Consider the following 113,901-nt stretch of genomic DNA (forward strand, 5'->3'; position numbering starts at 1 on the left):
CGCAACACACTCACGCCGCCTGCATACAGCCCGTTTACGCCGGGGGCCCCGCTTTTTAGAGAATCTTTACGCCCCCGCTGCTAATCTTGAACGTACCTCAACCACCGCTGCAAAGCCACCATGGAACCCCATTCACGCATGCCATCGCATCAAGCACTGCCCCACCGCCACCCCCGCCTGCCCACCTTCCTCATGCACATCACAGTCGACAAAGCCTGCCTGGCCGAGCTGCGCCGGCTGGTCGTCAGGACCTGCGGCGGCATGCTGTCGTTCATGCGCATCGAGGCGGTCGACCACGCCGAGCGCATGAAAGTCTGGCTGTGCGTCACGGAACCGGCCCTGCGCCTGACCATGGATGCCGTCATGCGCCTGCTGCCGGCGGCGGAATTTGGCCGCATCAGCCAGGGGAAATCGCTATGAACCAGTACTCCTGCGAGCAGGCGATGTCTTCGTCGCGCATCACCGCGCACTTCCAGGGCATCTGGGTGCCGATGGTCACGCCATTTTGCGACGGCGATGGCGACATCGACTTCGATGCGGCCCAGCAGCTCGCATGCGAATTGGCCGCCAGCGGCATCGATGGCCTGGTGGTATGCGGCACCACGGGCGAAGCGGCCATGCTGAGCGCCGCGGAACAGACCATGCTGCTCGACAGCGTGCTCGAAGCCGTCGGCCCCCGTTTCCCCGTCGTGATGGGTATCGGCGGCAGCGATACGCGCAGCGTCGTCTCCACCGTGCAGCGCTACAACGACCATCCGCTGGCCGGCCTGCTCATCTCGGCGCCCGCGTATGTGCGCCCGTCGCAGGACGGCATCGTGCGCCACTTCCAGGCCATCGCCGCCGCCACCGACCAGTCCATCGTGCTGTACAACGTGCCGGCCCGCACGGGCGTCAATATCGAACCGCAAACGGCGGCACTGCTGGCGCGCGACTCGCACTTCGTCGCCATCAAGGAAGCGGGCGGCAAGCTGCAGCAGCTGGGCGAACTGCTGCTCGACACGCGCCTGGACGTGCTGTGCGGCGACGACGCGCTGCTGCTGGCCAGCCTGTCCATGGGCGGCCACGGCGCCATGTCGGCCGCCGCCCAGGTGCGTCCCGACCTGTATGCGCAGCTGTACCACCTCGTCAGGCAGGGCCGCCACGGCGCCGCGGGCGCCCTGTTCAAGACCATGCTGCCCGTCATCCGCCTGCTGTTTGCCGAACCGAATCCCGCTCCCGTGAAGGCAGCCCTGGCCATGCAGGGCAAGGTAGGCGACGCATTGCGCCTGCCGATGACGCCCATGTCGGCCGCCGGCCAGGCCGCCCTGGCCGAAGCGCTGGAGCCCCTGATGGAACTGCCCGCATGGACCGCGAGCGACAGGGATGCGCCGCGCGAAGGCTGTCTGCTGCAGCTGGTTTCCCCCGCCAACATCATGCCAGCCGTGCGCCAAGATGATCATCGCCATCACGGATGAACGCGGGGGCATGGAGAAATCCATCCTGGCCGGACGGCTGGCCGCCTCGCGCGCGCTGGCCGGCCGCAAGGTGCTGCTGCTCGATGCCGATCCGCGTCAGGGCGCCATGGCGCAAGCCAGGAACATGCACGACGGCGCCATGCACGGCAGCCTGACGCGGCCGCGCCTGATGGCGCGCGCCATCAGCGCCAAGGGCTTGCAGCCAGAGCTGGAGCACCTGGTGCACTGCTACCACGACATCGTCATCGACAGCGAAGGCCGCGACTCCATGGGCAGCCGTTCGGCCCTGATCGCCGCGCGCGTGCTGGTGGTGCCGCTAGCCGGCGTCGCCGACGCCGGCGCGCAGGCGGGCCTGGCGCGCCGCATCGCGCACGCGCGCAGCGTCAATCCGGGCCTGCGCGTCCTGCTGGCAGCGGACTCGCAGGCCGCACCCGCCCATGCCCTGGCCGCGCAGATTCCAGCCGCCCGCGTGGTCGGCCTGGGGCAGCTGTATTGCGCCGTCTTCGACAACCATCACCGCGCAGCATAGCTCTCGACAGCTGGGGTCAGACCCGACGGGTCTGACCCCGTGGCGCAAAAAAGGCGGCGCATGCGCCGCCTCTCCCTTCCGTCAATTAAAACGTCTTGCTGACCGTCAGCTGCAGCGCCGTCTTGCCCATGAATTTGCCATTCACGGGCGAGGCATACGCCGCCTTGCCCGCGTTCGTGCCGATCACGGCCAACGCGCCCGAAACAAAGCCGAAGTCGCGCGTGACGCCCACTTTCCAGTCCGTGTAGCTCGATGCATCATTGTTTTTCACTTTCTGGTGGCCCGCATGCAGGTTGCCGGTCCAGCCGTTCGTCAGGTCGATATTCGCGCCGATATCGAAGTAGCCGCTGTTCTTGCTGTTGACGATGCCGAACAGGTTCGAGACGGCGTGCGAATATTTGATATAGGCGGGGCCGTAAGACAGCTGGCCGTAGACTTCCTGCGTGTCCGCGTCGGCCAGGCCGGCGACGTGCTTCAAGCCGTTGTCGGCGTACACATAGGCGAGCACGCCCACGTCATAGCCGACATCGCCGCCCAACTGGCCGCGCTTGCCCGCATACAGATCGACTTCCACGTCGCCGCTGCCGCCCGCATCCTTGGTCCACTTGATGGTGGAAGCCCAGGCGCCCGCATACAGGCCCGTCGGGTTATTGACGTAATCCACGCCGCCCTGCAGCGCGGGCTTCAGGCGCGTCTGCGAGATGCCCCGGTAACGGTAGTCGGACACGCCGGCCACGTTGAAACTGACTTCATTGTCGGGCTTGGCCTCTTCCGCGTGGGCCAGGCTGCCGGTAAAGGCGGTCGCGACGGCAAGTGCAAGTAGCATTTTATTCATGGTTTTTTCTTCTTCATGGGTGGTATGGGCCTTTGCCAACATGGCGCAGCTGGCCCGCCGCTGCAAAAATTCGCTGCAAAAATTTAAAGTAAAGCGTCCCCCCGGCGCGCGCGGCGCCTGTTTTCCAACAGGGGAAATAACAGGAGTTAGAGCGGCAGCAGCAAGCGGTAACCGACGGCCGTTTCCGTCAGCAGGTACTGCGGCTGGGCCGGATCGGCTTCCAGCTTCTGGCGCAGATGGCCCATGTAGATGCGCAGGTAATGGCCGTTTTCGCTGTTCGACGGCCCCCACACTTCGCGCAGCAGCTGCGGATTGGTGACCACCCTGCCAGCGTTCTTTACGAGCACCGACAGCAGGCGGAACTCCGTCGGCGTCATGTGCACCAGCTGCTTGTTGCGCGTCACCAGCCGGTCCTTCAGGTCGACGCGCACGTCGCCGAACTGCACCACGCCATCATCGCTGGCGGCGGGCTGGCGCTGGCGGCGCAGGGTGGCGCGCACGCGGGCCAGCAGCTCGCCCACGCCGAACGGCTTGGTCAAGTAGTCATCGGCGCCGGCATCGAGCGCGCGGATCTTGTCCTGCTCGTCGACCCGCGCCGACAGCACGATGATGGGCACGGCCGACCATTTGCGGATGTCGGCGATGAAATCGATGCCGTCGCCGTCGGGCAGCCCCAGGTCCAGCACGATCAGGTCGGGCCGGCGCGTGCCGGCATCAATCAAGCCCCGCTGCATGGTGGCGGACTCGAAAATCTGCCAGCCCTCGTCTTCCAGCGCGGCGCGCACGAAGCGGCGGATTTGCGGTTCATCCTCGACCAGCAAGGCGGTGGCGGAAGGTTCGTTCATGTTGGTTTTCCTGTTTCATGGTCGTTGGCGTCATCGAGCTCGATCTCCGGCGGCGCCGGCGGCGTGCCCAGCGGCAGGCTGAAGACGATGGCGGCGCCCTGCCCCGGCGTGTGGGGCTGCGCGTGGATGGTGCCGCCGTGGGCTTCGATGATGGCGCGGCAAATGGCCAGCCCCAGCCCGACGCCCGGCTTGTTCGATTCGCGCTCGCCGCGCGTGAATTTTTCAAAGATGGCTTCTTCGCGGCCGGGCGGCAGGCCCGGGCCATCGTCAAGCACCGTCACCTGCAGGAACTGGCCGTGCACCCCGGCGGCGACCGTGATGGTGCTGCCCGGCGGCGTGTACTTGGCCGCGTTTTCCAGCAGGTTGCACAGCACGCGCTCGATCAGCACGGCGTCGTAGCGCACCAGCGGCAGGTCCGGCGCCAGCTGCGTCTGCACGGCGTGCTGCTGCAATTGCGGACCGCTGGCGCGCAGCGCGCTGCCCACCACCTCTTCCAGCGCCTGCCATTGCAAATTCAGGCGCACCTGGCCGCTCTCGATGCGCGCCATGTCCAGCAAGTTCGCCACCAGGGCGCTCATGCGCACGGTTTCGGACTGCAGCGAGCGCGCCATGTCCAGCTGCGCAGGCGACAGCGCAGGCCGGGACAGCGCCAGCGATTCGGCCAGGCCCACCAGCGACGTCAAGGGCGTGCGCAAGTCGTGCGACAGGGCCGCCAGCAGCGAATTGCGCAGCCGCTCCGATTCCATCTGCAGCAGCGCGCCCTGCGCCACGTCGATGTAGTGCACGCGTTCGAGGGCGATGGCCGCCAGCGCGGCAAAAGTATCGAGGTGCTGGCGCTGTTCCGGCACCAGCAGCCAGCGACCGCGCTGCGCGCCATCGAGCGGCAGCAGCGCCAGCACGCCCCGCGTGCGCATCGGCGCGATCAGCGGCAGGTAGAAAATGGGCGAAGCCGGCAAGGTATCGGTGCCCCTCCCCGCCGCCTGCGCATGGTCGAAGGCCCACTGCGCGATGCCGATATCGAGCGGTTCGCCGCCGTTCGCGGCCTGCAAGTTGCCCTCGTCATCGGGCAGCAGCAAGGTGGCGCGCGCGCGGAACGCCCGTTCGATGGCGCTTTTCGTGATGTCGAAAATCTGCTCCGTCTGCAGCACGCCGGACAATTCGCGCGAGAATTCGTATAAGGCGCGGGCGCGCGCTTCGCGGTGCGAGGCCACGCGCGCCTGGAAGCGTAGACCGGCCGTCAGGTGGCCCGTGATCAGGCCCACGGCCAGCATCACGCCAAACGTGATCACATACTGGAAATCGCCCACGGCAAACGAGAAACGGGGTGGCACGAAGATGAAATCGAAGCAGGCCACGCCCACCAGGCTGGCCAATGCCGCCGGCCCGCGCCCCAGGCGCACGGCCAGCAGCACCACCGTCAGCAGGGACAGCATGGCGATGTTGGCCAGGTCCAGGTAGGGCTGCAGCGGCACCGACGCGAGGGCCGTGCCCAGGCTGGCGCCGGCGGCCAGGATGTAACGCCAGTGACGCGCGGGCCGGCGCGGCGTTTCCGCATCGTCGCCGCTTGCGCGCCGGGGCGCCGCATCGGCTGGCGGCAAGCCCACCTCGATCAAATCGATATCGGGCGCCAGGCTGGCCATGCGGGCGGCCGGCGGCGCCTGCCACAGGCGCGCCAGCGCACGGCCGCGGCCACGGCCCACGATGACTTTCGAGATATTCGCGCCGCGCGCATACTCGACCACGGCGCCGGCGATGTCGGCGGACGGCACAATGGCCGTGCGCGCGCCCAGGTCCTGCGCCAGTTTCAGCGTTTTCAGGATGCGTTCGCGCTGGCCCGCCGGCAAGCGCTGCAAACGCGGCGTTTCCACGTACAGCGCGTGCCATTCCGCGTTCAGCTGGCTGGCCAGGCGCGCCGTGCTGCGGATCACGTGTTCGCCCCCCGCGTGCGGTCCCACGCAGGCCAGCAGCGCGGCGCCCGTCTTCCATACGGGGTTGATCGATTTTTCAACGCGGTAGGCCTGCACGTCATCCTGGATCCGGTCCGCCGTGCGGCGCAAGGCCAGCTCGCGCAGGGCGATCAGGTTACCCTTGCGGAAAAAATGCTGCGATGCGCGTTCGGCCTGCTGCGGCTGATACACCTTGCCCTGCTTCAGGCGGCGCAGCAGTTCATCGGCGGGGATATCGACCAGCACCACTTCATCGGCGCGGTCGAACACCGTGTCGGGCAGGGTCTCGGCCACGCGCACGCCCGTGATCCCGCCCACCACGTCGTTCAGGCTTTCCAGGTGCTGCACGTTCACGGTCGACAGCACGTCGATGCCGGCCGCCAGCAATTCCTCGACATCCTGCCAGCGCTTCGGATGGCGCGATCCGGCCACGTTCGAGTGGGCCAGTTCATCCATCAGTATCAGCGGCGGCGCGCGGCGCAGGGCCTCGTCCAGGTCGAACTCGTACAGGGTCTTGCCCCGGTACTCGATGGCTTTGAGCGGAAGCACGGGCAAGCCGTCCAGCTGGGCCGCCGTATCCTGGCGCCCATGCGTCTCCACCACGCCCACCAGCAAGTCCTGGCCGTCGGCCAGCAATTTGCGCGCGGCCGCCAGCATCGCGTAAGTCTTGCCGACGCCGGCCGAGGCGCCGAAATAGATGCGCAGCCGGCCGCGCGCGGCTTTCTGTTCCTGCGCCTGCACTTGCGCCAGCAGGGCATCAGGGTCGGGGCGTTGGCTGTCGTTGGGGAGCATGTTGTATTTTAATCTTCTTGGGCATTGTAGGTCGGATTAGCGCGTCCGAAGGGCGCGCGTAATCCGACAACATCGTTGGCCTGGCTGGGGCTATGGGTGATGTCGGCTTACGCTGCGCTAAGCCGACCTACGCCGACCTGCGCCTTATTTTGCCATTGCGTCAAGTAGGTCGGATTAGCGCGCAAGCGCTTCATCCGACGACATCATTGGCCAAGCCGTGCACGATATCGACCTGCACGCCTTTGCCAGCTTACTTTGCCATGGCATCCAACGCCAGATTCAGTTCCAGCACATTTACGCGCGGTTCGCCGAAAAAGCCGATATACGCGGTTTTCTGCACCTTGGCGATGGCGTTTTCCACCTGCGCCAGCGGCACGGCGCGCACGCGGGCCACGCGGGGCGCCTGGTACAGGGCACCCGCCAGGCTGATTTCCGGGTCCAGGCCGCTGCTCGACGCCGTCACCAGATCGACGGGGATCGGCTTGCGGTTGCCGGGATCGGCTGCCTGCAGGGCGGCGATGCGCGCCTTGACGGCGTCCACCAGGGCCGGATTGGTCGGCCCCTGGTTCGAGCCGCCCGAACCGGCGCCGTTATTGGCCATCGGCGCGGTGGCCGACGGCCGGCCCCAGAAATACTTGGGCGAGGTAAAGGACTGGCCGATCAGCATCGAGCCGACGGGCTTGCCCCCACGCTCGACGATGCTGCCGTTGACTTCATCGTTGAAGGCCAGCTGGCCGATACCGGCCGTGGCAAACGGATAGACGACGCCGCAGATCACGGTCAGCGCGGCAAACAGGACCAGGGCGGGACGGACGATAGTGCTCATGATGGTTCCTTTAGACTAAATTGAGGGCGGACAGCAGCATGTCGATCAGCTTGATCCCGATGAAGGGCAAAATAATCCCGCCCAGGCCGTAGATCAGCAGGTTGCGGCGCAACAGGCTGGCCGCGCCGATGGCCCGGTACTGCACGCCTTTCAGCGCCAGCGGAATGAGCACGACGATGATCAGGGCATTGAAGATCACGGCCGACATGATGGCCGAGGCGGGGCTGGCCAAATGCATGATGTCGAGCGCCTTCAATTGCGGATAGGTGCCCACGAAGGCGGCCGGGATGATGGCGAAGTACTTGGCGATGTCGTTCGAGATCGAGAACGTCGTCAGCGAACCGCGCGTCATCAGCATCTGCTTGCCGATTTCAACGATTTCCAGCAGCTTGGTCGGGTTCGAATCGAGGTCGACCATGTTGCCCGCCTCCTTCGCCGCCTGCGTGCCCGAGTTCATGGCCACGGCCACGTCGGCCTGGGCCAGCGCGGGCGCATCGTTGGTGCCGTCGCCCGTCATCGCCACAAGGCGGCCTTCGGACTGGTAGCTGCGAATCAGTTTGAGCTTGTCTTCCGGCGTCGCTTCGGCGAGGAAATCGTCCACGCCCGCTTCGGCGGCAATCGCGGCCGCCGTCAGCTTGTTGTCGCCCGTGATCATGACGGTCTTGATGCCCATGCGGCGCAATTCCGCGAAGCGCTCCTTGATGCCGCCCTTGACGATATCCTTCAGTTCCACGGCGCCCATGACGCGGCCGTCGTCCACCACCACCAGCGGCGTGCTGCCGCGGCGCGCGATGTCGTCGACGGCGCGTCCCACCTCGGCCGGATACGGCTGGCCCAGCGCTTCCACATACTTTTTCATGGAATCGGCCGCGCCCTTGCGCAACTGGCGCACCTGCTGTTCGCCCGGGATATCCACGCCGCTCATGCGCGTCTGCGCCGTGAACGGGACGAAGGTGGCGTGCAGGCTGGCCATCTCGCGTTCGCGGATATTGAATTTCTGCTTGGCCAGCACGACGATGCTGCGCCCTTCCGGCGTTTCATCGGCCAGCGAAGCCAGCTGCGCCGCATCGGCCAGCTGCTGTTCCGTCACGCCGGGCGCCGGCACGAAGCTCGACGCCTGGCGGTTGCCCAGGGTGATGGTGCCCGTCTTATCGAGCAGCAGCACGTCGACGTCGCCGGCCGCTTCCACGGCGCGGCCCGAGGTGGCGATCACATTGGCCTGCATCATGCGGCTCATGCCGGCCACGCCGATGGCGGACAGCAAGCCGCCAATGGTGGTCGGGATCAGGCACACGAGCAGCGCGATCAGCACGGTGATCGTCACCGGCGTGCCAGTGCCGGCCGCCGCCACGGAAAACAGCGAATACGGCAGCAGGGTCACGGTGACGATCAGGAACACGATCGACAGGGCCACCAATAAAATCGTCAGGGCGATCTCGTTCGGCGTCTTCTGGCGCTTGGCGCCTTCGACCATGGCGATCATGCGATCGATGAAGGCTTCGCCCGGGTTGACGGAAACGCGCACCAGCAGCCAGTCCGACAGCACGCGGGTGCCGCCCGTGACGGCGGAAAAGTCGCCGCCCGATTCGCGGATGACGGGCGCCGATTCGCCCGTGATGGCGCTTTCGTCGACGGAGGCCACGCCGGCCGTCACTTCGCCGTCAGCGGGAATCACGTCGCCCGCCTCGACCAGCACCGTCATGCCCTTGCGCAGGTCGGTCGCCGGCGTGGGCAGCCAGGAGGTGCCGTACTTCGGCGTCTGCATTTTCTTCGCCATCACCGTCTGCTTGAGGGCGCGCAAGGAGGCCGCCTGGGCCTTGCTGCGGCCTTCGGCCAGCGCTTCGGCGAAGTTCGCGAACAGCACGGTAAACCACAGCCATACGGCGACGGCGACGATGAAGCCGAACGGCGCTTCACCCTGGCCGTTCAGGGCCTGGATGGCCAGCAGGGTCGTGATGATGCTGCCCACGTAGACGACGAACATCACGGGGCTGCGCCACTGCGTGCGGGGGTCGAGTTTTTTGAACGCATCGACGACGGCGGGGCCGATCAGTGCGGAATCGAACAAAGTCAGGCTTGTGCGTGACATGGTAGCCTCTTATTTGATGAAAAGTTGCAGGTGTTCGACGATCGGGCCCAGGGCCAGCGCGGGAACGTAATTGAGCACGCCGACGAGCACGACGACGCCGATCAGCAGGCCGATGAACATGGGGCCGTGCGTGGGCATGGTGCCGGCGTTGGCCGACAGGCGCTGCTTGGCCGCCAGCGAACCGGCCACCGCCAGCACGGGCACGATCACGCCGAAGCGGCCGAACCACATGGCGATCGCCAGCATCACGTTGTAGAACGGCGTGTTGGCGGACAGGCCGGCAAACGCGCTGCCGTTGTTGTTGGCCGCCGACGTGAAGGCGTACAGGATCTCGGAGAAACCGTGGGCGCCCGGATTGGCCACGCCGATCTTGCCCGGTTCGACCATCACGGCGATCGCCGTGCCCGTCAACACGAGGGCGGGCGTGATCAGGATGGCCAGCGACACCATCTTCATTTCATAGGCCTGGATTTTCTTGCCCAGGTATTCAGGCGTGCGGCCTATCATCAGGCCGGCGATGAAGACGGCCAGGATGGCGAACATCAGCATGCCGTACAGGCCCGTGCCCACGCCGCCGAAGATCACTTCGCCGAACTGCATCAGCAGCAGCGGCACCATGCCGCCCAGGGGCATGTAGGAGTCGTGCATGGAATTGACGGCGCCGCACGATGCGGCCGTCGTCACCGCCGCGAACAAGGTCGAGGAGCTGATGCCGAAGCGCGTTTCCTTGCCTTCCATATTGCCGCCCGATTGCAGGCTGCTGGCCTGCTGGTCCACGCCCAGCGCCTGCAGCGCCGGATTGGCCTGCTGCTCGGCGCTCATCACGCCGGCCGTCATGACGACAAAGATCAGGGTCATCGCGGCCAGCACGGCCCAACCCTGGCGCATGTCGCCCACCATGCGGCCGAAGGTAAAGCACAGGCCGGCGGGAATGATGAAGATGGCCAGCATCTGCAGGAAGTTCGACAGCACGGTGGGGTTTTCGTACGGGTGCGAGGAATTGGCATTGAAGAAGCCGCCGCCATTCGTGCCCAGCAGCTTGATCGACTCCTGCGACGCGACGGGGCCCATGGCGATCGTCTGCGTCGTCGCCACTTGCGCTTCCATCACGGGTTTGCCGGCGGCGTCCAGCACGGGCTGGCCGTCGGCCGTCACCTTCGGCGTTTCATACGCCACGTGATCGAGCAGGGTCACTTCCTTATAGGCGGAAAAATTCTGGATCATGCCTTCGCCCATGAAGACGACGGACAGGGCCAGGGACAGCGGCAGCAGGATGTACAGGGTCGAGCGCACCAGGTCGACCCAGAAATTGCCGATCGATTTGCCCGAGCGCGAGGCGAAGCCGCGCACCAGCGCGAAGATCACGGCGATGCCGGTGGCCGCCGAAAAGAAATTCTGGCAGGCCATGCCCAGCATCTGCGTCAGATAGCTCATGGTCTGTTCGCCGCCGTAGCCCTGCCAGTTGGTATTGGCGACGAAGCTGACGGTGGTATTGAACGAGGAATCGGGGCTGACGGCGCCCAGGCCCTGGGGATTCAAGGGCAGGAAACCCTGCAGGCGCTGCAGGCCGTAGACGAAGACGGCGCCCACGGTATTGAAGACGATCAGGGCGATGGCATAGCTTTTCCAGCCCATGGCCTTGTCGGCGGGCAGGCCCGACCAGCGGTACAGCAGGTTTTCCAGTTTTTGCAGCCAGCCCAGGCCGCGAACGGGGCCATCGCCGGCCACCCTGGCCATGTACAGACCCAGCGGATAGCCGGCGGCCAGCAGCACGGCCAGGAAGGCCACCAATAACAGTATCGATTGCGTCGTCATCACAGTTCCTCCGCCTTCAGCAGCGCCACCAGCAAATACACGAGCAGGCCGGCCGAGACGACGGCGCCCAGCACATAAAACGCGTTCATTTGACGCTCCCTAATTTGTCGCAGGCGACGGCAAAGCCGGCCGCCAGGACGAAAAACACGGCAATCAAGCCGAGATATACGAGATCCATTCCCACCCTCATTCAGGTTTGTTTTGATAGTGAGCAGATTAGCCAAAAGGGTCTAAAAAATTCGTAAAGACTGGGAAGGCAGCTGTAAACAAGATGTAAAAAAGGCGGCTTTACCGCATAAAATCCATCACAATTGGCGCAAAACCACGCGCGCGGCGCACCGTTGTTGCCCTGGAGTAGCGCTATTGCTCGCCGGACAAGATAGAATGCGCGAGCGTCCGCACAAGGACGCCAAGCCTGCCGCACTGCCCTCCCCCAGTGACGCTGGACGGGATATACTGTATATTCATACAGTTATCGCCGCCGCTGTCATTGCGCCCCGCAGTGCCCTGGCCTGGCGTTCCAACCACTGTCTTTACTTAGCTTGAACACGTATGGCCACTAAAAAACCAGCATCCGACTACAGCGAATCATCCATCCGTGTCCTGAAAGGACTGGAACCCGTCAAGCAGCGCCCGGGGATGTACACCCGCACTGAAAATCCGCTGCACATCATTCAGGAAGTGATCGACAATGCCTCCGACGAGGCGCTGGGCGGTCATTGCACGCATATCGCCGTGACGCAGAACACGGATGGCAGCATCACCGTCGAAGACAATGGCCGCGGCATTCCCGTCGGCCTGCACCCGGAAGAAGGCGTGCCGACGGTGGAAATCGTGTTTACACGGCTGCACGCGGGCGGCAAGTTCGACAAGGGTTCGGGCGGCGCCTACGCGTTCTCGGGCGGCTTGCACGGCGTCGGCGTATCCGTCACCAATGCGCTGTCGACGCGCCTGGAAATCACCGTCTGGCGCAAGGAAAGCGACGGCAACGGCTTGCACCACATGGTGTTTGCCAACGGCGACGTGATCGAGCCCCTGAGTTCCCGCCCCGCCCCGCGCGACGGCAAGAAATCCGGCACGCGCGTCACGGCCTGGCCCGATGCAAAATACTTTGATTCGCCGAACATCTCGCAAACGGAACTGCAACGCCTGCTGCGCTCGAAAGCCGTGCTGCTGCCGGGCGTGACCGTCACGCTGACCAACGCGAAGACGGGCGATACGCAGACCTGGCAGTACGCGGAAGGCTTGCGCGGCTACCTGACCGAAACGCTGGCGCAGGTATCGAATGGCGAAACCCTGATTCCCCTGTTCGAAGGCGCGCAATACGCGGGCCCGGACTCGGAAGGCTTTGCCGAAGGCGAAGGCGCGGCGTGGGTGGTGGCGTGGACGGAAGAAGGCGCCATCGTGCGCGAATCGTATGTCAACCTGATTCCCACCTCGAATGGCGGCACGCACGAATCGGGCTTGCGCGACGGCCTGTTCGGCGCCGTGAAAAACTTCGTCGAGATGCACTCGCTGCTGCCCAAAGGCGTGAAACTGCTGCCGGAAGACGTGTTCGCGCGCGCATCGTTCGTGCTGTCGGCCAAGGTGCTGGACCCGCAATTCCAGGGCCAGATCAAGGAACGCCTGAACTCGCGCGACGCCGTGCGCCTCGTGTCGACCTTCACCAAGCCGCCGCTGGAACTGTGGCTGAACCAGCACGTCGACTATGGCAAGAAGCTGGCCGAGCTCGTGATCAAGCAGGCGCAGTCGCGCCAGCGTTCGCTGCAAAAAGTGGAAAAGAAAAAATCCTCGGGCGTGGCCGTGTTGCCCGGCAAGCTGACCGACTGCGAATCGTCGGACATCGCGCGCAATGAACTGTTCCTCGTCGAGGGCGACTCGGCGGGCGGTTCGGCCAAGATGGGCCGCGACAAGGAATTCCAGGCGATCCTGCCCCTGCGCGGCAAGGTCCTGAACTCGTGGGAAACGGACCGCGACCGCCTGTTCGCCAATAACGAGATCCACGACATTGCGGTCGCCATCGGCGTCGATCCGCACAGCGTGGGCGACTCGCCCGACCTGTCGGGCCTGCGCTACGGGAAGATCTGCATCCTGTCGGATGCGGACGTGGACGGCTCGCACATCCAGGTACTGCTGCTGACCCTGTTCTTCAAGCACTTCCCGGCCCTGATCAACAAGGGCCACATCTGCATCGCCCGTCCGCCTTTGTACCGCGTGGACGCGCCGGCGCGAGGCAAGAAGCCGATGCAGAAAATCTATGCGCTCGACGACGGCGAACTGCTCGCCATCGAGGACAAGCTGCGCAAGGAAGGCGTGAAACAGGGCGCCTGGTCGATCTCGCGCTTCAAGGGCCTGGGCGAAATGAACGCCGAGCAGCTGTGGGAAACGACGATGAACCCGGACACGCGCCGCCTGCTGCCCGTCACGCTCGGCGAAGTCGACCACATGGCCTCGGCCTCGCGCTTCAATATGTTGATGGGCAAGGGCGAAGCGGCCGGACGCCGCGCCTGGATCGAGGAACACGGCAATGAGGCGGAGGCGGATATCTGATGATCATCGGCATCGACCTGGGCACCACCAACAGCCTGGTCGCCATATGGCGCGACGGCAAGGCTTCCATCATCCCGAATGCGCTCGGTGAACACCTGACGCCGTCGTGCGTGAGCATCGACGACGACGGCACCGTGCTGGTGGGCCGCGCCGCGCGCGAACGGCTGCAGACGCACCCGCAGCTGACGGCGGCCGTCTTCAAGCGCTACATGGGCAGCGAAAAGAAGATCACCCTCGGCACGCAGCAATTCCGCCCGGAAGAACTGTCGTCGATGGTGCTGCGCGCGCTGAAGGAAGATGCCGAAGCCTTCCTGGGCCACAAGGTCGAGGAAGCCATCATCACCGTGCCCGCGTATTTCAGCGATGCGCAGCGCAAGGCCACGCGCATCGCCGGCCAGCTGGCGGGCCTGCGCGTGGAGCGCCTGCTCAACGAGCCGACGGCCGCCGCGCTGGCCTACGGCATCCGCGACAAGGAACAGGAAAGCAAATTTCTCGTCTTCGACCTGGGCGGCGGCACGTTCGACGTGTCGATCCTGGAACTGTTCGAAGGCGTGATGGAAGTGCGCGCCTCGGCCGGCGACAATTTTTTGGGCGGCGAAGACTTCGTCACCGTGCTGGTCGACGCTTTCATGGAAGGCAGCGGCCTGCGCGACGCCGTCGGCAGCCGCCTGCTCGACCCGCGCCAGCAGCAGCTGCTGCGCGACGAAGCCGAGCGCGTCAAGCGATTGCTGTCGGACCAGCCGTCCGTGCGCATGGCCACGCGCTACCAGGACAAGGAATACAGCTGGGAGATCGGCGAAGACAAGCTGGCGCAATTGTGCGAGCCGCTGCTGGCCCGTTTGCGCCTGCCCGTGGAACGGGCGCTGCGCGACGCCACCATCCGCGCGGCGGAATTGAATGAAGTGGTGCTGGCCGGCGGCGCCACGCGCATGCCGCTGGTACGTAAACTTGTCTCGCGCATGTTCGGCCGCTTCCCCGCCATCCACCTGGACCCGGACGAAGCCGTGGCGCTGGGCGCCGCCGTGCAGGCGGGCCTGAAGATGCGCGACGCGGCCCTCGACGAAGTGGTCATGACGGACGTGGCGCCGTATTCGCTGGGCATTTCGATTTCGCGCCAGGTCGGCGCGAACCAGTATGAGGGCGGCCATTACCTGCCCATCATCGAGCGCAACTCCGTGGTGCCCGTCTCGCGCACGGAAAACATCACCACCATCCACGACAACCAGAAGGAAATCAACGTGGCGATCTTCCAGGGCGAGTCGCGCCTGGTGGCCGACAACGTCTTCCTGGGCAAGATCAGCTTCCCGATCCCCGCCAAAAAGGCGGGCGAGATCGGCATCGACGTGCGCTTCACCTACGACGTCAGCGGCGTGCTGGAAGCGGAAGTGACGGTGCTGGCCACGCAGGAACGCCACAAGATGATCATCAGCGACAACGCGGGCGTGATGACGCCGGAACAGATCGAGCAGCGCTTTGCGGAACTGGCCGACCTGAAGATCCACCCGCGCGAGCAGATGGAAAACCGCACCCTCGTCACGCGCGCCGACCGGCTGTATGAACAGTCGCTGGGCGACGTGCGCCAGTACCTGGCGGCGCACACGGCCAACTTCCAGGCCGCGCTGGAAACGCAGGACCCGGCCACCATCCGCAAGGCGCGCCAGGCGCTCGACGAGGTGCTGCGCCAGGTCGAGAGCGAGAGCTTCCTGTAAATGGACGGTGGCATGCACAACGGCCAGCGCAGCCTGTGGGATATCCTCGGCACGGAGCCGACCGGCGACGAGCGCGCCCTCAAGCGCGCGTATGCGAAGCGCCTGAAGGTGACGCGGCCCGAAGACGATCCTGCCGCCTTCCAGGAGCTGCGCGAAGCGTATGAATACGCACTGCGCCATGCGCACCTGTTTGCTGATGAACTGCCGGAAGCGCAAGCGGCCGAAGCCGAAACGGCAGCGGCGCAAGCGCCAGAAGCGCCGCCCATGGAACCGGCCGACCTGTGGGGCGTCATCGACGAGCCCGCGCAGCAGGCACCTGCGGAACTGTGGGGCGTCATCGCCCAGGACCAGGCACCGCCGCCGGAACTATGGGGCGTGCTCGCCACCGATCCGGCGCAGGAAGCGGCCAATCTGTGGCAAGGCTGCCTGGCATGGATGCGGCACGCGGATGCGGGCGACGCGCTGGCCCGCATGCTGCAGGACGAGGCCATGCTGAACCTCGACGTGCGCGAGGAATTCGAGCTGTGCGCGCTGCGCTATTGCGCCAGCGCCGGCTATGACCTGGCGCTGCGCCACGCCCTGTTCGAGCAGCTGGGCTGGGACCACGACTTTTCCTATCTGGCGCGCAGCCATGCGGACCTGGTGCGCAGCGCCGTGCAGCGCTACCGGGCGGACCGCTCGTTCGCCCATTTCAGCGACAACCGCGACAGCTACCCCGGCCTGGACTGCATCATGTCGCAGCAGGCACCAAGCGCCTATGCGCGCCAGCTGTTCGACCAAAAATTCACGCTGCAGCTGCGCGAACTGCTGCACGCGATACGCTGGCAGCATGGCGAGATGCTGGCCTACAAGCTCGATACGGACCTGTTCGAGCAGTGGGAACACGCCGTGCATGGCAAACGCTACTTCAAGCAGACGGCGCTCGCGTCGGGCGGCCTGGGCTTCGTGCTGCACTTCATGCTCGCGGGCGTGCTCGATGCGGCCGGCTTCAAGCTCGGCGACGCGGCCGCCTATGCCAGCCTGCTCGGTTTCCAGGCGCTGGCCTTTACTCTGCTGGCCATGCATGCCTTGCGCTGGCCGGCGCCCTTGTTCGCGCGCCTGGATTCGCTGCAGGAAGCGCTGCAGGACCGCCTGCCCGTGCTGTGGCAGCGGCCCGGCTTGCGGCAGCTGGGCTGGATCGCGCCCTATCTGCTGCTGACGCTGATGCTGTTCCTGCCCGAACGCAGCGACACCGTGCGCCTCGTCACCGCGGCCGGCTTGTGCGCGTCGGCCCTGCTCGCGTATGCGATGAACCGCCAGCTGCTACATGGCATGCTGCTGCTCCTGGTTCTGGGCATGTCGCTGTTCGCCGCCATGTTCATGAGCGGCAAGGGCCAGTCGGCGCTGGCCATCGGCGACGCCATGCCGATGATGTTTTGCCTGGCTGCGCTGGCCCTGCGCAGCGCCACCGGCCTGTATGGCGATTGCGGCTGGCCGGAGGCGCTTTTGCCCCGCCTGCGCGCGGCATGGCTGATCGGCTGTGCGGGCTTGCTGTTGCAACTGTATTTGCAATTGCTGCCGGCCGCCCTCGTGGGCGCCGCGCTGTATGCCTGGTCGTGCGCCGGCCTGCTGTTTTCCCCCACCGATTTCAAATGGAAGACGATCTGGCCGGTGGTGCTGGTGCCGTCCCTCGCCAGCGTCGTGCTGGCCGGCCAGGCCCCGGCCATCCGCGCCATGCAGATGATGCACAACAGCGTGGAGCTGGCCCTGGCCGTGCTGTATTTCACCATGTGCTACATCTACAAGACCTACGGCAAATCCTTTTCCAAATCCGGGCTGTCATAATCGCCCCCATGAATTCAACCGCAACCACTTAACACCGAAACAAGCGCCATGTCCACACAAACCAATTTATTTGACGATGCCCAGCCTGAGCCGATCGAGCCGGATGAACCGGTATTCGACGGCGAAGCGCTGACCCTGTCCACCTTTGCCGAGCGCGCCTATCTCGATTACGCCATTTCCGTCGTCAAGGGCCGCGCCCTGCCCGACGTGTGCGACGGCCAGAAGCCCGTGCAGCGCCGCATCCTGTATGCGATGAATGAGCTGGGCTTGAATTCCACGGCGAAGCCGCGCAAATCGGCGGCCGTGGTCGGCGACGTGCTGGGTAAATTGCATCCGCACGGCGACCAGTCCGTGTACGACGCGCTGGTGCGCATGGCGCAGGATTTCTCCCTGCGCTACCCGCTGATCGACGGCCAGGGCAACTTCGGCTCGCGCGACGGCGACGGCGCCGCGGCCATGCGTTACACGGAAGCGCGTCTGACGCCGATCGCCAAGCTGCTGATGGATGAAATCGGCATGGGTACGGTGGACTTCCAGCCCAACTACGACGGTTCGACGGAAGAACCGAAGCTGCTGCCGGCGCGCCTGCCGATGGTGCTGCTCAATGGCGCCTCCGGCATCGCCGTGGGCCTGGCGACGGAAATCCCGTCGCACAACCTGGCCGAAGTGGCGAAAGCGGCCGTCGCCATGATCCGCGATCCGAAGATGACGCACGCCGAGCTGATGGCCATCATGCCCGGCCCCGACTTCCCCGGCGGCGGCCAGATCATCACGCCGCCCTCGCAGATCGCCGACATGTACGCGAGCGGCCGCGGCAGCATGAAGGTGCGCGCGCGCTGGAAGATCGAGGAACTGGCGCGCGGCCAGTGGCAAGCCGTCGTGACGGAACTGCCGCCGGGCACCTCCTCGCAAAAGGTGCTGGAAGAAATCGAGGAACTGACCAATCCGAAGATCAAGCTGGGCAAGAAGGCGCTGTCGCCGGACCAGGTGGCCCTGAAGGCGCTGATCCTCAATTCGCTCGACACCATCCGCGACGAATCGGGCCGCGCCGCGCCCGTGCGCCTCGTGTTCGAGCCGAAGTCGAAAAACCAGGACCAGACGGAATTCATGCTGATGCTGCTGGCGCATACGTCGCTGGAATCGTCGACCTCAATCAACCTGGTGATGATAGGCGGCGATGGTCGTCCGCGCCAGAAAGGCCTGGGCGACATCCTGCGCGAGTGGATCGATTTCCGCTTCGAAACCGTCACGCGCCGCACCGGCTACAAACTGGGCAAGGTCAAGGACCGCATCCATATCCTGGAAGGACGCGAAGCGATCCTGCTCAATATCGACAAGGTGATCCAGATCATCCGCAATTCGGATGAGCCGAAAGCGGCCCTGATCGAGGCGTTCAAGCTGTCCGAGCGCCAGGCCGACGATATCCTGGAAATCCGTTTGCGCCAGCTGGCGCGCCTGGAAACGATCAAGATCCAGCAGGAACTGGCCGAGCTGCGCAAGGAAGAAAAGTCGCTGCAGGACCTGCTCGACAACCCGGGCTCGATGAAGCGCGCCATCATCCGCGAGATCGAAGCGGACGCCAAGCAGTTCGGCGACGCGCGCCGTACCCTGATCGAGGAAGCGCAGAAAGCCGTGGCCGAACAGAAGGTGGTCGATGAGCCGGTCACCGTCATCATCTCGGAAAAAGGCTGGGTGCGCGCGCGTACCGGCATCGGCCACGATGCGGCGCAGTTCACGTTCAAGGCGGGCGACAGCCTGCATGGCGCCTTCGAGTGCCGCACGGTCGACACCCTGCTGGGCTTTGGCAACAACGGCAAGATCTACTCGGTGCCCGTCTCGGCGCTGCCCAACGCGCGCGGCGACGGCGTGCCGATCACGACCTTGTGCGACCTGAGCGGCGGCACGCCGGGCAACGCCGTGCGCATCCTGCACTACTTTGCGGGCCATGGCGCCACCAATTTGCTGCTGGCGTCGAGCGCCGGCTACGGCTTCATCGCCAAGGCGGGCGACATGACGAGCCGCCTGAAAGGCGGCAAGGCATTCATCACCCTGGACGATGGCGACGTGCCTTTGGCGCCGAAAGTCATCCCCGAGGCAGCCAGCGCCCTGGCCTGTTTGACGGAAGGCGCGCGCCTGCTGGTGTTCGGCCTCGATGAAATGAAAACCCTGTCCAAGGGCGGCACCGGCGTCAAGCTGATCGACCTCGATGCCAAGGACAAGCTGCTGGCCGTGCAGCCGATCACGCAGCGCGGCGTGGTGGTCTCGGGCATCGGCCGGGCCTCGAAACCGCAGGATGCGTCGCTGGGCGCCACGGCCCTGGCCGAGCACTTCGGCAAGCGCGCCAAGAAGGGCAAGGCGCTGGCGGCCAAGCTGAAGCCTGTCTCGATGGCAGCCATCGGCTGAGCGCCACCCAGCCACACAAAAAGACAGGTACGCCTGTCTTTTTTTTCGTTCATCGCATCTGGCAGCAGAGAAAATAATTTTACAGATAGGCGCCGTGCTCCCGTTATCCCTGCAGGCATGCCACCGGCATGCCGCTTACGGACAGGAGAGCAAGGATGACACACAACGTTTCAGGCAGGCTGCCATGCAGCGCCTGACGCCGGCAGAACGGCTGGTGGCGGCCAAGGCGGCCGAAGGCTTGCCGTATAAAAGCATCGCCAGGGAACTGGGCAAGTCGCCGGCCACCGTGCGCAACCAGCTGCATGCGATTTACCAGAAACTGGGCGTGGGCAACCGCACGGCGCTCGCGCACAAGTTGCGCGGCCAGCCTTAACGCCGCGCCAGGCGCAGCACGTCGGGCGTCGCTTCGACGATGTCGATCACGTCCTGCGCCCCGCCAGCATCACTCAGGGCATAGCGGCCCATGCCCAGGGGCACCAGCCGGGTAACGGGGCCGGCGCGGGGACGGTCGTCGGGGCCGGGCGCCATGGACGTCAATGTCGCCGCCCCTTGCGCCATGGCGCCGGCGGACGGGCCAAACTCCAGCACCTTGCGTCCCTTGCGGCTGGGAGGAAAGGCGAAGGTGGCCGTGGGCCGGTACACCTCGATACCGTCTGCATCCTCCTCGAAGGAATGCGTCCAGTTGCCGCTGGGCAAAGCCGTTGTCATACCGTGCATGCCGCCTCCCGTTTCACGCATTGACGCATTGACGTCAGAAACACGATACCACGCCGCCCAGGCTTTCATAGCCGCTCACGGAAGGCGACCAGGCCGTACCGTTCCAGGCCTTGTGGAACAGGGCGCCATTCGTGCCCGTGACAAACACGTCGAGGCGGTTCGCCGCCCAGGCCGTGGCGCGCGGGCGCGAAGTGCACACGCCGCCCAGGCTTTCAAAGCCCGTCAGCGACGGCGTCCAGGCGCTGCCGTTCCACGCCTTGTGGTACAGGGCGCTATCGGTGCCGATGACGAACAGGTCGAGCCGGTTGGGCGCCCACGACACGGCTTCCACCTCGCCCACGCAAATGCCGCCCAGCCGTTCGAAGCCGTCGTTGGAAGGCCCCCATTTCGCGCCGTCCCACCACTTGTGGTACAGCGCGCCATCGGTGCCCGTAACAAAGACGTCGAGCCGGTTCGGTCCCCACGCCACCGCCTTCGGCGACGAGGTGCAAATGCCGCCCAGGCGCTCGTAGCCCGTCAGCGACGGTCCCCAGGCCGTGCCGTCCCACCACTTGTGGTACAGCGCCCGGTCCGTGCCGATGACGAAGACGTCGAGGCGGTTCGGCCCCCACGCCACGGCTTCCGGCTGACCCAGGCAGATGCCGCCCATGGCTTCGTAGCCGGTCAGCGACGGCCCCCAGGCGGCCCCGTTCCACCACTTGTGATACAGGCCGCGGTCCGTGCCGACGACAAACACGTCGAGGCGGTTCGGCCCCCAGGCCACGGCGCGCGGGTCGCCCACGCACAGCCCGCCCATCGCTTCGTAACCGGTCAGGGACGGGCCCCAGGCCGTGCCGTTCCACCATTTGTGGAACAAGCCGCTGTCGGTGCCCGTGACGAACACGTCGAGCCGGTTCGGCGCCCACGACACCACCTGCGGCGCACTGGTGCAAATGCCGCCCTGCCCTTCATAGCCGGTGACGGACGGCGCCCAGGCCGTGCCGTTCCAGGCCTTGTGGTACAGCGCGCGATCGGTGCCCAGCACGAAGACGTCGAGGCGGTTCGCGCCCCAGGCCACGACGGGTGAGGAACTCTGGCGCGGCGTGGCGCCCGTGCCACCCGTCCCCGTGCCGATGCTGGCGCGCGGACCGTCGAGACAGGCCTGCATGCGCGCCACCTGGCCCGCCGTGAACATGAACATGGCGGGATCGTCGACGTAATCCATGTAGTTCATGAACATGTCGCCATTCGGCCCGTTGCTGCAGGAAATGTGGGGGAACGAAGGCTGGCCCGTGTTCGGTCCGCCCTGGTTCGGCGTGTCGGCCACGTTGTCCGTGCCCGAGCAGCCGGTGCCGTCGTCGCCCCAGATATGGTTCAGGTTAAGCCAGTGGCCGATTTCATGCGTGGCCGTGCGCCCCAGGTGGAACGGCGGCGCCGCCGTTCCCGTCGTGCCGAAGGCCGATTGCAGGATCACCACGCCGTCGGTGGCGGCCGGGCCGCCGGGAAATTGCGCGTAGCCGAGCAAGCCGCCGCCCAGCTGGCACACCCAGATATTCAGGTAGCTGTCGGCCGGCCAGGCATCCATGCCGCCCGTCGCCTGCGATTTGACGGCATCGTCGGCGCCAAACGAGGCCACGGTCGTCTGGCGCCGCTCGATGCCGCTGGTGGCCGCGCCATGCGGATCGATGGTGGCCAGCGCGAACTCCACGCGCGCATCGGCCGTCAGCGGCAGGAACGGCGCCGGCGTGCTGTTCACATCGGGATTGACGCGCCGGAAATCACGGTTCAGTACGTCGATCTGACTGGCGATCTGCGCATCCGAAATATTCTGCGCGGCCGTATTCCACACCACGTGCACGACCACCGGTATCTGCGTCACGCCGGAACGTCCGGCGCTGCTGCCGGCGCCCTCGTACATGCCAGCCTGGTTTTCAATATCGGCGCGGATGTTCGCATAGGAGGGGTCCTCCGTCAGCAGGCGGCGATGCACGTCCATCGTGGCGCAGGTGCGCACCTGCGGCGTACTGCCGCCCTGGCCGCCGCCGTCGCCGCCCATGCCGCCTCCACCGCCCCCGCCATCGCGGTCGCCCCCCATGCCGCCGCCATCGCCCACGTGCATGCAACTGGCGCCGGCCATGCCCTGCGATGCCTGCTGCATGCCGCCGCCCGGCATGTCGCCGCCGTTCGCCGCGGCCGCGCCCTGCGCGAGCGCCGCCTGGTCCGCGTACGACATACCCAGGCGCGGCCCCGGCATGGCGTCGGCGCCCGCCGCATCAGTACCGGCATGCACGTCGCCCTCGACCGGCATGGACTGCATGGACTGCATGGCCGGCGCGCCTTCGGCCGAACCGGTGGCCGGTAATTTTTTCGTTTTAGCGGTGCTCATGGTGCCTCCTTCGTCTGTTTGCCAATTCACTATGGCACGGCGAAAAGAGGAGCATTTGTGCCAGATCAAGACTGGCAAGCGGTGCCCGAAAAAAGTGGCAGACGAAAAAAAAGACAGCCGAAGCTGTCTTTTTGGCTTGCGGGCCGTGGCCCGCAAACGGGGAATTACTTGGCGGCGGCGGCCTTGACTTCAGCGTCGGCTTTGGCTTTGGCTTCTTCCGTCTTGGTGGCGGCGAGGGCTTTGTCGGCATTCGCTTCCACTTTTTCCTTGGCGACCTTGGCGTTCGCTTTTACGGCAGCCTTGGTGGCTTTCGCATCGGCCTTGGCATCGGTTTTGTCTGCCTTGGCTTCCGCTTTCAGCTTGTCTTCCGCATCGGCGTTGACGACTTTGTCATGGGCCTTGGCTTTGGTTTTGTTCGCCTTGTGATGGGCGTCAGCTTTCTTTTCGTCAGCCTTCATCTCGGCCTTGGCGACATTGGCGTCAGCCTTGGCATCGACTTTGGCTTCCGAAGCGGCAGCCTTGTTGACGTCTTTTTGCGCGGAAGCCTGGGCTTTCACGACAGCTTCCGTGGCCGGCGCGGTTTGAGCGAAGGCGGCGGTAGCAAACAGGGTAGCGATCAGTGCGGCGAGTAATTTGTTCATGATGAGACCTTTCAATATGGTTTAATTTTATTCTTACTAAAGGCGGGCAAAATGTTCAAAATTTGCCAGGCATCGCGCTGTTTCTTGATGTAGCGCAATGGCATGACTTCATAGTAAAGATAACTGGCAAACCACACAGTGCGGTAGCGCACTCAACGAGAAATATATGCAAATCGGCAAATTTCCCATCGAGCGCGGCCTGACGCTTCAGATCCTCATGCGCCCACGGCCAGCGCCGCGTGGCGCGCCGCCACCCACTCCTCGTTGGCCGGCTCCACGCCCACCACGATGCGGCTGGCGTCGGTGGAGATACGGCTGGCGTTGCGCGCATTGGCCTGCGCATCGAGCACGGGGCCGATAAAACCGAGCTCGGCGCAGATGCGCTGGCGCAATTCGGCGCTGTGTTCGCCGATACCGGCCGTAAACACCAGCATGTCCAGTCCCCCCAGCACGGCCGTCAGGGCGCCGATCTCGCGCACGATGCGGCGGATATATAAAGCCAGCGCGGCGCGGATGCGTTCGCCCGTCGCATCCTGCCGGTCCTGCTGCGCCAGCAAGACCGGCGGGTCGGCCGACACGCCGGACACGCCCAGCAAGCCCGACTCGTGGTACAGCACATGCGCCACTTTTTCCAGCGACAGCTTTTCGATTTCCATCAGGTAGATCACGGCGCCAGGATCGAGCGAACCGCAGCGCGTGCCCATCATCAGGCCGTCGAGCGCGGAAAAGCCCATGGTGGTGGCCACGCTGTGCAAATTGTCCATGGCGCACAGGCTGGCGCCGCTGCCCAGGTGGGCCACGATGACCTTGCCGCGCGCGACAGGGCCGAAACGCTGTTCCAGCACCAGCGACTGGTATTCGTAGGACAGGCCGTGGAAACCATAGCGGCGCAAGCCCCGCTCCCACGCATCGTAAGGCAGGGCCAGCATCTGCTCGACCTGCGGCACCGTGTGGTGGAAGGCCGTGTCGAAGCACGCCACCTGGGCGATGTCGGGCCGCGATGTGAGCAGCACCTCGATCGCCTCGAGCGCGAACGGCTGGTGCAGGGGCGCCAGCGGCACATAGCTTTTCAGGTCCGCCAATACCTTGAAATCGATGCGCACGGGGGCGAAGTACTTGCTGCCGCCATGCACCACGCGGTGCGCCACGGCGCGCAGCGCACGCCCGTCCAGCTGCGCCACCACTTGCGCGCGGATGTATTCGAGCGCCGCGTGATGCGGCTGCTCCGGGTCCAGTCGCAAGGCGACCGCCGGCAGGCCGCCGGCGCGGTAGGTGGCGCTTTCGCGGCCGATGCCTTCGACCTTGCCGCTCCATTGCGCCTGCTGCGGCAGCACGCCGTCCGCCTGTTCGAACAGGGCGAACTTGATGCTCGACGAGCCGCAATTGAGCACCAGGATCAAGGCACCGTCGGCGTGGGTGATTGGCGCGTTCATGGCGGCGTGCTCCGGTAATGGTTAGCCAGCATCACGGCGATGGCGCACGAGGCGATGCGGCTGGCGCGCGAATCGGCGCGGCTGGTGAGGATGACGGGGATCTTCGCGCCCAGCACGATGCCGGCGCTGTCCGCGTCGCCCATGTACTCGAGCTGCTTGGCGAGCATGTTGCCGCTTTCCAGGTCTGGCACCAGCAGGATGTCGGCGCGGCCCGCCACTTCCGAGACGATGCCCTTGACGGTGGCGGCGGCGATCGACACGGCGTTATCAAAAGCCAGCGGGCCGTCGAGGATCGCGCCCGTGATCTGTCCGCGGTCGGCCATCTTGCACAGGGCGGCCGCGTCCAAAGTCGCCGGCATGTCCGCGTTCACCGTTTCCACGGCGGCCAGGATGGCCACGCGCGGGCAGGCCACGCCGATCACGTGCGCCAGGTCGATGGCGTTGCGCACGATGTCGGCCTTCATGGCCAGGTTGGGCGCGATATTGATGGCGGCATCCGTGATGATGAAAGGGCGCGGATAGGCGGGCGTCTGCATCAGGAAGCAGTGGCTGATGCGGCGCTTGGTGCGCAGGCCGGCGCTGGCCGACAGCACGGCCGACATCAGTTCGTCCGTATGCAGGCTGCCCTTCATCAGCGCCTCGACTTCGCCCTTGCCCGCCAGTTCGGCGCCGCGCGCGGCGGCAGCATGGCTATGCTCGACGTCCTCGATGGCGATGCCGGCCAGGCTCAGGCCCGCCTCCAGCGCCACCGCTTCCAGGCGCGCGCGCGGCGCCACCAGCACGGGCGTGATCAGGCCGGCCGCATGCGCGTCCAGCGCGCCAGACAGACTCAGTTCATCGCAGGGGTGGATCACGGCGACCCGGATCGGCCCCAGCGTACGTGCGTGCTCGAGCAGGCGCCGCGTGCCGTCGCCGTTATGCAGGCGCACTTCGGGCAAGGTGGCGCGCGCCCGCTCGATCTGCTCGGCCGGCGCGATCACCTGCGCCTCGCCGTCGAGCACCACGGCGCCATGCTGGTTGACGCAGCGGCAAGCCAGGGTCACGTGGCGGCTGCGCGGCTCGCGCGCCGTGACGGTAACGCTGATGGCCAAGGTATCGCCCACGCGCACGGGTTGCAAAAAACGCAGGGTCTGGCCCGTGTAGACGGTGCCGGCGCCGGGCAGGCGCGTGCCCAGCACGGCGGATATGAGGGAAGCGCCCCACATGCCGTGCGCGATCACGCCCTGGTAACGGGTGGCGGCGGCAAATTCCGTATCGAGGTGCTGCGGGTTGTCATCGCCCGACATCACTGCGAACAGGGCGATATCGTCCATGCTCAGGGTGCGCGTGATGCTGGCGGTATCGCCGATGGCGATCTGGTCGAAGGTGCGGTTACGCACGATATGCAGATCATCGTCTTGGGTAGTAGTCATCGTGGTCTTCTAGGCAGAGGTAATATGTTTGGCCGGTTTGGCTTTGGGTCCGGCATGGGATGCGCGCGCGTCCGGCGGCAGCGCCTGCGCCTGCTGCTTGACTGCGCGGTCGAAGACGTCCAGCATCTGCTGCAGGCTTGCTTCCTCGTCCGGCGTCGGCGGCTCGGGCACCTGCAGCACCTGCTGCAGCCATTCGGCCAGCGCGCCGATGTCGTCCGGATCGGCGCGCGACAGCAAGGCCGGCAAGGCGGCGATGGCGGCATCGAAATCATGCAGCATCAGGCGCGCCTGCTGGCGCACGATGCCGCGGAATTCCTCCATGCTGACCTCCTGCCGGTATTGCGGCTTGATCAATTTGAGGGCCAGGTTGACCCTGCGCTCGTCGGCGATCATGCGGAAGCGGTAGATGTAGAACAGCGCGCGCACGGCCGCTTCCACCAGGCCGCCGCGCTGCATGTCCTCGTCCATCTTGCGCGTTTCGCAGCGCACGTATTCGCAATGCTCGGGCGAGATGCCGGGATGGGGGCGCGGCGGCGCAGCATCGCCGATGGACTGTCCCGTCAGCGCCTGCACCAGGGGCGAGCCGTACACCAGGTCGAAGGTGGTTTCCTGCACAGTATCGCGCCAGTCGCGCCAGCCGTTCAAACCGGCCGTGATGGCGCCGGAGACGGCTTCCTGCATGGCCAGCAGCGGGTTGTCGGGCGATACCGGCTGGCGGTGGGCGCGCACTTTTTCCGCCTCCTTGGCCACCAGCCTGGCCAGCGGATTGTGGTCGGTCCAGCGCTCGTACGACACGCGCAGCGGATGCGCAAGCTGCAGGAAGCGCGCGGTCTGCGGCGTGACCATGGCGCGCACCCACGGCTGCGCGAACGTGCGGTACAGGGCCAGGTTGACCTCGGATACGCGCGCGGCGGCGGCGAACTTGCGGTCGTTTTCCACGCTCGGCTGCACGATGGCGCGCACGTCCTCGATGCCGCGGTGCTCGACCTGCAGCACATAATCGCCGCTGGCCAGGTCGGCATTCGGCGTGTCGGGCGTCTTGTCGACGATCCGCGCTTCGTAGATACCGGCCGGCAGCAGGTTGATCAGGTCGATATTGCTGGCGAATTTCTGGTGTTCCTTGTGCCCCACCTTGGCCGAGACGAAGATGCCCAGGTGGCCGATGCTGTCATGCACGGCATAGACGATGGTCTGATCGTGCATCAGCACATCCTTGTCGTCGCGGTACAGGTCCGTGATCCAGCCCAACGCCTGCGGCGGCGGCGTGATGTTGTCGCCATTCGAGCAGAACACAACGATGGGCGAACGGATATTGCGCAAGTCCAGGCGCACGCCGTCGGAGGTGATCAATTCGGCCGTGGCCAGGCGGTTGCCGATGAACAGATTGTCGACGATGTACTGCATCTCGACGTCGTTGAGGAACACATGGCCGCCCCAGTATTTTTCAAATTCCAGGTAGCGGGGCGCTTCCGTATCGATGTTCGCGTACAGGTTGTACTGCTTGCTCCACAGCGTGTTGGCCGGGTTGAGCTTTTCGAAATTCTGCACCAGGCTGGCGCCGTCGAAACGGCCGTTGCCCAGGTCGCCCGCCAGCGCCGTGGCCCAGCTGCCGCCCATCAGGCCGCCAGCGTAGCGCATCGGATTGCGGCCATGCCAGCCGGCCCAGTAGGACACGGGCGCGCCGGCCACGATGATGGGGCCGAACAATTCCGGGCGCATGGCCGCCGTCATGAGGATTTGCCAGCCCGCCTGGCAATTGCCGATGACGACGGGCTTGCCTTCGCTGAGCGGATGCAGGGCGATGACTTTTTCCAGGAAGGCCGCCTCCGCATGCATCACGTCTTCCACCGTCTGTCCCGGCACGGGATCGGGCAGGAAGCCGATGAAGTAGCACGGATGGCCGGCGCGCAGGGCCACGCCGATCTCGCTCTCCGCCTTGAAGCCGCCGATGCCGGGACCGTGGCCGGCGCGCGGATCGACGACAACAAACGGGCGCTTCGATGGATCGGGTTCCGGCGCATCGGGCGTCAAAATGCGCGCCAGGCCATAGTTGACGGGGCGCGCCAGCTCCAGGCCCGACATCACCAGTTCGGCCGGGAAATCGAGCACGTTCGGCACTTCCTCGGCCAGGTGCTCCTGGTACTGGTTGCCGCGCCGGCGCATCACGTCCGCGTACAGCACGATGCGCTGCCACGAGTCGCGCGCATAATCGCCCAGCATGCCCAGGGACGGCAAGCCGCCGGTGGAGAAAAATGGTGCAGCTTCGGTTGTCATGGCTATCCTTTTCATGCAAAAAACGCCGGACCATTCCGGCGCGGGGGCTACGCCATCTGGCTGATGGTCTTGCGAAAACGCGCCAGCGCGAAGGTAAACAGGGCCGTGCCGATGGCCAGCAAGGCCAGGAACGGTTTCCACACTACGTCGATGCCGGCGCCCCGGTACAGGATCGCCTGGCTCAATTCGACGAAATGCGTGGTCGGGGCGATCAGCATGATGTTCTGCACCAGCTCGGGCATGCTTTCGCGCGGCGTGCTGCCGCCCGAGAGCATCTGCAGCGGCAGCAGCACGAGGATCAGCAGCATGCCGAACTGCGGCATGCTGCGCGCCACGGTGGCCAGAAAAATGCCCATCGAGGTGGTGGCAAACAGGTGCAGGGCCGCGCCGCACAGGAACAGCGCGATCGAGCCTTCGATCGGCACGTGCAGCATGCCGCGCACCACCAGGTTCAGCGACAGGGCGGCGGCCAGCAGCACCACCAGGCCCATCGACCAGACCTTGCCCAGCATGATCTCGGCCGGCGTCACGGGCATCACCAGCAAGTGCTCGATGGTGCCATGTTCGCGCTCGCGTATCAGGGCCGCGCCCGTGAGGATGATCGACAGCATCGTCACCTGGTTGATCAGTTCCATCAGCGAGCCAAACCACGCCTGGCTCAGCGAGGGATTGAAGCGCGCGCGCATCACCAGCTCCACGGGCGAGACGGTCGCGCCCCGGTAGCGCTTGGCGAATTCGGCTATTTCGCCGGCGACGATCTGCTGGATGTAGCCGCTGCCGCTGAAGGCCTGGCTCATGCGCGTGGCGTCCACGTTCAGCTGCAATTCCGCCTGGCGCCCGCCCAGCACGTCGGCCTGCAGCTTGGGCGGGATCGTCAGCACGAAGGTGTACCGGCCCGCATCGAGACCCGCATCGACCTGGCTCTGGTTGATCATGGCCGGCGGCGTGAACTGGGGCGGGAAGAAGGCCGAGGCGATGCGCGCGGACAGCGGCGAGCCATCCTCGTCGACGATGGCGATCGAGGCCATGTGCAGGGTTTCCGGCTTGGCCGTGGCGGCCACGTAGATGGCCAGGGTGAACGTGTAGAGGATCAGGATCAGCATCATCGGATCGCGGATCAGGCTCCAGATTTCCTTCACGCCCAGGCGGTAGATGTTTTCAAGATGGCGCATGTCAGCTCTCCTGTTTCTTCAGCAGCGCCACCGTCACGCCGAGGATCACGGGAATGGCGACGAGCAGGGGCCAGAACGAGGCGTGCAGGTCGCCGAAGCCCAGCGCCTTGTTGAATACGCCGCGGCTGATATTGAGCATGTGCGTGGCCGGGTACATCAGGCCGATGGCCTTGCCCACGCCTTCCATCGACGAGACGGGATTGAGCAGGCCGGAAAACTGGATGGCAGGGATCATGGTGCCGATCATGGTCACGAACAGGGCCGCGATCTGGCTGCGCGTAAAGGTCGAGGCGAACAGGCCGATGCCCGTGGCGCAGATATTGAAGATGAAGGTGGCGCCGATCAGGGTCGGCAAGCTGCCCTTGATCGGCACGCCGAAGGCGGTGACCGCCAGCAAGGCCATGAGGACGAAGTTGAACATGGCCAGCACGACGTAGGGCACCTGCTTGCCGAGCAAAAATTCCAGGCGCGTGACGGGCGTCACGTACAGGTTGATGATGGAGCCGAGTTCCTTTTCGCGCACCACGGACAGCGCCGCCAGCATGGCCGGCAGCATCAGCAGCAGCAGGGGAATCACGGCCGGCACCATGGCGGGCAGGCTTTTCACGTCCGGGTTGTAGCGGTAGCGCGTCTGGATGGCGACGGGGTTGCTCATCGTGATGCCATAGCGGTGCAAGGCCTGGTCGGCCAGCCACAGCTGATGCATGCCCTGCACATAGCCCTGCACGGTTTCGGCGCGCATCGGCATGGCGCCGTCGATCCACGCGCCCACCTGCGCCGGCGCGCCGCGCTGCACGTCGCGCGCGAAGCCGGGCGGGATCTCGATGGCCAGCGACAGTTCGCCGCTGCGCATGCGCTTGTCGATATCGGCATAGTCGCGCAACGGCGGGCGCTCGACGAAGTAGCGCGAGCCGGCCAGGTTGTTCGTGTAATTCTGGCTCAGGGTCGTCTGGTCGTGGTCGAGCACCGCATAGCTCAAGTCTTCGACGTCCAGACTGATGCCGAAGCCGATGACGAACAGCAGCAGCACGGAGCCGCCCAGCGCCAGGGTCAGGCGCACGGGGTCGCGGCGCAATTCCAGCGCCTCGCGCCACATGTAGCTGAGCATGCGGCCCAGGCTGAAACGGCTGCGCCGGTGCTGCGGCGCCGGTGCCGTTTCCTGCGGCACGGATGCCGGCGTTTCCTGCACTGTTGCCGCTGCCGTACCGCCGCCCGCCTCTTCCAGGTAGGCGATGAAGGCCGCCTCCAGCGACGGCGCGCCCTTCTTGCGCACCAGTTCGGCCGGCGCATCGCTGACCAGCACTTTACCCGCGTGCATCAGCGAGATGCGGTCGCAGCGCTCGGCCTCGTTCATGAAGTGGGTGGAAATGAAGATGGTGACGCGGTCGCGCCGCGCCAGCTCGATCATCAGGCGCCAGAAATTGTCGCGTGCGATGGGGTCGACGCCGGACGTCGGTTCGTCGAGGATCAGCATTTCCGGCTTGTGCACCATGGCCACGGCCAGCGACAGCCGCTGGCGTATGCCCAGCGGCAGGCTGTCGGGCAAGTCGTCCATCACGGCGCGCAAGTCGAAGCGCTGCGCCATTTCGTCGATCCTCGCCGGGATCTCGCCCTCCGGCACGTGGAACAGGCGCGCGTGCAGCACCAGGTTCTGGCGCACCGTCAGTTCGCTGTACAGGGAAAACGCCTGCGACATGTAGCCGACCCTGCGGCGCGTGTCGATGTCGTTGGAATCGACTTCCTTGCCGAACAGCCAGGCCTTGCCTTCCGTGGCCGGCAGCAGACCCGTGAGCATCTTCATGGTGGTCGACTTGCCGCAGCCGTTCGAACCGAGAAAACCGAAGATCTCGCCGCGGCCGATGCGGAAATTCACATGGTCGACGGCGGTAAAATCGCCGAAGCGCATGGTCAGGTCTTTGGCCTCGATGGCGACGTCCTGCGCGCTGGCGGCGTCCAGCGGCGTGATCACGACGGGCTGGTGGCCGGCGCGCTTGGCTTCGGGCAGCAGTTTGATGAAGGCCGCTTCCAGATTGCCGCTTTCTGTGCGCGCCAGCAGTTCGGCCGGCGTGCCCGTATCGAGCACCTTGCCGTCATCCATGGCGACTAACCAGTCGAAGCGCTGCGCCTCGTCCATGTAGGCGGTGGCCACCATCACGCTCATTTGCGGGCGCTGCACGCGGATGCCGGCGATCAGGTCCCAGAACTGGGCGCGCGCCAGCGGATCGACGCCGGTGGTCGGCTCATCGAGAATGAGCAGGTCGGGATCGTGGATCAGGGCGCAGCACAGGCCCAGCTTCTGCTTCATGCCGCCCGACAGCTTGCCCGCCGGGCGCGCGAGGAAGGGCTGCAAGCCCGTGCTGCGGGTCAGCTGGTCGATGCGGCGGCGGCGCTCGGCCGCGTCATGGCCGAACAGGCGCGCGAAAAACTGCAGGTTTTCCTCGACCGACAGGGTCGGATACAGATTCTTGCCCAGGCCTTGCGGCATGTAGGCGATGCGCGGGCAGACGTCGTCGCGGTGGCGCGCATCGCGCATGTCGCCGCCCAGCGCCATCACGCTGCCATGCTGCACGGCGCGTGCGCCGGCCACCAGCGACAGCAGGCTCGATTTGCCCACGCCATCGGGGCCGATCAGTCCCACCATGCGGCCGGCCGGCACGTCGAGGTCGATGCCGTCGAGCGCCACCGTCTTGCCGTAATGCTGGCTGACGCCCTTGATGCTGACGACAAAGGAAGTCACGTCCATGCTCACTGCGGAACCTTCGCCGTCAGTTCAGCGGGCCAGGGCTGCTTCGCATCGAGGCGCACCCAGGCCACGCCGGGCAAACCCACTTTGACCAGGGCCAGGTGCTTTTGCAGCAGCTCGCGGCTGATCTGCGCCTTCACGCGGAACATCAGTTTTTGGCGCTCGCTGGCCGTTTCCACCGTCTTCGGCGTGAACTGCGCGCTGGCGGCGACAAACGAAATCGTGGCGGGAATCACGTAATTGGGCGCCGCGTCGAGGATGAGGCGCACTTCGCCGCCCAGCGCCACCTTGCCGGCCGCCGTCTCGGGCAGGAAGAAGGTCATGTAGACGTCCGACAGGTCGACCAGGTTGAGCACCTTGCCGCCGCCGGCCAATACTTCGCCCTGCTGCGCCACCAGGTATTGCACGCGGCCGTCGCGCGGCGCCGTCAGCTGGCCATCGGCCAGGTCGGAATCGATGCGCGCCGTGGTCGCCTCGGCGGCCACGACGGCGGAACGCGAACCGACCACCTGCGCTTTTGCCGCATCGATGGCCGCCTGCGCCGCCGTCACCTGCGCCTTGGCCGCATTCAGGGCGGCGGCCACGCTGCGCACGCGGGCGCGGTCGTCGTCGAGTTCCTGCACCGAGGAAGCGCCTTCCTTCGACAGGGTTTCGGAACGGGCCAGGCGGCGCCTGGCCGCATCGAGTTCGCTTTCGCGCTGCGCCACCATGGCCAGCGCGGCCGCCTTGTCGCTTTCGCGCACGGCCACCTGCGCCTGCGCGCCGACCACGGCATCGGACGCCTGCTGCTGGCGCGCGCGCGCCTCGTCGCGCTGGGCCGTCAGCGAGTCGACCTGCATGGTGGCCAGCGGCTGGCCCGCCTTGACGAAGTCGCCCTCGCGCACGAGGATCTCCTTGACCCGGCCGGCCAGCTTGGTGGCGACGTCGACTTCCGTCGCTTCGATGCGGCCATTGCCGCTGACAAAACCTTCGCCAGGGCCCGTGGGGCGCATTTTTTGCCAGGCCACGTAGCCCAGCACGAGCACGGCCACGACCAGCGCCGCGGGGATGAGTTTTTTCTTCAGTTGAGCATTCATGGTATCGGGGCGATCAAATTAGTGAGTGGAAGCGGCGGCGGGTGCGGGTGCGCCGCCGCCCAGGGCCGCGTACAGGCTGACCTGGCTGGACAGCAGCGCGCGGCGCGTCTGCACCAGCTGCTGCTCGACCGTCAGCAGGTCGCGCTGCGCATCGAGCACTTCCAGGTAGGGCGCGGCGCCATTGTCGTAGCGCAGCTTGGCCAGGCGCGCGCGTTCGCTCTGCGCGGCCAAGGTGGTCTTGCCGATATCGACCTGCAGCGCCAGCCAGCGCCGGTTCGACAGCGCGTCGGCCACTTCGCGGAAGGCGCCCTGCACGCTCTTTTCATAATTGGCCACGGCCACGTCGCGGCGTACCTCGGCCAGGTCCATATTGGCGCGGATGCGGCCCGCGTCAAAAATCGGCAGTACCAGGCGCGGCGCGAAATTCCAGGCCCCGCTGCCCGAGTCGAACAAGCCGCTCAATTCCGCGCTGGCCGTGCCATAAGCCGCCGTCAGCGAAATGGTGGGGAAGAAGGCGGCGCGCGCGGCGCCGATATTGGCTTGCGCGGCGCGCAGCTGGTGCTCGGCCGCGATCAGGTCGGGACGCTGCGTCAGCAAGGCCGAAGGCAGGCCCGCATGCAGCGGCTGCAGCACGCTGGCGTCGTCAAAGCGGCGCACCTCGCCAGCCACTGGCGTCAGGTCGACGGGGCCGCCCACCAGCTGGGCCAGCGCATGCGCCTGCACGGCGCGCGCCTGCTCCAGCTGTGCCGACAGCGACAGGGCCTGGCTGAGCAGGGTTTCCACCTGCGTCAGGTCCAGCTTGGAGATCGACCCCACCTCGAAGCGGCGCGTGAAGATGCGCAGCGATTCGGCGCGGCTGTCGACCGTGGCGCGCGCCAGTTCCACGCGCTCGTCGAGTTCGCGCAAGCCCAGGTAGCCATTGGCCACCTGCGCCACCAGGGCCACGCCGACGGCGCGGCGCGCCTCGTCGCTGGCCAGCAGGGTTTGCAGCGCGCTGTCCTTCAGGCTGCGCACCCTGCCCCAGAAATCGAGTTCCCAGGCGCTCACGTTCAAGCCCGCCTGGTACTGCGCGCTCGTCATGGCGCGGCCCGTCGGACTCAGGTCGTCTGGCACGCGCGCGCGGCTGCCGGAGGCGCCCAGCGCGATGGTGGGGAATTGCTCCGCGCGCTGGATGCCATACGCGGCGCGCGCCTCTTCCACGCGCAGGGCGGCGATGCGGATATCGCGGTTGCCGGCCAGCGCCTGCGCAATGAGCGCCTGCAGACGCGGGTCGGCAAAGTAGGCTTGCCAGGCGACGTCGGGCGCCTGCGCGCCGGCCGGATCGGCTTCCGGATACTGCGCCGCCACGGGCAGCGGCGGCGGCGCGTACGGCGGCGCCAGCGAGGCGCAGCCGGCCAGGGCCAGCGCGGTGGCCAGCGCGGCCATCCTGGCGCGGTTGGACAAAGTAGAAACAGCCATGGTCATCTTCTTCCAGTCAATTCAGAATGTTGTAGCCGCCATCGACATACAGGGTGCCGCCCGTGATGGCGCGCGCGCCGTCGCCGGCGAGGAAGGCGCACAGCGCGCCCACGTCCTCGATGGTGGCCAGGCGGCGCATGGGCGAGCGTTCGATGGCGTCGGCCATCAGGCGGTCGAAATGGGCGATGCCGGAAGCGGCCCGCGTCTCCAGTGGGCCCGGCGAAATGGCGTTGACGCGGATGCCTTGCGGCCCCAGTTCGGCGGCCAGGTAGCGCACCGACGCTTCCAGCGCCGCCTTCACGGGCCCCATCAGGCCGTAGTCGGCGATGACTTCCTCGGCGCCCAGGTAGCTCATGGTCATCAGGCTGCCGCCGTCCCGCATCAGGGGTTCGGCCAGCTTCGCCATGCGCATGAAGGAATGGCAGGAAATATCCATCGCCTGCGCGAAACCGTCGGCCGAACTGTCCGTGACCCTGCCATGCAAATCCTGTTTCGGCGCGTAGGCAATGGAATGGACGACGAAATCGATGGCGCCCCACTGCCGTCCGATCTGCGCGAACAGCGCTTCGAGCTGGCCCGGCACGGCCACGTCGAGCGGCGCCATGATGGCCGCCTGCACTTGCTGCGCCAGCGGCTCCACGTGCGCTCTGGCCTTGTCATTAAGCCAGGTCACGGCCAGTTCGGCACCGGCCGCGCGCAGCGCGCTGGCGCAGCCCCAGGCGATGCTTTGCGCATTGGCGATGCCCACCACCAGCCCACGCTTGCCCTGCAAAGGCAAGTGCGGGTGCAAGCCGGCCGTCATGCCTGGACCGGACGCAAGGCGGGCCACGGCGTGGCCGCCTGCACGCAGCGCACCGCGCCGGCACGCGTGGCGGCCGCGCTGATGGCCAGGGTCACGCCGCCGGCGCGCGCATACGGCAAGGCAATCGGTGTGTGGGGATGGAGGGTATTGCACGCGTCAGGCGCGGGGGTGTGCATCTTCATGAATCGGCTTCCGTCACTGAAATTCGAGGCCGGCACCAGTGCATTCTCGGGGAACTGGTACAGGGCGAAAATTACTCTACAGCATTTAGATACGTGATTCGCGATGAGTCCGGTCCGCATGCTTATCGTTTTTGAGCTAGGTCAACTATAAGTGCGATTGCGGCGATGCAACATTGATATACATCAAATTCTACATCAATATTATTTAAATGAACTAATTGACAAGCAATCGAATCGCGGTGCTTATTTGATAATATCGCGGGGCTGGCGCACAGAAAGGCGGCCGAGCAAAAGAAGGGGAATTGCCTGAAAAACAAACTACGCGGCGCCGTGGCGCGCGGCGCAAGGCGGGGAACGGTGAAACGGGGGGCCATGCTATTGCGATGCAACATGGCCCACCATGCTTACTCCAACGACATGAACGGCATTATTTTCCCGCTGCCGGGGCGGGACGCGAATACAAGTCGATGATGGTGCTGATCCCATCCTGGCATACGGAACAGAAGGTCTCGCTGCGGTCGAACATGATGCACTGCATCTCGGGACGGTAGTAGCCGGACGATTCATAGTTCGCGCCTTCGAAGGCGCCCACCGCATGGCGCTGCGGCGCCTTCGAGAACAGCTGCTGCGTGTATGCCAGGTCGGCCTTGAACAAATCGCTCATCTCGCTTTCCGGGCGGTTGGCCGCGCGCAGGGCCGCGCGCTGCTTCTGGTATTCGCGCGCATGGCTGTCGTACGCTTCCTTCGGCCAGGGCGTCGGCAGCGGCGTGCCGGCCTTGACGTGGCTCTTCCATTTCAGCTTGGCTGGATCGCGCAGCGCCGTGGCATTCGGCTCCCACGGCTCCTGGCGCTCGCCGTTCGACTGGTAGGCCACGGGCGAAGTGTAGTACTCGTCGGCCAGGCCGGCGAAATGGTGGCCGAATTCATGCACGAACAGGTAGTTGGCCCAGTCGTTGTTCGCTGCCGCCGTGCTGAACTGGCCGAAGATGCCGCCGCCGCCGTAGGTATCGTTATTGACGAGGATTTCGATGAATTCGTACGGCGCGTACTGCGCCAGGTCGCGCAGCGCGCGGTTGTCCGTCGTCAGCACATAGCGCTCGCTGCCGAAGATGTCGTAGCGCGTGCCCAGCGGCGAGGCGTGATGCACGCCCGTCGATGGACGCGACACGCCCGATTCCTGCGTCGGCGCGGCCATGGCCCAGACGTTGAAATCATTGGCCCGCTCGCGAAATGGCGAGACGGTAAACAGGTGCTCGGCCAATTTGCGCGCCGTCGCTTCGAACTTGCCCATTTCGGCGGCCGTGTAGCCATCGCCCATGATCAGGAGATCGACCTTCTCGGACGAGGGGCCTTCGACACGGATCGGGATCGGCTTGACGGGCGCCGGCGGCTGCTTGCGGATCACGTCCTGCGCGGCAGGATCGACGTCGGTGCTCCACACAATGGAAAACAGGCCGCGTTCGTCGCGCTTGAGGATGCGCACGCGCACGGGCTGCTCGGGCTGCGGGAAGCGCACGGACTCCTGGAAGGCGCGCGTGGTGGTTTTCGCTTCGTCGGTGCTGGCCCACTCGCCGAAGATGGTGGAAAAGCCGCGCGAGTACAGCACCTTGCCCGACTTGATGTCGACCACTTCCAGCATATTGTTGCCGCGGTTGCTGTCATCGATGGGGCGCGCCAGGTTACCGGGCCATGGCAGGGGCTCGACCAGCACGCGCTCGACCGCATAATGCTCGCCCAGCGCATTGCCGCTGTGCTGGTAGTCGAGGCGCATGGTGGCCGGCTGGGCTGCGTTGGCCGCTTGCGCGGCAGGGACGATGCCGGCGGCCAGCGCCAGCGCGCACAGGAAGGATCGAATCGGGATCTGCTGCATCTCATTCCTAACACGGTAGAAAAACGGGTAAAAGAAGCGGATTTCCGAACAAACAGCGGCGCCAGCGGCGGGCATGGAAAAATCCGGTGCGGCACATTGTAGCGACAGGAATCGGCACTGCAAAGCATCCATTTCACCCATCAGCTTGACCGCGCCGCGCAATCTCTTTATATTAGACTGACTAGTCGATTAAATAAAAGGACAGCCAAACACCATGCGCACCATCGATCCCGATAAACACGCGGCGCGACGCGACGCCATCCTCGCCGCCGCGCGCCACTGCTTCGCGCGCAAGGGCTTTCACCAGACCAGCACCGCCGCCATCTGCGCGCAGGCGGGCATGAGTCCCGGCAACCTGTTTCACTATTTCCCCACCAAGCAAGCCATCATCGCCGCCATCGTCGACCAGGAAGGCAACGAGACGGCCGCCTATTTCGCCGGCGTGCAAGGCAGCGCCGATGCGTACGGCGCCCTGCTCGACTTCATGGACCTGGTGCTGGCATTGGCGGCCGACGGGGACTTTGCGGGACTGGCGCTGGACATTGCCGCCGAGGCGATGCGCGACACGGATATCGCGGCCAGGGTGGCGCGCAACGACGCCAGCCTGCGCGGCGGCCTGCAAACCTTGCTGGCAGAGGCGGCGGCGGCAGGCCAGATCGACGCCGCGCTGGACGCCGCGCAAACGGCCGGCTGGATCGCCGCGCTGATCGACGGCATCTTCAACCGGGTCGCCGTCGATCCCGATTACGCGCCGCTGGCGCAGCGCGCCAGTTTGCACCTGCTGCTGGCGCGCTTCCTGCGCCCTGCCCTGGCATGAGCGCCGCCATGAAAACCCCGTCCGCGCGCATCGCCGACGTCGACGCCCTGCGCGGCTGCGCCCTGTTCGGCATTTTGGCCGTCAATATCGGCGCCTTCGCCACGCCCTGGTTCGGCCTGGGCTTGACCGATCCCGCCTTTCACGGCGGCGTCGACCGCGCCACGCATTTCCTCGTCGCGCTGCTGTTCGAGACCAAGTTCTACCTGCTGTTTTCCTTCCTGTTCGGCTACAGCTTCACCTTGCAGATGCAGGCGGCCGCGCGCGCCGACGCACCGTTCGTGCCGCGCATGCTGCGCCGGCAGGCGGGCCTGTGGCTGATCGGCGCCCTGCATGCCGTGTTCCTGTTTCATGGCGACATACTGACCACCTACGCCGTGCTGGGCATCGTGCTGCTGGCGCTGCACCGTTGCGGCGAACGCCAGGCGCTGTGCCTGGCCCTGGTGCTCGTCGCCGTCTGCGCCGCGTTCTGGGCAGGCATGGCCTGGCTGCAAAGCCTGCAGCCGGCGGGCGACGCGGCGGACAACGCCGTGGCGATGGCACAGAAGGCGGCAGCGGCGCTGGCCGCCTACCGCGCCACGCCGGCCGCCGTCGTCAATCAGCACTTGCGCGAACTGAGCGACATCTGGATCGTCCTGCTGCTGGTGCAGGCGCCGTGCGCGCTGGCCATGTTCCTGTGCGGCCTGGCCGCCGGCAAGCGCGAAATGCTGCTGCACGCGGCCGATTATCTGCCGCTGCGCCGCCGCCTGCTGCGGGCCGGCGCGCTGGCGGGCCTGCCCGGCGCCGCCTTGTATGCGTGGACCTCCGTGTATGGCGAGAGCCAGGCATGGCAGGTGGCGGGACTGGCCGTCGGCTTGGCGAGCGCGCCGCTGCTGGCGGGCGCCTACCTGGCATGCGCGCTGACCCTCTTCGAACGGCTGCGCGACGGCACGCTGTTTGCGCTGCTGGCCGATACGGGCCGCATGGCCCTGTCGAACTACCTGCTGCAGTCAGCCGTCTGCGCCTGGCTGTTCCTCGCGTATGGCGCACGCTTGATGGGCAGCGTCTCGCCGCTCGGCGCACTGGCGCTGGCCCTCATCATCTTCAGCCTGCAGCTGCCCCTGAGCCGCTGGTGGCTGCGCGGCCACGCCTATGGCCCCGTCGAATGGCTGCTGCGGGCCCTGACGATCGCCGCGTGGCCGCGCTGGCGGCGCGCCAGTGCAAGCTACTTGTAGCGGTACAGCGGCTGGCGCAGCTGGATGGGGCGGATGTCGAGGCGCAGCTTGAGCACCGAATACGCTTCCGCCTCGGTCGAGCTGTAGCCGACGCTGTTGACCGTTTTACTGAAGCGGAACTCGAAACCCAGCTCCGGGTACGGGTCGCGCGGGTTGCCGAAGGCGATGCCGATGGCTTCCTGCTGCGCGTTGTCGATCAGGTTGCCCATCAGGTCGAGCACGGCGTTGTTGCCGAGGATATCGTTGGTGAACACGGGCTCGCGCATGTCGGGCTGGTTCGGATCGAGCTTGTTGTCGGCCTTGTCCGGCGAGGGCGTAAACACGCGCGTGACGAGGTTGAATTTGTCGCCCCGGTCCAGATAGCTGATGGCAGCATTGCTGATATTGAAATTTTTCACGCCGCGGTCGCTGATGGCGCCCGACAGGTCGATCAGCAGGGCGCCGCTGTAGCCGATCACTTCCACGTCGCGCATGGCGTCGACCACCATGGCGCTGTTTTCATCGATACCCAGTCCCAGGTGATAGCCTTTTTTCAGCATCACGGGAATCATGCGCGCAAAGCGCCCGCGCACCAGCAGATGCTGGTCCACAAAAACGTCGCTGCCGATGAAGCCCAGTCCGGGCGCGATCTCGCGGCCATCCGTGACGCCCATCTTGAGCATGTCGAGCACGGGTTTGGCATCGTAGAACATGGTCGTGCTCATGATGGCCGCGCCGGCGCTGGAGCCGGCGATCACGCCGCCGTTGCGGTAGACCGACCAGATGGCTTCCAGCGCGGCCGTACGGCTGCCGTCCGGGCGCAGCAACGCTTGCGTGATGCGCCCCTGGTCGCCGCCGGCAAAATAGATGCCGGTGGCCGACTTGATCTGCGTGACGATGGCCGGATCTTCGGCCGCCTTGCGGTAATCGCGGTTGGCCAGCTTGACGGCCAGCGGCACGAAAAAGGCGTCCGCACCATATTGATTGAGCTTCCTGATGATGCTTTCACCCGATTTTTCCGGGTTCATCGCGGCCGAGGCCAGCACGGCGATGCGCGCGCCCGGACCGCCCGACAACTTGACGATGCGCTGCCACACTTCGGCATTGTCGGCGCGCAGGCCGCCGCCGATGATGACGAGCGTACCCTGCGGCGCGCTGCCGATGGCGCTGCCGCCGGGCGCCGCCACGGCATGGAAGCTGCACAATGCCAGCGCGAACAGCAGCGCGGCGCAAAAGGTGTGGTACCGGATTGAGAATAATTTCATGATGCCTTTCGAATACAAGGAAAGGGGCGCGCACTTGTTGATACCGGCGCGCGCCCTTGCTGCCAAAACTGCTGCCTGCCACCCAACTGCATCGAACTACGATACTACTTGCCGCATATGACAGCGTTGTTGCGCTATCTCCACGCTTCTATGTAAAACTGCTTACTTGAAGCTGTAATTGGCGCTGGCGTAGAAGCGCCGGCCGCGCGGGTCGGCGTAGCTGGGGTCATAGCCGGACAGGAAGAAAAATGCCTGGTTCGAGTATGGCGGACTGGTATTGAACAGATTCTGTATGCCGGCGCGCAGCTTGAACTGCTGGCTGACCGCATACGCGCCCGACATGTCCCACAGCGTGTAGGCCTTCACGCGGTTCGGCTTGACCACGCTGCCGTCGTCCGTGTTGATGGCCGAGTTCTGGTCATCGTAGCCGCTCGAATACGTGTTCGACAGGCTGGCCGAATACGGGCCATTGTCCCAGTCGAGGGTGATCGTATGGCGCCAGCGCTGCACCACGCCGTCCGTGACGAACTTGTTCAGATTGCTGATGAAGACATCGCCAGGGCTGGTCTGGATTTTTGAGCCGAGCACATAGGTGCCGCTCAGATGTCCGCCAAAGCGTCCCCACGCCGTTTTCACGCCATGCAGGTCGGCCGTGATATCGATGCCCGAGGCTTTTTGCGCACCGCGGTTTTCCTTGCGCAGCTCGATGTAGCGGATTCCATTGTCTTCGTCGCGGTGTACGAGATTGCCGTACTTGGACAGGTTGGACAGGATGATGTCGTCGCCGATTTCGCTGATCAAATCCGTGCGCCTGATGTTCCAGTAGTCGGCACTGAAGGTCCAGTGCTGGCCGGGCTCGAGCACCACGCCGGCCGTGAACTGGCGGCTGCGCTCCGGTTTCAGCTTGTCGTTGCTGTAGCGGCGCGTACGCCAGTTGTCGGCGCAGACGGAGTAGTCGTTGTTCTCGGCTTCGCAGTACACGGGATCAGGCAGGGTCGCCGTCTGGCTGTAGACAGTGGGCCGATGCAGGTCCGACATCGACGGCGCGCGGAAGCCCTTGCCGGCCGAGGCGCGCAGCAGCACCTCCTTGCTGGGCATGTAGGTCAGGCCGATCTTCGGACTGAGGGCGCCGCCCACTTGCTGGTAATGGTCATAGCGGCCGGACAGCTGCGCCTGCCATTGCTTGCTAAACGGCAATAGCAATTCACTATAGATGGCCTGCACGTTGCGGCTGTCGCTGGTGGCCACGCCGCCTTCGGGCGCGTCATCGTTGGTGATGTTACCGCTCATTAGCAATGCGGATGGCCGGAAATCCGTGCGCTCGCGCCGCACTTCGCCGCCCACCGCCAACGCCATGTCGCCGCCGCCCATGGACATCAAGGCACGCGACACCTTGAAATCGAGCGCATCCATGACGCCGCGCGCGTGCCGCACTTCGTCGTTGACCTGGATGCTCTCGAGCAGCGCCTTGCCCGCCGCACTGGAGGGGCCGAAGGGATTGATGGTGCCATCCGTGATGCCCTTTTGTAGCTGGTCTGCCAGGAGGTAGCCGTGCGTGTCCTTGTCCCTGACCACATTGACACTGTGATTCAAGCCCACGTCGTAATCCCAGCCGCCCACGGTGCCGGTGGCGCCCACCACGTAACGCTGGCTTTCGCTGGTCAATTCGCTGGTGCGCATGCCCGCTTCGTTCAGGCGGATGCGCAGGGCCAGCGTGCCGGTCAACCCGGCAGCGTTCAGCTGCGGCACCATGCTGGCGTCGATTTCGCCATCCGGCCGCGCTGTCGATCCCACGTAATAGCTGCGCGAGCGGCTCAGCGCCACCTCCGCATACAATTGGTGATCGTTATTCAGTTTCAGCACGCCGCGCGTGAGCAGGTTCTGCTTGTCCGTTTTCGGATACAGCTCGGTGTCGCCCATGTAGTTATAGGTACACGCATCGACGCCGCCCGTGCCGGCAGGCAGGTACACATTGGCCGGTCCGCTGCAGCCAGGAATCGACAGATTAATCAGGCGATTCGTGATCGGCTGGCCATTGAGCAGGAAGCCCTGCTCCTGCAGGTAGTCGCGCTGGTCGCTGGAGAGGCGGATATTTGCCGGACTGGTGTAACTGGACAGCAAATGGCCGAGGCGTTCCGGCACCTGCAGGTGCGGAATGAACTTGCGCTGCGAGGTGCTCAGACGGTCGGTTTTTTGCAGGTCGACCACGGCAAAGATATTGTAGCCATCCGTGGCCAGGTCGCCCGTGCCGGCCGTGATGCTGGCCGTGCGCTTGCCGGCGCCGCCTTCCTGCGTGCCGCTGCCGTAGGCGTTCAGCTCCACGCCCTGGTAATCCTTGCGCGTAATAAAATTGATGACGCCGCCGATGGCGTCCGTGCCGTACAGGGCCGAGGCGCCATCGAGCAGCACTTCCACACGCTGCAGGGCGGCGGCGGGAATGTTATTGAGGTCCACGCCCGCATCGTCGCCGGGCGAGGCAAAGTTGGCCATGCGCCGGCCATTGAGCAGCACCAGGGTCGACGAGGTGCCCACGCCGCGCAGGTTGGCGCTGTTGAAGCCGCGCTGGTCGCCGCCCACGTTGATGCTGACGCCATCGGTCAGGCCGCCCACGTTGGCCGACACGCGCGCCATCAGCTCGGCCGCCGTCGTCACGCCCGCCTTTTCGATCTCGGCCCGCGTGATGATCTGCACGGGCAGCGCCGTCTCCGACTCCAGCCGCTTGATGGCCGACCCCGTGATTTCCACGCGCTGCATTTTTTTCGGCGCCGGCTCCACATCCGGCCCCTGCTCTTGCGCCTGCGCGCCGCCGGCCAGCATGCCCAGCGCCGCCGACACGCTCAGGGCCCCCAGCGCCAGCCGCACGCCTTGCGCCAGCACCGATTCGCGCGGCAAGGAGCCGCCGTCCTGTTTTTTCATCTGCATAGTCATTCTCCCCGGATGTTGATGCCTGATTTTTATAATGATTTTGGGACTGCCTTGCGTTGCTTTGAAGCTGTTTTCCGCGCGCCTTGCACGCCATGTTCGCCGCCATACAGATAGGCGGAGATGACTTCGCTCAAGCGGGCCGCTTTTTCTACGTTCTTCCTGTTCGATACCATCAGCGCCACGGCCAGCGCCTCGATCATGGCCAGCGCCGTGCTGGCGCTGCTGGGCAGGACGGGATGCGTGCTTTGCGCATACAGCGCGTGGTCGGCCAGTTCGCCCAGGGGCGACGCGGGCGAGTCGGTGAGCGCCACGATGCAGGCGCCGCGGTCGCGCGCGAAGCTGGCCAGGCCGATGCAGTCGAGCGTGTAGCGGGGGAACGAGATCACCACGAGCACGTCCTGCGCCGTCAGGTTGACCAGGTGACCGGCCGCCACTTCCGAGCCGCCGATGCCCACCACATCCACCACGTGCGGGCAAAACGGCTGCAGATGCTGCACCAGCATGCCCGCCAGGTTGGCCGACAGGCCGAAACCCATCACGTACACGACCTTGGCGCGCGTCAGGCGACGCACCACGGCCAGCATGGCGGGCGGCGACAGGGCATCGGACGTGGCGGCGATGTTCGCGGCCGCATATTCCAGGCTTTCCGTGATGGGCGAGGTGGCGCGCGCGCGCCGTTCTATCGTGCGGCGCAGTTTGTCGACCGGCTGCAGCAGCGATTGCAGGGTTTCGGCCATGGCGCCGCGCATGGCCGAGTAATTCTTCTGACCGATATCGCGCGCGAAGCGACTGATGGTGGCCGTCGACACCTGGCAGCTGTCGGCCAGTTCCTCGATGCCCAGCGCCGTCACGCGCATCTGGTTGCGCAGCAGGTAATCGGCGATCTGCCGCTGCGAAGCCGAGCCGCCGGCCAGCACGTGCATCAGCGCCTGCCCCAGCGGCGATTGCGCGAAGGCGGCATCGGGCGACGCCAGCGTGGTGGCAAGTGGCGTGGGGGCGCTGCTTCTGGCAGGACTGGCGGATGCTCTCATATCACTGGCGGCCTGTATTCTTGGGCACTGCTGATCACTGGCGGAGGGGGAAATCGGGTCGCTGGAACTTACTGTACTCATATCAAAAAGAAAACTCAACAAATATTTGTAAAAGGATTTTCATTGATTTACTTCGTGAAAATATTGCTACATAATCGACCGGAATCCATCAACCATGCACCTTTTCGGGGCGCCCACCATGCAAGTACAGCAGCATTCCATCTCCACCGCGCACGCCAGCATGTCATGCCAATTGAGCAGCTTCCACTTCGGCACCGCGGCCGCCACCAGCTGCAGCGGCAAGAAGGTCTACATCCAGGCGGCCCTGCACGCGGACGAGGTACCGGGCATGCTGGTGTCGCAATTTTTGCGCCGCGAACTGCTGGCGCTGGAAGCGGCCGGCAAGGTGCACGGCGAAATCATCCTGGTGCCGGCCGCCAACCCGATCGGCCTGGCGCAAGCCATCCATGGCGCGCCGTTCGGCCGTTTCGACCTGACCACCGGCATCAACTTCAACCGCGCCTACCGCCACGTGGCCGATGAATTGAAAACCACGCTCGATGGCCAGCTGGGGCAGGATGCGCAAGCCAACGTGGCGCTGATACGCGAGCACGCGCGCGCCGCCGTCGCCGCCTGGCAGCCGGGCACGGATGCGGAGACGCTGAAGAAAACCCTGCTGGGCATGGCCATCGACGCCGACATCGTGCTCGACCTGCATTGCGATAACGAGGCAGCCCTGCACATCTATACCGGCACGCCGCTGGCGGCGCAGATCGCGCCCCTGTCCGCGCTCCTGGGTGCGCGCGCCGTGCTGCTGGAACTGGCAGCCGGCGAAGAGCCGTTCGACGAAGCCTGCAGCCGCTTGTGGTGGGATCTTGACGCGCACTTCGGCGGCCGCTATCCGATTCCCGCCGCCTGCCTGTCGACCACCGTCGAACTGCGCGGCGAGGTGGAGGTGAGCTACGCCCTGGCCGAACGCGACGCCGCCGCCCTGCTGCGCTTTCTCGCCATCGAGGGCGTGCTGGACATCGCCGGCGCCGGCGACGACCTGCCCGCGCCGCAATGTACGCCAACGCCGCTGGCGGGCGTGGAACCGATTCTCGCGCCGCATCACGGCGTGCTGGTCTACCTGCGGGAAATGGGCGACGTATTGGCCACCGGCGACGCGGTGGCCGACCTGATCGACCCCGTCAGCGGCGAGACGACAACCTTGCGCTGCACGGTCGCCGGCGTCTTTTTTGCGCGCAGCGCCCACCGCCACGTCCTGCGCGGCATGAACGTCGGCAAGGTCGCAGGCAGCATCGCCTTCCGCGGCGGCAGCCTGTTGAGCCAATAAATGTCACAAAAAAGCGCCATGAGAACATTCAAGCTTCCCAATACCTTCGTCCTGCTGTGCGCCATCCTGGCCATGATCGCCCTGGCGACCTGGCTGGTGCCGGGCGGGAAATTCGACACCCAGCTGGTCAACGGCAAGCAGCTGATCATCCCCGGCACGTTTCATTACGTAGCCAACAAGCCGCAGGGACTGGCCGCGCTGATGATGGCGCCCATCAAGGGCTTCGTCGACGCCAGCCTGATCATCGGCTTCGTGCTGATCGTCGGCGGCGCCTTCGCCGTGCTGCAAAAAACGGAAGCCTTCGACTCGCTGATCAAGGCCATCGCCAAGGCCCATACCAGTTCGCGCTTCGTGCGCGCCGCCATCATCCCCGTCTTTTTCACGATGTTTTCGCTGGGCGGCGCCACCTTCGGCATGAACGAGGAAGCGATTCCCTTCATCCTGATCTTCGTGCCGCTGGCCCTGGCCCTGGGCTACGACACCATCACGGGCGTGTCGATACCCTTCATCGGCTCGCAGGTGGGCTTTTCCGCCGCCTTTTTAAATCCGTTCAACGTCGGCATTGCGCAGGGCATTGCCGGCGTGCCGATCTTTTCCGGCATCGGCTACCGCCTGATCGTGTGGGCCATCGCCACTGCCGTCAGCATCGTGTTTTTGATGTGGTATGCGGCGCGCATCAAGCGCCATCCGGAAAAAAGCCCGACCTACCTGCTCGATATCGAAAAGCGCAGCGAACATTCGATGGACCTGGACAGCTTTGCCGGCATGACGCGCACGCACCGCGCCGTGCTGTGGATCTTCATGGCGACCTTGCTGACGATGGTCGTCGGCGTCGTCAAGTACGACTGGTTCATCGATGAAATCGCCGCGTTGTTCCTGGTGATGGCCATCATCGTCGGCCTGGTCGGCCGGCTCGACATGGACAGCCTGGTCGCCTCCTTCGTGCAGGGCGCGCGCGACATGGTCAGCGTGGCGCTGGTCATCGCGCTGGCGCGCGGCACCATGATCCTGGCGCGCGACGCGCAGATCATCGACACCATACTGCATGCATTGACGCCCCTGGTGGCCTCGTCGAGCCCCGTCTTCGCCGCGCAAAAGATGTTCTTCATGCAGTCGGTGATCAACTTCTTCATCCACTCGGGCAGCGGCCAGGCGGCGCTGACCATGCCCATCATGGCGCCGCTGGCCGACCTGGTCGGCGTGACGCGCCAGACGGCCATCCTGGCCTTCCAGTTCGGCGAATTCACCACGCCGATGATCCCCACGTCCGGCATCACCGTCGGCGTGCTGGCGCTGGCGCGCGTGCCCTGGATCACGTGGGCCAAATGGATGATCCCGCTGCAGCTGATCTACCTGGTGCTGGCGCTGCTGCTCTTGATTCCGCCCTGCCTGATGCACTGGCAGTGAGCGCCGGTCCAGCTGCTCAGGCAATCAACGCTGGTAGATATCCGGCACATACCGCTCCATCAGCGTCTCCGGCCTGAGCGGCGCCGTAAAGCCGTAGCGCGCATACAAATCATGCGCCGTGCTGGTGGCCAGCATGAAACGGCGCAGGCCCTGCAAGCCGGGATGCGCCGTCACCGCCTCCATCAGGCGCTGGCTGTAGCCGCGGCCGCGGTATTCTTCCAGCACATACACGTCGACCAGATAGGCAAACGTGGCGTAGTCGGTGACCACGCGGGCAAACGCCACCTGACGGCCGTCCAGCGTGCCGCCAAAGCAGAGCGAATGGTCGATAGCGCGCTGTACGGTAGCCAACGGGATGCCGATGGCCCATGTCGATTGCGTGCTGAGAAAATGGTGAATGGCTGGAACGTCGAGTTCCGCCTTGTCGGTGCTGATCATCAAATGTGACATCGCGCAGGCCCTGCTATCGTTGAAAACACGATCATCGGCCTTTTTGCTGCGGCTGTCACCAGGGCTCGATAGAACCGGGGGCGCCGCCCGTTCTGCCCGTCCATGATGCGGTGTTGCTGTTTGCTGCCGATGCTTCTTGTACTGCCTGCATGGCACTGCCGCGCTTACAGGGCGGCTTTTTCTTCGGCGCTCAAACGCTTGGCGCTGACGTACACCGTGTGCATGGTGGCTTGATCGGCGCTGGCGGCGATGGGGGCCGGCGCGGCGCGGAACTTCGGCACGGCGGCGGTGGCCAGGCTGGTGGCGGCAGCGACGGCGATGATGGCAACGAAGATGGCTTCCATGTTTTTAGCGATGTTCATGATGGTGTCCTTTGGGTGGCTGGTTGTGTGCTGCGATGATTGAACTGTAGGCCGATCGCCCCTGAACTGCCATCGGATTGCGACCAAACGCACGATTCGCGGGACAGAATACAAAAAGCCCCGATGAAACGCACAACAGGCACCCGGCGTGGCATTTGAGGCTGGCCAGCCCCATTCCTGGCCATTTCAGCGACCTGCAAACCCCTAAAAGCCCTACCGCCGGCCAACCTTGTTTATAATCGCCGTACACTAAAGGACTTCTTTCATGACTGATCAATTCTCCAAAAAGGGCGAAGCCTGGTCGGCCCGGTTTTCCGAACCGGTCTCGGACCTCGTCAAGCGCTACACAGCTTCTGTATTTTTTGACAAGCGCCTGGCGCTGTTCGACATCGAAGGTTCGCTGGCCCATGCGGAAATGCTGCATGCGCAAGCCATCATCAGCCCGGCCGACTACGCGGAAATCCAGCGTGGCATGGCGCAAATTTCGCAGGAAATCGCCGCCGGCCAGTTCGAATGGCTGCTGGACCTGGAAGATGTCCACCTGAATATCGAAAAACGCCTGACCGAACTGGTGGGCGATGCGGGCAAGCGCTTGCACACGGGCCGTTCGCGCAACGACCAGGTGGCCACCGACATCCGCCTGTACGTGCGTTCCGCCATCGACGACATCAGCGCCCTGCTGGCGACGTTGCGCAGCGCGCTGACGGACCTGGCCGAGCAGCATGCCGACACCATCATGCCGGGCTTCACCCACATGCAGGTGGCCCAGCCGATCACTTTCGGCCACCACATGCTGGCGTATGTCGAAATGTTCGGCCGCGACGCCGAGCGCATGGCCGACTGCCGCAAGCGCGTCAACCGCCTGCCGCTGGGCGCCGCCGCCCTGGCCGGCACCACCTTCCCCATCGACCGCCTGCGCGTGGCAAAAACGCTGGGCTTTGACGACGTCTGCCACAACTCGCTCGACGCCGTCTCGGACCGCGACTTCGCCATCGAATTTTGCGCCGCCTCCGCCGTGCTGATGATGCACGTGTCGCGCATGGCCGAAGAGCTGGTGATCTGGATGAGCCCACGCATCGGCTTCATCGACATCGCCGACCGCTTCTGCACCGGCTCGTCGATCATGCCGCAAAAGAAAAACCCGGACGTGCCGGAACTGGCGCGTGGCAAGACGGGCCGCGTCTACGGCCACCTGATTGGCCTCTTGACCCTGATGAAAGGCCAGCCGCTGGCCTACAACAAGGACAACCAGGAAGACAAGGAACCGCTGTTCGACACCGTCGATACCGTCATCGACACACTGCGCATCTTCGCCGACATGGCCGGCGGCATCACGGTGAAACCGGAAGCGATGCGCGCGGCGGCCCTGCAAGGCTACGCCACGGCGACCGACCTGGCCGACTATCTGGTCAAGAAAGGCTTGCCGTTCCGCGACGCCCATGAAGCGGTGGCCCTGGCCGTGCGCGCCTGCGTCGATGCCGGCTGCGACCTGGCCGACCTGTCTTTGGAGCAGCTGCGCGCGTTTTCGCCGCTGACCGGCGAAGACGTATTCGAGGTGCTGACCCTGGAAGGCTCCGTTGCCGCGCGCGACCACGTGGGCGGCACCGCGCCACGCCAGGTACGCGAAGCGATCGCCCGCGTGCGCACGCAGCTGGAAAAATAAAACCGGTTCTTGCCGGCAAGCGCCCCGCTGCAGCGATGCAGCGGGGCGTTTTTCATTGGCTATGTCACCATCAGATGTGGGAGTGCTCCCAGCGTTGCCTTCAATAATGTTTCCGGGGAGCGGATGCGCCCGGCGTCCAGTATCCAGCGCCAGCCCAGGTAATTCGGCAGGTAGCGCGTCGCCACGCCGTGAAAGGGGCCTAGCCATGCCCGCAAGCGGCTGTGATACGCGTTGACGTTCTGCACGTGGGCGGCGCCCTGCACGCGGATGCCGGCGCGCACATTGACGGCCTGGTGGCTGATTCCCGCTTCCTTGGCAAAGGCGCGATAGGCGGCATGGCCATCGGTGAGCAACAGGATATCCTTGTCGATCATGGGCAACAAATAATGGCGCACTTGCGCCTTCGTCAGTGCTCCTTTTCTGGTGACGAAATCGAGGGTCTGCCCCGTGCGGTCGCGCGCCACCAGGATGCAGACCTGCTCATTGGAAATGCCACGCCGGCGGGCATGACCGCCACGGCGGCGCGCCGGACGCGTCAGATGCCGCGCGCCCTTTTCTGACTCCAGCACATACAGCTCGTCCGCTTCGGCGATGCCATGCAGGCAATGGGGCCGGTCCGTCTTGGCCAGGCTTAAAAACCGGTGGCGCCAGCGAAAGGTGGTGTTGCGGTGCACGCCCAGTTGTAACGCCGCCTTGCGCACGGAATCTGATGCCAGCAGGCAATCGGCGTAATCAAGCCACAGTGATTTATGGCGCAAGCGCGCCAGCGGCGTGCCGGTGAGCGCATTGAAGGTGCGGCCGCACGGCACGCAACGGTAGCGCTGCAGTCCGTGCGCATGGCCATGCAGGTGAGCATGACTGCTATTGCAGGCGGGACAGTGTAACCGCTGCCGGGCCACGCTTTCGATCAGTGCCGCGGCAGCGTCCTGCGGTGCGTTTCCTCGCAGCAGAGAGATACCCGCCATGCGCTGGCGACGGCTCAGTGCGGCGAACTGGGCGATGAAGGTTTTCCATTGAGCTATCTGCATGAAAGGCTCCCGTTTGTCTGCGATGCACAGTCAGACAGCGGGGATACAGGAAGATTCCTGAACTTCCCCTACTTAACGGGGACAGAGCCTTTTCATTGCGCGACGATTTTCGACAATACGGAAAAGGCCGCGCCCGTCTGCGACGCTTCCAGCAGCAAGGTCAGTTCCGTATACGTGCAAATGATGTTGATCAGGTTGATGCGCTCCCAGGCCAGGCGCTTGAGGATGGCGTGATACACGCCCGGCGTATAGCAGGTTTCAGCCGCCAGGTGCAGGGTCACGGCCGTCACCCGCTCCAGGCGCGCCAGTTCCTGCTCTTCACCGAACACCTCCTCCACCAGCGCGTGCAGCGAACGGCTGCAGATCACCATCACCTCGTTGACGCCGCGCGTAATGGTGATGAATGTGCCCCGCTGCGGCGCTGCCAGCGCCAGCAACTGGCGCTGGCAGGCATACGTCTGGTCGGAATAGCGGTAGGTAACAACCATCAATTCGCTGCGCGTGGACAGTTCGCCCGCGCGGTGCGCCAGCACGATCTCGCCGTTTTTCTGCTGCGGCATCCGCTCGGCCAGGCGGCGCAGCGCCATCACCACGGCGGCCTGCCCCACCGGTTTCCATAAGTCGGTCTGCAATTGCGGCTGCAGCTGGCGCGCCAGCTCCGACAGGTTGAGCAAGCCACGGCCCAATCCCTCGCTGAGAAAGGCCGATTCCATCACGATCTGTTCCACTTTGGTCGCTATCGAAAGCATAGTTCGTCGGGCCGGTGATTCCGGTGCACGCACCAGGAGCCGGCAACCCTTCCTGAAAAAAAGATGCACTGCGCCAGCGGCCGCGCCGGGCGGCACGGTCGGACTTACAGAAAAGAATCCCCTCGCGGGGGAAGAGCCGGCTGGCGGCCGCTAGGAAGGCGGATGCAGCATGAGTGCCGCTCCAGAGGGGAAATGGCTGAAACCAACAGCAGAAAACAGAACTGACGTCATGTGAAACTCCCGATTTTTTTCCCGATGCGCTGTATCTGGACGCGGTCATTGCCGCGTGCGCTTTTTTTGTCTTCGCGTGCTCCGCTGGGGGGCAATGCGAAGAGCTAGTGTAGATCGCAACATTTAGAAAAGGCAACAGTGTTTTTCCAACAGAGCGCGCCAATAGGGGTAGTAGTCCAAAACAAAAGTTGCAGCTTGTGGTAGATCAAACTTTCCAACGATGCGATGCCGATAAATGTTCAATTCTTAACAAAAAATCGCCTGATGACCCATTTCTTGAATTTTTTGACATGGCGATCTCGACAAGTTTAGTGTCCCCCTACCCGGCGTCATGCCACCACAAAACGGCAGGCTATCCGCCCACCGCCAGGCGCGCCGGGGTGGCCATCAGGCATCGCGGCCAGCTCATTCACCATTTCCTTAACCGATACCATGGAGCAGAAATGAATTTACGTTTGACGATAGTTGCCGCATCCATCGCCGCCCTGCCGCTGATGGCCACCACGGCCGATGCCGCCACCCCGCTGCCACAGACCCTGATGGCCGCGCCGGTCGCCCTGGCTTCTCCACAAGAGACCGCCAGCCTGGTCAACAAGCTGGCCGCGCAGGCACGCAGCCGCGGTCTGAATACCGAGCATGGCTTTGCCGTCGGCGCCCAGCATCCGGGCGTCAGCGGCACGCGCGTGAGCCGCGTACAGCACACCTACAAGGGCTTGCCCGTCTTCGGTTCCGAGACGGTGGTGGTCAGCAACAGCGCCGGCGACATCGTCAGCGAATCCATGTCGGACCGCGCGTCGGGCCTCGGCAGCGGCGGCGTCAATTCCGTCACCCGCAGCGCCACCACCGATATCGACACCACGCCGGCCGTCAGCGCCGCCGCCGCCATTGCCGCTGCCGTAAAAAGCATCGGCGTGCCGGCCGTCGACCATGTGCCGCCGCATGCGCAGCTGCTGATCTATCCCGTGATGAAAACCGTGCGCGTGGCCGGCGCCGAGAACAAGTCGGAAGCCGCGCTGAACGCCCTCGACGTGCAGGACGTGGTCGACCACTATGAGCTGGCCTACCTGGTGCAGACGCGCATGATCAGCGGCAGCAAGCCCGTCTACTACGACACCATCGTCAGCGCCCGGGATGGCCGCATCCTGCGTCAATGGAAAGCCCTGAAAACCGTCGCCGGCATCGGCAACAGCCAGTACAACGGCCAGGTGCCGCTCAACACCACGCTCACGGGCAGCACCTACACCATGAAGGACCCCAGCCGCGGCACGGGCGGCAGCTTCGGCGGCATGGCCATCACGAATGCCAACCACGGCACCACCTCGGGCAGCGTGTACAGCAACACCAGCAATACCTGGGGCGACGGCCAGCAATACATCAGCGGCGGCAGCACCACCAACGCCAACGGTCAGACGGCGGCCGTCAATGCGATGTGGGGCTTGATGAACACCTACGACACGCACAAGAACGTGCTGGGCTGGTCCAGCCTGGACGGCAACAACACGGCCACCCACATCGCCGCCCATGTCAACACGGCCTACGACAACGCCTATTACGACAGCAACTGCAAATGCATGTACATCGGCGACGGCGGCAGCGCGTTCAACAACCTCGGCTCCATCGACGTGATCGGCCATGAGATGGGTCACGGCATCACGGACGCCACCTCGGGCCTGATCTACTCGCAGGAGTCGGGCGGCTTGAACGAATCGAGCTCGGACATCGCCGGCGAGATGGTGGAAGCGTATGCGCGCGCCGGCGGCACGGGCACCACGATTCCGAACACGGGCAACGATTGGATGACGGGCAAGGAGATCGCCAAGAACGGCCAGCCGCTGCGCTGGCTGTACAAGCCGAGCAAGGATGGCAGCAGCCCGAATGCGTGGAGCAGCACCATCAAGAACCTCGACGTCCACTACAGCAGCGGTCCGAACAACCGCATGTTCTACTTCCTGTCGCAAGGCTCGAACTCCACGTCCAGCAGCGATTACTACAGCTCCTACCTGAACAAAAGCCCGCTGGCAATGACCGGTATCGGCAGCGACAAGGCTTACCGCATCTGGTTCAAGGCCGCCACCACCAAGTTCACCTCGTCGACCAACTACGCCGACGCGCGCAACAAGGTGCTGCAGGCAGCCGAGGAACTGTATGGCGTGGGCAGCGCGGAATCGATCGCCGTCAAGCGCGCGTATGCGGCCATCAACGTGGGTACCGACGTCGATGAATCGACGACGGGCGGCGCGGTGACCATCACCAGCCAGCCGGCCAGCATCACCGTCGCACCGGGCGCCACCGCCTCGTTCGCCGTGGGCGCGGGCGGCGGCACGGCGCCGTACACCTACAAGTGGTACCGCAACGGCGCCGTGATCAGCGGCGCCACGTCGCCGGCCTACAGCTTCACGGCCGTGGCGGCCGACAGCGGCGCCGTGTTCAAGGCCACGGTGACGGATTCCTCGTCGCCCGCCGTGACGGCCACGTCGAACAACGCTACGCTGACGGTGGGCACCAGCAGCGCCACCGAAAGAGTGACGAACGGCGGCTTCGAGGCCGGCGCCACGGGCTGGAGCGGCACCACGGGCGCCATCGGCACGTTTACGGGGCAAACCGCGTACGAAGGCACGCAGTACGCCTGGCTGGGCGGCAATGGCGTCACGGCCAGCGAATCGCTGACGCAAAGCGTGGCCATTCCGGCCGCCGCCACGTCCGCCAGCCTGAGCTTCGCGCTGCATATCGACACGGCGGAAACGGGCAATACCGTGTACGACAAGCTGGTCGTCACCGTGAAGAACAGCGCCGGCACGGTGCTGGGCACCCTGGCCTCGTACTCGAACGTGAACAAGGCGGCCGGCTACCAGATCCGCACTTTCGACCTGATCGCCTACAAGGGCCAGACCGTGCAGATCTCGTTCGCCGCCACCGAGGACGCGTCGCTGCAAACCTCGTTCGTGATCGACAAGGTCAGCCTGGTTACCCAGTAAGCGGCTGAACATGCGGGCAAGTCATCGAAACGAGGCTTGCCCGCACAGCACGATTGATTTCCTGGCAATTCCAGTCTACCCTGAGGCAGTGATTGCATCTTGCCTGCTGCCGGTACCCGCGACGAATTGAACTTTTTTGGATGGTTCCTGACCGATGCCTACTTCGACCTTGTCCGCACGCGCTTTCCCCCATTCCAGCTTGTCCATTTTTACGCCTGCCACCATGCTCGCCTGAGCCGGCCATGCAGTTCCACCTCCAGGTGCAGGGCCCGGCGGGCAGCCAGGCGCTGGCCATCGACGCCGCCAGCGAGGCCGAGGCGATCCGCGCGGCCGTGCGCGGCGGCTGGCGCGTGCTGGCCGTCGATGACGGCGCCGCGCCGGACGCGGGCGCCGCGCTGCGCCCCGGCAAACAAGGCTTGCCCCTGCTGCAATTCAGCCAGGAGCTGCTGGCCCTTCTCGAAGCGGGCCTGAACCTGGGCGAGGCCATGGCCACCCTCCACAACAAGGAAACGCGCCCGGGCGCGAGGAGCACCCTGGCCGCCATCGTGCTCACCCTGCAGCAGGGGCAAAGCTTCTCCGACACCCTGGCCGATTTCCCCGATATCTTCCCCGACATTTACATCGCCACCGTGCACGCGGCCGAACGCTCGGGCAACCTGCCCGAGGCGCTGGCGCGCTTCGTCGCCTACCAGCTGCAGTTCGACGCCATCCGCAAAAAACTCATTTCCGCCGCCATCTACCCGTGCATGCTGCTCGTCGTCGGCGGCCTGGTGACCCTGTTCCTGCTCGGCTATGTGGTGCCCAAATTCAGCGTCGTCTACGAAAGCTCGGGCCGCGAAATTCCCTGGATGTCGCAGATGCTGCTCGGTTTTGGTCAGACCCTGGCCGCGCATCCGCTGCTGTGCGCCGGCGCGCTGGCCGCCGCCGTCGGCGCCGTGGTCTTCGGCATCGCCAATGCCGGCGCGCGCCAGGCCCTGGTCTTGCGCCTGCTGCGCCTGCCCGTGCTGGCCGGGAAGGCGGCCGAATTCCGCCTGGCGCGCTTCTACCGCGCCCTGAGCCTGCTGCTGCACGCGGGCATCCCGCTGCACAGGGCGCTGGCCATGGTCGGCCCCATGCTGCTGCCGGCGCAGCAGGAGCAGCTGACGCAGGCGCGCCGCGCGGTGCAGGAAGGCATGCCGTTTTCCACCGCGCTGGAACAGGCCGGCATGGCAACGCCGGTGGCGCAATCGCTGCTGAAGGTGGGCGAGAACACGGGCCGCCTGGGCGACATGCTGGAACGCTCGGCCAAGTTCCACGACGAGGAATTCGCCCGCTGGGTGGACTGGGCTTCACGCCTGCTTGAGCCGCTCTTGATGACCATCATCGGCGTGGTGATCGGCGGCGTGGTGGTGCTGATGTACATGCCGATCTTTGAACTGGCGGGGAGCTTATCTTGACGGTTTTACCATGAGGAGCTTGCCATGAACGCGCGCGACGAAGAACGGGCCGTGCTCGATGCGTCCATGCTGCGCCGCGCCCATGCCAGTGCACTGGAACAGGGCCGTCCGCAGATGGCCGTGCTGCAGGAAACGGCGGCCCTGCCGCCCGAAGTGTTTTTGCGCCAGCTGGCCGCCCTGTTCCGCTACCCGGCCTGGACGATGGCCGAACTGCAGGCCGCCCTGCCCGCCTTTGCCCTGCTGCCCTACACCGATTGCGCCCAGCGCGACTGCGTGCTGCTGCAACCTGGCGTTCCGGGCGCGCCGCCCGTGCTCGTCATCGGCAATCCCTTCAGCGAGGACCTGCTGCAATGGGCCGACTTCGCCCTGTCCACGCCCTTCACGGTGGCGCTGGCGCATCCGGACGACCTGGCCGCCTACCTGCAGCAGCAGGAAAGCGTGCAGCAGGCGATGCAGGAAATGCAGCATGGGGATGATCTTCCGGGCCTAGACCAGAGCATCGAAGACATCTCGCTCATCCGCATCAGCGAAGACAGCAGCCCGGTCGTGAAACTGGTGAACTCCACCATCTACGATGCCCTGAAATTCCAGGCCAGCGACATCCACCTCGAATGCGACGTGGCCAGCCTGGTCATCAAATACCGCGTCGACGGCGTGCTGGTGCAGGCGGGCCAGGTGCAGGGGCTGCAGATGGCCGAACAGATCATCTCGCGCATCAAGGTCATGGCCGACCTCGACATCGCCGAGCGCCGCATCCCGCAGGATGGCCGCTTCAAGGTGCGCGTGAAAGGGGCGGAGATCGACTTTCGCGTTTCCATCATGCCCAATATCTTTGGCGAGGATGCCGTGCTGCGCCTGCTCGACCGGCGCGCGCTGACGGAAGCGGCGCAGGCGCTGCGCCTGGAAAGCCTGGGCCTGAACGAGGATGCCATCGAACAGATCCGCCGCCTGGCCGCCAAGCCGCACGGCATGCTGCTGGTGACGGGCCCCACAGGCTCGGGCAAGACCACCACGCTGTACGCGGCCATCACGGAAATCAATACGGGCCGCGACAAGATCGTCACCATCGAAGACCCCGTCGAATACCGGCTGCCGCGCGTGCTGCAGATACCCGTCAACGAAAAGAAGGGGCTGACGTTCGCGCGCGGCCTGCGTTCCATCCTGCGCCACGATCCCGACAAGATCATGATCGGCGAAATCCGCGACGACGAAACGGCGCAGATCGCCGTGCAGGCGGCGCTCACGGGCCACCTGGTATTTACCACCGTGCACGCGAACAACGTGTTCGATGTGGTCGGCCGCTTCCTGCACATGGGCGTCGATGCCTACAGCTTTGCGGCCGCCCTGAACGGCATCGTGGCGCAGCGCCTGCTGCGCCTCAATTGCGCCCATTGCGCCATCGACGCCAGCGCCGAGGTGCTGGCCGACGCGCAGCAGCTGCGCGACAGCGGCCTGGCCCTGCATCAGGTGCAGGACTGGCAATTCATGGCCGGCAAGGGCTGCGGCCACTGCCGCGGCACCGGCTACAAGGGCCGCAAGGCCGTCGCCGAGGTCTTGATGCTCAGCGATACGATGCGCGAAATGATCTGCACGCGCGCGCCCCTGAGCCAGATGAAGGAAGAGGCGGCGCGCAACGGCTTCCGCCTGGCGCGCGAGGCGGGCCTGGACCTGGTGCGGCGCGGAGAAACCACTTTAGCGGAGCTCAATCGTGTCACTTATTGAACGCCTTACCCGCGCCACCGTGTGCCTGCACCTGGCCCCGCACGGGCTGCACGGCGTGCTGCGCCGCGCCGGCCGCCCCTTGCCCGACAGCGCCTTCCACCTGCCCATTGCGAATCCCGACGCCAGCTGGGAAGTCGCGCTGGCCGCCCTGCGCGGCTGGCTCGAACACGATGGCGGCAAAAAAATGCCGCTGGCCGTCAGCCTGGCCAGCCGCTGGTGCGCCATGCTGATGGTACCGTGGAGCGGTGCCTTGCTCGACCGGAGCAGCGCCCAGCGCTTCCTGCACAGCCAGTTCGGCGCCGTGTATGGCGAGGGGGCGCGCGCCTGGCGCCTGGTCGCCGACGACGCTCCATACGGCACGCCGCGCCTGGCCTGCGGCATCGATGCGGCCCTGCTGCAAGGCGTGCAGGACGCGGCCGCCGCACATGGCCGGCGCTGCCTGTCCATCGAACCGATCGCCGGGCCGGCCTGGCGCAGCATCGCCGGGGGAAAACCCGCCGCCTTCGCCCTGGTGGAAGCGGGACGGCTGCTGCTGGCAACGACGGGCGGCGGACGCATCACGGCCCTGCACAGCCAGTCCTGCGCCGCAGCCTGGGGCGACGAACTGGACCGGGCATGGCGGCGCTGGAACTTGCGCGCGCCGCAGCTCGACGCCATCGAACACGTGGCCCTGATCGACTTGAGCGGCGTGCCGCAGGCGAACGTGCCAGAACGCTTCGTGCCCATCGCCGTGGCCGGCGCCGCCCACCTGATGCGGGAGGCCGCATGGGCCTGAGCCGCCTGGAATTCCTGCCGCCCGGCGCCGCGCAGACGTTCAAGGGCTGGCGCCTGGCCCTGTGCCTGGCGGGCGGCTTGATGCTGCTGCCGGCCGCCGTGTACTGGCTGGTGCAGGCGCAGGAAACGCGGCGCCTGGAGGCGCAGTTGGCGCAGCTGCAGCCCGCGCGTCCCGTGCGTGCTCCGCTCTCGGCAAGCCAGCAGCGCGAGCGCGACCTCGAACTGAAACAGGTGGCCGCCGCCGTGCGCCAGCTCAACCTGCCCGTCACGCGCCTGGTCAGGACGGTGCAGGCGCCGCGCGACGTGCGCGTGGCCCTCCTGGGGCTGGACCTGAATGCGCAGCAGGGACAGGATGGCGCCAGCGTGCTGAAAATCGCCGCCGAGGCGGAAACCCCGCAGGACATGCTCAACTACCTGGCCTTCCTGAACCAGCAGCCCATGTTCAGCTCCGTGTATCTGCTCAAGCACGAGATGAACAGTCACGCGAACGCCCCCGAACACCCTTACCGTTTTCAGCTGGAGGCGCAATGGCGGCAATAAAACCTGTGTTAAAAGCCGGCACACCCGTGGCCCGCGCACGCCTCCACTTGCATATGCCGCCGCGCGTGGCGTGGGAAACGGCGCGTCTATGGCGTGCCCTGGGCTGGCCCAGCGCCATCGGTGCGGCCTGCCTGGCGCTGGCCGCCGTCGCCGTGCAGCAGGGCGAGGCGCTGGCCGGACGCCAGCAGCCATTGCGCGCGCAGCTGGCCGTGATGGCGAAACAGGCGGCGCTGCCGCCGGCGCCCGTCACGCTCGACGCCGATGCGGACAGCCTGGCCGCCTTTCACGCCTACCTGCCCGCGCACGACAGCATTCCCGAGCAGCTGAAGGCCTTGCTGGAAGTGGCGCAAAAGAGCGGCGTCACCCTGGCCAAGGCCGACTACAAGCCGCAGGAAGACGGCAACACGGCCTTTTTGCGCTACCAGATCACCTTGCCCGTGAAGGCCGAATACGCGCAGCTGCAAACCTTTATCGTCGACGCCCTGCAGGCGTTGCCCACGCTGACGCTCGACTCCGTGCTGTTCAAGCGCGAGCAGATCGAAGCGGGCGAGATCGATGCACGCATCCAGTTCATCCTGCTGGTCAAGAAGCCGGAGGCGCGCCGATGAAAAAAGCCGTACTGGGGGGCGCCGCCGTGGCGACCTTGCTGGCCGCCCTCTTCGCCCCGGAGGACGAAGGCAGCATCGTGGGGCCGGCCACTGCCACGCCGCGCCAGGTGGAACGGGTGGCGGTCGCGCCCCTCGTCGTCGCCACTGCCGCTGCGCCAGCCAATCGCGCGCTGGCCATCGAACCGCGCCGGGGCCTCGATGACGAAGAAGCGGCCACCCTGTTCGCCAAGCAAAGCTGGCAGCCGGAGACGCCGAAAAAGATCATGCTCGACCAGCAGGCGGCGCAGGCCACGCGCACTGTCGCCGCCGTCGATGCGAACGCACCGCCGCCTTTGCCCTTCCAGTTCCTTGGCCGTTTCGTCGACGAAGGCAAGGCCGCCTATTTCCTGCAGGCGGGCGAACGCAACGTGGTGGCGCGGCCCGGCGACACGCTCGAAGAGCGCTACCGCTTCGACGGCGTGGTGCAGGGCGCCCTGCAATTTACCTATCTGCCGCTCAACCTGAAACAGACACTCGCCGTAGGGGATATCAATTGAAACGACGCACACCACGTACTGGCATTACCCTGCTGCCGATGCTGTCCCTGCTGGCCGCCTGCGCCGGCAACCAGGCCTATACCGACGGCCAGGCCATGCTGGGCGCCGGCCGCACGGAACAGGGCCTGGCCCTGCTGGAACAGGCGGCGCAGGCCGAACCGACCAACGCCAAGTACCGCATCGCCGTCACCAACGGCAGGATGCGCGCGCTGAACAACCTCAATGGCCGCGCCGAGGCGCTGCGCCAGCAGGGCAAGCTGCCCGAAGCGCAAGCGCTGTACCAGCAGGCGCTGGCGCTGGACGCCAGCAACGACGTGGCGCAGCGGGGCCTGGCCGGCGTGGCGCAGGATGAACGGCACCGCAAGCTGGTGCAGGAGGCGCAGTCCAGCTACCAGCGCGGCGGCGAAGCGAATGTCGCGCAGGCGCAGGAAGCCTTGCGCCAGGTGCTGCAGGAACGTCCCGCGCAGCGCGAGGCGCTGGCCCTGAAAGGCCGCATCGGCGACGAGCTGGCCAAAAGCCGTCCGGCCGGCGGCAAGCTGGCGGCTGCCTACCGCAAACCCGTGACGCTCGAGTTTCGCGACGCGCCCCTGCGCTCCGTGTTCGATCTTCTCAGCAAGGTGTCGGGCCTGAACTTCGTCTTCGACAAGGAAGTCGATCCCGCCCTGCGCGCCACCATTTCCGTGCGCGACACCAGCATCGAGGAAGCGATCGCCATGCTGCTGGGCGCGAACCAGCTCGAGCAAAGCGTCACCAGCGACAAGTCGATCACGATCTACCCGAACACGCCGCAAAAGGTAAAGGATTACCAGCAGCTGGTGGTACGCACTTTTTTCCTCGCCAATGCGGACGTCAAGACGGTGGCGTTCTCCATCAAGACCCTGCTCAAGGCCAAGGATGTCGTCACCGACGAGCGCCTGGGCATCATCATGCTGCGCGATACGCCGGAAATGGTGCGCATGGCCGAGCGCATCATCAACGTGCAGGACCTGGCCGACCCGGAAGTGATGCTGGAAGTCGAGGTGCTGGAAGTCAAGCGCACGCGCCTGATGGAACTGGGCGTGCGCTGGCCCGACCAGGCCAGCCTGACCCTGGCCGGCGTCGCAGGCAGCACGGGAGGCCTGGGCGGCCTGAAGGTGGCGGACCTGCACCGCATCAATGGCGACAATATCAACCTGGGCATCGGCGGCGTCACCCTCAACGCCAACAAGACGGACAGCGACAGCAATATCCTGGCGAACCCGCGCATCCGCGTGCGCAACAAGGAAAAGGCGAAGATCCTCATCGGCGACCGCGTGCCCGTCATTACCGTCACGACGAATAACGGCGTCAGTTCCGACAGCGTCAACTACATCGACGTGGGCCTGAAACTCGACGTGGAACCGAACGTCTACCTGGACGACGAAGTGGCCATCAAGATCAACCTGGAAGTATCGAACGTCGTCAAGGAAGTGATCAGCAAAACGGGCACGCAGGCTTACCAGATCGGCACGCGCAGCGCCTCGACCGTGTTGCGTTTGAAAGATGGCGAGACGCAGGTGCTGGCGGGCCTGATCAGCGACGAAGACCGGGGCACGGCCAACAAGGTACCCGGCGTGGGCGAACTGCCCGTGCTGAACCGCCTGTTCGGCAGCCAGAAGGATGACGCCATGCGCAGCGAGATCGTGCTGTCGATCACGCCGCGCCTGCTGCGCAGCATCCGCCGCCCGGACCTGATGACGGCCGAATTCAACTCGGGCACCGAGGCGTCCGTGGGCGGGCGCGCCAGCGTGGGCGGCACGCCGGAAGCCATCGCCGCGCCCGAGCAAGCCCCTGCGCGCGCCGGCTCGCCCATGACGGGCGGCGACGAGGCGCCCGCGGCAGGCGACAAGTCCGGCAAAGGTGGCCAGTGAGGTGGCCAGTGAAAGAGCGGGGCTTTACCTTCATCGAACTGATGATCACCCTGGCCATCATGGCGACCTTGGCCACGGTGGCCGTGCCGATGGCGCAGGTGGCCTTGCAACGGGCCAAGGAGCAGCAATTGCGCAGCGCCCTGATCGAGATGCGCGAAGCAATCGATGCCTACAAGCGCGCTTCGGACAATGGCCGCATCAAGCTGTCGCTGGGCGCTTCCGGCTATCCGAAAAAACTCGAGGAACTGGTTGAGGGCGTGCCCGACCAGCGCAGCCCGTCGAAGCAGAACATCTACTTTTTGCGCCGCTTGCCGCGCGACCCGTTCCAGCCCAGGGAAGCCGGCAGCGCGGCCGACAGCTGGAGCAAGCGCGCCTATGCCTCGCCGCCCGACAATCCCAGCGAAGGCGAAGACGTGTTCGACGTCGCCTCGCGCTCGACCAAGGTGGGCCTGAACGGCGTGCCGCTCAATCAATGGTGACCGCCATGCAGACCTCGACCATACGCCGCGGCTTTACCCTGGTCGAACTGCTGGTGGTGCTGGCGATCATCTCGCTGCTGCTGACGATCGCCATCCCCCGCTATTTCGGTTCCGTGGAAAAGTCGAAGGAAGTCGCACTGAAGGAAAACCTGCAGGTGCTCAGGAGCGGCCTCGATAAATACTATGCCGACAAGGGAGAATATCCGGCCGCGCTGGACGACCTGGTGACCCACCATTACTTCCGCAGCGTGCCGCTCGATCCCGTCACGGAGTCCGCCGCCACCTGGCAATTGATCCCTTCGCCAAATGGCGAGATCGGCGGCGTGGCCGACGTGCGCAGCGGCGCCAAGGGCAAGACGCGTGAGGGGATTCCGTTTGAACAGCTCTAGTTTCCGGCGCGGCGCACGGGGCTTCGCGTATATCTGGACCCTGATGCTGGTGGCCTTCATGGGCGTGGGCCTGGTGCTGGCCGGCGAACTGTTTGCCACGGCCGCGCGGCGCGACAAGGAGCGCGAGCTGCTGTTCATCGGTCATGAATTCCGCAACGCGTTGGGCCGCTACTACGACAGCACGCCGGCCGACGGGCGGCCCCGCTATCCCTTGACCCTGCAGGAACTGCTGCGCGACCCGCGCTTTGCCAACGCCCGGCGCCATTTGCGCCGCCTGTATGCGGACCCCGTCACGGGCAAGGCGGAATGGGGCGTGCTGCGGCAGGAGGGACGCATCGTCGGCATCCATTCGCTGTCGCCGCAGCTGCCCATCAAGCAGGACAACTTCCTTGACGAAGACGCCAGCCTGCGCCGCAAGCAGCGCTACGCCGACTGGCACTTCACGTATCCGCACGACCTGGTGCTGGCTCCGCCCGACGCGGCCGGCGGCGCGCCCGGCCTCAAGCCGAAAGGCGCGAACTGATATCATGCCCGCATTCCATATTCAGCATCGAGCAAAGGAGCAGGCATGAGCATAGGTGGCACTTCCATCGAACAGGCATTGGCATCGCTGTCGGACATGACGGGCGGCATGGTCGCCATCGGCAAGGACGAACATGCGCAACGCATCGCCAAGGCGCAAGCGTTCATGCGCGCACAGGGCATCGCCGCCATCTACCTGAACGCGGGCGCCAACCTCACCTATTTCACGGGCACCAAATGGTATGCCAGCGAACGCATGGTGGGCGCCATCCTGCCGGCCAGCGGCGAGATCGAATACATCGCCCCCGCCTTCGAGGAAAGCACCCTGCAAGGCTTCATGCTCATCGAGGGCAAGGTCAATTGCTGGGAAGAGCATGAAAGCCCGTACCAGCTGTTCGTCGACGTGCTGGCGCGCATGGGAATCGTCCAGGACGCGAATCGACCGCTACGCGTGGGCATCTGCGAAAGCGCCGCCTTCTTCATCTACGACGGCATCAAGCCGCTGGCACCCGGCTATGCACTGGAAAACGCGCGCACCGTCACCGCGTACTGCCGCAGCAGAAAATCACAGGCGGAAATCGCCCTGATGCAGCGCGTGATGGACATGACCCTGGCCGTGCACGTGGCCACGGCCAGCATGCTGTACGAAGGCATCACGACGGTGGAAGTGGAGGAATTCATCCAGCGCGCGCACCGCAAGGTAGGCGCGCCCCGCTCGTACTTCTGCATCGTGCTGTTCGGCGAGGCGACCGCCTACCCGCATGGCGTCAACTACGAGCAGACCCTGAAGGCGGGCGACACGGTGCTGATCGACACGGGCTGCCAGGTGATGAACTACATCTCCGACATCACGCGCACCTATGTTTTCGGACAGATCAGCGAGCGCCAGCGCAGCGTATGGAACAGCGAAAAGGCCGCGCAAGCCGCCGCATTCGCGGCCGCCCAACTGGGCGTACCGTGCGGCGACGTGGACCGCGCCGCGCGCGTCTCGCTGGAAGCGGACGGCTACGGCCCCGGCTACAAGCTGCCCGGCCTGCCGCACCGCACGGGCCACGGCATCGGCCTCGATATCCACGAGTGGCCTTACCTGGTGGGCAACGACACGACGCCGCTCGACGTGGGCATGTGCTTCTCGAACGAGCCGATGATCTGCATCCCCGGCGAATTCGGCATCCGCCACGAAGACCATTTTTATATGACGGAAAACGGACCGCGCTGGTTCACGCAACCGGCGCACAGCATCGACGATCCGTTCGGTTTGCGCACGTAAGCCGGCGCTCCTGTGTTGGATTACGCTGCGCTAATCCAACCTACACTGCTGTGTTGGATTACGCTGCGCTAATCCAACCTATACCGCCAATGCCCGGTAGGTCGGATTAGCGCGCAGCGCGTAATCCGACACAGCACCCTGCGCCAGCTTGAACACGGCCAGCGCCGTACCCAGCTGCACGGCCTGTTCCTGCAGCGATTCAGCCGCCGCCGACGCTTCTTCCACCAGCGCGGAATTCTGCTGCGTCATCTGATCCATGCTGCCGATGGCCACGCCGATGTCGCCGATGCCGGCACTCTGCGCCTGGCTGGCGGCACTGATCTCGGCCATGATGTCGGCCACCTTTTTCACGGAATCGACGATCTGGCCCATGGTCAGACCCGCCTCGTCGACCAGCTTCGAGCCGACATTCACCCTGGCCACCGAATCGCCGATCAATTGCTTGATCTCGCGCGCCGCTGCCGCGCTGCGCTGCGCCAGGTTGCGCACTTCGGACGCCACTACGGCAAAGCCCCGCCCCTGTTCGCCGGCGCGCGCCGCTTCCACGGCCGCATTCAAGGCCAGGATGTTCGTCTGGAAGGCGATGCCGTCGATGACGCCGATGATGTCGACGATGCGTTTGGATGCATCGTTGATCTCGCCCATGGTGGTGACCACCTGGCTGACCACCTGCCCGCCCTTCACGGCAACCGACGATGCCGACACCACCAGCGCATGCGCCTGGCCCGCGTTGGCGGCGTTGTCGCGCACGGTGGAAGTCAGGCTGTCCATGCTGCGCGCCGTCTGGTCCAGGCTACCCGCCTGCGATTCCGTGCGCGCGGCCAGGTCCGCATTGCCCTGGGCGATTTCCGCGCTGGCCACCTGGATGGTTTCGGCCGACGCCTTGATATCGGAGACCATGCCGCCAAGCTTGGCGCGCATGTCCTTCAGCGCCGCCAGCAGGCTGTCCTGGTCGCCCGCCTCGGTCACGATGTGCATCGACAGGTCGCCATCGGCCACGGCGCGCGCGATCTGGCGCGCATATTCGGGTTCGCCGCCCAGCTGCTGCCAGATGGCGCGCACGACGAAATGCGACACGGCCACCAGGCAGACGATGACGGCCAGCGCCACGGCGATGCTGGTATTGAGCGCATTGCGCACATTGGCCGCGCTGCGTTCTATGCCCTGCCTGAACTGCGCTTGCGCCTGTTCGTTGGTCTTTGCCAGGTCGGCATTGAGCACCGCCAGCGCGCCCTGCATGCGCGCCACGGTCGCTTGCGGGTCGCCCTCTTCCATTTCCAGCATGATGCGCGCCGCGCTCAGGGCCGGCGCATAGTAGGCATCGAATTCGCTGGCCAGCCGCGTGCCGTGCTCGCGCTGGCCGGGGATCGCCGCAAAGGCGGCCAGTTTTTCGCGCAGCTTGACCGCCTGGCCGCCGACTTGCCCGATACGTTCCTTGTCGCCTTCGCTGACGGCATCGCGCAGGGCGTCGCCGACGGCGGCCACGTCCAGGGTCAGCGACTTGGCCATGTCAAGCACGGGATAGTCCGCGCTTTCCGTGGCGTGGATGGAATTGAGCGTGGCCGTGGACAGGTAGGCGCTGACGGCCAGCCCCAGCCCGAAAATCACGGCCGAGACGACAGGCAGCGCCCATATCTTGCGTTTGATGCTCATTGCTGTCTCCTGATTCTGATGAATTATCGGGCCGCCGCATGGCGTGCGGCCCGGGCCGGCTTTATGGCGCCGTCAGCACCACTTTGACGCTGGCGTCGACGGCACTCTTTTCGATATAGCCGATGGCTTTCGGATCGGCAGCCACGGCCTTCTTCACGTCGGCGCTATTGGCCACTTCCTTCGGCAAGGTGGCCTTGCCCGTGAAGACCAGCTTGGACCACAGGGCCTTCGCTTGCGACGGTTCCTTGTCCGTCACCTTCTTGTAGAACTCGGCGCGCACGGGGGCGCTTTCCGGCTGGTCGATCGGCGTCATGGCCGTCGATTTACCGAGGAAGAATTGCGCCACCTGTTCATTCGTCATGGCGCCAGCGGCGCTTTTCGGATTGACCACCACGACCACTTCGGCCATGGCGGGAACGGCGGTCGACAGCGCCAGCAAGGCAGCCACATTCAAGATCAATGGTTTCATGCGGCGCTCCTCAGAAAACGAAATCGATGGCGGCGGCAGCCACCGTGACGGGACCATGGAAGCCCGGCTTGGCTTGCACGAACAGGCCAGGGCCATTCTTCGGCTTGATGCGGTCGATCTGCACTTTCAGCGCGGCCGAACGGTGGAAGTCCCAGCGCACGCCGATGCTGTCCGTCGATTGCTCGAGCTGGTTGCGCATGGTGGCCAGAGTCTCGACGCCGGCCGACAGGGCGCGCAGGGTCGGCGTACAGGCGGCCGGATAGCCGGCAGGGCAGGATGCGGGCACGGTGTTGTTCACGCGGCCATCGGCCTTCAGGCTGGCGTGGCTGTAGTAGGGCAGGAAGGCACCGATGCGGTAGCCGCCCATCACATACCACGAGGTGCTGTCGCTGACATAGCTGTCCGTCTTGCGCTTCGCATATTCCGACTGCAGCAGCACATTGTTCCAGTCCAGGCCCAGGCCTACGGAGGTAAACGACGCCTTCTTGTCCTTGACTTCCAGCGCATCGGCCAGGGCGCCCAGCTGGGCGATCCGGTAGCCGCTGCCGGCCGCGCGCAAGCTGCCCATCAAGGTGTTCAGGCTCGGTGAATCGTTGATCGTCAACCTGGTCTCGGCCCGGCCGAAGCGCACGGTGACGGGGCCATGTTCAGCCACCACGTTCAAGGCGACGATGGACTTGCCTTCCACCTGCACGGTCGAAGCGGGACCCGTGGCCAGGGTGGCCTTGGTACGGCCCAGCGCCAGCTGCGTGGTGATGCTGGTATCGCCCGCGCTGAACTGGTAGGTGCCGTCGATGCCATCGATGCTATTGAGGGGCACCTGCGAATACATTTCGCCGGGCGGGCGCAGCATGGTGTTGGCATAGCCCACGTTGCGATAATCGGAAATCATGAAGACGGGCAGGCCCATGCGGCCGACGCGCACGCTGAAGCTGTCCGATACCTTGGCCTTGGCGAAGGCCCACGCCAGTTCGGCGCCGACATCATCTTCGCCATCCTTGCGCGCCAGGCCCTGCACGGTGGCCGACAGCCACGGGTTGACGGTGACATTGGCTTGCAAGCCCAGGTTGGAATCGACGCCCGTGCGGGCGGTGCGGCCGGCGCCGGCAGCCTGGTTCGGGCGCGCGAACTGCGCGTTGTCCGTATCGGCCATGGTCAGGGCGGCCGTGCCGTAACCGCTGATCTTGACGGCGGGGCCAACGGCCTCTTCGGCGTAGGCATGGCTGATGGCCAGGGGCATGGCCAACAGGAAAATCAGGACGTGTTTATTCATAGTAATTAAATACCCGTAGCGGTGAACGTTAATCGTGGAATGGAACTCGCGGTCGAGGGTTCACCAGCCGCAAAAGGCCGGGTCCGTTTTTTTTCGCGCCACCATCGCCTTGGGCGTGCATGGCGACGTGACCAGTGAGTAAAACCATGCTACATAGAAAAGGTTTTACGTTGGAAAGTTTTCTTGCGGCAATGAGCGAATTCGCCGCTTTTGATGAAAAAAGCACGCGTTCTAGAGGGGTTTATCTAAATAGCACGCTGTGCAAAACCACACTTAGCCTATATTTTTCATACACTTATGGATAATTCAAGACCAAAAGAACCCCCATAAAAAAAGCGCCACCCGCGCGAAGTTCGCGGGTGGCGCCATTCACACCGGTCCTGCCGGAGACGCTTACTCTCGGACTTACTCGCGCTTGGAGACCAGGGTCAGAATGTCATAGCTGGCCACCAGTTCCTCGTTCTGGTTGGTCACCTGCACGTCCCACGCGACCACGCCCTGGCCCACGCCAAACACGTCCTTGCGGTTGCGGTCGACCTTGCGCTTGCACGTCAGGCGGGCGCGGATGGTGTCGCCAATCGCCACCGGCGCGACGAAGCGCAGGTTGTCCAGACCGTAGTTGGCCAGCACGGGACCGACACCGGGCGAGACGAACAGGCCGGCGGCGGCGGACAGCACGAAGTAGCCGTGGGCGATGCGCTTGCCGAACTGCGATTCCTTCGCCGCGATTTCATCGAAGTGCATGTAGAAGAAATCGCCCGAGATGCCGCCGAAGGCGACGATGTCCGCTTCGCTGACTGTGCGGCGGTGCGTGAGCAGCGAGTCGCCCGTCTTCAAGTCCTCGAAGTGCTTGCGGAACGGGTGGATCGGACTTTCGTTGACGTCCGCGCCGCGCACGTATTCGCCCGTGATGGCCGCCAGCATGGTCGGCGAGCCTTGCACGGCCGCCCGTTGCAGATAGTGGCGCACGGCGCGCACGCCGCCCAGTTCCTCGCCGCCGCCCGCGCGGCCAGGGCCGCCATGCTTCAGCTGCGGCAGGGGCGAGCCATGGCCCGTCGAATCGACGGAAGCCACGCGCTCGAGCACGTGCACGCGGCCATGCGTAGCCGCCACTTGCGGTACCACGCGCGCGGCGATCTTCGGATCGCGCGTCACCAGGGTGCTCACCAGGCTGCCCTTGCCGCGCGCGGCCAGGGCCAGCGCTTCATCGATATCCTTGTAACCCATCATGGTGCTGACGGGGCCGAACGCTTCCACGTCATGCACGGCATCGTTGCCGAAGGCGTCGCGACACATCAGCAAGGTCGGCGAGAAGAAACTGCCGTCCTGCGCGCCATCGCCGAGCGGATTGAATCCGTCGGCCGCACCGAACACCACTTCATTACCCTGCGACAGGGTGGCGACACGCTCGGCCACGTCGTTCTGCTGCTCTTTCGACGCCAGCGCGCCCATGCGCACGCCTTCGATGGACGGGTCGCCCACCACCACCTTGGCCAGGCGCTCGCGCAGGCGCGAGCCGACGGCGTCCATCAGGTGCTCGGGCACGATGATGCGGCGGATCGCCGTGCACTTCTGGCCCGACTTGCCCGTCATTTCGCGCACGACTTCCTTGACGAACAGGTCGAATTCCACGTCGTCGGGCGTGACGTCCGGTGCCAGGATAGCGCAATTGAGCGAATCGGCTTCGCCGTTGAAAGGCACGGACTGGGCGATCAGGTTGGAATTCGTGCGCAGCTTGGCGGCCGTGGCGGCCGATCCTGTAAACGTGACGAAATCCTGGCCATTCAGGCGGTCCAGCAAGTCGCCCGTGGAACCGATCACCAGCTGCAAGCTGCCGGCCGGCAGCAAGCCCGATTCATGCATCATGCGCACGACGGCCTGCGTCAGATAGCTGGTCGCCGTGGCCGGCTTGGCGATGCAGGGCATGGCCGCCAGGAAGCTGGGCGCGAATTTTTCCAGCAGACCCCAGATGGGGAAGTTGAAGGCGTTGATGTGCACGGCCAGGCCGCCGCGCGGCACCAGGATGTGCGTGCCGGCGAAACCGCCCTTCTTGCCCAGCGCGATCGCCGGGCCTTCATGCAGCACGTTCGACGACGGCAGCTCGTTGCTGCCCATGCTGGCGTAGGCGAACAGGGTACCCGTGCCGCCTTCGATATCAACCCAGCTGTCGGCGCGCGTGGCGCCCGACAGGTGCGAGATCGCATACAGTTCTTCCTTGCGCTCGACCAGGTACAGGGCCAGCGCCTTCAGGCGCGCGGCGCGCTGCTGGAAATCGAGCGCCATCAGGCCCGGCACGCCCGTCTTGCGCGCATACGTGACGGCTTCGTCGAAGTCGATCTTTTCAGCATGCGTATGATAGATGACGCGGTTGTTCAAGGCGCTGTGCAGGGGCACGGCGGCGCTTTCGCCCAGCCAGCGGCCGGCGATCAGGCTTTGCAGGGTGGATATGTGAGCCATGTGGTTTCTCCGTAAAACGAGGGTGTTGGTGACGTTGGTGGTGGTGTCGGATGACGCGGGGCGCTGCCCCGCTAATCCGACCTACGCTCATATGGTTTATTGCGCCGAGGCGTTCTTGTGCAAATGCAGCGGCAAGGCCGATTCGAAATTGAGGCGCTGGCGGTTCGCCTCGACTTGCGTCAGCGCCTCCACTTCGCGCATCGTCTGCATGGAGCGCACGGCCAGTTCGTGGTACTGGCCCGTGCCCGAGCTTTTCCATTTGATTTCATCGTCGGTCAGCGCGCGGATCACCTTGGCGGGCGTGCCCACCACCATGCTGCGCGGTGCGACGACCATGCCCGCCTTCACGAAACTCATGGCGGCGACGATGGATTCCTCGCCGATGACGGCGTTGTCCATCACCACGGCGTTCATGCCGACGAGCGCATTGCGGCCGATGCGGCAGCCGTGCAGCACGGCGCCATGGCCGATATGGCCATCGACTTCGACTACCGTGTCGCAGCCGGGGAAGCCGTGCATGACGCACGTGTCCTGCAGGTTCGCCCCCTCTTCCAGGATCAGGCGGCCGAAGTCGCCGCGAATCGAAGCGAGCGGGCCGATATAGCAGCGCGGACCGACGATCACGTCGCCGATCAGCACGGCCGACGGGTGCACGTAGGCGCTGGGGTGGACGACGGGGGTGACGCCGTTGATTTCGTAGACTTTGACCATACAAACTCCTATTCATCTGCGCGCCATGCACGCTATTACTAGACGCAGCGGAAAACTGGGGTCAGACCCGGCGGGTCTGACCCCGGCCCTCCGCTGCTGTCTTCACATACCCAGGTACGCGCTTTGTACCTGCTCGTTGTGCAGCAATTCGGGACCGGGACCGGACAGGGTAATCGCGCCCGTCTCGATCACATAGCCCACGTCGGCGATCGACAGGGCCGCGTGCGCGTTCTGCTCGACGAGGAAGATGGTGATGCCCTGGTCGCGCAGCTCGGCCACGATGCGGAAGATTTCCGCGATCAGGAGCGGCGCCAGGCCCATGCTCGGTTCATCGAGCAGCAGCAGTTGCGGGCGGCCCATCAGCGCGCGCGCCATGGCCAGCATCTGCTGCTGTCCGCCGGAGAGCGTGCCGGCCAGCAGCAGGCGCTTTTCCTTCAGGATCGGAAACAGGCCGTACATGCGCTCCATGTCGCCCGCCACGTCCTGTGCGGGGCGTGTAAACGCGCCCAGGCGCAGATTGTCTTCCACCGTCATGGGGCCGAACACTTGCCGCCCTTCCGGCACCTGGCAGATGCCGGCGCGCACGCGCTTGTCGGCGCTCATGCGGCTGACGTCCTGGCCGGCGAAGGCGATGCTGCCGGCGCTGATCGGCTGCACGCCGGAGATCGCCCGCAGCAAGGTCGTCTTGCCGGCGCCATTGGCGCCCACCAGCGCCACCAGCTGGCCCTGGCGCACTTGCAGGTCGATGCCGTGCAGGGCCTGGATGCGGCCGTAATGGCTAGTCAGGCCGGCGATATCGAGCACCAGCGGTGTCTGGGGTTTTTCCATCTTCATCATGCCGCCACTCCCAGGTATGCCGCCACCACGTCGGGATTGGCGCGCACTTCGGCAGCGGTCCCTTCGGCCAGCTTCTTGCCATAGTCGAGCACCAGGATATGGTCCGACAAATTCATCACCAGTTTCATGTCATGCTCGACCAGCACCACCGTCACGCCCGATTGCGCCACCTTGCGGATCAGGGCTTCGATCTCGCCCGTCTCCGTGTGGTTCAGGCCCGCCGCCGGTTCGTCGAGCAGCAGCACCTTCGGCTTGGCCGCCAGCGCACGGGCGATTTCCAGGCGTTTTAATGCGCCATACGACATCTGCCCTGCCTCGTCGCCGATGTGGCGGCCGACGCCGACAAATTCCATCAGGCCCGCCGCCTCGTCGCGGCAGGCCGCATCCGCGCGGCGCACGGACGGCAAACGCAGCATGGAGGCAAACAGGTTCTGGTTCAGGCGCAGGTGCGCGCCCACCATCACATTGTCGATCGCTGTCATGTTCATGCACACCTGCAGATTCTGGAAAGTGCGGCTCATGCCGCGCCGCGCCAGCGCATCGGGCGACATGGCGGCCACGTTCTCGCCATTGAGCAGGATCTCGCCTTTGGTCGGCGTATAGACACCGGTGATCAGGTTGAACAGGGTCGTCTTGCCGGCGCCGTTCGGCCCGATCACGGAGTGGATATTGCCTTCCTTGACGGTAAAGCTCACGTCCTGCACCGCGTGCACGCCGCCGAAGCTCTTGCTCAGGTTGTTAATCGTCAGCATCTCACACCTCCCGTGCAGATTGAGGCGGTGCTTTCGGCGTGGCAGAACGCTTGCGCGAACGGCTGGCCAGGCTCGGCACCAGGCCCTTGGGCATGAAGATCATGGTCGCCATCAGGATCACGCCGAACACTACCGTTTCCCAGCCTTCAAAACTGGACAGCAGTTGCGGCAAGACCGTCAGCAGCGCGGCGCCGATGATGGAACCGAAGATCGACGCCATGCCGCCCACCACCACCATCGTCACCAGCTCGATCGAGTGGAAGAAGCCGGCCAGGTTGGGCGTGATGAAGCCGATGTAATGGGCGCTGATGCTGCCCGCGATGCTGGCAATCACCGCCGACAGCACGAACACGCGCACCTTGAAGCGCGTCGTATCGACGCCGACCACGCGGGCCGCCACTTCCGAACCGTGGATGGCCTGCAGCGCCCGGCCGACGGGCGAATCGATGAGGTTCAGGGCCAGCCACGTGACCAGCAACAGCAGCACGGCGCACACCAGGTACCATGATTTTTCGCCGGCGATTTCCAGGCCGGCGACACTGAAGGCGGAGACGCCGATGCCGTCCGGACCGCCCGTCCATTGCGTCTCGTTGTTGATGACGATGGAAATGATGATGCCCAGTCCCAGCGTCGCCATGGCCAGGGTATGGCCCTTGAGTTTCAGTACGGGACGCGCCAGCAGCAGCGCCAGCAGGCCCGTGGCGACGGCGCCGGCGGCCAGGGCGGCCAGCGGCGGCCAGCCATAGTGCGTGGTCAGCACGGCCGACGCATACGCGCCCAGGCCATAGAAGCCCGCGTGACCGAGGCTGATCTGGCCCGTATAGCCCATCAAGAGGTTCAGGCCGATGACGACGATGGCGTTCAGCGCGATGCGGATCGCCACGTCATAGTAGAACGCATTGCTGAGGAACAGCGGCAGGATGGCCAGCACGAGCGCCAGCACCAGCAAGCCGCCATGGCGCGAGCGGGTAAGGAAATTCTTCATACACGCTCCGAATTTTTAGCGCCAAACAAGCCTTGCGGCAGGAAGAACAGGATCAATAGAATCAGCACGAACGGCACCGCATCCTTGTAGGCCGACGAGATGTAGCCGGCCGTCATGGCTTCGGCGATGCCGAGGATCAGGCCGCCGGCAATCGCGCCCGCGCCGCCACCGAGGCCACCCAATACGGCGGCGACAAAACCTTTCAGGCCCAGCATGATGCCCGCGTCATACGATGTATAGGTGATCGGTGCGACCAGGATGCCGCCCGCCGCGCCCAGCAGGGCCGACAGGCCGAACGAGAACAGCAGCACCTTGCGCGTGTTGATGCCCACCAGTTGCGCGGCCAGCTTGTTGTGCGAGGTGGCCAGCATGGCCTTGCCCATCAGCGTGCGGCCGAAGAACCAGCCCAGCACCAGCACGATGACGACCGTCACGCCCAGCACCCACAGGCTTTGCGGCAGCAGGCTCGCGCCAAAAAATTCGATCGGCGCGTCGCCGGAAAAGGCCGGCAGCGAGTGCGTATCCTTGCCCAGCCAGATTTGCACGAGGCCGCGCAGCACGAGCGAAGCGCCGATGGTAATGATCAAGAGCGTGATGACCTGCGCGTTTTGCGCCGGTTCGATCACGGCTTTTTCCATCAATAGGCCAACGATGCCGGTGGCGATGACGGCCAGGATGATGGCCAGCGGCAGCGGCACGCCGGCGGCCGACATCACGGCGGCCAGCATCCCGCCCAGCATGATGAATTCGCCCTGCGCGAAATTGATCACGCCGCTGGTGTTGTAGATGATGGTAAAGCCCAGCGCCGCCAGCGCGTAGGCGGAACCGACCGTCATCCCGGAATACAGAAATTGTAGAAATTGTGCGACTTCCATGGTGTCTCCATTATGTTCGGCTATGCGCGGGCCGCCTTCGAGGGCAGCCTCGCGCAGGTACTCTGGCTTACATCACTTCGACAATTGCCATTCGCCGTTCTTCACTTCCACCATGCGGAAAGCCGACAGGTCCAGGCCCATGTGGTCTTTGGCCGACATGTTGAACACGCCGGTCGTGCCCACAAAACCCTTGGTCTGTTCCAGTGCCGTGCGCACTTTTTCGCGGTCCGTGCCGCCGGCGCGCTTGATGGCGTCCACCGACAGGTTCAGGGCGTCGAGCGCATAGCCGCCAAAGGTCGACGGATCGATCTTGTAGCGGTCTTTATACGTCTTGTCGTAGCCGACGACGACGGCCTTCTGCGCGTCGCTGTCGGGCAGCATGGCGCCGATCAACAGGGCCGGCGTCGGCAGGCGCACGCCTTCGGCAGCCTTGCCCGACAGCTTCAGGTATTCGTCCGACGCCACGCCATGCGACTGGTACAGCGGCAGCGCGGCCATGCCCAGCTGGCCGTAGTTCTTGGTCACGACCGCCGGGCCCTGGCCCAGGCCGAACACGAAGACGGCCTGCACACCGGCCGTATTCTTGATGCGCGTGAGCTGCGCCGTGATGTCCGTGTCTTTCGGACCGTAGGTTTCATCGGCCACCAGGGTGATGCCATATTTGGAAGCGACGATCTGCGATTCCTTGCGGCCCGAGGCGCCGAAGCCGCTCGTTTCCGACAGCAGGCCCACCTTGCTGATGCCGCGCTTCTTCATATCCTCGAACACCTTCTCGGCCGCCATGCGGTCCGTATGCGGCGTCTTGAAAACCCATTTCTTGACCGGATCGATGATGACCACGGCGCCCGCCAGCGAGATGAACGGCATGCTGGCGCGGTCCACCAGCGGCGCCATCGCCATCGTCGCGCCGGTGGTGGTGCCGCCGATCAGCACGTCGACCTTGTCCGACTCGATCAGGCGCTTGGTAAAACCGTTGGCCTTGGCCGCATCGCTGCCGTCGTCGTAGTGCACCAGTTCCAGCTTGCGTCCCAGCACGCCGCCGGCCGCATTGATTTTCTCGATATACAGCTGCAGGGTTTTCAGTTCCGGGTCGCCCAGAAAGGCGGCCGGGCCCGTGACGGACAGCACGGAACCGATCTTGATGTTGTCGGCCGCGTACGCACCCGCGGCAGTCATTGCCAGCACGCCGGCGATCAGGGTTTTCTTGAAGATATTGGCAATCATTATGGTCTCCACCAGGTTGGCACTACGGTCAATTATGGTTGGCGCTTTTTTTGCAAGCCTGCGCCTTTTTTGTTGTTTTACTTTTTTATACGCGTTCAATGACGACAGCAATACCCTGCCCCACGCCAATGCACATGGTGCACAGCGCATAGCGCCCGCCCGTGCGTTCCAGCTGGTTCAGCGCCGCCATCACCAGGCGCGCGCCCGATGCGCCCAGCGGGTGGCCGATGGCAATCGCCCCGCCATTCGGGTTCACGTGGGCCGCATCGTCGGCCAGGCCCAGGTCGCGCGTGACGGCCAGGGCCTGCGCGGCAAACGCTTCATTGAGTTCGATCACGTCCATCTGCTCGATGGTGAGGCCGGTCTGCGCCAGCACCTTGCGCGAGGCCGGCGACGGACCGAAGCCCATGATGCGCGGCGCCAGGCCCGCCGTGGCCATGCCCAGCACCTTTGCGCGCGGCGTCAATTTGTATTTATCCACGGCGGCGGCGGACGCCAGCAAGATCGCGCAGGCGCCGTCGTTCAAGCCCGAGGCGTTGCCGGCCGTGACCGTGCCGTCCGCCTTCACCACGCCTTTCAGTTTCGCCAGCATTTCCAGCGAGGTATCGGGGCGCGGATGTTCATCCATCGTCACCATCTTCGGCTCGCCCTTTTTTTGCGGCACGGCGACGGGCACGATTTCGCGATCGAACACGCCGGCCGCGTTGGCGGCGGCCCAGCGCTGCTGACTGCGCAAGGCCAGCGCGTCCTGGTCGGCGCGGCTGATGCCAAATTCCACGGCCACGTTTTCCGCCGTTTCCGGCATGGTATCGATGCCGTACTGCGCCTTCATTTTGCCGTTGACGAAGCGCCAGCCCAGGGTCGTGTCTTCGATTTTCGACGCGCGCGAGAACGCGCTGTCGGCCTTGCCCATCACGAACGGTGCGCGCGTCATGCTTTCCACGCCGCCGGCGATGATCAGCTCCGCCTCGCCTGCCTTGATCGAGCGGGCGGCCATGCCCACGGCGTCCAGGCTGGAGCCGCACAGGCGGTTGATGGTATTGGCCGGCACTGCGGCCGGCAAGCCCGCCAGCAGCGCGGCCATGCGGCCCACGTTGCGGTTGTCTTCGCCCGCCTGGTTGGCGCAGCCGTAGAACACGTCGTCGATGGCGGACCAGTCGACGGACGGGTTGCGGGCGATCAGCGCGGCGATCGGCAGCGCGCCCAGGTCGTCGGCGCGCACGCTGGACAAGGCACCGCCGTAGCGGCCGAAAGGTGTGCGCACGGCGTCACAGATAAAGGCTTCGTTCATGTTTGCTTCCTTGTTCGGGCTATCAGGAGAAAATCTTCGGGCGCTGGTCGACCACGCGGCGGGCCTTGCCCGTCAGCGTGCGTTCGATGCCGGCGGCGGCCACCAGGCGCACGCGCGTGCTCACGCCCACGTGCGTCTTGATGCGGTGTTCCAGTTCGCGCGCCAGGGCGTCCGTTTCGCTGGCCGAGAGGGTGGCCGTCAGGTCGATGCGCAGCTCGGCGATCACTTCGAGCTTGTCGAGGTGGCCGTCGCGCGTGACGACCAGCTGGTACTGCGGCGCCAGCTTCGGCATTTTGAGGATCAGCTCTTCGATCTGCGTGGGGAAAACGTTCACGCCGCGGATGATCAGCATGTCGTCGGAGCGGCCCGTGATCTTGCCGATGCGGCGCATGGCCCGCGAGGTCGGCGGCAGCAAGCGGGTCAGGTCGCGCGTGCGGTAGCGGATGATGGGCAGCGCCTCTTTCGACAAGGAGGTAAACACCAGTTCGCCCTCTTCGCCGTCCGGCAGCACTTCGCCCGTTTCCGGATCGATGATCTCGGGATAGAAATGGTCTTCCCAGATGACGGGACCGTCCTTGCTCTCGATGCATTCGGACGCCACGCCAGGTCCCATCACTTCGGACAGGCCGTAGATGTCGACGGCGTCGATGCCGGCGCGCGCTTCGATTTCCGAACGCATGGCGTCCGTCCACGGTTCGGCGCCAAAGATGCCCACCTTCAGCGACGATTCGGCCGGGTCCAGGCCCTGGCGCGTGAATTCCTCGATGATGTTGAGCATGTACGACGGCGTGACCATGATGATGGACGGCTTGAAATCCTGGATCAGCTGCACCTGCTTTTCCGTCTGCCCGCCGGACATCGGGATGACCGTGCAGCCGAGGCGCTCGGCGCCGTAGTGCGCGCCCAGGCCGCCCGTGAACAGGCCGTAGCCATACGAGATATGCACCATATCGCCCGCGCGGCCGCCGCCGGCGCGGATCGAGCGCGCCACCACGTTGGCCCAGGTATCGATGTCGTTCTGCGTGTAGCCGACCACCGTGGCCTTGCCCGTGGTGCCGCTCGAGGCGTGGATGCGCACCACCTGCTCGCGCGGCACGGCGAACAGGCCGAACGGGTAATTGTCGCGCAAGACTTTTTTGTCCGTGAACGGGAATTTGGCCAGGTCGGCCAGGGATTTGAGATCATCCGGATGCACGCCCGCTGCGTCAAAAGCGGCACGGTAATGGGGCACGTTGTCATACGCGTGCTTGAGCGTCCATTTCATGCGTTCGAGCTGCAGCGCCTGCAGTTCATCCTTGCTGGCGCGCTCGATCGGCTCGAGGTCATTCGGGGAAGGCGTACGTTGGACCATCATTGTCTCCTGTTTAATTCTTTAACTATTCAATCGGTTCCGGCAGTTCAAGCCTGCTCTTGTATGACTTCGCCCGCCACGCGGATCGACTTGCCCCGGAAGAGCGCGACGGCGCGGCCTTCCTGGTTGCTGACCTTGACGTCATAGACGCCGCTCTTGCCCGCCAGCGCCTGTTCGACGGCGTGCGCCGTCAGCACGTCGCCTTCGCGGCCCGGCGCCAAGTAGTCGATGGTGCAGCCGGCGCCCACGGTGTTCATGTTGTAGCTGTTGCAGGCGAAGGCGAAGGCGCTGTCGGCCAGGGCAAAAATGAAACCGCCGTGGCAGGTCTGGTGGCCATTGAGCATGTCGGCGCGCACCGTCATCGTCATGCGCGCATGGCCGGGACCCACGTCGGCCAGGGCGATGCCCATGGCGGCGGTGGCGTTATCGCGCGACAGCATGGAGGCGGCAGCCGCTTCGGCCAAAGCCTGAGCAGCGTGAATATGGTCTTCCTTATGCATGAAACGGTGCTCCATTGGCGAGTTTGCGGCGCAGCAGCGGCGAGACCCTGTAGCGGTCTTCGCCATAGCCTTGCGCCAGGTGGTGCAGCACGGTCACGATCTGTTGAACGCCGACCGCATCGGCCCAGGCCAGCGGTCCGCGCGGATAATTGACGCCCTTCTGCATGGCGATATCGACGGCATCCGCCGTGCACACGCCCTGGTTGACGGCGTCGGCCGCCTCGTTGGCCAGCATGGCGACGGTGCGCATGACGGCCAGGCCAGGCACGTCGTCCAGGCGCGTGACGGTGAAACCGGCCGCCTGGAACAGGCCGACGACGGCCGCGTAGGCGTCGTCGCTGCACTGGTCGGCACGGGCCACGGCGATGCGCTTTGCACTGGCGTAATCGAGCGCCAGGTCGAACAGCACCGTGTCCGGATGCTGGTTGTCGTGTGCGCGCTGGGTGGCGCTGCGCCCATCGGTCAGATAGATCGCGGCGCCATGGCAATGCAGGGCCGGCGCCTCGTCATGCGCCTGGCCTTCCTGCGTCACGCGGCGGCTGACGGTAATGCCGGCCTGCTCCAGGCGCTGCACCAGGCTGCGGATGATGCCACTGTGGCCCCGCCCGTCGCCGCCGATGGCGGCCGACAGGGCGACGAATTCCGGCTTCGGCTGCGCGCCTTCCGCCTGCGCCACGGGTGCAGGCGCACCTTCGCCATAGGGGTAAAAACCGCGGCCCGATTTGCGGCCAAGGAATCCCGCGTTGACCATTTCCTGCTGCAGCACGGACGGCGTGAAGCGCGGGTCGTTGAAATAGGCGCCGAACACGGACTGGGTGACGGAGAAATTCACGTCGTGGCCGATCAGGTCCATCAGTTCGAATGGCCCCATGCGGAAGCCGCCCGCTTCGCGCAGCACGGCATCGATGGTGGCGGCATCGCCCGCCTGTTCATTCAGCAAGCGCCAGCCTTCCGCATAGAACGGACGGGCGACCCGGTTGACGATGAAGCCCGGTGTCGATTTCGCATGCACGGGCTTCTTGCCCCAGGCGATGGACGTGTCATACACGGTGGCAGCGACCTGCTCGCTGGTGGCCAGCCCGCTGATCACCTCCACCAGCGCCATCAGGGGCACGGGATTAAAGAAATGCATGCCGACCAGGCGTTCCGGCCGGCGCAGCTTGGCGGCGATGGCCGTGACGGAGATCGACGAGGTATTCGTCGCCAGGATGCAGTCGTCGCTGACCAACGCTTCGAGTTCGGCGAACAGGCCGCGCTTGACGTCGAGGTTTTCCACGATGGCTTCCACCACCAGGGCGCAATCGCTCACATCGGCCAGGCTGCCGGCCGCCTGCAGGCGCGCCGTGGCGGCCGTGGCTTCGTCCAACGTCATGCGGCCCTTCTCGGCCAGCTTCGCATACATCTTGCCGATATCAAGCAAAGCCTTGCTCACCGCTTCCGCGCGCGTGTCGTACAGTTTGACCGTGTAGCCGGCCGCTGCCGCCACCTGCGCGATGCCGGCGCCCATGGCGCCGCTGCCGATGACGGCGACGATACTGTTGTTGTCCAAAGCTGCCATATCAGTGTCCCTTGAATTGCGGTGTGCGCTTTTCCATGAAGGCGGCCACGCCTTCGCGGTAATCGTCGCTGTTACCGAGATCGCTCATCATGCGCGCTTCCAGCGCAAGCTGCTGCGGCAGGGTATTGGCGCCACTGAGAGCCAGCGCCTGCTTGGTGTACGCCAGGCCCTTGGTCGGTGCGGTAGAAAAGTGCACGGCCAGCTTGCGCGTCTCTTCCGCCAGCTGCGCGTCATCCACGCATTTCCAGATCAAACCCCAGTCCTCGGCCTTTTCCGCCGTCAGTTTTTCGCCGAGCATGGCCAGTCCCATGGCGCGTGCCGAACCGATCAGCCGTGGCAGGAAAAAGGTACCGCCCGTGTCCGGAATCAGGCCCAGCTTGCAGAACACTTCGACGAAACTGGCCGACTTGCCGGCGATGACGATGTCGCAAGCCAGCGCCAGGTTGGCGCCCGCGCCGGCGGCCACGCCGTTGACGGCGCAGATCACGGGCATAGCCAGGGCTTTCAAGGCCAGCACCAGCGGCGCGTAGTTCTTTTCCACCGATTCGCCCAGGTCCACGCCCTTCGAGCCCGGTTCCACGGCGCGGTCGGACAAATCCTGGCCCGCGCAAAAGCCGCGGCCCGCGCCCGTCAGCACGAAGACGCGCACGGAACTGTCGGCGTTCACTTGCGCAAGCGCGTCGCGCACTTCCTCGTGCATGGCTTGCGTAAAGCTATTGAGCTTGTCGGGACGGTTCAGGGTGAGCGTCGCGATACCCTGCTCGATGGTGAAGAGGATGTTTTGGTAGGTCATGGCATCTCGCTATTTTTATTTATTGGCCCGCAGCGGAAATCTGGGGTCAGACCCGGCGGGTCTGACCCCGGCTTTTATTCTGCCTGATCGAAGTCGACGACGACCTTGTCGGTCAGCGGGAAACTCTGGCAGCTGAGGACGAAGCCGCGCGCCACTTCATAGTCTTCCAGCGCGTAGTTGACGTCCATCTCGACTTTGCCGTCGAGTATCTTGCAGCGGCAGGTCGAGCATACGCCGCCCTTGCACGAGTAGCGCATGTCGATGCCCTGACGCAGTCCCGCGTCGAGGATGGACTCCTTGTCCTTGTCCATCATGAAGGTGGTATGGTTGCCGTCCATGATGACGGTCACTTCCGTTTCCTGCACGGCATCCGCAGCCAGCTGGGCGCGCGGCTTGTGGGCGTTTTTCGGGATGCTGGCGGCGAACAGTTCGATCTTGATATTCTGCTTGGGCATGCCGGCCGCCTGCAGGGCAGCGGACACGCCGAGCATCATGTCTTCCGGGCCGCAGATGAAGGCGTTGTCGTAGTCTTCGACTTTGATCCAGTGCTGCAGGAACTGTTCGCATTTTTCCTGCGTGATACGGCCGTTGAACAATTCGATGTCCTGCTGCTCGCGGCTCATCACGTAGACGAGATTCAGGCGCTCCAGGTACACATCCTTCAAATCCGTCAATTCTTCCTTGAAGATGACGGAGGACGAGGCGCGATTGCCGTAGAACAGGGTAAAACGGCTCAGGGGTTCCGTCAGCAGGGTCGTCTTGATGATGGAGAGGATGGGCGTTATGCCGCTGCCGGCCGCAAACGCCAGGTAATGCTTGCGGTTGACGCAATCGAGCGGCACGTTGAAGTGGCCCATGGGCGGCATCACCTCGATGGTGGCGCCGGCTTTCAATGTGTCGTTGGCCCAGGTGGAAAAGGCGCCGCCCGGCGTGCGTTTGATGGCCACGCGCAGGCTGCCGTCCTGCACCGCCGAACAGATCGAGTACGAACGGCGCACGTCTTCCGCGTTGATGTTGGCGCGCAGGGTCAGGTGCTGGCCCTGCTGGAAGCGGAACTGCTGCTGCAGTTCAGACGGCACGTCGAACGTGACGGCGATGGTGTCGCGTGTTTCGTTGCGCACGTTCGCTACGCGCAGCGGATAAAATTTACTCATGCTTCATCTCCAGTTTCTTCGGAACGTGTGCCTGATTTTTTTAGTGGCACTTGAAGTAGTCAAACGGTTCGCGGCAAGCCAGGCATTTGTACAGGGCCTTGCACGGCGTGGAGCCGAACTGGCTGGTCAGCTGCGTATGCGTGGAACCGCAGTTCGGGCAAATGACGTCCAGCTTGGGCATCGGTTGCCGTTTCACGCCACCACGCAAGCCGCTGATATCGATCACCTGCTGCTGCGGCGGCGCGATGCCATAGCCTTTCAGCTTGGCCTTGCCCGCCTCGCTCATCCAGTCCGTGGTCCAGGCGGGTGCCAGCTGGTTCACCAGGGTCACCTTGGCGACGCCATGGCTGCGCAAGGCATCCGTGACAGCGTCGGCGATCACCTGCATGGCCGGACATCCCGAATACGTGGGCGTGATCGTCACGATGCAGGCATCGCCATCCGTCACTTCGACGGCGCGCACGATGCCCAGGTCCACCACCGAAATGACGGGGATTTCCGGGTCGGGCACATCGCCGAGCCAGGCCCAGACCTGGGCCGCGTCCAGCGCTGCCATGGGCGTGTTCATTACCACTCCGCCCCGGGATAGGCGCGCTGCAGGAACTGCATCTCGGCCAGAATAAAACCCAGGTGCTCCGTGTGCGTGCCCTGCTTGCCGCCCTTTTGCATCCAGGCGTCAGGCGCCGGCATGGTCAATGTCGCTTCGGCGAAGATCTCGGCCACGTGCTCGAGGAAGGCCTGGCGCAGGATGTCCGATGGCGGCGCGATGCCGGCCGCGACCATGGCCTGGTCGACGGCGTCGTACGTGAACATCTCGCCCGTGTACATCCACAGCTTGTCGGCCGCGGCCTGCGTTTTCGCATGGCTGTCCGCCGTGCCGTCGCCGAGGCGCACGATCAGGTCGCCGCTGCGGCGCAAGTGATACGTCACTTCCTTGATCGACTTTTGCGCCACTTCGACGATGCGACCATCCGACGATTTCGTCAGTTCCAGCAGCTGGAAGTAGTGCCAGCTGTCGAAGAAGAACTGGCGCATCATGGTGTCGGCGTAATTGCCGTTCGGCTGTTCGACCAGCAGGCAGTTCTTGAAATCGTGGGCGTCGCGCAAGAAGGCGATGTCGTCCTCGTCGCGGCCCGCGTTTTCCAGTTCCGCCGCATAGCTGAACCACAAGCGCGTCTGGCCCAACAGATCGAGCGCCACGTTGGTCAGCGCCATGTCTTCTTCCAGCGCCGGTCCCTTGCCGCACAGCTGCGACAGCTGCTGGCTGAGGATCAGGGCGTTGTCGCCCAGGCGCAAAAGGTAGTTGACCTTGTCATCCATTGCAGGCGCTCCCATCACAGGTTCTTGACTTCTTCCGGCATCGGGAAGAAAGTGGGATGGCGGTACACCTTGCTGTTCGACGGTTCGAACAGGGCGCCCTTGTCGCCGGGGCTGCTGGCGACGATATCGGCCGCGCGCACCACCCAGATGCTCACGCCTTCATTGCGGCGCGTGTAGACGTCGCGCGCATGGTTGACCGCCATCGCGGCGTCGGAGGCGTGCAGGCTGCCCACATGCTTGTGCGCCAGGCCGTGCTGGCTGCGGATGAAAACTTCCCACAAAGGCCATTCTTTGCTCATGTTGCTATCCCCTATCTGTCTTATGTAATTACGCTGCTGCTTTGTTAGCGGCTTGCTTTTCGGCATACGCGACCAAGGCATCGCGGAACCATGCACCGTCTTCATACGCTTTCACGCGCGTTTGCAAACGTTCGCGATTGCACGGGCCATTGCCCTTCAGGACATTGTTGAACTCGGCCCAGTCGATCTCGCCGAATTCATAGTGGCCCGTCTCCGCATTGAACTTCAGGTCGGGATCGGGCACGGTCAAGCCCAGGTATTCGATTTGCGGCACGGTCTGGTCGACCATGCGCTGGCGCAATTCATCGTTCGAGAACAGCTTGATGCGCCATTGCGCCGATTGGGCGCTGTTGACGGAGGCGGCGTCGGACGGGCCGAACATCATCAGCGATGGCCACCACCAGCGGTTCAAGGCATCCTGCGCCATGGCTTTCTGTTCGGGCGTACCCTTGCACAGCGACATCATGATGTCGTAGCCCTGGCGCGCATGGAACGATTCTTCCTTGCAGACGCGGATCATGGCGCGCGCATACGGACCGTAGGAACAGCGGCACAGGGGAATCTGGTTGATGATGGCGGAGCCGTCGACCAGCCAGCCGATGGCGCCCATGTCGGCCCACGACAGGGTGGGATAGTTGAAGATGCTGGAATATTTGGCTTTGCCCGAGTGCAAGGCAGCGAGCAAATCGTCGCGCGACACGCCCAGGGTTTCCGCGGCGCTATACAGGTACAGGCCGTGGCCCGCTTCGTCCTGGATCTTCGCCAGCAGGATCGATTTGCGTTTCAGGGTCGGTGCGCGCGTGACCCAGTTACCTTCGGGCAATTGGCCGACGATTTCCGAGTGGGCGTGCTGCGAAATCTGGCGGATCAGGGTCTTGCGGTAGGCGTCCGGCATCCAGTCCTTGGCCTCGATCTTGATGCCTTCGTCGATGCGCGCCTGGAAAGCGCGCTCTTCCTGGCCCATGTCGTCGATGGAGCGGACGTTCTTGAGGCCGGTTTCAACCATTTGTGCGTACATGATGTGTCTCCCATGTCTTTGATTTTGCGCAGCAACGCGGTGCGATAAACAGATAATACGATACAAAAAACGATTTGCATACACTTGATGTGAATCATTTTAAAAAATCGTATCTTGTGCAGCTTTTTTGTGCGTATGATATTGCTTATGAGAAAACACCATGGGGCGCTACCCGCGCTTCCGGCAAATTATTGCCGCGCTACCCGCGCAGCCAAGTAAACTGCTGCTTTTATTGAACCGACCGCAACACGGCCAGACCGGAACCACATGAAGAACACCCGCTGCACGGCATGGATAGCCGATTTCCTGGAAAGCGACCCACCGCGCTCGAAGTCCCTGGTGATGACCATCTTCGGCGACGCCATCGTGCCGCGCGGCGGCGCCATCTGGCTGGGCAGCCTGATCGAACTGCTGGCGCCATTCGGCGTCAATGACCGGCTATTGCGCACCAGCGTGTTCCGCCTGGCGCAGGAAGGCTGGCTCAGCTCGCAGCGCGACGGCCGCCGCAGCGCCTATGCGATACGCCCGGAGGCGCTGGCCCGCTTCGAACGCGCCTACCGCCGCATCTACGCGCCGCTGGTCGTGCACTGGGATGGCAGCTGGACCCTGGTGATCGGTCCGGCCGGCAGCATCGGCGCCGCCGAACGGGGCGCGCTGCGCAAGGAATTATTGTGGGCGGGCTACGGCTTGATCTCTCCCGGCATCTTTGGCCATCCGGCCAGCAATGCGGAGGCGCTGGAAGATATCCTCGTGCGCAACGAGGTGCAGGGCAAGCTGTATGTCTGCCACACAACAGAGTTGCCGGGTGTCAGCACGCGTCCCCTGCGCGACATGGTGGGCGACTGCTGGGACTTGTCGGAAGTGATGGCCGGCTACGAAAAATTCATCGCCAGCTTCCAGCCGCTGCTGACCCTGCTGCAGGAAGAACCCGTGTTCGATGCGGAGCAGGCGTTCGTCATCCGCTCGCTGCTGACGCACGCCTACCGCCGCGTGCAGTTGCACGACCCGCAACTGCCCGTCGAACTGCTGCCCGAACCGTGGCCTGGCACGCAAGCCTATGCGCTGGCGCGCGACCTGTACCGCATCACGTATGCACCTGCTGAGGAACACATCCTGGCCACCCTGCGTCGCGAGGATGAGCACGCGCCGGACGTGGAGCCGTGGTTTTACGAACGCTTCGGCGGACTGAACACCTGATAAAACGTCCATGGCGGCGTTGCAGGGCCTGGGCGTACGTTCGTACTGCCTGCGGCCCTGCGCCTTGCCCTGGCCATTTTTCAGGTGTTCAGGAATAAGAATACCTATCAAAACCTACTGCGCGTCGGTATTTGCGGCCTGCGATGCTCACTGTACCTTCGTACAGTTGCGCTTCTCAACCACAACTCCCTTCCGCTCGCTACGGTTTTGTTAGGTGTTGTAAGTCACCGCCTGCTCACTGTTTTGCCACCACCTGCTTGGCCCCCGCCAGCAAATCCTGCCCCAGCTTTTCCAGCGCATTGGCCTGCACCAGCATGGTGTCGAGGATGGCGACGTTGAAGCTGAATTCGGCCGGCGTCGTGTAGCCGGGGAAACGTATGATGCGCAGCAATTCCTGCAAGGTCGTGCCCTTGCCCAGGTGCGCCAGCGCGTCGCTGAGGGCGCTGATTTTCTTTTCCAGTTCGCGTATGTGGTTGCTATGGTCGTCCATGATGATCTCCCCATGTCGGAGCTTCCACGTTAGCAAAGCATGTCCGTCATCGTTTGCGCCAGCACAAAGGCCACCGCAAAACAGGTATCATCGGGCCATTGCACACGATGCAAAACCCATACGTTTTTATCAGGAACACTCATGACCATTAAAATCAGCCAGCAATTCGACGCCGGCGCGATCGAGGTGCTGCGCGCCGACGATGCCCAGTCCATCGAACTGAACATCCGCAAGGATTCCCACGCCGACATCACGCAGTGGTTTTACTTCCGCCTGCAAGGCGCGCAAGGCGAGGCGTGCACGATCCGCTTCATGAATGCCGGCAAGTCCGCCTACCCGGACGGCTGGAAAGACTACCAGGCCGTGGCCAGCTACGACCGCGAAACCTGGTTCCGCGTGCCGACCAGCTTTGACGGCACGGTGATGACCATCGAACACACCCCCGAGGAAGAAAGCGTCTACTACGCCTATTTCGAACCGTACCCATGGGACCGCCACCTGGCCCTGATCGACAGCGCGCAAGCGTCGCCGCTCGTGCGCCTGATCGACCTGGGCAGCACGGTGGAAGGCCGCGACATGAATCTGCTGGTCGTCGGCGACGCCGATGCCGAGAAAAAAGTCTGGGTCATCGCGCGCCAGCATCCGGGCGAGACGATGGCCGAGTGGTTTGTCGAAGGCATGCTTGAAGCCTTGCTGGACCAGGCCAATCCCTTTGCCCGCCAGTGCCTGCAGGACGCCGTCTTCTACGTGGTGCCGAACATGAACCCGGACGGTTCCGTGCACGGCAACCTGCGCACCAACGCGGCCGGCGCCAACCTGAACCGCGAATGGATGACGCCGACCATGGAGCGCAGCCCGGAAGTATTCCTGGTGAAACAGAAAATGCATGAAATCGGTTGCGACCTGTTCCTCGACGTGCATGGCGACGAAGGCTTGCCCTACGTCTTCGTGGCCGGCAGCGATGCGCTGGAAAATTTCACGCCAGCACAAAAGGCCGAGCAAGACCGCTTCATCGCCGACTTCAAGGTGGCCAGCCCCGACTTCCAGGATGAGCATGGCTATGAAGACGGCCCGTTCACGCCGGAAGTGCTGACCATGGGCTCGCCCCACATCACGCACGCCTTCGGCTGCCTGTCGCTGACCCTGGAATTACCGTTCAAGGACAACGCCAACGATCCCGACCCGCAAACGGGCTGGAGCGGCGCCCGCAGCGCCGCACTGGGCGCGGCCGTGCTGCAACCTATCCTGTCCACCTTGCGCGCCTGAGCGCCTGGGCCGACACGGCCTGCCTGATCCCTTGCCCCGCTCGCCGGGGCATTTTTTTTGACCGCACGACAAGCGTTGCTGGCCGAGCGGATTTTTTTCCTAACATCTTGCCTGTCAGAAATTATCGTCCTACACTAAGCAACAGAATCGGGCCGCGCCACGCTGCGCTGCCCCGCAAGAATATCCCGCCGGGCGGGTCGCCAATGACTTCCCGGCCACCGGCAATACGCATCCACGGCCCTGTCCCTGCCGAATTAGCTTTCTGTAACGCAAACTGACCGCATCAGCATCGTCTTGAATGGACACAGCCTGTCCGCGGGACGATTCCCTGCGCACGCTTTCCGCTTTTCGCCGAGGATGAATGACCTATGTATAAGCTTAAAATCAGTACCCGCCTGGCCGTCAGTTTCGGCTTGATCATTGTCCTGCTTGCCATGGTGGCATTTGTTTCCATCAGCCGCATTCGCAACATCAACACCTCGACGGAAAAAATTCTCAACGACCGCTATGTCAAGGTCATGTTGTCGAATACGATACAGTCCGAGGTCAATATCCAGGCCCGCCTGCTGAGCATCGCCATCATCGGCGCCAACGATGCCGACGAAGTCAGCAGTTCCGTGACCAAGATTCAGGCCTCGATCAAAAAGAATACGGAGCTGCTGGCGCGCCTGAAAACCATGATCAACACGCCCAAGGGCCAGGAACTGCTCCAGGCCGTGATGAGCAGCCGCGAAAGCTATGCCAGGACGCGCGATGCGAACATCAAGCTATTACAAGAAGGCAAATCAGAAACGGCGGGCATCTTCCTGTTGACGCAGTTGCGCTATCCGCAAGAAAAATTCTTGACGGCCCTGGCGGCCATGACCAGCTTCCAGGAATCGCTGATGGAAAGCGAAGGCAAGCAAGCCGCCGCCGATGGGCGCATGGCCATCATCCTGACCTTGTCCCTGTCCATCGCGGCGACGGCCATTGCCATCGCGCTGGCCATCCTGATCAGCCGTTCCATCAGCCGGCCCATCGCCGAAGCCGTCCAGGTGGCGCAACGGGTGGCGGCCGGCGACTTGTCGGTCAGCATCGACGCGCGCGGCAACGATGAAACGGGCCAGCTGCTGCGCGCCTTGAAAGAGATGAATGACAATCTGCAAGGCATCGTGGCCCGCGTGCGCCATGGCACGGACGCCATCGCCCACGGCTCGCGTGAAATCGCCTCCGGCAATATGGACCTGTCTTCGCGCACGGAACAGCAAGCCAGCTCGCTGGAAGAAACGGCCTCGTCGATGGAAGAACTGACGTCGACCGTCAAGCAGAATGGCGAAAACGCGCGCCAGGCCAACCAGATGGCGCAATCGGCCTCCAGCGTGGCCAGCAAGGGCGGCCAGGTGGTGGCGGAAGTAATCACCACCATGGATTCCATCAATGCCTCGTCGAAGAAAATCGTCGACATCATCAGCGTTATCGACGGCATTGCCTTCCAGACCAATATCCTGGCGCTGAATGCGGCCGTGGAAGCAGCCAGGGCAGGCGAACAGGGACGGGGCTTTGCCGTGGTCGCCACGGAAGTGCGCAACCTGGCCCACCGCTCCGCCTCCGCCGCCAAGGAAATCAAGATCCTCATCGACGATTCCGTGCACCAGGTCAGTCTTGGCAGCACCCTCGTGAACCAGGCGGGCAGCACCATGGAGGAAATCGTCAATAGCGTGCGGCGCGTCACGGATATCATGGCCGAGATCACGTCCGCCAGCAACGAGCAGGAAGCGGGCATTGAACAGATCAACCAGGCCATCACGGAAATGGACGCCGTGACCCAGCAAAATGCAGCCCTCGTGGAAGAGGCGGCCGCCGCGTCCGAAGCGCTGCAGGATCAAGCGGGCATCCTGGCCGAAGCCGTCAGCGTGTTCAAACTCGACGGCACACAGGCGCTGGCGCCAGCCGCGCCAGCATCGCGGCCGGAGCCAAAGCCGGCGCCACGGCCCGCAGCCGCCACGGCGGCCCAGCCCCGGCTCGTCGCCAACGCCCCCGCCAGCCGCAAGAGTACCGCGCCGGCCATGGTGGCGGAAGGCGAGTGGGAACAATACTGACCAGACCGGGCAGCAGCCAGCCGCCGCTGCCGCCGTCTGGCGCGACGGCAGCGGCACTGTGCATGGCGCAGCGCAGCATCGCTAATCGTTGCCACGCCGGCCATTGCTGCCTATACTGGGCGCAGCATTGTTCGTCCCTCCCCTTGCCGATAAGCACCCACCTATGACCATCAAAGACCAGCCACGCGCTGAGGCGCGATTTTCACCGACCCGATTTGCACACGTGTGCATATTCTTGTTTCTTGGCTTGCACGGCATGCCAGGCACGGCGGCCGAACTCAGCCCTGCCGCCCAGCTGGGGCGGCGCATCTTCCACGATGCCAGCCTGTCCGCCTCGGGCAAGCAGTCGTGCGCCAGCTGCCATGACCCGGCCCACGCTTACGCGCCCGGCAACAAACTGGCCGTGCAACTGGGAGGCGCCGATGGTCGGGCGCACGGCTACCGCGCCACGCCATCGCTGCGCTACCTGGAACACACTCCGCCCTTCCGCTTTGATGAGGAAGGCGCGCCCAACGGCGGCATCAACTGGGACGGCCGCGCCGCCAGCCTGGCGGAGCAGGCGGAACGGCCTTTCCTGGCAGCGCACGAAATGGCCAATGCAAGCACGGATGAAGTGGTGGAACGGCTGCGCAACGGCAGTTACGCGGAAGCATTCCGGCACGTCTTTGGCGCTGCCATCTTTGCGCAACCGCAACAGGCCTTTCGCCGCATCACCTATGCCTTGCAGCAATTCCAGCAGGAAGAGCCGGATTTTCACCGCTACGATTCCAAATATGACCTCTACCTGGCCAACAAGGTTCCGTTGGAGCTGGCCGAATTGCGGGGCCTGGCCCTGTTCAACGATGAACGCAAGGGCAATTGCGCCGCTTGCCACCCCAGCGTGCGGGGCGAACATGGCGCGCCGCCCTTGTTTACGGACTTCAGTTTCGACAATCTGGGCGTGCCGCGCAATACGCGCATTCCCGCCACGGCCGACCCCGCCTATTTCGACCTGGGCTTGTGCGGCCCCGACCGCACGGACCTGGCAAAAAAAGCAGCGTTATGCGGCGCCTTCAAGGTGCCCAGCCTGCGTAATGTCGCCACGCGCCAGGTATTTTTCCATAACGGCGTGTTCGACAACCTGACCGATGCCCTGCGCTTCTATGTGCGGCGCGATACACATCCGCAAGAATGGTATCCGCGCGACAAGCGGGGAAAAGTGCAGAAATTCAATGACCTACCCGCCAGGTACCGCGCCAACGTCAACGTCAAGGAGGGGCCGTTCGACCGCAAGCGGGGCATGGCGCCCGCGCTGACGGCAGGCGAGATCGAAGATATGGTGAAATTTTTGGCCACCCTGACGGATGGCTATCAAGTCCAGCAGTAAAGCATGGGGCGCCTGCGCGGCGTAGCCGCGGCGGGTCCCCAAGCACTCAGCCGCCGGCCACCACCATGCTCTCGATGAGGATGGAACCCGTCTCTTTGGTGCCGCGGCGCAGCACGTCGGCGCCTACGGCAACGATGTTGCGCAGCATGTCCTTCATGTTGCCGGCAATCGTGATTTCTTCCACCGGATACTGGATCACGCCATTTTCCACCCAGAAACCGGACGCGCCGCGCGAATAGTCGCCTGTCACGTAATTGGTTCCTTGTCCCATCAGTTCCGTCACCAGCAAGCCCGTGCCCAGCTTTTTCAGCATGGCACTAAAATCGTCGCTGGCGGCCGTCAGGCTCGAGGTCAGGTACAGATTGTGCGAACCGCCCGCGTTGCCCGTCGTCTGCATGCCCAGCTTGCGGGCCGTATAAGTCGACAGGAAATAGCCTTGCACCACGCCATCCTTGACGACGTCGCGGCTGACGGTTTTCACACCTTCTTCGTCGAACGGCGCCGAACCGACGCCGCCGATCACGTGCGGATCTTCAAAGATCTGCACGTGCGACGGCAGCACCTGCGTGCCCAGTGAATCGTTCAGGAATGTGGATTTGCGGTACAGGGCGCCGCCCGAGGTCGCTTGCACATAGGTACCGAGCAAACCGGCCGCCAGCGGCGCCTCGAACAGCACGGGGCAAGTGCGCGTGCCCAGCTTGCGCGCGTTCAGGCGCGACAGCGCGCGCTCGGCGGCATAGCGGCCGATGGCTTCCGGGCTCGACATCTTGGCGGCGTCGCGCACGGACGAATACCAGTCGTCGCGCTGCATCTTCGCGCCCTTGCCGGCGATGGGTGCCACGGACAGCGTGTGGCGCGAAAACGGGTAGCCGCCGATGAAGCCGCGCGAATTGGCGGACACAAAGTGCGATTGCTGCACGTGCACGCTGGCGCCCTCGCTGTTCGTGATGCGCGGATCGACGGCAAACGCGGCCGCTTCGGCACGTTGGGCCAGTGCGACGGCTTCCTCGGTCGAAATGAGCCAGGGATAGAACAGTTGCAAATCGCGGGGGGACATTTCCAGCATGTCGGCGTCGGCCAGGCCCGCGCAATCGTCCTCGGCCGTGAAGCGCGCGATATTGTAAGCGGCGTCCACCGTGGCGCGCAGGGCGGACGGCGAAAAGTCGGAGGTGCTGGCATTGCCGCGTTTCTTGCCGACAAACACGGTGACGCCCATGCCCTTGTCCTTGTTTTGCTCGATCGTCTCGATCTTGCCTTTTCGTACAGAAACGGACAGGCCGCCGCCTTCGCTGACCTCGACGGCAGCGTCGGTGCCGCCCGCTTCCCGCGCAAAAGACAACACATCACGGGCCAGTTGCTGCAATTGCTCTTGACTATGGGTAAATACGGAGTCGTTCATGCGCTGTTTTCTTCGGAAAGCCGCTAAAAAGGTTATCATAGCAGTCGTTTACAGTTTACAGGTGCGGCCTACGCGGCCAATCCCGCCTTATCATGCCAAATCCAAACCGGGGAGCTTGCGGCTTCCAATCCACCGAATTCGAACAGGAATATGAACGTCCGTCGAAATCGGAACTCAAGCGCCAGATGACCGTCCTGCAAAAGCTGGGCGAAGAACTCGTCAATGAGGCACGCGACCGCGTCAAGCGCGTCCCGATGCCGGAAGACGTGCGCGACGCCATTCTCGAATGCCAGCAAATCAAGGATCACGAAGGCCGCCGCCGTCAGCTGCAATACGTGGGCAAGAAAATGCGCACCCTGGATGAAGAAGAAGTTGCCGCCATCCAACGCACCATCGATAGCTGGAAAGGCTTGTCGAAAGCCGACACGGCCAATATGCACGCGATGGAACGCCGCCGCGACAAGCTGTTGACGGATGACAAGGCGCTCACCGTCTTGCTGTCGGAAAACCCGGAGCTGGACGTGCAGCACCTGCGCACCCTGATCCGCAATGCCCGCAAGGAGCAAGCCGAGAACAAGCCGCCGAAAGCCTACCGCGAAATCTTCCAGATCTTGAAAGAGATCGCCAAGAAGAACAACAGCGGCAAGAAAGATGCCGATGAAGATGGCGTTGAGCAAGAAGAAGACGAATAAGCAACTGGGGTCAGACCCGGCGGGTCTGACCCCGAAAGCAGCGAAAAACCGGGATCAGCCCGGTTTTTTTACGACATAGAGAGGTGCCCATGACCACGATAGAAGACGAATTGATTATCGGCCTCGTGTCGATCTCGGACCGCGCCAGCGGCGGCGTGTATGAAGACCTGGGTATCCCCGCCCTGGAAAGCTGGCTGTCCGCCGCCATCCGCACGCCGTTCCGCCTGGAAAAGCGCCTGATCCCGGACGAGCGCTCGCAAATTGAAAACACCCTGATCGACATGGTCGACCTGAACCACTGCCACCTGATCCTGACGACGGGCGGCACTGGCCCGGCGCGGCGCGACGTCACGCCGGACGCCACGCTCAGCGTGGGCACCAAGGAAATGCCCGGTTTCGGCGAACAGATGCGCCAGATCAGCCTGCAATTCGTGCCGACGGCCATCCTGTCGCGCCAGGTGGCCGTGATCCGCGAAACGCCCGAGCGCGCTTGCCTGATCATGAACTTGCCGGGCCAGCCGAAAGCCATCAAGGAAACCCTGGAAGGCTTGAAAGACGCCGACGGCGTGCAACTGGTGAACGGCATCTTTGCCGCCGTGCCGTATTGCATCGACCTCATCGGAGGTCCCTACATGGAAACCGACCCGGCCATCTGCAAGGCCTTCCGTCCCAAATCGGCGCTGCGTCCGGCGCAACCATTACCTGAGGAAAATACATGAGCACCTTGCTGGAAACCATAGAACTCGACAGCGCACCGAATCCCACCGTTTCCATCATCTGGATGCACGGCCTGGGCGCCGACGGCAACGATTTCGTGCCCCTGGTGAAGGAGCTGGACCTGCGCGGCTGCCCCGCCATCCGCTTCATCTTCCCCAGCGCCGGCACCATGCCCGTCACCATCAACAACGGTTATGTGATGCGCGCCTGGTACGACATCCTCGTAAACGACCTCGTGCGCCGCGAAGACGAAGGCGGCTTGCGCGCCTCGCAGGGACAAATCGAAGCGCTGATCGCGCGCGAAAAGGCGCGCGGCATTCCCGCCAGCCGCATCATCCTGGCCGGCTTCTCGCAAGGCTGCGCCATGACCTTGCAAACGGGCTTGCGCCATGCGGAACCGCTGGCCGGCCTGATGTGCCTGTCCGGCTACCTGCCCCTGGCCGACAAGACGGCTCTTGAGCGCACCCCAGCCAGCCTGGAAACACCGATCTTCATGGCGCATGGCACAGCCGACCCCGTGGTGCCGATCGGCCGCGCGCAGCAGTCGCGCGACTTGCTCACCGGCATGGGTTACAAGGTGGAATGGCATGAATACATGATGCAGCACTCGCTATGCCAGGAAGAAATCGACGCCATCGGCGCGTGGCTGAAAAAAGTATTGGCTTAAAAAAAACAGGCGCGGTGTGCGCCGCGCCTGTTGTTGTACCTGTACGTAAAGTACGAAGCGCCGGGAACGATCAGTTCGCCGGCGTTTTTGCATTCCAGATTTTCAGCATGTCGGCCGACGCTTCCGAGCGGATGCCGTTGTCCGTCAGCACCGATTCCGTCGCGGCCAGCATCTCCTTGCGGGGCACGACGACCATTTCCGCATCGCGCTGCTGAAAGCGGAATGTCAGCAATTCATCGGTCTGGTCGCGCAGCAAGGCCACCAGGTGCGCCAGGCTGCGCACGCGCACGCCATTGACGGAATCGACGACCGAGAAGAAACGGGTGCTGTAGCCATTCATCAGCTTGTGCGGGAAGAACGGCGCGGCGATCACCACCAGCTCTTCGCGCTCGGCATCGGGCGCATCGCCGCGCCGCGTGGCCAGCGGATTGCCGGCGAACGCCATGCCGCCCAAGATCGCCGGGTTGCCATTGGGCGCCGCCATGAATTCCGTCGTGGCGCGCGAAAACACCATGGGGCCGAAGATGAAATAGGAAGGATAACTGCCCTGCAGGCCGCTGATGAGCATCGGGTGCGCCGCCGAGACGGGCACCTTGATTTTCAGGGGCGCGCCCTGGCGCACCACCGTCAACGGCAATTCGCCGTCTTTCGCCAACTGCTGCACCCGGTACTGGAAGCGCACGCGGCTGTTGGCATTCAGCTTGACCATGCCTTGGTTATCGACCGGAAAATCGCCGATATGCGTGATGACATCCCACTCCTTGAGCGGATAGGCGGCATCCTTGCTGGCCGGCGTCATCACGACGGCGCCCTCGACACCCTTGGCCAGTTTCAGGTAGGTGCGCAACGCGGGGTTTTCCAGCGTTTGCGTCACGTCGCGCATGGCCGGCTTGCCCTTGGGCGCGCCGCCTTCCTGGTCGCGCAGGAACAGCTCGATTTCCTCGTTGGGGATGATGTAGCCGATGTTTTGCGCATTGAGCATGCCCGCAAAGGCCAGGCCGATCATCTTGTCACCGGCAATCACGGGGCCGCCGCTATTGCCCGGGTTGATAGCCGCATCGATCTGGATGCGCAGGCCGGAGACGGGAAAGTTGTAGCGCACGAATTCGATGCGCGACACGATACCCTTGGTGATCGACAGCGAGGTGCCGCCCGTCGGATAGCCATACGCCAGCACGGCATCGCGCACGTCGGGCAAGACATTGGCGCGCGGCACCGCCTTGTGGCTGGCGAAAAAACTGTCGTCGTCGATCTTCAGCAAGGCCAGGTCCATGCCGCGCGAAATGGCCAGCACGGTGGCCGGTATCTTGTCGCCCGCGCCATTGGCCTGGATCTGCACCTGGCTGGCATAGCCGACCACGTGCGCATTGGTGAGGATGCGGCGGCCTTCGATGACGACGCCGGAGCCCGTCACCTCCTGCGGCGCGGCCTTGCTCCACGGTTTATACGGGTCCGGCCCGCGCAGGGTGGAAAACACCTTGACGACGGAATTTTCCAGCGCCGAAGCGCTGGCGGTGGTCTCGGCGGCAAGCGCCCGCAGCGTCATCAAGGGGGAAAAAGAAAGGGCCAGCGCCAGGAAGGCGCGGCCCATCAGGGTGATGCACGGACGAGTTTTCATTGAGCTAATGGGCAATGGAAGGGAAGCAAAATTATATATTGAATAATTTCAACTTCATTACACTTTGTCCATCTTTGCCGAAGAACTATTCTAATCGGGCAAAGGCGTGACGCCCAAGGCCGGCACGGCCGTCTGCGCGCCATTCATCACCATGGCCAGGAAGGTGTAATAGCCATTGATGCCCATCAAGTCGACCACGCCATGCTCGCCGAACAGCGCCAGCGCGCGCGCATACGTGACGTCGCTGACGCGCTTGTTTTGCTGCAGCTCGATGCAGAAGTCATGCACGGCTTGCTCGTCTTCCTTCAGGGCAAGCGGCGCGCGCCGCGCGGCGATGGCGTCCACGGCCGCTTGCGCGATACCGTTCTGCACGGCCAGCGGCGCGTGGATGGCCCACTCGACTTGCTGGTCCCACTGGCGCGCCGTCACCAGGATCGCCAGCTCCGACAGCCGCGTGCCGATGGCGCTGCGGTAGCGCAAGTATTCGCCCATGCGCTGCGCCGTTGCCATCAGCTCGGGGCTGCGGATCAGCGGCACGAAGGGGCCGTACAGGGCACCGCGCGGACCATCGATGATGGCTTGCGCGGCGGCGCGCTGCTGCGGGTCCAGCCGGTCCAGCGGCAGCGGCGGCAAACGGTCGATATCGCTACCGGCCATCAGGCCGTCCAGGCGACCACGTCCTGCTGCTGTTCACCCAGGCCGGCGATGCCCAGGCGCAGGCTGTCGCCCTTTTTGAGGAAGCGCTGCGGCTTGCGGCCCTGGCCCACGCCCGGCGGCGTGCCCGTGGCGATCACGTCGCCCGGTTCCAGGGTCATGAATTGCGACAGGTAGCTGACGATCTGCGCCACCGTGAAGATCATGGTTTGCGTATTGCCAGTCTGCATGCGCTTGCCGTTGACTTCCAGGTACAGGTCCAGGTCCTGCTCGTCGATGACTTCATCGCGCGTCACCAGCCACGGGCCGACAGGGCCGAAGGTGTCGCAGCCCTTGCCTTTATCCCATTGGCCGCCCCGTTCCAGCTGGAACGAGCGCTCGGAAATATCGTTGACGACGCAATAGCCGGCCACGTATTTCAAGGCGTCCTCTTCGCTCACGTACTGCGCGCGCGTGCCGATGATCACGCCCAGCTCCACTTCCCAGTCCGTCTTTTTCGAGCCTTTCGGCAGCACGACATTGTCGTCCGGGCCGTTCAGGCAAGTGATCGCCTTCATGAACACGATGGGTTCGGCCGGGATCGGCATGCCCGATTCGGCCGCGTGGTCCGCGTAGTTCAGGCCGATGCCGATGAACTTGCCGACTTTCGCCAGCGGCACGCCGAAGCGCGGGTTGCCGCGCACCAGGGGCAAGGTCTTTTCGTCGAGCTTGGCCAGCTTGCGCAAGGCCTTGTCGGACAGTTGTGCGCCGTCAATATCGGCAATCACGCCGGACAGGTCGCGCAGTTTGCCTTCTTCATCGATCAGGCCCGGTTTTTCCTTGCCTGGACGTCCATAACGAACGAGTTTCATAGTCTTCCTTGGAGTTGATCATTGCCGCTGTGCAGGCTGCCATTTTACCGGATGGCCCGGCACGCCTGTAGCGGTTGATGAAAAACATCGCAAGTCCCGGCAGTTGCAAGGCTGCCAGCACGCCAAACGCCACCTGGTACGCCTGCGGCGGGTACTGCTGCTGGCTGTTCAGGGGCCAGCAGCCGAGGATCAGGCCAAAACCCGCCTGCACCAGGAAGGCGCCCGTAAAAATGAGCAAATTCAGACAGGTGGCCGCCCTGCCCGTCAGGCTGGTCGGCATGCTTTGCGCGACGATCGCATACTCGAGGCCCGTCACCGTGCCCAGCAAGGTAAACAGCACGGACAGCAACGGCAGGCTGGGCACCACATTACACGCCATCGCCGCTTGCACGGCGACAAACAGGACGATACCGGCGGCCGCCACTTGCATGGGCGCAATGCCACGCCGTCCGGCCCATTCCGTCAGCATGCCCATGCCGATGGCGCCGAAGATGACGGCCGCCATGCCCAGGTACAGCAAATACGCCACGTTGTCATCGGACAAGCCGCCCACGTCGGCCAGCCAGCGCCCCACCCACAAGCCCTGCACGCCAAAGAACACCGTGTGCGGCAACAGGATCAGCGCGATGGTGCGGCGAAAGCCGGGATCGCGGTACACGCTCCAGACGCTGACCTTGCTCACCTTGTGCATGCCTGCGGCAGGCGCGGGCATGGCCGGCGACAGCAGGCGGATCAGCAAGCCGACGGCCAGCGCCGCCAGCGCCAGTCCCAGGAACACGCCGCGCCAGTCCGTGTAATGCAGGGCCAGCTTGACGGGCATGGTGGCCGTGGCCGCGCCCAGGCCACCCACGGCGATCAGATAGCCATGCACGGAGGGCAGCCGCGACGGCGCGATGGCGCACGAGATCGCTTTCACGGCAGCCATGAAACAGCCGCCCAGCCCCGCCCCCATCAGGGCGCGCGCCCACATCAGCTCGGCAAAGCTGTGGCCCCGGCTGAACAACCACACGCCCAGAGCCGCCAGCGCCAGCAGCCACAGTTGCACCGTGCGAGGGCCGTAGCGGTCCAGCGCCATGCCGACCGGTAATTGCACCAGCGCAAAGGCAAGAAAAAAGGCGCTGGTCAGCAGGCCCAGCTGCGCTGGCGTCAGGGCGATGGCGCCCAGCAATTCCGCCGTCAGCACGGCATTGACGCCGCGCAGCAGGCACGACAGGTAATGCCCGAGCGCGAATGGCAGGAACACCAGGCAAAACACGGCCACGCCGGAACGGGCGGGCGCACCGGCCGCGTGCATGCTCAGGCAGCCTGCGCCAGGCGGATGATTTTATGCGGCAGCTGCGGCACAGGTTCATCCGTCTCGAAGAAGAATTTATCGTGGCCGAACGCGGGCTTCAAATCGTCCATCCACGTCGCTTCCGCATCGAATTTCGCAAAGAACGGCCGGCGCACCCAGTCCGGGTTGCGTGCCTGCAAGAATTGCAGGGCAAACAGTTTTTCGCCATTGATGGTGACGATGCCGTCGATGACGATCTTGCCGGGAAAGGCGCTCATGGACGGTCCCCGCACCGTGCGCGACAGGCCCGACACCATCTGGTAGGCGGCCTGGAAAATTGCGTGCGCCTTCGCCAGCGGCAACTCGAAATAACCGCGCGGGCCCGTGTCCCGTTCGACAAACATGTAATACGGAATCGCTCCCAGGCGCGTGCCCGTCTGCCACAGTTCGGCCCAGCTTGCCGGATCTTCATTGATGTGGCGGATCAGCGGCCCCTGCATGCGCAAGGTGGCGCCCGTGGAAACGATGCGTTTCACGGCTTGCTGCGCGATGTCCTGGCGCAACTCGACGGCATGGCTGTAATGGCCCATCACGGCCAGGTTCTTGCCCGCCTTGACGATGCGCTCGAACAGGCGCATCAAGTCATCCGCATCGCGGTCCGAGACAAAGCGCTGCGGCCAGTACGCCACCGCCTTGGTGCCGATGCGGATGTTCTGGATGTGTTCCAGGCCCGGCGCCAGCAACGGCTCCAGGTAGGCCGCCAGTTGCCGCGTGTTCATGATCATCGGATCGCCGCCCGTGATCAGCACGTCCGTCACTTCCGGATGCAGTTTCAGGTAGGCGGCCAGCTCGTTCGATTCGCGCGCATCGAACTTCATGTCGTCCATGCCGACGAACTGGGGCCAGCGAAAACAGAAAGTGCAATACGCGTGGCAGGTCTGGCCCGCGCTGGGAAAAAACAGCACCGTCTGCGCATACTTATGCTGCAGGCCGCGCACGGGCGCATCGTTGACCCGCGGCACGTTATGCGTCATCTGCCCGGCAGGATGGGGATTCATTCCCAGGCGCAAGCCATGCACATAGGCGTCGATGGCCGCCTTGTCCCGCTGCACCAGCACCAGGTCGCGCAGGTGCGCGTACTGCTCCGGCGGCAGCATGTCGCGGTGGGGAAAGACGAGGCGGTAGATGGGATCGTCAGGGATGTTGTTCCAGTCGATCAATTGATCAAGCACATATTCATTGGTGCGAAACGGCAGGACGTGCGAGACCACCTGCACGGCTTCACGCTGCTCTTCCGGCAGCCATTCCCACTGCCGCGCCTGTTGAATGGTTTGCCGCGTGTACGGCTTGAACTTGGGTGCAAACGGCTCGGTAATGAGTGCGGACACGATCAGCTCCTTGCCTGTAAATGGCGATAACTTTCATGAAATCGGCCGTATATCGGTCAATTCCAGCTTTTTCCTCTCTCCATGCCAGTCCAGCTCGGCATGCTGTGAAAGTCATCATAGTTCTTGCCTATAGGAATCAAATTGCTACATATCAACAAGCGGTCGATACGTTGCATGCTGCCTACAAGCAACACCTAAGTTTGTTCCACCGCAATTTGATGGGACTGTCGGCGACGTAAATTACGGCTTGGCAACACATCCCTCGATATCACAAGGAGCTTTCATGAAACGCTTATTCACGGGTAGCCTGCTGTGCCTGGCATTTGCCGGCGGCAGCGTCAGTGCCGCGGTCGAACCAACGGAAAAAGACGCCATCGCCATGGCCGAACGGGGCGCCGCCTTCATGAAGGCGCATGGCAAGGAAGAAATGATGAAGAAAATCACGGCGAAAGACCCGGACTTCGTGCAGGGCTCGCTGTACGTGGACATGCGCGACATCAAGACGGGCATCGTGCTGGCCCACCCCATCAATCCTTCCATCGTGGGCAAGGATTTGACGGATGTGCCCGATGCGAATGGCAAGAAATATCGGCGTGAAATCATCGAGCTGGCGCAAAAACAGGGCAAGGGCTGGGTCGATTACCAGTACAAGAATCCCACCAGCGGCAAGATCGAGCCGAAGACCACCTACATCCTGCGCGTCAACGATGTGGTGCTGGAAGCGGGCATCTACAAAAAATAAGGCAGGGGCGGCGCGCACGCCGCGCGCCGCCTGCGGTTTGATCAGCCATAGCCAGGAGTCAAGCATGCTCAATCAATTACGCATCGGACCAAAATTATTGCTGGCGCCCACCCTGGTCTTGCTGTTGCTGATACTCAGCTCGAGCGGCGCCTGGTATGGCATGGTGCGGCAAAATGCCTCGCTGGAAAACATGGTGCGGGTACGCATCACGCATTTGAAGGCGGCCGCGGACGTACTAGGCGAGGCCAAACACGTACATGGCAATATGTACCAGTTGCTGTCATGGACGAATGGCAGCTTCGCCAAGGCCCGCCTCGATGCGCTGGAGCAACAGATCAAGGCGCGCCACGCGGCCATCGGCGCCCAGCTGGGCACGCTGCGTTCCACGGCCACGGGCGCCGAGCGCACCCTGGTCGATGCGGCCATCACGGCCCTGGCCGGCTATCGCAAGGCGGTACTGGAAACCATGGAAATGGCGCAGATGGACCAGTCGATCGCCACCAACTCCATGCTCAAGGCGGAAACCCAATTCGTCCAGTTCAATACGCAGCTGGCGCAACTGTCTGCCCTGGAAACAACGCTCAGCAGCCAGGCCCACGCGACGGCCAGCGCCGAGTTCCGCAGCCTGGGCTGGAGCCTGCTGCTGACGGTCCTGCTGTCCATCCTCGTCTCCATCGTCGTGACCATGCTGGTGCGCCGCGCCATGCTGGTGGAAATCCGCGGCATTGCCGACGCCGTGCAAGACCTGGCGGCGGGCAAGCTGATGGCCGGCGCTCCCAAGCCGGGCAATGACGAAATCGCCGCCACGTCGCGCGTGCTGGACCAGACCATCGCCCACCTGAACCAGACCTTGCGCACCATCACGGGCGCCGTGCAATCGATCGACACGGCCTCGCGCGAAATTGCCACCGGCAACCTGGACCTGTCGGCGCGCACGGAAATGCAAGCCAGTTCGCTGGAAGAAACATCGAGCGCCATGGAAACCTTGACGGCAGCCGTCAACAACAATGCGGACAATGCCCAGCTGGCCTGCGAGCTGGCGGGACAAGCGTCGACCCTGGCCGTGCAAGGGGGAGCATCGATGCAGCAGGCGGTAGCGACAATGGCGACGATACGGGCCAATTCGCGCCAGATCGTGGATATTATCGGCGTGATCGACGGCATTTCCTTTCAGACCAATATCCTCGCGCTGAATGCGGCGGTGGAGGCGGCGCGCGCGGGCGAGCAGGGCCGCGGCTTTGCCGTGGTGGCGTCGGAAGTGCGCACCTTGGCGCAGCGCTCGGCGCAGGCGGCCAAGGAAATCAAGACCCTGATCGCCACCTCCGTCACCACCATCGACGGCGGCAGCGTGGCCGTGCAGCAGGCGGGCGACAGCATGGGCGCCATCGTGGCCTCGGTGCAGCAAGTCAACGAGATCATCCAGCGCGTGAAAGAGGCCAGCGCCGAGCAGGCGTCGGGCATCACGGAAGTAAACCAGGCCGTCGCGCAAATGGATGACGTCACGCAGCAAAACGCGGCCCTGGTGGAGCAGGCGGCAGCGGCGGCGGCCAGTTTGCAGGACCAGGCCGTCAAACTGTCGGCGGCGGTCAGCGTCTTTACCCTGGATCCAGCCGCGCCAGCCACGCCCGCCGGCGCGGACGACGACGCCTTTCAAGACCCCGCCAGGACGCCGCCCCAGGACCGGCGCGCGCTGCACAGTCCGCTGCGCGGCAAGCCCGGCATGCGTAACGCCAAGGATGCGCCCCAGCGCCGGCGCGGCTAGCGAGGTAACTCGATGACAGGCGCGCGCATCGGCTTGCTCAGGTAGCGTGAGCCTGCCAGCACGAAACGCCACGGCGTCTCCATCGCCCTGGAAATGCCGATGCGCGGCCCCGCCTGTACCGCAACCTCGTCCTCGCGGGCCAGCAGCATGAACGGCGGAGCATCGAGCGCCAGCCGGTTCTGCAGATGGCTCACACCGAGCGCCTGGCACACCTTGCCCGGCCCCGAACACAGCAGCCGGGCATCCTCGACGCCGCGCCGTTCGCGCATGGTATCGAGTCCCACGAGCGGTTCGATGGCGCGGATCAACACGCCCGCGCCATGGCCCGCTTCGCGGCACACAAAGTTCAGGCACCAGTGAATGCCGTACGAACGGTAGACATAGGCGTGCGCGGGCGGGCCGAACATGGCCGCATTGCGCGGCGTCATGCCGCCATACGTGTGCGAGGCGGGGTCCAGCCGGTCATACGCTTCCGTTTCCACGATGCGCCCGCCCACGCCGTCCACCAGCACGGTCACGCCGATCAACTGGCGCGCCACGCTGCTGGAATCGTCCGCAAAATCGATACCCGCGAGGATTTTTTTCATCCGGCAATTGTACTGCCGCACTGTCCGCAGCACGCCTGGCCCCACCTTGAAAACAAATAAAACTTGATTTTTTCATCATGAATATCGGGATAGGGAGCGTCGTAAAATGTGGAAAATAGGGGATGGAGCAAACCAAAACGGGGATTTTTTCCAGAATAATTTGCAGAGACGAACTATTGCCATGCATAAACAGCGATAATCGTCGGGCACTGCACCAGACGCCCACGAGGCCGGCAGCGGCAGCGCGCAACAGAATAACCACAGGCAAGGCAATGATGATGAGAGCGGCAGCGCAAAAGCAGGTAGTGCAGGAAGATCCGGTTGACGCCCTGATGCGTTCCATCCGTATCCCGCCGCGTCCCAGCCTGCTGGTCGACTTGCAGCGCGAATTGGCAGAAGAAGACCCCTCGCCGCGGCGCATCGCGCGCATTATCGCCGACGATGTCGGCATGTCGGGCGCCCTGCTGAAACTGGCGAATTCGCCCTTCTATGGCGCCGCGCGCAAGGCCAAATCCGTCGAGCAAGGCATCAACTTTCTCGGCATCAACCAATGCAGCGCCATGATGACGGGCTTGCTGGCGCGCCAGGCGTTGGAAGCGGAAGGCGTGGAACTGACCCACTTCTGGGATGTGTCGGCCAAGCGCGCGCGCGCCCTGGTATTTACCTCGCGCAAGCTGCGCATCGCCCCGCCCGATATCGCGCATACCTTCGGCCTGTTCTGCGACATCGGCGTGCCCCTGCTGATGAACCGCTTCCCCGACTACGTCAACACGTATGCGGCGGCGGCCAACGATGCGCACAACTGTTTTACGGCCCTGGAAGACGCGCGCCACCAGACCAACCACGCAGCCATCGGCTGCTTGCTGGCACGCAACTGGGGCCTGTCCTCCGACGTTTCATGGGCGATTTTGCACCACCACGACTACACGGTGCTGGCCGACCCGTCCACGGACGATGCCATCCGCTCGCTCGTCGCCCTGTCGCTGCTGGCCGAAAAAGGCATTCAGCGCTACCATGGCAACAGTACCTCGCTCGAGTGGGACAAGGGCGGTGAGCTTGCATGCCAGCATCTTGGCCTGTCGCAGGAAGAAGCGGCCGACCTGCTCGACGAGCTGCACGAGATGTTCGATACCGACCATTGAAGTATCAGGCGGCCGCGTCCGCCTGTATGATCCGTTCCGGCGCCTGGCAAAGCCTTGGCGCCCGTTTCCGTTTGCCTGACCCGTATTCCTTAACCTGTTGATCGCCATGCCCAAAAATAAGCGCCCTGTCCCCCGTAAATCCGCCAACACGCCTGAAGACAAGGACGAATCCGTCACGCGCATGCTGTGCACGATGGCCCTGAACCTGGCGGAGCAGGAAGACAGCGAATCGCAGGGCACGGTGCTGGCCGAGCAAGCCGTCGAATTCGGCCGCCTGATCCGCAAGGCCTTGAATCAAAAGAAGGATGAAATCCTGTACGACGCCATCGAGCGTTCCAAGTACGAAGACGTGGGCGCCTACCAGTATCTGCGCAGCCATATCGAGGAAGCGGCGTCCATTTCCGTGATCCGCCGCGAAAACGCCCCGGCCATGGAAATCAACGCCTTCGTCGTGCCCTTGCTGGTGCAAAGCACGGGCGGCCTGAAAGAAGCGGACAGTTTCCAGGACCAGGATGCGTTCGAAGCGCTGGTGAAAAGTTTCCAGCAAGCAGAACTGGAAAGCGCCAAGGCCAAGGTGGTCTTGATGAGCCATGCCTATGACCTCGATGAAATCGACCGCATTACCTATAGTCATTTGCATGAGATGGTGCGCGATGCCTATTCGTCGATGACGGACAAGAAGATCGTCGCCACGCCGGGCCTGGAAAGCAGCATCGTCGGCTGGAGCGAGACGGCTTTCGGCCCGCAGGACACGGCCGTCGAACTGCGCTTCCTGCTGGGCTTTGCCCTGAAGCGCGTGGACGACCCGTTCTATGCGGAACCGAAGGATGAAGCGGCGCTCGACGCCTGGTTTGACGCGCGCATGGCCCGCTACCAGCAGTGGACGACGGAAGTGGGCGACCTGGTGAAACGCTGCCTGGCGCCGGCCGGCAGCGCGCTGGAAGTGAGCTTCCTCTACCAGGACTTGTTCCACGGCGGCAAGGAACAAGGCATGAGCGAATATGCGATGCTGCAGATGATGTCCGGCATCAACCATGCACTGGCGGAAAACAAGGTGGACGCCGGTGACGTCTCGGTGGTCGTCGGCCCGGCCGATGAACACGGTGAAATGCTGCTGCGCGTCAACGTCAGCACGGCGGGCGGCGCACTGCTGCACAGCGCCGACAAGCCGCTGGACCTGGCCGCCGACCTGCAGGACGAAGTCGACGACATCTGCGACGCGCTGGCCACCATCGGCGTCACCAACTTGTCCGTGGCGCTGAGATTCGATGCCAAGGGGCAACCACTGGAAGCGCAGCCGTACGCGCCTGCGTAAAGGCCGGCAACACGATTAACGCGCGGCCGGCTCCGGTTGGCCACGCAGCGACAGCCACGCCTGCAATTTCTGCGCATACGCGAGCGTGTACGCCGGGCTGCTCGACGGCAAGCTGACGATGCGGTAACGCTGCGCGTGCTCACCCAGCACCTTGAGGCCCAGCTTGGCGGCCGTGCCGCCGTTGAAGGCGATCGTGTGCAGCCGCGGCAGGCTGGCGGCCAGGGCGACCAGGTCATTGTCGTCGCGGGCGCGGATATTGCTGTCCAGGCTGCCCGCGCGCTGCGCCTGCGCCACCACATCCCACAGGCCCACGCCGTGCGCCAGCAAGGTGGCCAAACGCTCTTCATAGGGCAGGCTGGTCAACTCCACGCCCAGCACTTCGCCCAGCAGCATCCAGAACTTGTTTTGCGGGTGCGCATAGTACTGGCTATGCGCCAGCGATTTTTCGCCGGGCAAGCTGCCCAGTATCAGCAGGCGCGTGCCGGCATCGACGACAGGGGCGAAACAGCGCTTGCGCGGGTCCGGCATGGCCGGTTCAACAGACAATAAGCGGGTCAAAAGCGGCATCCTGCAGAAGTGGGGGCAGCGCCTATTTTACTGGGGCCATTGCACGGGCACAGACATGATGCCCTTGTCATCCCACACCAGTACCTGTGCCGTATGAAATCTGCCTTGCGGTGTGACGGCATTGCCGACGCCGTTGACATGGTATTGGTAGCCCGATCCATAGCGCTGCGCCACGATCGCACGCGCCTGCGTAGCCATATCTCCATGGGAGGCATGCAGCTGGAAAGCCACGCCAGCCATGCCGAGGATCAGGCCGCAGATGGCAGGGATGCGCAGATCGCGTCGCTTGTAGCCCCTGGCATCGCAGGCGGCCATGACGGCAGGCATACCAAGCTGACGATACAGGTAATGAATGACCCACAATGACAGCACGGCTTCCAGCACCGACCAGATACGATAGCCGGGTGCGAGCTTGAATTGCATCACCGTCAGGGACATCGGCTGCAGAAACAGGAAATCGATCGCCAGCACGGCAGGCACGATCCAGAATACCGCCAGCCAGCGCAGCCAGACTGCCGCGCGCAGCTTGCCGCGCACCAGGCAGGCACCAAAGATCAGCAAACCGAGATTGCCAAACACATAGGTCCGGCTACCTGTCTGCAAGGTTTCCAGCAAGCCCGCAACTCGCAACACCACCCATGCGAACAGCAACACATAGCCCGCAGACCGCAGAAAGGGGCCGGCTGCTTCCTTGAGCGCGGCAGTGGCCGGATCGAGCGGCTTGTCCTGCGGCCGCGCGGCCCACTGGCGCTGTTCTGCCGCATGGTCATCCTGCTGGCGCTGGGCAATTTCCGCTTCGATGCGCTGGCGCCGTGCCGCATCGGCTCCGTCGGCGCCGGACAGGGCTTGTTGCAGGGACGCCATCGAATAGCGCTGGTAATCAGGGTGGCTGGCTTGCAATGTCACGGATACCTTTATTCCATCTGTGCAGTGAGTGAAAACATTTCCAATTGGAAATAATAGCCCAGAATTTCCAATACAACAATTCTGCGGGCGGTTCGCTGCGTTCGGTTGCCTGAGTTCCGGTGTAGAATTTCCAGCCAGAACACCACACAAGAGACCGCCCATGCGCACCATCGACACCCTGCTGGCCCAGTATGGCGAAAGCCACCGCAACCACGTCAATGAATGGGTGCACATCGTGTGCGTGCCGCTGATCGTTTTCAGCTTGCTGGGGCTGCTGTGGAGCGTGCATCCCAGCGTGGCGCTGCTCGGCAGTATCCTGGCCTTATACTATTACTACAAGCTGTCGCGCCCGTTTGCGACGGGCATGCTGGCGATGCTGGCCGCCATGCTGGGCCTGCTGCTGCTCATGCCGCCGCTGACCATCCTGCCCGCGTCGCTGGCGCTGTTCGTGCTGGCCTGGATAGGCCAGTTCATCGGCCACCAGATCGAAGGAAAGAAGCCGTCGTTTCTCGACGATGTGCGCTTTTTGCTGGTGGGTCCGCTCTTCGTGCTGGGATTTTTGTACCGGCGCCTGCGGCTGGCGTATTGAGCGGCAGGCGGTCACGTGGCCACTCGGTCACGCGGGGCCAGTAACAGATTTTTACTATTCGCAACTAGTTATCTTAGGCAAGTGTCCTTATGATAAGTCATCATCTGCCGGTCGACGCAATCGGCAACCAACTTTTGTCCAAGGGAGTCCTACATGAAAGCACCAATTATTGCAGTGGCATTGCTCGCCACCCTGGCCGGCTGCGCCGTACAACCGAACTCGGCAAATGTCTACAACGCGCGCCAGGCGCAGAATGAACAATCGGTTCGCATGGGCACGGTTGAATCCGTGCGCCAGGTAACCATCGACAAGGGCGAAACGGGCACGGGCGTGCTGGCTGGCGCGGCGCTGGGCGGCGTGGCCGGCTCGACAGTCGGGGGCGGCAAGGGCGCCATTGCGGCCAGCATCCTCGGCGCCGTCGCCGGCGGCATGGCCGGCAAGAGCATCGAAGCGAACGCGTCCAACAAACCCGGCCTGGAAATCACCGTGCGCCTGGACAATGGCGACATGCGCGCCATCGTGCAAGACGCCGACGAGCTGTTCCGCCCCGGCGAGCGCGTGCGCCTGCTGTCGGACGGCCGCAAGACCCGCGTCACCCACTGATCTGCTTGCCGGCGCATGCGCTCAGCCGAATGCGCCGGCAGCGAGCAAGGCAGAAGGGTGCAGCCAGATGGCAATCACAGCAGTCACGACGACATACACAAGCACGCTCCATACTTTGATGTGCAGTGAGGCTGGCATGGCGGTCCCCTTCAAAGATGCAATCCGGAAAATATTTACTTGATATTAATGTAAATATTTTCATAAATTCAATATTTTCCAGAAGCACTGCGCTGGCTAAATGCCTGGTGTTTCTTGGCAACACATCGAGCAAGCTCGACCGCACTCGCCATCGCTGCACGATGCCCGCTCGCCATCGCTGCGCGATGCCCGTATACTTGCGCGATGTCCTCTCCTCTCCTGTTCATCATTGCCTGCCTGATCTGGGGCTCCACCTTCTGGGCCATCACCTTGCAGCTGGGCGACGTCGCCCCCGCCGTTTCCGTGGTCTACCGCTTTGGTCTCGCGTCCGCCACCCTGTTTGCCTGGTGCGCCGTGCGCGGCGACCGCCTGCGCCTGCCCTGGCGCGCGCAAAAATGGATGCTGCTGCAGGGCCTGGCCTCGTTTGCCCTCAGCTATGTGTGTACGTATAGTTCGGAGCAATACCTGGTGTCGGCCCTCGTCAGCGTGCTGTTCGCGCTAATGGTGTTCTGGACGCCCTTGCTTAACCGCATTGCCTTCGGCACACCGATCACCTGGAGCACCTGCTGCGCCGCGTTCGTTGCCATCTGCGGTATCGTGCTGCTGTTTTACCAGTCCATCGGCGCGGCGCTGCACGATATGCTCGGCGGCGGCAATGGCCACTTTCTGCTCGGTTTCATGCTGGCCCTGGTGGCCACCGTCTCCAGCACGGCAGGCAATGCCCTCGTCATGAAAGTGCGCGAACAGTCCGGCAATGTGATGCTGACCATGGCCTGGACCATGCTGTGGGGCACCTTGATGGTGGCCTGCTGGGCCATCGCCACAGGCCAGTCCTGGCAGCTGCCCACGCGCCCCAGTTACTGGATGGGATTGTTGTACCTGGCCCTCTTCGGCTCGGTGATCGCCTTCAGCGCGTATTTCACCCTGATCGCCCGCATCGGCACGCAAAAGACCGTGTATATCGGCGTCGTCACGCCCGTCATTTCCGTGCTGCTGTCGGTGCAGTTCGAACATTACCGGCCCGCTCCCATCGAATGGGTGGGCATGGTGCTGTGCCTGTCCAGCGTGGCATGGGCCCTGACGTCGGGCGCGCGCAAGACGGCTGCCGTTTCCTCTCTTTCCACCACTTCATCCGCAAAGGCAACATGAGCACCTCTTCCTCCCTCGCCATCCGTCCCGCGACCGCATCCGACGTGGCCGCCATCTTCGGCATGATCCATGAACTGGCCGTGTTTGAAAAACTCGAACACATGATGATCGCCAAGGAATCCATGCTGCACGACAGCCTGTTCGGCAAGCACCCCGCGTGCGAAGCGCTGGTCGGTGAGGAACATGGTGAAGTAGTGACGTTCGCCCTGTTCTTCCACAACTTTTCCACCTTCCTGTGCCGCAAGGGCCTGTACCTGGAAGACCTGTACGTGAAGCAATCGGTGCGCGGCAAGGGCTATGGCAAGCAGATGCTCGTGGCGCTGGCGCAACTGGCCGTCGAACGCGATTGCGGCCGCTTCGAATGGTCGGTGCTGGACTGGAATGAAAACGCGATCAACTTCTACCAGGGCATGGGCGCGGACGTGATGCCGGACTGGCGCATCTGCCGCGTGGCTGGCGATGCCTTGACGCAATTGTCGGCGGGCACGCCGAAAGCCATTGCATTCGAACCGTCAGAGTAAGTTCCCCAAAAAAAATCCCCGCGGGCTAGCGGCACCGCGGGGTGAACCCATTGTCAAGTGGGAGGGGGAGAATGCAATCAACGGTTATCAATATAAACGCAGCTGCTTGCGATGGCGCAGACCTTTACATTTGCTTACCGGGCCTTACATTTGACTTAAATCTGCTAACCAAGTGTCACCAAGTGTCGCTCGGATGACACTGATTATTTCCGTGGTTCAATCAATGTGCCGTGCAAGCCGATATGTTGTTGCGCAACCCCACTGCCACCCTGCGAATTTTTATAGATTTGGTACACTGTCAGGCAGGCGATGCAGCCAGCAACCACGGCAAAAATGACCATGCGACGCTCCTTGAGTATGCTTGATGGGATCAGGGCTCGCGGCTGATGATGTCCAGGCGAGCAGGGAAGATTCAGTGTGGCATCTGCGACGTTGGGGGCATTGCGCAATGTCAAACGCGCCAATTTGACGGGGTCATGGCGTTTGATATGACGCAAAGTGGCGGCATTCCGCTCACACAAAATGAACGCATCATTTCGCATCCGGGAGCCACATCATGAATGTCTCTGCCAAACCGCTCGTCATGAAGATCTACCGCGCCTACCTGCGTTCCCGCCTGGAACGCTACACGCGCGACTTGCAAGCCATCGCCGAACAGCGCGAAAACGACTTCCAGGCCGAACGCATCCTGCACCAGGCCGTCGTCTCGGTGCGCTCGAAACTGCACTCGCTGTAACCGTGATGCCGTCAGCGCTGCCGGCCGGCCACGGCCCAACGCTCCACCAGTTCGAACAGGCCTTGCGTCAGCAGGGCCAGCACGGCTGCGGGGATCGCGCCGGCCAGCAGCATGTCGTTGTCATTCAGCGCCAGGCCGATGGTGATGCGTTCGCCATAGCCGCCCGCGCCGATGAAGGCGGCGATGGTGGCCGTGCCCACGCTCATCACGGCCGCCGTTTTCACGCCCGCCAGCATCACGGGCAAGGCCAGCGGCAAGTCCACATGCAGCAGGCGGTCGCGCCGGCTCAAGCCCAGCGCCAGCGCCGCCATGCGCAAGCCTTGCGGCACCTGCAAGATGCCCGTGCACGTGTTGCGCACGATGGGCAGCAAGGCGTACACGAATAGCGCCACCAGCGCTGGCACCAATCCGATCATGCCCAGCACGGGAATCAATATCGCCAGCAGGGCCAGCGACGGCACCGTCTGCAGCACGCCGACGAAGGCCAGCACGGTTTGCCGCAGCGGCGCCGAAAACGCCGCCAGCACGCCCAGCGGAATGCCGATCAGGCACGCCAGGGCCACCGACAGCAGTACCAGCGTCAGGTGCTGGCGCGTCAGGGTCCACAGATCGTCGCCGATGATTTTATCGAGCAAACCGCTGCGCGCGGCGGCCGGTTTGTTCGCCCGCGTGCCCGATGCCAGCCACTGCCGCGCCACGCCGGCAAAGCTCTTGCCGTCGATTTCCACGGCCGCATTCATGGCGATCATGTCGCCCTCGCTGATGCGCCCCTGCAACCCTTGCAAGGCTTGCCAGGCAGCAGGAAAGCGCTGCGGCACGTCGAGCCGGTACAGCAGCATGGCGTCGTAGCGGGGAAAATACTGCTGCGTGTCAGCCAGCACGCGCAAGCCATACTGGCGGATCTTCGCGTCCGTCGAATAGATGTCGATCACATCCACCTGGCGCTGCGCCAGCGCTTCATAGGCGATGCCGTGATCGAGTCCGCGCGGGCGCTGCGGCAGTCCATAGCGCGCGGCCAGCCCCGGCCAGCCATCGACCCTGCCGATGAATTCATGCGACAGGCCGAATGTCAAGGCCGGGTGCTGCGCCAGCTGCGCCAGGCTGGCGATGGATTGTTCATCGCCGCGCATGGCCAGCGCATACGTATTGTTAAAGCCCAGCGGCACGGCCACGCCCAGCCCCAGCGCCGCCAGCTCGCGCCGCATCTGATTCAGATCAATCGGTTTGTCTTGCTTGAGGATTTCGCTGGCGATGGTGCCCATGTATTCGGCATATACGTCGATGCTGCCTGCCTGCAGCGCGGCCAGCACGATGGCCGTGTTGCCCAGGCCCTGGCGGTGCTGCGCCCTGACGTGCGGCGCGGCGCTCTGCTGGATGATCTCGCCGAGGATGTACGATTCCGTAAAGCGCTTCGAACCCACCTTCAGGGTGCCGCCGTCCATGGCAAGGGAGGACATGGGCGCGGCGGCGAAGACTAGTAACAACAGCAAGTAAAACGGCAAATAGGCAGCACGCACGCGGCGCTCCAGGACGGATGATCAATCCGGCAAGCTTACCACCGGCGCGCGCCAGACACCGCCGTACACCACGCCCGCGCACGGGTTCAGGCCCA

The 113,901-nt window shown here is 64.3% G+C and carries 101 protein-coding genes (1 of these 101 only partly in view); 41 read left to right on the forward strand and 60 right to left on the reverse strand.

The window, feature by feature from the left end; translation table 11 throughout:
- Positions 1–120 precede the first annotated feature (120 nt).
- From D9M09_RS23035 to D9M09_RS23045, 3 genes are read left to right on the forward strand one after another with little or no spacing between them, the layout of a single operon-like run.
- A complete protein-coding gene (locus tag D9M09_RS23035) occupies positions 121–420 on the forward strand; it encodes a hypothetical protein (RefSeq protein ID WP_240453449.1) in 300 nt (99 codons plus the stop codon).
- Positions 417–1,454: a 4-hydroxy-tetrahydrodipicolinate synthase gene (gene dapA / locus D9M09_RS23040; protein WP_121670469.1), complete on the forward strand. Its 1,038-nt coding sequence runs from the start codon at positions 417–419 to the stop codon at positions 1,452–1,454. Before D9M09_RS23035 ends, dapA begins: the two co-directional genes overlap by 4 nt.
- Before the next feature lie 10 nt (positions 1,455–1,464).
- Positions 1,465–1,983 carry a cobyrinic acid ac-diamide synthase gene (locus tag D9M09_RS23045; RefSeq protein ID WP_240453450.1) on the forward strand — a complete coding sequence of 173 codons (519 nt, stop codon included), beginning with the start codon at positions 1,465–1,467 and terminating at the stop codon, positions 1,981–1,983.
- Positions 1,984–2,068: 85 nt separating this feature from the next.
- Here the strand turns inward: D9M09_RS23045 and D9M09_RS23050 are convergent, their stop codons facing one another.
- The 7 genes from D9M09_RS23050 to kdpF all read right to left on the reverse strand — a co-directional run bounded on the left by D9M09_RS23050 (position 2,069) and on the right by kdpF (position 11,220).
- Positions 2,069–2,818: a TorF family putative porin gene (locus tag D9M09_RS23050; protein ID WP_121671206.1), complete on the reverse strand. Its 750-nt coding sequence runs from the start codon at positions 2,816–2,818 to the stop codon at positions 2,069–2,071.
- Between the two features lie 146 nt (positions 2,819–2,964).
- The gene (kdpE, locus tag D9M09_RS23055) at positions 2,965–3,663 is read right to left on the reverse strand and encodes a two-component system response regulator KdpE (protein ID WP_034746496.1); all 699 of its coding nucleotides are present in this window, start codon (positions 3,661–3,663) and stop codon (positions 2,965–2,967) included.
- Entirely contained in the window at positions 3,660–6,401 is a 2,742-nt protein-coding gene (locus D9M09_RS23060) for a DUF4118 domain-containing protein (RefSeq protein ID WP_121670471.1), read from the reverse strand. The genes kdpE and D9M09_RS23060 overlap by 4 nt, the downstream gene beginning before the upstream one ends.
- A gap of 250 nt (positions 6,402–6,651) precedes the next feature.
- Positions 6,652–7,227, reverse strand: a complete 576-nt coding sequence (kdpC, locus tag D9M09_RS23065; protein ID WP_070288621.1) for a potassium-transporting ATPase subunit KdpC — start codon at positions 7,225–7,227, stop codon at positions 6,652–6,654.
- Between the two features lie 10 nt (positions 7,228–7,237).
- Positions 7,238–9,316, reverse strand: coding sequence for a potassium-transporting ATPase subunit KdpB (kdpB, locus tag D9M09_RS23070; protein WP_121670472.1), 2,079 nt, complete (start codon positions 9,314–9,316; stop codon positions 7,238–7,240).
- A gap of 9 nt (positions 9,317–9,325) precedes the next feature.
- Positions 9,326–11,131, reverse strand: coding sequence for a potassium-transporting ATPase subunit KdpA (kdpA, locus tag D9M09_RS23075; protein WP_121670473.1), 1,806 nt, complete (start codon positions 11,129–11,131; stop codon positions 9,326–9,328).
- Positions 11,131–11,220, reverse strand: coding sequence for a K(+)-transporting ATPase subunit F (gene kdpF / locus D9M09_RS23080; RefSeq protein WP_034746483.1), 90 nt, complete (start codon positions 11,218–11,220; stop codon positions 11,131–11,133). Before kdpF ends, kdpA begins: the two co-directional genes overlap by 1 nt.
- 463 nt (positions 11,221–11,683) lie before the next feature.
- On the opposite strand from kdpF, the gene D9M09_RS23085 reads away from it, so the two are divergent.
- From D9M09_RS23085 to D9M09_RS23105, 5 genes are all read left to right on the forward strand, one after another.
- The gene (locus D9M09_RS23085) at positions 11,684–13,681 is read left to right on the forward strand and encodes a DNA topoisomerase IV subunit B (protein WP_121670474.1); all 1,998 of its coding nucleotides are present in this window, start codon (positions 11,684–11,686) and stop codon (positions 13,679–13,681) included.
- Complete coding sequence (locus D9M09_RS23090) at positions 13,681–15,390, forward strand: molecular chaperone HscC (protein WP_070288625.1); 1,710 nt, start codon at positions 13,681–13,683, stop codon at positions 15,388–15,390. The genes D9M09_RS23085 and D9M09_RS23090 overlap by 1 nt, the downstream gene beginning before the upstream one ends.
- Before the next feature lie 12 nt (positions 15,391–15,402).
- Entirely contained in the window at positions 15,403–17,214 is a 1,812-nt protein-coding gene (locus D9M09_RS23095; protein WP_121670475.1) for a J domain-containing protein, read from the forward strand.
- 48 nt (positions 17,215–17,262) lie between these two features.
- The gene (gene parC, locus D9M09_RS23100) at positions 17,263–19,617 is read left to right on the forward strand and encodes a DNA topoisomerase IV subunit A (RefSeq protein ID WP_121670476.1); all 2,355 of its coding nucleotides are present in this window, start codon (positions 17,263–17,265) and stop codon (positions 19,615–19,617) included.
- 184 nt (positions 19,618–19,801) lie between these two features.
- Positions 19,802–19,990 (forward strand): helix-turn-helix domain-containing protein, encoded by a 189-nt coding sequence (locus D9M09_RS23105; RefSeq protein WP_121670477.1) that lies wholly within the window; start codon positions 19,802–19,804, stop codon positions 19,988–19,990.
- Here the strand turns inward: D9M09_RS23105 and D9M09_RS23110 are convergent.
- The 13 genes from D9M09_RS23110 to D9M09_RS23175 all read right to left on the reverse strand — a co-directional run bounded on the left by D9M09_RS23110 (position 19,987) and on the right by D9M09_RS23175 (position 37,762).
- Positions 19,987–20,334, reverse strand: a complete 348-nt coding sequence (locus tag D9M09_RS23110; RefSeq protein ID WP_162995778.1) for a hypothetical protein — start codon at positions 20,332–20,334, stop codon at positions 19,987–19,989. The two genes, D9M09_RS23105 and D9M09_RS23110, sit on opposite strands and share 4 nt — an antisense overlap.
- 34 nt (positions 20,335–20,368) lie before the next feature.
- On the reverse strand, positions 20,369–22,699 hold the full coding sequence (locus tag D9M09_RS23115) for a M43 family zinc metalloprotease (protein WP_205602293.1): 2,331 nt from the start codon (positions 22,697–22,699) through the stop codon (positions 20,369–20,371).
- 164 nt (positions 22,700–22,863) lie between these two features.
- On the reverse strand, positions 22,864–23,340 hold the full coding sequence (locus D9M09_RS23125) for a hypothetical protein (RefSeq protein ID WP_070224288.1): 477 nt from the start codon (positions 23,338–23,340) through the stop codon (positions 22,864–22,866).
- A 215-nt stretch (positions 23,341–23,555) separates the two neighbouring features.
- Entirely contained in the window at positions 23,556–24,773 is a 1,218-nt protein-coding gene (locus D9M09_RS23130) for an acetate/propionate family kinase (RefSeq protein ID WP_121670480.1), read from the reverse strand.
- Entirely contained in the window at positions 24,770–26,185 is a 1,416-nt protein-coding gene (locus D9M09_RS23135) for a bifunctional enoyl-CoA hydratase/phosphate acetyltransferase (RefSeq protein WP_121670481.1), read from the reverse strand. The genes D9M09_RS23130 and D9M09_RS23135 overlap by 4 nt, the downstream gene beginning before the upstream one ends.
- A 9-nt stretch (positions 26,186–26,194) precedes the next feature.
- The gene (locus D9M09_RS23140) at positions 26,195–28,459 is read right to left on the reverse strand and encodes a DUF3141 domain-containing protein (RefSeq protein WP_121670482.1); all 2,265 of its coding nucleotides are present in this window, start codon (positions 28,457–28,459) and stop codon (positions 26,195–26,197) included.
- Positions 28,460–28,506: 47 nt separating this feature from the next.
- Complete coding sequence (locus D9M09_RS23145; RefSeq protein ID WP_099409173.1) at positions 28,507–29,631, reverse strand: ABC transporter permease; 1,125 nt, start codon at positions 29,629–29,631, stop codon at positions 28,507–28,509.
- Between the two features lies 1 nt (position 29,632).
- On the reverse strand, positions 29,633–32,374 hold the full coding sequence (gene rbbA / locus D9M09_RS23150; protein WP_121670483.1) for a ribosome-associated ATPase/putative transporter RbbA: 2,742 nt from the start codon (positions 32,372–32,374) through the stop codon (positions 29,633–29,635).
- Between the two features lie 2 nt (positions 32,375–32,376).
- Complete coding sequence (locus D9M09_RS23155; RefSeq protein WP_121670484.1) at positions 32,377–33,450, reverse strand: HlyD family secretion protein; 1,074 nt, start codon at positions 33,448–33,450, stop codon at positions 32,377–32,379.
- Between the two features lie 18 nt (positions 33,451–33,468).
- Positions 33,469–34,914 carry an efflux transporter outer membrane subunit gene (locus D9M09_RS23160; protein WP_430886677.1) on the reverse strand — a complete coding sequence of 482 codons (1,446 nt, stop codon included), beginning with the start codon at positions 34,912–34,914 and terminating at the stop codon, positions 33,469–33,471.
- Positions 34,915–34,924: 10 nt separating this feature from the next.
- Complete coding sequence (fabI, locus tag D9M09_RS23165) at positions 34,925–35,710, reverse strand: enoyl-ACP reductase FabI (RefSeq protein ID WP_121670485.1); 786 nt, start codon at positions 35,708–35,710, stop codon at positions 34,925–34,927.
- Positions 35,707–35,892, reverse strand: coding sequence for a hypothetical protein (locus D9M09_RS23170; protein WP_121670486.1), 186 nt, complete (start codon positions 35,890–35,892; stop codon positions 35,707–35,709). The genes fabI and D9M09_RS23170 overlap by 4 nt, the downstream gene beginning before the upstream one ends.
- Positions 35,893–36,319: 427 nt before the next feature.
- Positions 36,320–37,762: an IgA Peptidase M64 gene (locus tag D9M09_RS23175; RefSeq protein WP_121670487.1), complete on the reverse strand. Its 1,443-nt coding sequence runs from the start codon at positions 37,760–37,762 to the stop codon at positions 36,320–36,322.
- Between the two features lie 214 nt (positions 37,763–37,976).
- Between D9M09_RS23175 and D9M09_RS23180 the strand changes: the two genes are divergently transcribed.
- Positions 37,977–38,579 (forward strand): TetR/AcrR family transcriptional regulator, encoded by a 603-nt coding sequence (locus tag D9M09_RS23180; protein ID WP_070311597.1) that lies wholly within the window; start codon positions 37,977–37,979, stop codon positions 38,577–38,579.
- An 8-nt stretch (positions 38,580–38,587) separates the two neighbouring features.
- Positions 38,588–39,790 (forward strand): DUF418 domain-containing protein, encoded by a 1,203-nt coding sequence (locus D9M09_RS23185; RefSeq protein ID WP_121671208.1) that lies wholly within the window; start codon positions 38,588–38,590, stop codon positions 39,788–39,790.
- Here D9M09_RS23185 and D9M09_RS23190 read toward each other — a convergent pair.
- The 3 genes from D9M09_RS23190 to D9M09_RS23200 form a co-directional block, all read right to left on the reverse strand.
- Positions 39,781–41,034: a cyanophycinase gene (locus D9M09_RS23190; protein ID WP_070224311.1), complete on the reverse strand. Its 1,254-nt coding sequence runs from the start codon at positions 41,032–41,034 to the stop codon at positions 39,781–39,783. The genes D9M09_RS23185 and D9M09_RS23190 overlap by 10 nt on opposite strands.
- 162 nt (positions 41,035–41,196) lie before the next feature.
- Entirely contained in the window at positions 41,197–43,956 is a 2,760-nt protein-coding gene (locus tag D9M09_RS23195) for a TonB-dependent receptor (RefSeq protein WP_070288637.1), read from the reverse strand.
- Positions 43,957–43,988: 32 nt separating this feature from the next.
- Positions 43,989–44,990, reverse strand: coding sequence for a MurR/RpiR family transcriptional regulator (locus tag D9M09_RS23200; protein ID WP_121670488.1), 1,002 nt, complete (start codon positions 44,988–44,990; stop codon positions 43,989–43,991).
- Positions 44,991–45,165: 175 nt separating this feature from the next.
- On the opposite strand from D9M09_RS23200, the gene D9M09_RS23205 reads away from it, so the two are divergent.
- Positions 45,166–46,326 carry a succinylglutamate desuccinylase/aspartoacylase family protein gene (locus tag D9M09_RS23205; RefSeq protein ID WP_240453451.1) on the forward strand — a complete coding sequence of 387 codons (1,161 nt, stop codon included), beginning with the start codon at positions 45,166–45,168 and terminating at the stop codon, positions 46,324–46,326.
- An 18-nt stretch (positions 46,327–46,344) separates the two neighbouring features.
- The gene (locus D9M09_RS23210; RefSeq protein ID WP_162995779.1) at positions 46,345–47,733 is read left to right on the forward strand and encodes a YfcC family protein; all 1,389 of its coding nucleotides are present in this window, start codon (positions 46,345–46,347) and stop codon (positions 47,731–47,733) included.
- A gap of 24 nt (positions 47,734–47,757) precedes the next feature.
- Here the strand turns inward: D9M09_RS23210 and D9M09_RS23215 are convergent, their stop codons facing one another.
- Positions 47,758–48,183 carry a GNAT family N-acetyltransferase gene (locus tag D9M09_RS23215; protein WP_070311750.1) on the reverse strand — a complete coding sequence of 142 codons (426 nt, stop codon included), beginning with the start codon at positions 48,181–48,183 and terminating at the stop codon, positions 47,758–47,760.
- Positions 48,184–48,347: 164 nt separating this feature from the next.
- Positions 48,348–48,545 carry a hypothetical protein gene (locus D9M09_RS23220; RefSeq protein WP_070288640.1) on the reverse strand — a complete coding sequence of 66 codons (198 nt, stop codon included), beginning with the start codon at positions 48,543–48,545 and terminating at the stop codon, positions 48,348–48,350.
- 265 nt (positions 48,546–48,810) lie between these two features.
- On the opposite strand from D9M09_RS23220, the gene argH reads away from it, so the two are divergent.
- Positions 48,811–50,208, forward strand: a complete 1,398-nt coding sequence (gene argH, locus D9M09_RS23225) for an argininosuccinate lyase (RefSeq protein WP_070288641.1) — start codon at positions 48,811–48,813, stop codon at positions 50,206–50,208.
- Positions 50,209–50,267: 59 nt separating this feature from the next.
- Here argH and D9M09_RS23230 read toward each other — a convergent pair whose 3' ends face one another.
- Positions 50,268–51,236 (reverse strand): IS1595 family transposase, encoded by a 969-nt coding sequence (locus D9M09_RS23230; RefSeq protein WP_121670490.1) that lies wholly within the window; start codon positions 51,234–51,236, stop codon positions 50,268–50,270.
- Between the two features lie 92 nt (positions 51,237–51,328).
- The gene (locus D9M09_RS23235; RefSeq protein ID WP_070224268.1) at positions 51,329–51,985 is read right to left on the reverse strand and encodes a hypothetical protein; all 657 of its coding nucleotides are present in this window, start codon (positions 51,983–51,985) and stop codon (positions 51,329–51,331) included.
- A gap of 674 nt (positions 51,986–52,659) precedes the next feature.
- Between D9M09_RS23235 and D9M09_RS23240 the strand changes: the two genes are divergently transcribed.
- The 12 genes from D9M09_RS23240 to D9M09_RS23295 all read left to right on the forward strand — a co-directional run bounded on the left by D9M09_RS23240 (position 52,660) and on the right by D9M09_RS23295 (position 65,356).
- Entirely contained in the window at positions 52,660–55,191 is a 2,532-nt protein-coding gene (locus D9M09_RS23240) for a M4 family metallopeptidase (RefSeq protein ID WP_121670491.1), read from the forward strand.
- A gap of 242 nt (positions 55,192–55,433) precedes the next feature.
- Positions 55,434–56,627 carry a type II secretion system F family protein gene (locus D9M09_RS23245; protein WP_121670492.1) on the forward strand — a complete coding sequence of 398 codons (1,194 nt, stop codon included), beginning with the start codon at positions 55,434–55,436 and terminating at the stop codon, positions 56,625–56,627.
- 24 nt (positions 56,628–56,651) lie between these two features.
- Complete coding sequence (locus D9M09_RS23250) at positions 56,652–58,349, forward strand: GspE/PulE family protein (protein ID WP_121670493.1); 1,698 nt, start codon at positions 56,652–56,654, stop codon at positions 58,347–58,349.
- Positions 58,336–59,124, forward strand: a complete 789-nt coding sequence (locus D9M09_RS23255; RefSeq protein WP_162995780.1) for a hypothetical protein — start codon at positions 58,336–58,338, stop codon at positions 59,122–59,124. Before D9M09_RS23250 ends, D9M09_RS23255 begins: the two co-directional genes overlap by 14 nt.
- Positions 59,115–59,663 carry a hypothetical protein gene (locus D9M09_RS23260; protein WP_121670495.1) on the forward strand — a complete coding sequence of 183 codons (549 nt, stop codon included), beginning with the start codon at positions 59,115–59,117 and terminating at the stop codon, positions 59,661–59,663. The genes D9M09_RS23255 and D9M09_RS23260 overlap by 10 nt, the downstream gene beginning before the upstream one ends.
- 26 nt (positions 59,664–59,689) lie before the next feature.
- The gene (pilO, locus tag D9M09_RS23265; RefSeq protein WP_240453452.1) at positions 59,690–60,271 is read left to right on the forward strand and encodes a type 4a pilus biogenesis protein PilO; all 582 of its coding nucleotides are present in this window, start codon (positions 59,690–59,692) and stop codon (positions 60,269–60,271) included.
- The gene (locus tag D9M09_RS23270; protein ID WP_070224261.1) at positions 60,268–60,807 is read left to right on the forward strand and encodes a hypothetical protein; all 540 of its coding nucleotides are present in this window, start codon (positions 60,268–60,270) and stop codon (positions 60,805–60,807) included. The genes pilO and D9M09_RS23270 overlap by 4 nt, the downstream gene beginning before the upstream one ends.
- Complete coding sequence (locus D9M09_RS23275; protein WP_240453453.1) at positions 60,804–62,696, forward strand: secretin and TonB N-terminal domain-containing protein; 1,893 nt, start codon at positions 60,804–60,806, stop codon at positions 62,694–62,696. Before D9M09_RS23270 ends, D9M09_RS23275 begins: the two co-directional genes overlap by 4 nt.
- Entirely contained in the window at positions 62,693–63,175 is a 483-nt protein-coding gene (locus tag D9M09_RS23280; RefSeq protein ID WP_071654440.1) for a type II secretion system protein, read from the forward strand. The genes D9M09_RS23275 and D9M09_RS23280 overlap by 4 nt, the downstream gene beginning before the upstream one ends.
- A gap of 5 nt (positions 63,176–63,180) precedes the next feature.
- Positions 63,181–63,564, forward strand: a complete 384-nt coding sequence (locus D9M09_RS23285; RefSeq protein WP_070291076.1) for a type II secretion system protein — start codon at positions 63,181–63,183, stop codon at positions 63,562–63,564.
- Positions 63,551–64,087, forward strand: a complete 537-nt coding sequence (locus D9M09_RS23290) for a type II secretion system protein (RefSeq protein WP_240453454.1) — start codon at positions 63,551–63,553, stop codon at positions 64,085–64,087. The genes D9M09_RS23285 and D9M09_RS23290 overlap by 14 nt, the downstream gene beginning before the upstream one ends.
- Positions 64,088–64,132: 45 nt before the next feature.
- A complete protein-coding gene (locus D9M09_RS23295; protein ID WP_070291044.1) occupies positions 64,133–65,356 on the forward strand; it encodes a M24 family metallopeptidase in 1,224 nt (407 codons plus the stop codon).
- A 78-nt stretch (positions 65,357–65,434) separates the two neighbouring features.
- Here D9M09_RS23295 and D9M09_RS23300 read toward each other — a convergent pair whose 3' ends face one another.
- The 20 genes from D9M09_RS23300 to paaA all read right to left on the reverse strand — a co-directional run bounded on the left by D9M09_RS23300 (position 65,435) and on the right by paaA (position 85,876).
- Positions 65,435–67,009 (reverse strand): methyl-accepting chemotaxis protein, encoded by a 1,575-nt coding sequence (locus tag D9M09_RS23300; protein ID WP_121670497.1) that lies wholly within the window; start codon positions 67,007–67,009, stop codon positions 65,435–65,437.
- Between the two features lie 61 nt (positions 67,010–67,070).
- Positions 67,071–67,478, reverse strand: coding sequence for a hypothetical protein (locus D9M09_RS23305; protein WP_070224256.1), 408 nt, complete (start codon positions 67,476–67,478; stop codon positions 67,071–67,073).
- A gap of 10 nt (positions 67,479–67,488) precedes the next feature.
- Positions 67,489–68,751, reverse strand: a complete 1,263-nt coding sequence (locus D9M09_RS23310) for a hypothetical protein (protein ID WP_070224255.1) — start codon at positions 68,749–68,751, stop codon at positions 67,489–67,491.
- A gap of 405 nt (positions 68,752–69,156) precedes the next feature.
- Positions 69,157–71,208: a phenylacetic acid degradation bifunctional protein PaaZ gene (gene paaZ / locus D9M09_RS23315; RefSeq protein WP_070224254.1), complete on the reverse strand. Its 2,052-nt coding sequence runs from the start codon at positions 71,206–71,208 to the stop codon at positions 69,157–69,159.
- 96 nt (positions 71,209–71,304) lie between these two features.
- Positions 71,305–71,919, reverse strand: coding sequence for a phenylacetic acid degradation protein PaaY (gene paaY / locus D9M09_RS23320; protein WP_070291039.1), 615 nt, complete (start codon positions 71,917–71,919; stop codon positions 71,305–71,307).
- A gap of 102 nt (positions 71,920–72,021) precedes the next feature.
- Positions 72,022–72,753, reverse strand: a complete 732-nt coding sequence (locus D9M09_RS23325; RefSeq protein WP_070291038.1) for an ABC transporter ATP-binding protein — start codon at positions 72,751–72,753, stop codon at positions 72,022–72,024.
- Positions 72,753–73,508 (reverse strand): ABC transporter ATP-binding protein, encoded by a 756-nt coding sequence (locus D9M09_RS23330; RefSeq protein ID WP_070224251.1) that lies wholly within the window; start codon positions 73,506–73,508, stop codon positions 72,753–72,755. The genes D9M09_RS23325 and D9M09_RS23330 overlap by 1 nt, the downstream gene beginning before the upstream one ends.
- Position 73,509: 1 nt before the next feature.
- Positions 73,510–74,493, reverse strand: coding sequence for a branched-chain amino acid ABC transporter permease (locus tag D9M09_RS23335; protein WP_070291037.1), 984 nt, complete (start codon positions 74,491–74,493; stop codon positions 73,510–73,512).
- Positions 74,490–75,368, reverse strand: coding sequence for a branched-chain amino acid ABC transporter permease (locus D9M09_RS23340; protein WP_121670498.1), 879 nt, complete (start codon positions 75,366–75,368; stop codon positions 74,490–74,492). The genes D9M09_RS23335 and D9M09_RS23340 overlap by 4 nt, the downstream gene beginning before the upstream one ends.
- A gap of 72 nt (positions 75,369–75,440) precedes the next feature.
- The gene (locus D9M09_RS23345; RefSeq protein WP_070311614.1) at positions 75,441–76,592 is read right to left on the reverse strand and encodes an ABC transporter substrate-binding protein; all 1,152 of its coding nucleotides are present in this window, start codon (positions 76,590–76,592) and stop codon (positions 75,441–75,443) included.
- Positions 76,593–76,677: 85 nt separating this feature from the next.
- The gene (gene pcaF / locus D9M09_RS23350; protein ID WP_121670499.1) at positions 76,678–77,883 is read right to left on the reverse strand and encodes a 3-oxoadipyl-CoA thiolase; all 1,206 of its coding nucleotides are present in this window, start codon (positions 77,881–77,883) and stop codon (positions 76,678–76,680) included.
- A 22-nt stretch (positions 77,884–77,905) separates the two neighbouring features.
- On the reverse strand, positions 77,906–79,234 hold the full coding sequence (gene paaK / locus D9M09_RS23355) for a phenylacetate--CoA ligase PaaK (protein ID WP_121671209.1): 1,329 nt from the start codon (positions 79,232–79,234) through the stop codon (positions 77,906–77,908).
- Between the two features lie 47 nt (positions 79,235–79,281).
- On the reverse strand, positions 79,282–79,734 hold the full coding sequence (gene paaI, locus D9M09_RS23360) for a hydroxyphenylacetyl-CoA thioesterase PaaI (RefSeq protein WP_070224245.1): 453 nt from the start codon (positions 79,732–79,734) through the stop codon (positions 79,282–79,284).
- Entirely contained in the window at positions 79,727–81,292 is a 1,566-nt protein-coding gene (paaH, locus tag D9M09_RS23365) for a 3-hydroxyacyl-CoA dehydrogenase PaaH (RefSeq protein ID WP_121670500.1), read from the reverse strand. The genes paaI and paaH overlap by 8 nt, the downstream gene beginning before the upstream one ends.
- A 1-nt stretch (position 81,293) precedes the next feature.
- Positions 81,294–82,085: a 2-(1,2-epoxy-1,2-dihydrophenyl)acetyl-CoA isomerase PaaG gene (gene paaG, locus D9M09_RS23370; RefSeq protein ID WP_121670501.1), complete on the reverse strand. Its 792-nt coding sequence runs from the start codon at positions 82,083–82,085 to the stop codon at positions 81,294–81,296.
- A 74-nt stretch (positions 82,086–82,159) separates the two neighbouring features.
- Positions 82,160–83,239 (reverse strand): 1,2-phenylacetyl-CoA epoxidase subunit PaaE, encoded by a 1,080-nt coding sequence (gene paaE, locus D9M09_RS23375; RefSeq protein WP_121670502.1) that lies wholly within the window; start codon positions 83,237–83,239, stop codon positions 82,160–82,162.
- Between the two features lie 40 nt (positions 83,240–83,279).
- Complete coding sequence (gene paaD, locus D9M09_RS23380) at positions 83,280–83,807, reverse strand: 1,2-phenylacetyl-CoA epoxidase subunit PaaD (protein WP_121670503.1); 528 nt, start codon at positions 83,805–83,807, stop codon at positions 83,280–83,282.
- On the reverse strand, positions 83,807–84,559 hold the full coding sequence (gene paaC, locus D9M09_RS23385) for a 1,2-phenylacetyl-CoA epoxidase subunit PaaC (RefSeq protein ID WP_121670504.1): 753 nt from the start codon (positions 84,557–84,559) through the stop codon (positions 83,807–83,809). Before paaC ends, paaD begins: the two co-directional genes overlap by 1 nt.
- A 14-nt stretch (positions 84,560–84,573) precedes the next feature.
- A complete protein-coding gene (paaB, locus tag D9M09_RS23390; protein ID WP_070224239.1) occupies positions 84,574–84,858 on the reverse strand; it encodes a 1,2-phenylacetyl-CoA epoxidase subunit PaaB in 285 nt (94 codons plus the stop codon).
- Positions 84,859–84,886: 28 nt separating this feature from the next.
- A complete protein-coding gene (gene paaA / locus D9M09_RS23395; RefSeq protein WP_121670505.1) occupies positions 84,887–85,876 on the reverse strand; it encodes a 1,2-phenylacetyl-CoA epoxidase subunit PaaA in 990 nt (329 codons plus the stop codon).
- Between the two features lie 267 nt (positions 85,877–86,143).
- Here paaA and paaX point away from each other — a divergent pair, with 267 nt between their 5' ends.
- A complete protein-coding gene (paaX, locus tag D9M09_RS23400; RefSeq protein ID WP_070224237.1) occupies positions 86,144–87,073 on the forward strand; it encodes a phenylacetic acid degradation operon negative regulatory protein PaaX in 930 nt (309 codons plus the stop codon).
- A 235-nt stretch (positions 87,074–87,308) separates the two neighbouring features.
- Here the strand turns inward: paaX and D9M09_RS23405 are convergent, their stop codons facing one another.
- Positions 87,309–87,563 carry a hypothetical protein gene (locus D9M09_RS23405; protein WP_070291026.1) on the reverse strand — a complete coding sequence of 85 codons (255 nt, stop codon included), beginning with the start codon at positions 87,561–87,563 and terminating at the stop codon, positions 87,309–87,311.
- A gap of 141 nt (positions 87,564–87,704) precedes the next feature.
- On the opposite strand from D9M09_RS23405, the gene D9M09_RS23410 reads away from it, so the two are divergent.
- The 3 genes from D9M09_RS23410 (at position 87,705) to D9M09_RS23420 (ending at position 92,273) form a co-directional block, all read left to right on the forward strand.
- Entirely contained in the window at positions 87,705–88,829 is a 1,125-nt protein-coding gene (locus tag D9M09_RS23410) for a M14 family metallopeptidase (protein ID WP_034746346.1), read from the forward strand.
- 368 nt (positions 88,830–89,197) lie between these two features.
- A complete protein-coding gene (locus tag D9M09_RS30015) occupies positions 89,198–90,907 on the forward strand; it encodes a methyl-accepting chemotaxis protein (RefSeq protein WP_121670506.1) in 1,710 nt (569 codons plus the stop codon).
- 235 nt (positions 90,908–91,142) lie between these two features.
- Positions 91,143–92,273 carry a cytochrome-c peroxidase gene (locus tag D9M09_RS23420; RefSeq protein WP_240453455.1) on the forward strand — a complete coding sequence of 377 codons (1,131 nt, stop codon included), beginning with the start codon at positions 91,143–91,145 and terminating at the stop codon, positions 92,271–92,273.
- A 46-nt stretch (positions 92,274–92,319) separates the two neighbouring features.
- On the opposite strand, the gene pmbA is transcribed toward D9M09_RS23420, so the two are convergent.
- The gene (gene pmbA / locus D9M09_RS23425) at positions 92,320–93,672 is read right to left on the reverse strand and encodes a metalloprotease PmbA (protein ID WP_070291024.1); all 1,353 of its coding nucleotides are present in this window, start codon (positions 93,670–93,672) and stop codon (positions 92,320–92,322) included.
- A 92-nt stretch (positions 93,673–93,764) separates the two neighbouring features.
- Between pmbA and yjgA the strand changes: the two genes are divergently transcribed.
- The 3 genes from yjgA to D9M09_RS23440 all read left to right on the forward strand — a co-directional run bounded on the left by yjgA (position 93,765) and on the right by D9M09_RS23440 (position 95,748).
- Positions 93,765–94,364, forward strand: coding sequence for a ribosome biogenesis factor YjgA (gene yjgA / locus D9M09_RS23430; RefSeq protein ID WP_070224233.1), 600 nt, complete (start codon positions 93,765–93,767; stop codon positions 94,362–94,364).
- Positions 94,365–94,453: 89 nt separating this feature from the next.
- Entirely contained in the window at positions 94,454–95,083 is a 630-nt protein-coding gene (gene mog, locus D9M09_RS23435; RefSeq protein ID WP_070224232.1) for a molybdopterin adenylyltransferase, read from the forward strand.
- Complete coding sequence (locus tag D9M09_RS23440; protein WP_099409140.1) at positions 95,080–95,748, forward strand: alpha/beta hydrolase; 669 nt, start codon at positions 95,080–95,082, stop codon at positions 95,746–95,748. Before mog ends, D9M09_RS23440 begins: the two co-directional genes overlap by 4 nt.
- Positions 95,749–95,818: 70 nt before the next feature.
- Here the strand turns inward: D9M09_RS23440 and D9M09_RS23445 are convergent, their stop codons facing one another.
- The 5 genes from D9M09_RS23445 to D9M09_RS23465 form a co-directional block, all read right to left on the reverse strand.
- A complete protein-coding gene (locus D9M09_RS23445) occupies positions 95,819–97,366 on the reverse strand; it encodes a S1C family serine protease (RefSeq protein WP_240453456.1) in 1,548 nt (515 codons plus the stop codon).
- 90 nt (positions 97,367–97,456) lie between these two features.
- Positions 97,457–98,023 carry a carboxymuconolactone decarboxylase family protein gene (locus D9M09_RS23450; protein WP_121670509.1) on the reverse strand — a complete coding sequence of 189 codons (567 nt, stop codon included), beginning with the start codon at positions 98,021–98,023 and terminating at the stop codon, positions 97,457–97,459.
- Entirely contained in the window at positions 98,023–98,871 is an 849-nt protein-coding gene (locus D9M09_RS23455; protein ID WP_070291020.1) for a fumarylacetoacetate hydrolase family protein, read from the reverse strand. Before D9M09_RS23455 ends, D9M09_RS23450 begins: the two co-directional genes overlap by 1 nt.
- Entirely contained in the window at positions 98,816–100,165 is a 1,350-nt protein-coding gene (locus D9M09_RS23460) for an MFS transporter (RefSeq protein ID WP_162995781.1), read from the reverse strand. Before D9M09_RS23460 ends, D9M09_RS23455 begins: the two co-directional genes overlap by 56 nt.
- A gap of 2 nt (positions 100,166–100,167) precedes the next feature.
- Positions 100,168–101,532, reverse strand: a complete 1,365-nt coding sequence (locus D9M09_RS23465) for a KamA family radical SAM protein (protein WP_070311755.1) — start codon at positions 101,530–101,532, stop codon at positions 100,168–100,170.
- Positions 101,533–101,815: 283 nt separating this feature from the next.
- Between D9M09_RS23465 and D9M09_RS23470 the strand changes: the two genes are divergently transcribed.
- Both D9M09_RS23470 and D9M09_RS23475 read left to right on the forward strand, forming a co-directional pair.
- Positions 101,816–102,274, forward strand: coding sequence for a cache domain-containing protein (locus D9M09_RS23470; protein ID WP_034780434.1), 459 nt, complete (start codon positions 101,816–101,818; stop codon positions 102,272–102,274).
- Positions 102,275–102,338: 64 nt separating this feature from the next.
- Entirely contained in the window at positions 102,339–104,036 is a 1,698-nt protein-coding gene (locus D9M09_RS23475; protein ID WP_099409134.1) for a methyl-accepting chemotaxis protein, read from the forward strand.
- On the opposite strand, the gene D9M09_RS23480 is transcribed toward D9M09_RS23475, so the two are convergent.
- Entirely contained in the window at positions 104,033–104,623 is a 591-nt protein-coding gene (locus tag D9M09_RS23480; RefSeq protein ID WP_121670511.1) for a DNA-3-methyladenine glycosylase, read from the reverse strand. The two genes, D9M09_RS23475 and D9M09_RS23480, sit on opposite strands and share 4 nt — an antisense overlap.
- Before the next feature lie 275 nt (positions 104,624–104,898).
- Here D9M09_RS23480 and D9M09_RS23485 point away from each other — a divergent pair, with 275 nt between their 5' ends.
- Together D9M09_RS23485 and D9M09_RS23490 are read left to right on the forward strand one after the other, a co-directional pair.
- Positions 104,899–105,765 (forward strand): HDOD domain-containing protein, encoded by an 867-nt coding sequence (locus D9M09_RS23485; protein WP_121671211.1) that lies wholly within the window; start codon positions 104,899–104,901, stop codon positions 105,763–105,765.
- 106 nt (positions 105,766–105,871) lie between these two features.
- The gene (locus tag D9M09_RS23490) at positions 105,872–107,080 is read left to right on the forward strand and encodes a hypothetical protein (RefSeq protein ID WP_121671212.1); all 1,209 of its coding nucleotides are present in this window, start codon (positions 105,872–105,874) and stop codon (positions 107,078–107,080) included.
- Positions 107,081–107,095: 15 nt separating this feature from the next.
- Here the strand turns inward: D9M09_RS23490 and D9M09_RS23495 are convergent, their stop codons facing one another.
- Entirely contained in the window at positions 107,096–107,608 is a 513-nt protein-coding gene (locus tag D9M09_RS23495) for a DNA-deoxyinosine glycosylase (protein ID WP_121670512.1), read from the reverse strand.
- 66 nt (positions 107,609–107,674) lie between these two features.
- Entirely contained in the window at positions 107,675–108,553 is an 879-nt protein-coding gene (locus D9M09_RS23500) for a hypothetical protein (RefSeq protein ID WP_162995782.1), read from the reverse strand.
- Between the two features lie 160 nt (positions 108,554–108,713).
- Here D9M09_RS23500 and D9M09_RS23505 point away from each other — a divergent pair, with 160 nt between their 5' ends.
- The 4 genes from D9M09_RS23505 to D9M09_RS23520 all read left to right on the forward strand — a co-directional run bounded on the left by D9M09_RS23505 (position 108,714) and on the right by D9M09_RS23520 (position 111,553).
- Complete coding sequence (locus D9M09_RS23505) at positions 108,714–109,142, forward strand: DUF962 domain-containing protein (protein WP_121670514.1); 429 nt, start codon at positions 108,714–108,716, stop codon at positions 109,140–109,142.
- Positions 109,143–109,295: 153 nt separating this feature from the next.
- The gene (locus D9M09_RS23510; protein ID WP_034780449.1) at positions 109,296–109,745 is read left to right on the forward strand and encodes a glycine zipper 2TM domain-containing protein; all 450 of its coding nucleotides are present in this window, start codon (positions 109,296–109,298) and stop codon (positions 109,743–109,745) included.
- Positions 109,746–110,087: 342 nt separating this feature from the next.
- On the forward strand, positions 110,088–111,032 hold the full coding sequence (locus D9M09_RS23515; RefSeq protein ID WP_121670515.1) for a DMT family transporter: 945 nt from the start codon (positions 110,088–110,090) through the stop codon (positions 111,030–111,032).
- Positions 111,029–111,553, forward strand: a complete 525-nt coding sequence (locus D9M09_RS23520) for a GNAT family N-acetyltransferase (RefSeq protein WP_121670516.1) — start codon at positions 111,029–111,031, stop codon at positions 111,551–111,553. The genes D9M09_RS23515 and D9M09_RS23520 overlap by 4 nt, the downstream gene beginning before the upstream one ends.
- Positions 111,554–111,756: 203 nt before the next feature.
- Here the strand turns inward: D9M09_RS23520 and D9M09_RS29230 are convergent, their stop codons facing one another.
- Positions 111,757–112,095, reverse strand: coding sequence for a hypothetical protein (locus tag D9M09_RS29230; protein ID WP_139143096.1), 339 nt, complete (start codon positions 112,093–112,095; stop codon positions 111,757–111,759).
- Positions 112,096–112,109: 14 nt separating this feature from the next.
- Here D9M09_RS29230 and D9M09_RS23525 point away from each other — a divergent pair, with 14 nt between their 5' ends.
- Complete coding sequence (locus tag D9M09_RS23525; protein WP_034746290.1) at positions 112,110–112,289, forward strand: hypothetical protein; 180 nt, start codon at positions 112,110–112,112, stop codon at positions 112,287–112,289.
- An 11-nt stretch (positions 112,290–112,300) separates the two neighbouring features.
- On the opposite strand, the gene D9M09_RS23530 is transcribed toward D9M09_RS23525, so the two are convergent.
- Both D9M09_RS23530 and hutI read right to left on the reverse strand, forming a co-directional pair.
- The gene (locus tag D9M09_RS23530; protein ID WP_121671213.1) at positions 112,301–113,746 is read right to left on the reverse strand and encodes a glycine betaine ABC transporter substrate-binding protein; all 1,446 of its coding nucleotides are present in this window, start codon (positions 113,744–113,746) and stop codon (positions 112,301–112,303) included.
- 81 nt (positions 113,747–113,827) lie between these two features.
- A protein-coding gene (gene hutI / locus D9M09_RS23535; protein WP_121670517.1) for an imidazolonepropionase crosses the window boundary here: on the reverse strand, positions 113,828–113,901 show its 3' end. Its footprint extends 1,153 nt past the window's final position; only the last 74 of its 1,227 coding nucleotides appear in the window; the start codon falls outside the window, past its right edge; the stop codon is at positions 113,828–113,830.

The sequence above is a fragment of the Janthinobacterium agaricidamnosum genome (assembly GCF_003667705.1).
GTDB lineage: Bacteria > Pseudomonadota > Gammaproteobacteria > Burkholderiales > Burkholderiaceae_D > Janthinobacterium.

What these genes read in the sequence shown, in the direction of transcription:
- D9M09_RS23270 (WP_070224261.1), top strand. Translation starts at nt 60,268, where the DNA reads ATGAAAAAAGCCGTACTGGGGGGCGCCGCCGTGGCGACCTTGCTGGCC.
- D9M09_RS23335 (WP_070291037.1), bottom strand. Translation starts at nt 74,493, where the DNA reads ATGAAGAATTTCCTTACCCGCTCGCGCCATGGCGGCTTGCTGGTGCTG.
- paaZ (WP_070224254.1), bottom strand. Translation starts at nt 71,208, where the DNA reads ATGGCTCACATATCCACCCTGCAAAGCCTGATCGCCGGCCGCTGGCTG.
- D9M09_RS23185 (WP_121671208.1), top strand. Translation starts at nt 38,588, where the DNA reads ATGAAAACCCCGTCCGCGCGCATCGCCGACGTCGACGCCCTGCGCGGC.
- yjgA (WP_070224233.1), top strand. Translation starts at nt 93,765, where the DNA reads ATGCCAAATCCAAACCGGGGAGCTTGCGGCTTCCAATCCACCGAATTC.
- D9M09_RS29230 (WP_139143096.1), bottom strand. Translation starts at nt 112,095, where the DNA reads ATGCGAAATGATGCGTTCATTTTGTGTGAGCGGAATGCCGCCACTTTG.
- D9M09_RS23105 (WP_121670477.1), top strand. Translation starts at nt 19,802, where the DNA reads ATGCAGCGCCTGACGCCGGCAGAACGGCTGGTGGCGGCCAAGGCGGCC.
- D9M09_RS23035 (WP_240453449.1), top strand. Translation starts at nt 121, where the DNA reads ATGGAACCCCATTCACGCATGCCATCGCATCAAGCACTGCCCCACCGC.
- D9M09_RS23470 (WP_034780434.1), top strand. Translation starts at nt 101,816, where the DNA reads ATGAAACGCTTATTCACGGGTAGCCTGCTGTGCCTGGCATTTGCCGGC.
- D9M09_RS23455 (WP_070291020.1), bottom strand. Translation starts at nt 98,871, where the DNA reads ATGAAACTCGTTCGTTATGGACGTCCAGGCAAGGAAAAACCGGGCCTG.
- D9M09_RS23115 (WP_205602293.1), bottom strand. Translation starts at nt 22,699, where the DNA reads ATGAGCACCGCTAAAACGAAAAAATTACCGGCCACCGGTTCGGCCGAA.
- D9M09_RS23495 (WP_121670512.1), bottom strand. Translation starts at nt 107,608, where the DNA reads ATGCCGGACCCGCGCAAGCGCTGTTTCGCCCCTGTCGTCGATGCCGGC.
- D9M09_RS23235 (WP_070224268.1), bottom strand. Translation starts at nt 51,985, where the DNA reads ATGCTTTCGATAGCGACCAAAGTGGAACAGATCGTGATGGAATCGGCC.
- kdpB (WP_121670472.1), bottom strand. Translation starts at nt 9,316, where the DNA reads ATGTCACGCACAAGCCTGACTTTGTTCGATTCCGCACTGATCGGCCCC.
- D9M09_RS23505 (WP_121670514.1), top strand. Translation starts at nt 108,714, where the DNA reads ATGCGCACCATCGACACCCTGCTGGCCCAGTATGGCGAAAGCCACCGC.
- D9M09_RS23145 (WP_099409173.1), bottom strand. Translation starts at nt 29,631, where the DNA reads ATGCGCCATCTTGAAAACATCTACCGCCTGGGCGTGAAGGAAATCTGG.
- D9M09_RS23285 (WP_070291076.1), top strand. Translation starts at nt 63,181, where the DNA reads ATGCAGACCTCGACCATACGCCGCGGCTTTACCCTGGTCGAACTGCTG.
- D9M09_RS23440 (WP_099409140.1), top strand. Translation starts at nt 95,080, where the DNA reads ATGAGCACCTTGCTGGAAACCATAGAACTCGACAGCGCACCGAATCCC.
- D9M09_RS23345 (WP_070311614.1), bottom strand. Translation starts at nt 76,592, where the DNA reads ATGATTGCCAATATCTTCAAGAAAACCCTGATCGCCGGCGTGCTGGCA.
- paaG (WP_121670501.1), bottom strand. Translation starts at nt 82,085, where the DNA reads ATGACCTACCAAAACATCCTCTTCACCATCGAGCAGGGTATCGCGACG.
- paaD (WP_121670503.1), bottom strand. Translation starts at nt 83,807, where the DNA reads ATGAACACGCCCATGGCAGCGCTGGACGCGGCCCAGGTCTGGGCCTGG.
- D9M09_RS23240 (WP_121670491.1), top strand. Translation starts at nt 52,660, where the DNA reads ATGAATTTACGTTTGACGATAGTTGCCGCATCCATCGCCGCCCTGCCG.
- fabI (WP_121670485.1), bottom strand. Translation starts at nt 35,710, where the DNA reads ATGACGGCCGGCTTGCACCCGCACTTGCCTTTGCAGGGCAAGCGTGGG.
- D9M09_RS23410 (WP_034746346.1), top strand. Translation starts at nt 87,705, where the DNA reads ATGACCATTAAAATCAGCCAGCAATTCGACGCCGGCGCGATCGAGGTG.
- kdpF (WP_034746483.1), bottom strand. Translation starts at nt 11,220, where the DNA reads ATGAACGCGTTTTATGTGCTGGGCGCCGTCGTCTCGGCCGGCCTGCTC.
- D9M09_RS23295 (WP_070291044.1), top strand. Translation starts at nt 64,133, where the DNA reads ATGAGCATAGGTGGCACTTCCATCGAACAGGCATTGGCATCGCTGTCG.
- D9M09_RS23460 (WP_162995781.1), bottom strand. Translation starts at nt 100,165, where the DNA reads ATGCACGCGGCCGGTGCGCCCGCCCGTTCCGGCGTGGCCGTGTTTTGC.
- D9M09_RS23045 (WP_240453450.1), top strand. Translation starts at nt 1,465, where the DNA reads ATGGAGAAATCCATCCTGGCCGGACGGCTGGCCGCCTCGCGCGCGCTG.
- D9M09_RS23300 (WP_121670497.1), bottom strand. Translation starts at nt 67,009, where the DNA reads ATGAGCATCAAACGCAAGATATGGGCGCTGCCTGTCGTCTCGGCCGTG.
- D9M09_RS23090 (WP_070288625.1), top strand. Translation starts at nt 13,681, where the DNA reads ATGATCATCGGCATCGACCTGGGCACCACCAACAGCCTGGTCGCCATA.
- D9M09_RS23195 (WP_070288637.1), bottom strand. Translation starts at nt 43,956, where the DNA reads ATGCAGATGAAAAAACAGGACGGCGGCTCCTTGCCGCGCGAATCGGTG.
- D9M09_RS23530 (WP_121671213.1), bottom strand. Translation starts at nt 113,746, where the DNA reads ATGTCCTCCCTTGCCATGGACGGCGGCACCCTGAAGGTGGGTTCGAAG.
- paaA (WP_121670505.1), bottom strand. Translation starts at nt 85,876, where the DNA reads ATGTACGCACAAATGGTTGAAACCGGCCTCAAGAACGTCCGCTCCATC.
- D9M09_RS30015 (WP_121670506.1), top strand. Translation starts at nt 89,198, where the DNA reads ATGTATAAGCTTAAAATCAGTACCCGCCTGGCCGTCAGTTTCGGCTTG.
- paaX (WP_070224237.1), top strand. Translation starts at nt 86,144, where the DNA reads ATGAAGAACACCCGCTGCACGGCATGGATAGCCGATTTCCTGGAAAGC.
- D9M09_RS23170 (WP_121670486.1), bottom strand. Translation starts at nt 35,892, where the DNA reads ATGAAGATGCACACCCCCGCGCCTGACGCGTGCAATACCCTCCATCCC.
- dapA (WP_121670469.1), top strand. Translation starts at nt 417, where the DNA reads ATGAACCAGTACTCCTGCGAGCAGGCGATGTCTTCGTCGCGCATCACC.
- D9M09_RS23520 (WP_121670516.1), top strand. Translation starts at nt 111,029, where the DNA reads ATGAGCACCTCTTCCTCCCTCGCCATCCGTCCCGCGACCGCATCCGAC.
- D9M09_RS23190 (WP_070224311.1), bottom strand. Translation starts at nt 41,034, where the DNA reads ATGAAATTATTCTCAATCCGGTACCACACCTTTTGCGCCGCGCTGCTG.
- D9M09_RS23490 (WP_121671212.1), top strand. Translation starts at nt 105,872, where the DNA reads ATGCCCAAAAATAAGCGCCCTGTCCCCCGTAAATCCGCCAACACGCCT.
- D9M09_RS23445 (WP_240453456.1), bottom strand. Translation starts at nt 97,366, where the DNA reads ATGAAAACTCGTCCGTGCATCACCCTGATGGGCCGCGCCTTCCTGGCG.
- D9M09_RS23325 (WP_070291038.1), bottom strand. Translation starts at nt 72,753, where the DNA reads ATGAAGATGGAAAAACCCCAGACACCGCTGGTGCTCGATATCGCCGGC.
- D9M09_RS23245 (WP_121670492.1), top strand. Translation starts at nt 55,434, where the DNA reads ATGCAGTTCCACCTCCAGGTGCAGGGCCCGGCGGGCAGCCAGGCGCTG.
- parC (WP_121670476.1), top strand. Translation starts at nt 17,263, where the DNA reads ATGTCCACACAAACCAATTTATTTGACGATGCCCAGCCTGAGCCGATC.
- argH (WP_070288641.1), top strand. Translation starts at nt 48,811, where the DNA reads ATGACTGATCAATTCTCCAAAAAGGGCGAAGCCTGGTCGGCCCGGTTT.
- D9M09_RS23160 (WP_430886677.1), bottom strand. Translation starts at nt 34,914, where the DNA reads ATGACCATGGCTGTTTCTACTTTGTCCAACCGCGCCAGGATGGCCGCG.
- paaB (WP_070224239.1), bottom strand. Translation starts at nt 84,858, where the DNA reads ATGAGCAAAGAATGGCCTTTGTGGGAAGTTTTCATCCGCAGCCAGCAC.
- paaK (WP_121671209.1), bottom strand. Translation starts at nt 79,234, where the DNA reads ATGGTCCAACGTACGCCTTCCCCGAATGACCTCGAGCCGATCGAGCGC.
- paaY (WP_070291039.1), bottom strand. Translation starts at nt 71,919, where the DNA reads ATGGTCAAAGTCTACGAAATCAACGGCGTCACCCCCGTCGTCCACCCC.
- D9M09_RS23310 (WP_070224255.1), bottom strand. Translation starts at nt 68,751, where the DNA reads ATGAATAAACACGTCCTGATTTTCCTGTTGGCCATGCCCCTGGCCATC.
- D9M09_RS23450 (WP_121670509.1), bottom strand. Translation starts at nt 98,023, where the DNA reads ATGGCCGGTAGCGATATCGACCGTTTGCCGCCGCTGCCGCTGGACCGG.
- D9M09_RS23050 (WP_121671206.1), bottom strand. Translation starts at nt 2,818, where the DNA reads ATGAATAAAATGCTACTTGCACTTGCCGTCGCGACCGCCTTTACCGGC.
- kdpC (WP_070288621.1), bottom strand. Translation starts at nt 7,227, where the DNA reads ATGAGCACTATCGTCCGTCCCGCCCTGGTCCTGTTTGCCGCGCTGACC.
- D9M09_RS23095 (WP_121670475.1), top strand. Translation starts at nt 15,403, where the DNA reads ATGCACAACGGCCAGCGCAGCCTGTGGGATATCCTCGGCACGGAGCCG.
- D9M09_RS23485 (WP_121671211.1), top strand. Translation starts at nt 104,899, where the DNA reads ATGATGAGAGCGGCAGCGCAAAAGCAGGTAGTGCAGGAAGATCCGGTT.
- D9M09_RS23155 (WP_121670484.1), bottom strand. Translation starts at nt 33,450, where the DNA reads ATGAATGCTCAACTGAAGAAAAAACTCATCCCCGCGGCGCTGGTCGTG.
- D9M09_RS23340 (WP_121670498.1), bottom strand. Translation starts at nt 75,368, where the DNA reads ATGGAAGTCGCACAATTTCTACAATTTCTGTATTCCGGGATGACGGTC.
- mog (WP_070224232.1), top strand. Translation starts at nt 94,454, where the DNA reads ATGACCACGATAGAAGACGAATTGATTATCGGCCTCGTGTCGATCTCG.
- D9M09_RS23205 (WP_240453451.1), top strand. Translation starts at nt 45,166, where the DNA reads ATGCACCTTTTCGGGGCGCCCACCATGCAAGTACAGCAGCATTCCATC.
- kdpA (WP_121670473.1), bottom strand. Translation starts at nt 11,131, where the DNA reads ATGACGACGCAATCGATACTGTTATTGGTGGCCTTCCTGGCCGTGCTG.
- D9M09_RS23180 (WP_070311597.1), top strand. Translation starts at nt 37,977, where the DNA reads ATGCGCACCATCGATCCCGATAAACACGCGGCGCGACGCGACGCCATC.
- D9M09_RS23140 (WP_121670482.1), bottom strand. Translation starts at nt 28,459, where the DNA reads ATGACAACCGAAGCTGCACCATTTTTCTCCACCGGCGGCTTGCCGTCC.
- D9M09_RS23405 (WP_070291026.1), bottom strand. Translation starts at nt 87,563, where the DNA reads ATGGACGACCATAGCAACCACATACGCGAACTGGAAAAGAAAATCAGC.
- D9M09_RS23110 (WP_162995778.1), bottom strand. Translation starts at nt 20,334, where the DNA reads ATGCACGGTATGACAACGGCTTTGCCCAGCGGCAACTGGACGCATTCC.
- paaH (WP_121670500.1), bottom strand. Translation starts at nt 81,292, where the DNA reads ATGGCAGCTTTGGACAACAACAGTATCGTCGCCGTCATCGGCAGCGGC.
- D9M09_RS23330 (WP_070224251.1), bottom strand. Translation starts at nt 73,508, where the DNA reads ATGCTGACGATTAACAACCTGAGCAAGAGCTTCGGCGGCGTGCACGCG.
- D9M09_RS23250 (WP_121670493.1), top strand. Translation starts at nt 56,652, where the DNA reads ATGAACGCGCGCGACGAAGAACGGGCCGTGCTCGATGCGTCCATGCTG.
- pmbA (WP_070291024.1), bottom strand. Translation starts at nt 93,672, where the DNA reads ATGAACGACTCCGTATTTACCCATAGTCAAGAGCAATTGCAGCAACTG.
- D9M09_RS23200 (WP_121670488.1), bottom strand. Translation starts at nt 44,990, where the DNA reads ATGAGAGCATCCGCCAGTCCTGCCAGAAGCAGCGCCCCCACGCCACTT.
- D9M09_RS23525 (WP_034746290.1), top strand. Translation starts at nt 112,110, where the DNA reads ATGAATGTCTCTGCCAAACCGCTCGTCATGAAGATCTACCGCGCCTAC.
- D9M09_RS23510 (WP_034780449.1), top strand. Translation starts at nt 109,296, where the DNA reads ATGAAAGCACCAATTATTGCAGTGGCATTGCTCGCCACCCTGGCCGGC.
- pcaF (WP_121670499.1), bottom strand. Translation starts at nt 77,883, where the DNA reads ATGAACGAAGCCTTTATCTGTGACGCCGTGCGCACACCTTTCGGCCGC.
- rbbA (WP_121670483.1), bottom strand. Translation starts at nt 32,374, where the DNA reads ATGGACGTGACTTCCTTTGTCGTCAGCATCAAGGGCGTCAGCCAGCAT.
- D9M09_RS23130 (WP_121670480.1), bottom strand. Translation starts at nt 24,773, where the DNA reads ATGAACGCGCCAATCACCCACGCCGACGGTGCCTTGATCCTGGTGCTC.
- paaE (WP_121670502.1), bottom strand. Translation starts at nt 83,239, where the DNA reads ATGAGTAAATTTTATCCGCTGCGCGTAGCGAACGTGCGCAACGAAACA.
- paaI (WP_070224245.1), bottom strand. Translation starts at nt 79,734, where the DNA reads ATGCATAAGGAAGACCATATTCACGCTGCTCAGGCTTTGGCCGAAGCG.
- kdpE (WP_034746496.1), bottom strand. Translation starts at nt 3,663, where the DNA reads ATGAACGAACCTTCCGCCACCGCCTTGCTGGTCGAGGATGAACCGCAA.
- D9M09_RS23125 (WP_070224288.1), bottom strand. Translation starts at nt 23,340, where the DNA reads ATGAACAAATTACTCGCCGCACTGATCGCTACCCTGTTTGCTACCGCC.
- D9M09_RS23060 (WP_121670471.1), bottom strand. Translation starts at nt 6,401, where the DNA reads ATGCTCCCCAACGACAGCCAACGCCCCGACCCTGATGCCCTGCTGGCG.
- D9M09_RS23085 (WP_121670474.1), top strand. Translation starts at nt 11,684, where the DNA reads ATGGCCACTAAAAAACCAGCATCCGACTACAGCGAATCATCCATCCGT.
- D9M09_RS23175 (WP_121670487.1), bottom strand. Translation starts at nt 37,762, where the DNA reads ATGCAGCAGATCCCGATTCGATCCTTCCTGTGCGCGCTGGCGCTGGCC.
- D9M09_RS23215 (WP_070311750.1), bottom strand. Translation starts at nt 48,183, where the DNA reads ATGTCACATTTGATGATCAGCACCGACAAGGCGGAACTCGACGTTCCA.
- D9M09_RS23480 (WP_121670511.1), bottom strand. Translation starts at nt 104,623, where the DNA reads ATGAAAAAAATCCTCGCGGGTATCGATTTTGCGGACGATTCCAGCAGC.
- D9M09_RS23135 (WP_121670481.1), bottom strand. Translation starts at nt 26,185, where the DNA reads ATGACTACTACCCAAGACGATGATCTGCATATCGTGCGTAACCGCACC.
- D9M09_RS23305 (WP_070224256.1), bottom strand. Translation starts at nt 67,478, where the DNA reads ATGAAACCATTGATCTTGAATGTGGCTGCCTTGCTGGCGCTGTCGACC.
- D9M09_RS23220 (WP_070288640.1), bottom strand. Translation starts at nt 48,545, where the DNA reads ATGAACATCGCTAAAAACATGGAAGCCATCTTCGTTGCCATCATCGCC.
- paaC (WP_121670504.1), bottom strand. Translation starts at nt 84,559, where the DNA reads ATGGATGACAAGGTCAACTACCTTTTGCGCCTGGGCGACAACGCCCTG.
- D9M09_RS23515 (WP_121670515.1), top strand. Translation starts at nt 110,088, where the DNA reads ATGTCCTCTCCTCTCCTGTTCATCATTGCCTGCCTGATCTGGGGCTCC.
- D9M09_RS23210 (WP_162995779.1), top strand. Translation starts at nt 46,345, where the DNA reads ATGAGAACATTCAAGCTTCCCAATACCTTCGTCCTGCTGTGCGCCATC.
- D9M09_RS23475 (WP_099409134.1), top strand. Translation starts at nt 102,339, where the DNA reads ATGCTCAATCAATTACGCATCGGACCAAAATTATTGCTGGCGCCCACC.
- D9M09_RS23230 (WP_121670490.1), bottom strand. Translation starts at nt 51,236, where the DNA reads ATGCAGATAGCTCAATGGAAAACCTTCATCGCCCAGTTCGCCGCACTG.
- D9M09_RS23260 (WP_121670495.1), top strand. Translation starts at nt 59,115, where the DNA reads ATGGGCCTGAGCCGCCTGGAATTCCTGCCGCCCGGCGCCGCGCAGACG.